At 41.3% G+C, this 115,343-nt stretch carries 125 protein-coding genes, 1 tRNA gene and 2 pseudogenes (2 of these 128 running past the window's edge); 31 read left to right on the forward strand and 97 right to left on the reverse strand.

Features of this window, described 5'->3' with window-relative positions; genetic code table 11:
* The 8 genes from FAY33_RS11165 to FAY33_RS11195 form a co-directional block, all read right to left on the reverse strand.
* Positions 1–918, reverse strand: the 5' end (the start) of a protein-coding gene (locus FAY33_RS11165) for a PTS sugar transporter subunit IIA (RefSeq protein ID WP_185967589.1). The gene continues 1,188 nt to the left of window position 1, outside the view; only the first 918 of its 2,106 coding nucleotides appear in the window; its start codon is at positions 916–918; its stop codon lies beyond the left edge, outside the window.
* A 364-nt stretch (positions 919–1,282) separates the two neighbouring features.
* A complete protein-coding gene (locus FAY33_RS11170) occupies positions 1,283–2,125 on the reverse strand; it encodes a DUF4886 domain-containing protein (RefSeq protein ID WP_143321308.1) in 843 nt (280 codons plus the stop codon).
* 97 nt (positions 2,126–2,222) lie between these two features.
* Positions 2,223–3,521, reverse strand: coding sequence for a nickel pincer cofactor biosynthesis protein LarC (larC, locus tag FAY33_RS11175; protein ID WP_143321309.1), 1,299 nt, complete (start codon positions 3,519–3,521; stop codon positions 2,223–2,225).
* A complete protein-coding gene (gene larB, locus FAY33_RS11180; protein ID WP_143321310.1) occupies positions 3,514–4,266 on the reverse strand; it encodes a nickel pincer cofactor biosynthesis protein LarB in 753 nt (250 codons plus the stop codon). Before larB ends, larC begins: the two co-directional genes overlap by 8 nt.
* 101 nt (positions 4,267–4,367) lie before the next feature.
* Positions 4,368–4,547: a hypothetical protein gene (locus tag FAY33_RS11185; RefSeq protein ID WP_143321311.1), complete on the reverse strand. Its 180-nt coding sequence runs from the start codon at positions 4,545–4,547 to the stop codon at positions 4,368–4,370.
* Positions 4,548–4,646: 99 nt separating this feature from the next.
* Positions 4,647–5,363, reverse strand: a complete 717-nt coding sequence (locus tag FAY33_RS11190; RefSeq protein WP_143321312.1) for a biosynthetic peptidoglycan transglycosylase — start codon at positions 5,361–5,363, stop codon at positions 4,647–4,649.
* 31 nt (positions 5,364–5,394) lie between these two features.
* Positions 5,395–5,568 (reverse strand): hypothetical protein, encoded by a 174-nt coding sequence (locus FAY33_RS19465; protein WP_185967590.1) that lies wholly within the window; start codon positions 5,566–5,568, stop codon positions 5,395–5,397.
* A gap of 155 nt (positions 5,569–5,723) precedes the next feature.
* The gene (locus FAY33_RS11195) at positions 5,724–6,116 is read right to left on the reverse strand and encodes a LytTR family DNA-binding domain-containing protein (RefSeq protein WP_143321313.1); all 393 of its coding nucleotides are present in this window, start codon (positions 6,114–6,116) and stop codon (positions 5,724–5,726) included.
* A gap of 188 nt (positions 6,117–6,304) precedes the next feature.
* On the opposite strand from FAY33_RS11195, the gene FAY33_RS11200 reads away from it, so the two are divergent.
* Positions 6,305–6,517: a hypothetical protein gene (locus FAY33_RS11200; protein WP_143321314.1), complete on the forward strand. Its 213-nt coding sequence runs from the start codon at positions 6,305–6,307 to the stop codon at positions 6,515–6,517.
* A gap of 73 nt (positions 6,518–6,590) precedes the next feature.
* On the opposite strand, the gene FAY33_RS11205 is transcribed toward FAY33_RS11200, so the two are convergent.
* The 3 genes from FAY33_RS11205 to uxuA all read right to left on the reverse strand — a co-directional run bounded on the left by FAY33_RS11205 (position 6,591) and on the right by uxuA (position 10,832).
* Positions 6,591–8,648, reverse strand: a complete 2,058-nt coding sequence (locus FAY33_RS11205) for a methyl-accepting chemotaxis protein (protein ID WP_143321315.1) — start codon at positions 8,646–8,648, stop codon at positions 6,591–6,593.
* Between the two features lie 264 nt (positions 8,649–8,912).
* Positions 8,913–9,761, reverse strand: coding sequence for an SDR family oxidoreductase (locus tag FAY33_RS11210; protein WP_143321316.1), 849 nt, complete (start codon positions 9,759–9,761; stop codon positions 8,913–8,915).
* A gap of 15 nt (positions 9,762–9,776) precedes the next feature.
* Positions 9,777–10,832: a mannonate dehydratase gene (uxuA, locus tag FAY33_RS11215; RefSeq protein ID WP_143321317.1), complete on the reverse strand. Its 1,056-nt coding sequence runs from the start codon at positions 10,830–10,832 to the stop codon at positions 9,777–9,779.
* 153 nt (positions 10,833–10,985) lie between these two features.
* Here uxuA and FAY33_RS11220 point away from each other — a divergent pair, with 153 nt between their 5' ends.
* A complete protein-coding gene (locus FAY33_RS11220) occupies positions 10,986–11,864 on the forward strand; it encodes a helix-turn-helix domain-containing protein (protein ID WP_143321318.1) in 879 nt (292 codons plus the stop codon).
* Positions 11,865–11,870: 6 nt separating this feature from the next.
* Here FAY33_RS11220 and FAY33_RS11225 read toward each other — a convergent pair whose 3' ends face one another.
* Positions 11,871–12,206, reverse strand: a complete 336-nt coding sequence (locus FAY33_RS11225; RefSeq protein WP_143321319.1) for an AzlD domain-containing protein — start codon at positions 12,204–12,206, stop codon at positions 11,871–11,873.
* A complete protein-coding gene (locus FAY33_RS11230) occupies positions 12,203–13,033 on the reverse strand; it encodes an AzlC family ABC transporter permease (RefSeq protein WP_347562685.1) in 831 nt (276 codons plus the stop codon). Before FAY33_RS11230 ends, FAY33_RS11225 begins: the two co-directional genes overlap by 4 nt.
* Positions 13,034–13,171: 138 nt before the next feature.
* On the opposite strand from FAY33_RS11230, the gene FAY33_RS11235 reads away from it, so the two are divergent.
* Entirely contained in the window at positions 13,172–14,104 is a 933-nt protein-coding gene (locus tag FAY33_RS11235; protein WP_143321320.1) for a radical SAM protein, read from the forward strand.
* 12 nt (positions 14,105–14,116) lie between these two features.
* On the opposite strand, the gene ftsH is transcribed toward FAY33_RS11235, so the two are convergent.
* The 7 genes from ftsH to hemA form a co-directional block, all read right to left on the reverse strand.
* Complete coding sequence (gene ftsH, locus FAY33_RS11240; RefSeq protein WP_143321321.1) at positions 14,117–15,982, reverse strand: ATP-dependent zinc metalloprotease FtsH; 1,866 nt, start codon at positions 15,980–15,982, stop codon at positions 14,117–14,119.
* 1 nt (position 15,983) lies between these two features.
* Entirely contained in the window at positions 15,984–16,508 is a 525-nt protein-coding gene (gene bilS / locus FAY33_RS11245) for a flavodoxin family protein BilS (protein WP_143321322.1), read from the reverse strand.
* A gap of 191 nt (positions 16,509–16,699) precedes the next feature.
* Positions 16,700–17,977, reverse strand: coding sequence for a glutamate-1-semialdehyde 2,1-aminomutase (gene hemL / locus FAY33_RS11250; RefSeq protein ID WP_143321438.1), 1,278 nt, complete (start codon positions 17,975–17,977; stop codon positions 16,700–16,702).
* Entirely contained in the window at positions 17,967–19,517 is a 1,551-nt protein-coding gene (cobA, locus tag FAY33_RS11255) for a uroporphyrinogen-III C-methyltransferase (RefSeq protein WP_143321323.1), read from the reverse strand. Before cobA ends, hemL begins: the two co-directional genes overlap by 11 nt.
* Before the next feature lie 11 nt (positions 19,518–19,528).
* Complete coding sequence (gene hemC, locus FAY33_RS11260; protein WP_143321324.1) at positions 19,529–20,431, reverse strand: hydroxymethylbilane synthase; 903 nt, start codon at positions 20,429–20,431, stop codon at positions 19,529–19,531.
* Positions 20,391–21,062, reverse strand: a complete 672-nt coding sequence (locus tag FAY33_RS11265; RefSeq protein WP_143321325.1) for a bifunctional precorrin-2 dehydrogenase/sirohydrochlorin ferrochelatase — start codon at positions 21,060–21,062, stop codon at positions 20,391–20,393. The genes hemC and FAY33_RS11265 overlap by 41 nt, the downstream gene beginning before the upstream one ends.
* A 3-nt stretch (positions 21,063–21,065) precedes the next feature.
* Positions 21,066–22,229 carry a glutamyl-tRNA reductase gene (gene hemA / locus FAY33_RS11270; protein WP_243126704.1) on the reverse strand — a complete coding sequence of 388 codons (1,164 nt, stop codon included), beginning with the start codon at positions 22,227–22,229 and terminating at the stop codon, positions 21,066–21,068.
* A 157-nt stretch (positions 22,230–22,386) separates the two neighbouring features.
* Between hemA and FAY33_RS11275 the strand changes: the two genes are divergently transcribed.
* Positions 22,387–22,881, forward strand: a complete 495-nt coding sequence (locus tag FAY33_RS11275) for a GNAT family N-acetyltransferase (RefSeq protein ID WP_143321326.1) — start codon at positions 22,387–22,389, stop codon at positions 22,879–22,881.
* Between the two features lie 47 nt (positions 22,882–22,928).
* Here the strand turns inward: FAY33_RS11275 and FAY33_RS11280 are convergent, their stop codons facing one another.
* Genes FAY33_RS11280 through FAY33_RS11290 form a run of 3 tightly spaced genes read right to left on the reverse strand, consistent with a single transcriptional unit; the run spans position 22,929 to position 25,154 of the window.
* Entirely contained in the window at positions 22,929–23,651 is a 723-nt protein-coding gene (locus tag FAY33_RS11280; protein ID WP_185967601.1) for an amino acid ABC transporter ATP-binding protein, read from the reverse strand.
* A gap of 16 nt (positions 23,652–23,667) precedes the next feature.
* Complete coding sequence (locus FAY33_RS11285; protein WP_143321328.1) at positions 23,668–24,360, reverse strand: amino acid ABC transporter permease; 693 nt, start codon at positions 24,358–24,360, stop codon at positions 23,668–23,670.
* Positions 24,361–24,377: 17 nt separating this feature from the next.
* Positions 24,378–25,154 carry a basic amino acid ABC transporter substrate-binding protein gene (locus tag FAY33_RS11290; protein ID WP_143321329.1) on the reverse strand — a complete coding sequence of 259 codons (777 nt, stop codon included), beginning with the start codon at positions 25,152–25,154 and terminating at the stop codon, positions 24,378–24,380.
* 208 nt (positions 25,155–25,362) lie between these two features.
* Here FAY33_RS11290 and FAY33_RS11295 point away from each other — a divergent pair, with 208 nt between their 5' ends.
* Genes FAY33_RS11295 through FAY33_RS11305 form a run of 3 tightly spaced genes read left to right on the forward strand, consistent with a single transcriptional unit; the run spans position 25,363 to position 27,873 of the window.
* Entirely contained in the window at positions 25,363–26,139 is a 777-nt protein-coding gene (locus FAY33_RS11295) for a YwaF family protein (protein WP_143321330.1), read from the forward strand.
* A gap of 36 nt (positions 26,140–26,175) precedes the next feature.
* Positions 26,176–26,604, forward strand: coding sequence for a C-GCAxxG-C-C family protein (locus FAY33_RS11300; RefSeq protein ID WP_143321331.1), 429 nt, complete (start codon positions 26,176–26,178; stop codon positions 26,602–26,604).
* Between the two features lie 3 nt (positions 26,605–26,607).
* Positions 26,608–27,873: an AI-2E family transporter gene (locus FAY33_RS11305; protein WP_143321332.1), complete on the forward strand. Its 1,266-nt coding sequence runs from the start codon at positions 26,608–26,610 to the stop codon at positions 27,871–27,873.
* Positions 27,874–27,930: 57 nt separating this feature from the next.
* Here FAY33_RS11305 and FAY33_RS11310 read toward each other — a convergent pair whose 3' ends face one another.
* The 3 genes from FAY33_RS11310 to FAY33_RS11320 form a co-directional block, all read right to left on the reverse strand.
* Positions 27,931–28,665 carry a peptidoglycan recognition family protein gene (locus FAY33_RS11310; RefSeq protein ID WP_143321333.1) on the reverse strand — a complete coding sequence of 245 codons (735 nt, stop codon included), beginning with the start codon at positions 28,663–28,665 and terminating at the stop codon, positions 27,931–27,933.
* Positions 28,666–28,758: 93 nt separating this feature from the next.
* Positions 28,759–30,333: a ClC family H(+)/Cl(-) exchange transporter gene (locus FAY33_RS11315; RefSeq protein ID WP_143321334.1), complete on the reverse strand. Its 1,575-nt coding sequence runs from the start codon at positions 30,331–30,333 to the stop codon at positions 28,759–28,761.
* Positions 30,334–30,500: 167 nt separating this feature from the next.
* Complete coding sequence (locus tag FAY33_RS11320; protein WP_243126705.1) at positions 30,501–30,818, reverse strand: HPr family phosphocarrier protein; 318 nt, start codon at positions 30,816–30,818, stop codon at positions 30,501–30,503.
* A gap of 154 nt (positions 30,819–30,972) precedes the next feature.
* On the opposite strand from FAY33_RS11320, the gene FAY33_RS11325 reads away from it, so the two are divergent.
* Positions 30,973–31,061, forward strand: a tRNA-Ser gene (locus tag FAY33_RS11325).
* 253 nt (positions 31,062–31,314) lie between these two features.
* On the opposite strand, the gene FAY33_RS11330 is transcribed toward FAY33_RS11325, so the two are convergent.
* Positions 31,315–31,992 carry a flavodoxin family protein gene (locus tag FAY33_RS11330; protein WP_143321335.1) on the reverse strand — a complete coding sequence of 226 codons (678 nt, stop codon included), beginning with the start codon at positions 31,990–31,992 and terminating at the stop codon, positions 31,315–31,317.
* A gap of 201 nt (positions 31,993–32,193) precedes the next feature.
* On the opposite strand from FAY33_RS11330, the gene FAY33_RS11335 reads away from it, so the two are divergent.
* Positions 32,194–32,757, forward strand: coding sequence for a TetR/AcrR family transcriptional regulator (locus FAY33_RS11335; protein ID WP_143321336.1), 564 nt, complete (start codon positions 32,194–32,196; stop codon positions 32,755–32,757).
* A gap of 247 nt (positions 32,758–33,004) precedes the next feature.
* Here FAY33_RS11335 and FAY33_RS11345 read toward each other — a convergent pair whose 3' ends face one another.
* The 3 genes and pseudogenes from FAY33_RS11345 to FAY33_RS19925 all read right to left on the reverse strand — a co-directional run.
* Positions 33,005–33,694: a M23 family metallopeptidase gene (locus FAY33_RS11345; protein WP_143321338.1), complete on the reverse strand. Its 690-nt coding sequence runs from the start codon at positions 33,692–33,694 to the stop codon at positions 33,005–33,007.
* Positions 33,695–33,818: 124 nt separating this feature from the next.
* Entirely contained in the window at positions 33,819–34,448 is a 630-nt protein-coding gene (locus FAY33_RS11350; protein ID WP_143321339.1) for a TetR/AcrR family transcriptional regulator, read from the reverse strand.
* 233 nt (positions 34,449–34,681) lie between these two features.
* Positions 34,682–34,879, reverse strand: a pseudogene (locus FAY33_RS19925) (type VI secretion protein); the annotation flags it as partial.
* Between the two features lie 200 nt (positions 34,880–35,079).
* Between FAY33_RS19925 and FAY33_RS11360 the strand changes: the two are divergent.
* Together FAY33_RS11360 and FAY33_RS20075 are read left to right on the forward strand one after the other, a co-directional pair.
* Positions 35,080–35,454, forward strand: coding sequence for a GNAT family N-acetyltransferase (locus FAY33_RS11360; protein ID WP_347562686.1), 375 nt, complete (start codon positions 35,080–35,082; stop codon positions 35,452–35,454).
* A gap of 121 nt (positions 35,455–35,575) precedes the next feature.
* Positions 35,576–35,698 carry a hypothetical protein gene (locus FAY33_RS20075; protein WP_279231870.1) on the forward strand — a complete coding sequence of 41 codons (123 nt, stop codon included), beginning with the start codon at positions 35,576–35,578 and terminating at the stop codon, positions 35,696–35,698.
* A gap of 236 nt (positions 35,699–35,934) precedes the next feature.
* On the opposite strand, the gene rpmI is transcribed toward FAY33_RS20075, so the two are convergent.
* The 9 genes from rpmI to FAY33_RS11410 form a co-directional block, all read right to left on the reverse strand.
* A complete protein-coding gene (gene rpmI / locus FAY33_RS11370) occupies positions 35,935–36,129 on the reverse strand; it encodes a 50S ribosomal protein L35 (RefSeq protein WP_143321340.1) in 195 nt (64 codons plus the stop codon).
* Positions 36,117–36,719, reverse strand: a complete 603-nt coding sequence (locus FAY33_RS11375; RefSeq protein ID WP_143321341.1) for a DUF1062 domain-containing protein — start codon at positions 36,717–36,719, stop codon at positions 36,117–36,119. The genes rpmI and FAY33_RS11375 overlap by 13 nt, the downstream gene beginning before the upstream one ends.
* A 240-nt stretch (positions 36,720–36,959) precedes the next feature.
* Positions 36,960–37,793, reverse strand: a complete 834-nt coding sequence (locus FAY33_RS11380; RefSeq protein WP_143321342.1) for an AraC family transcriptional regulator — start codon at positions 37,791–37,793, stop codon at positions 36,960–36,962.
* A gap of 214 nt (positions 37,794–38,007) precedes the next feature.
* Positions 38,008–38,811: an ABC transporter permease gene (locus tag FAY33_RS11385; RefSeq protein WP_143321343.1), complete on the reverse strand. Its 804-nt coding sequence runs from the start codon at positions 38,809–38,811 to the stop codon at positions 38,008–38,010.
* Between the two features lie 14 nt (positions 38,812–38,825).
* Complete coding sequence (locus FAY33_RS11390; protein WP_143321344.1) at positions 38,826–39,584, reverse strand: ABC transporter permease; 759 nt, start codon at positions 39,582–39,584, stop codon at positions 38,826–38,828.
* Positions 39,577–40,500, reverse strand: coding sequence for an ABC transporter ATP-binding protein (locus FAY33_RS11395; RefSeq protein ID WP_143321345.1), 924 nt, complete (start codon positions 40,498–40,500; stop codon positions 39,577–39,579). Before FAY33_RS11395 ends, FAY33_RS11390 begins: the two co-directional genes overlap by 8 nt.
* Before the next feature lie 136 nt (positions 40,501–40,636).
* Entirely contained in the window at positions 40,637–41,563 is a 927-nt protein-coding gene (locus FAY33_RS11400; protein ID WP_143321346.1) for a HAMP domain-containing sensor histidine kinase, read from the reverse strand.
* A gap of 2 nt (positions 41,564–41,565) precedes the next feature.
* Entirely contained in the window at positions 41,566–42,261 is a 696-nt protein-coding gene (locus tag FAY33_RS11405) for a response regulator transcription factor (protein ID WP_143321347.1), read from the reverse strand.
* Positions 42,251–42,433: a DNA-binding protein gene (locus FAY33_RS11410; RefSeq protein WP_143321348.1), complete on the reverse strand. Its 183-nt coding sequence runs from the start codon at positions 42,431–42,433 to the stop codon at positions 42,251–42,253. The genes FAY33_RS11405 and FAY33_RS11410 overlap by 11 nt, the downstream gene beginning before the upstream one ends.
* Positions 42,434–42,687: 254 nt before the next feature.
* On the opposite strand from FAY33_RS11410, the gene FAY33_RS11415 reads away from it, so the two are divergent.
* A complete protein-coding gene (locus FAY33_RS11415; RefSeq protein ID WP_143321349.1) occupies positions 42,688–43,200 on the forward strand; it encodes a GNAT family N-acetyltransferase in 513 nt (170 codons plus the stop codon).
* A gap of 171 nt (positions 43,201–43,371) precedes the next feature.
* On the opposite strand, the gene FAY33_RS11420 is transcribed toward FAY33_RS11415, so the two are convergent.
* Both FAY33_RS11420 and FAY33_RS11425 read right to left on the reverse strand, forming a co-directional pair.
* Complete coding sequence (locus tag FAY33_RS11420) at positions 43,372–43,566, reverse strand: helix-turn-helix transcriptional regulator (RefSeq protein ID WP_143321441.1); 195 nt, start codon at positions 43,564–43,566, stop codon at positions 43,372–43,374.
* On the reverse strand, positions 43,556–43,774 hold the full coding sequence (locus FAY33_RS11425) for a hypothetical protein (protein WP_143321350.1): 219 nt from the start codon (positions 43,772–43,774) through the stop codon (positions 43,556–43,558). Before FAY33_RS11425 ends, FAY33_RS11420 begins: the two co-directional genes overlap by 11 nt.
* Before the next feature lie 793 nt (positions 43,775–44,567).
* Here FAY33_RS11425 and catA point away from each other — a divergent pair.
* Both catA and FAY33_RS11435 read left to right on the forward strand, forming a co-directional pair.
* Positions 44,568–45,215, forward strand: a complete 648-nt coding sequence (gene catA / locus FAY33_RS11430; protein ID WP_143321351.1) for a type A chloramphenicol O-acetyltransferase — start codon at positions 44,568–44,570, stop codon at positions 45,213–45,215.
* Positions 45,216–45,599: 384 nt separating this feature from the next.
* Positions 45,600–46,052: a GyrI-like domain-containing protein gene (locus FAY33_RS11435; protein WP_143321352.1), complete on the forward strand. Its 453-nt coding sequence runs from the start codon at positions 45,600–45,602 to the stop codon at positions 46,050–46,052.
* A gap of 246 nt (positions 46,053–46,298) precedes the next feature.
* Here FAY33_RS11435 and FAY33_RS11440 read toward each other — a convergent pair whose 3' ends face one another.
* Positions 46,299–46,937 carry a CatB-related O-acetyltransferase gene (locus tag FAY33_RS11440; protein WP_143321353.1) on the reverse strand — a complete coding sequence of 213 codons (639 nt, stop codon included), beginning with the start codon at positions 46,935–46,937 and terminating at the stop codon, positions 46,299–46,301.
* Between the two features lie 421 nt (positions 46,938–47,358).
* Here FAY33_RS11440 and FAY33_RS19930 point away from each other — a divergent pair, with 421 nt between their 5' ends.
* Positions 47,359–47,637, forward strand: coding sequence for a DUF3781 domain-containing protein (locus tag FAY33_RS19930; protein ID WP_243126716.1), 279 nt, complete (start codon positions 47,359–47,361; stop codon positions 47,635–47,637).
* A 192-nt stretch (positions 47,638–47,829) separates the two neighbouring features.
* Here the strand turns inward: FAY33_RS19930 and FAY33_RS19935 are convergent.
* Both FAY33_RS19935 and FAY33_RS11455 read right to left on the reverse strand, forming a co-directional pair.
* Positions 47,830–47,982 (reverse strand): annotated as a pseudogene (locus FAY33_RS19935) (YafY family transcriptional regulator); the annotation flags it as partial.
* Between the two features lie 97 nt (positions 47,983–48,079).
* Positions 48,080–49,099 carry a MerR family transcriptional regulator gene (locus tag FAY33_RS11455; protein WP_143321355.1) on the reverse strand — a complete coding sequence of 340 codons (1,020 nt, stop codon included), beginning with the start codon at positions 49,097–49,099 and terminating at the stop codon, positions 48,080–48,082.
* 161 nt (positions 49,100–49,260) lie between these two features.
* Between FAY33_RS11455 and FAY33_RS11460 the strand changes: the two genes are divergently transcribed.
* Positions 49,261–49,842, forward strand: coding sequence for a type 1 glutamine amidotransferase family protein (locus FAY33_RS11460; protein ID WP_143321356.1), 582 nt, complete (start codon positions 49,261–49,263; stop codon positions 49,840–49,842).
* Between the two features lie 324 nt (positions 49,843–50,166).
* Positions 50,167–51,381 carry an ATP-binding protein gene (locus FAY33_RS11465; protein WP_143321357.1) on the forward strand — a complete coding sequence of 405 codons (1,215 nt, stop codon included), beginning with the start codon at positions 50,167–50,169 and terminating at the stop codon, positions 51,379–51,381.
* Between the two features lie 333 nt (positions 51,382–51,714).
* Here the strand turns inward: FAY33_RS11465 and FAY33_RS11470 are convergent, their stop codons facing one another.
* Positions 51,715–52,308, reverse strand: a complete 594-nt coding sequence (locus tag FAY33_RS11470) for a TIGR00730 family Rossman fold protein (protein ID WP_143321358.1) — start codon at positions 52,306–52,308, stop codon at positions 51,715–51,717.
* 18 nt (positions 52,309–52,326) lie between these two features.
* Complete coding sequence (locus FAY33_RS11475) at positions 52,327–52,785, reverse strand: DMT family transporter (protein WP_143321359.1); 459 nt, start codon at positions 52,783–52,785, stop codon at positions 52,327–52,329.
* Between the two features lie 113 nt (positions 52,786–52,898).
* Between FAY33_RS11475 and FAY33_RS11480 the strand changes: the two genes are divergently transcribed.
* Entirely contained in the window at positions 52,899–53,786 is an 888-nt protein-coding gene (locus tag FAY33_RS11480) for a LysR family transcriptional regulator (RefSeq protein ID WP_143321360.1), read from the forward strand.
* 75 nt (positions 53,787–53,861) lie between these two features.
* Positions 53,862–54,497, forward strand: a complete 636-nt coding sequence (locus FAY33_RS11485; protein ID WP_143321361.1) for a Vat family streptogramin A O-acetyltransferase — start codon at positions 53,862–53,864, stop codon at positions 54,495–54,497.
* Between the two features lie 22 nt (positions 54,498–54,519).
* Here FAY33_RS11485 and FAY33_RS11490 read toward each other — a convergent pair whose 3' ends face one another.
* Positions 54,520–55,140 (reverse strand): Type 1 glutamine amidotransferase-like domain-containing protein, encoded by a 621-nt coding sequence (locus FAY33_RS11490; protein WP_143321362.1) that lies wholly within the window; start codon positions 55,138–55,140, stop codon positions 54,520–54,522.
* A gap of 103 nt (positions 55,141–55,243) precedes the next feature.
* On the opposite strand from FAY33_RS11490, the gene FAY33_RS11495 reads away from it, so the two are divergent.
* Entirely contained in the window at positions 55,244–56,185 is a 942-nt protein-coding gene (locus FAY33_RS11495) for a YafY family protein (protein ID WP_143321363.1), read from the forward strand.
* 45 nt (positions 56,186–56,230) lie between these two features.
* Here FAY33_RS11495 and FAY33_RS20080 read toward each other — a convergent pair whose 3' ends face one another.
* Entirely contained in the window at positions 56,231–57,241 is a 1,011-nt protein-coding gene (locus FAY33_RS20080; RefSeq protein WP_143321364.1) for an AraC family transcriptional regulator, read from the reverse strand.
* Between the two features lie 153 nt (positions 57,242–57,394).
* Between FAY33_RS20080 and FAY33_RS11505 the strand changes: the two genes are divergently transcribed.
* From FAY33_RS11505 to FAY33_RS11520, 4 genes are read left to right on the forward strand one after another with little or no spacing between them, the layout of a single operon-like run.
* A complete protein-coding gene (locus FAY33_RS11505) occupies positions 57,395–58,402 on the forward strand; it encodes an ABC transporter substrate-binding protein (RefSeq protein ID WP_347562687.1) in 1,008 nt (335 codons plus the stop codon).
* The gene (locus tag FAY33_RS11510; RefSeq protein ID WP_143321365.1) at positions 58,399–59,382 is read left to right on the forward strand and encodes an iron ABC transporter permease; all 984 of its coding nucleotides are present in this window, start codon (positions 58,399–58,401) and stop codon (positions 59,380–59,382) included. Before FAY33_RS11505 ends, FAY33_RS11510 begins: the two co-directional genes overlap by 4 nt.
* Positions 59,379–60,401: an iron ABC transporter permease gene (locus tag FAY33_RS11515; protein ID WP_143321366.1), complete on the forward strand. Its 1,023-nt coding sequence runs from the start codon at positions 59,379–59,381 to the stop codon at positions 60,399–60,401. The genes FAY33_RS11510 and FAY33_RS11515 overlap by 4 nt, the downstream gene beginning before the upstream one ends.
* Positions 60,398–61,186, forward strand: coding sequence for an ABC transporter ATP-binding protein (locus FAY33_RS11520; RefSeq protein ID WP_143321367.1), 789 nt, complete (start codon positions 60,398–60,400; stop codon positions 61,184–61,186). The genes FAY33_RS11515 and FAY33_RS11520 overlap by 4 nt, the downstream gene beginning before the upstream one ends.
* Positions 61,187–61,291: 105 nt before the next feature.
* Here FAY33_RS11520 and FAY33_RS11525 read toward each other — a convergent pair whose 3' ends face one another.
* From FAY33_RS11525 to FAY33_RS19795, 17 genes are all read right to left on the reverse strand, one after another.
* Positions 61,292–62,080 (reverse strand): SDR family oxidoreductase, encoded by a 789-nt coding sequence (locus FAY33_RS11525; RefSeq protein WP_143321368.1) that lies wholly within the window; start codon positions 62,078–62,080, stop codon positions 61,292–61,294.
* Positions 62,081–62,280: 200 nt separating this feature from the next.
* Entirely contained in the window at positions 62,281–63,156 is an 876-nt protein-coding gene (locus FAY33_RS11530) for a YitT family protein (protein WP_143321369.1), read from the reverse strand.
* A 6-nt stretch (positions 63,157–63,162) separates the two neighbouring features.
* Positions 63,163–63,762 carry a HutD family protein gene (locus FAY33_RS11535; protein WP_143321370.1) on the reverse strand — a complete coding sequence of 200 codons (600 nt, stop codon included), beginning with the start codon at positions 63,760–63,762 and terminating at the stop codon, positions 63,163–63,165.
* 2 nt (positions 63,763–63,764) lie between these two features.
* Positions 63,765–65,042: an imidazolonepropionase gene (gene hutI / locus FAY33_RS11540; RefSeq protein WP_143321371.1), complete on the reverse strand. Its 1,278-nt coding sequence runs from the start codon at positions 65,040–65,042 to the stop codon at positions 63,765–63,767.
* A 30-nt stretch (positions 65,043–65,072) separates the two neighbouring features.
* The gene (locus FAY33_RS11545) at positions 65,073–67,082 is read right to left on the reverse strand and encodes a urocanate hydratase (RefSeq protein ID WP_185967596.1); all 2,010 of its coding nucleotides are present in this window, start codon (positions 67,080–67,082) and stop codon (positions 65,073–65,075) included.
* A gap of 1 nt (position 67,083) precedes the next feature.
* Entirely contained in the window at positions 67,084–67,494 is a 411-nt protein-coding gene (locus tag FAY33_RS11550; RefSeq protein ID WP_143321373.1) for a DUF126 domain-containing protein, read from the reverse strand.
* Positions 67,494–68,693 (reverse strand): aconitase X catalytic domain-containing protein, encoded by a 1,200-nt coding sequence (locus FAY33_RS11555; protein ID WP_143321374.1) that lies wholly within the window; start codon positions 68,691–68,693, stop codon positions 67,494–67,496. The genes FAY33_RS11550 and FAY33_RS11555 overlap by 1 nt, the downstream gene beginning before the upstream one ends.
* A 13-nt stretch (positions 68,694–68,706) precedes the next feature.
* On the reverse strand, positions 68,707–70,041 hold the full coding sequence (locus FAY33_RS11560) for an amidohydrolase (RefSeq protein ID WP_143321375.1): 1,335 nt from the start codon (positions 70,039–70,041) through the stop codon (positions 68,707–68,709).
* On the reverse strand, positions 70,038–71,312 hold the full coding sequence (locus FAY33_RS11565) for a hydantoinase/carbamoylase family amidase (protein ID WP_243126707.1): 1,275 nt from the start codon (positions 71,310–71,312) through the stop codon (positions 70,038–70,040). Before FAY33_RS11565 ends, FAY33_RS11560 begins: the two co-directional genes overlap by 4 nt.
* Positions 71,313–71,436: 124 nt before the next feature.
* The gene (locus FAY33_RS11570; RefSeq protein ID WP_143321376.1) at positions 71,437–72,294 is read right to left on the reverse strand and encodes a MurR/RpiR family transcriptional regulator; all 858 of its coding nucleotides are present in this window, start codon (positions 72,292–72,294) and stop codon (positions 71,437–71,439) included.
* An 87-nt stretch (positions 72,295–72,381) separates the two neighbouring features.
* On the reverse strand, positions 72,382–73,185 hold the full coding sequence (locus tag FAY33_RS11575) for an ABC transporter ATP-binding protein (protein ID WP_143321377.1): 804 nt from the start codon (positions 73,183–73,185) through the stop codon (positions 72,382–72,384).
* 20 nt (positions 73,186–73,205) lie between these two features.
* Positions 73,206–74,021 (reverse strand): ABC transporter permease, encoded by an 816-nt coding sequence (locus FAY33_RS11580; protein ID WP_143321378.1) that lies wholly within the window; start codon positions 74,019–74,021, stop codon positions 73,206–73,208.
* A 58-nt stretch (positions 74,022–74,079) separates the two neighbouring features.
* The gene (locus tag FAY33_RS11585; protein ID WP_143321379.1) at positions 74,080–75,165 is read right to left on the reverse strand and encodes an ABC transporter substrate-binding protein; all 1,086 of its coding nucleotides are present in this window, start codon (positions 75,163–75,165) and stop codon (positions 74,080–74,082) included.
* A 42-nt stretch (positions 75,166–75,207) separates the two neighbouring features.
* Entirely contained in the window at positions 75,208–76,176 is a 969-nt protein-coding gene (locus FAY33_RS11590) for a C-terminal binding protein (RefSeq protein ID WP_143321380.1), read from the reverse strand.
* Between the two features lie 316 nt (positions 76,177–76,492).
* A complete protein-coding gene (locus tag FAY33_RS11595; RefSeq protein ID WP_143321381.1) occupies positions 76,493–76,984 on the reverse strand; it encodes a DUF6773 family protein in 492 nt (163 codons plus the stop codon).
* Complete coding sequence (locus FAY33_RS11600) at positions 76,984–77,181, reverse strand: helix-turn-helix transcriptional regulator (RefSeq protein ID WP_143321382.1); 198 nt, start codon at positions 77,179–77,181, stop codon at positions 76,984–76,986. Before FAY33_RS11600 ends, FAY33_RS11595 begins: the two co-directional genes overlap by 1 nt.
* A 218-nt stretch (positions 77,182–77,399) precedes the next feature.
* Complete coding sequence (locus tag FAY33_RS19795; protein ID WP_207706019.1) at positions 77,400–78,935, reverse strand: LysM peptidoglycan-binding domain-containing protein; 1,536 nt, start codon at positions 78,933–78,935, stop codon at positions 77,400–77,402.
* 214 nt (positions 78,936–79,149) lie between these two features.
* Here FAY33_RS19795 and FAY33_RS11610 point away from each other — a divergent pair, with 214 nt between their 5' ends.
* Both FAY33_RS11610 and FAY33_RS11615 read left to right on the forward strand, forming a co-directional pair.
* The gene (locus FAY33_RS11610; RefSeq protein ID WP_143321383.1) at positions 79,150–79,623 is read left to right on the forward strand and encodes a glutathione peroxidase; all 474 of its coding nucleotides are present in this window, start codon (positions 79,150–79,152) and stop codon (positions 79,621–79,623) included.
* A 98-nt stretch (positions 79,624–79,721) separates the two neighbouring features.
* The gene (locus FAY33_RS11615; RefSeq protein WP_143321384.1) at positions 79,722–81,065 is read left to right on the forward strand and encodes an FAD-binding oxidoreductase; all 1,344 of its coding nucleotides are present in this window, start codon (positions 79,722–79,724) and stop codon (positions 81,063–81,065) included.
* Between the two features lie 77 nt (positions 81,066–81,142).
* Here FAY33_RS11615 and FAY33_RS11620 read toward each other — a convergent pair whose 3' ends face one another.
* Together FAY33_RS11620 and FAY33_RS11625 are read right to left on the reverse strand one after the other, a co-directional pair.
* Entirely contained in the window at positions 81,143–81,586 is a 444-nt protein-coding gene (locus FAY33_RS11620; RefSeq protein WP_143321385.1) for a MarR family transcriptional regulator, read from the reverse strand.
* A gap of 36 nt (positions 81,587–81,622) precedes the next feature.
* Entirely contained in the window at positions 81,623–82,171 is a 549-nt protein-coding gene (locus FAY33_RS11625; protein WP_143321386.1) for a glutathione peroxidase, read from the reverse strand.
* Positions 82,172–82,381: 210 nt separating this feature from the next.
* On the opposite strand from FAY33_RS11625, the gene FAY33_RS11630 reads away from it, so the two are divergent.
* From FAY33_RS11630 to FAY33_RS11640, 3 genes are read left to right on the forward strand one after another with little or no spacing between them, the layout of a single operon-like run.
* On the forward strand, positions 82,382–82,831 hold the full coding sequence (locus FAY33_RS11630) for a MarR family transcriptional regulator (RefSeq protein WP_185967598.1): 450 nt from the start codon (positions 82,382–82,384) through the stop codon (positions 82,829–82,831).
* Between the two features lie 11 nt (positions 82,832–82,842).
* Positions 82,843–83,352: a nitroreductase family protein gene (locus FAY33_RS11635; protein ID WP_143321388.1), complete on the forward strand. Its 510-nt coding sequence runs from the start codon at positions 82,843–82,845 to the stop codon at positions 83,350–83,352.
* Between the two features lie 16 nt (positions 83,353–83,368).
* Entirely contained in the window at positions 83,369–83,659 is a 291-nt protein-coding gene (locus tag FAY33_RS11640; RefSeq protein WP_143321389.1) for a putative quinol monooxygenase, read from the forward strand.
* Between the two features lie 93 nt (positions 83,660–83,752).
* On the opposite strand, the gene FAY33_RS11645 is transcribed toward FAY33_RS11640, so the two are convergent.
* The gene (locus FAY33_RS11645; RefSeq protein WP_143321390.1) at positions 83,753–84,397 is read right to left on the reverse strand and encodes a cytidylate kinase-like family protein; all 645 of its coding nucleotides are present in this window, start codon (positions 84,395–84,397) and stop codon (positions 83,753–83,755) included.
* A gap of 64 nt (positions 84,398–84,461) precedes the next feature.
* A complete protein-coding gene (locus FAY33_RS11650) occupies positions 84,462–85,760 on the reverse strand; it encodes a galactokinase family protein (protein ID WP_143321391.1) in 1,299 nt (432 codons plus the stop codon).
* Positions 85,761–85,928: 168 nt separating this feature from the next.
* On the opposite strand from FAY33_RS11650, the gene FAY33_RS11655 reads away from it, so the two are divergent.
* Positions 85,929–86,900: a TIGR01212 family radical SAM protein gene (locus tag FAY33_RS11655; protein WP_143321392.1), complete on the forward strand. Its 972-nt coding sequence runs from the start codon at positions 85,929–85,931 to the stop codon at positions 86,898–86,900.
* Here FAY33_RS11655 and FAY33_RS11660 read toward each other — a convergent pair.
* The 4 genes from FAY33_RS11660 to FAY33_RS11675 form a co-directional block, all read right to left on the reverse strand.
* Positions 86,881–88,062 carry a CapA family protein gene (locus FAY33_RS11660; protein ID WP_143321393.1) on the reverse strand — a complete coding sequence of 394 codons (1,182 nt, stop codon included), beginning with the start codon at positions 88,060–88,062 and terminating at the stop codon, positions 86,881–86,883. The two genes, FAY33_RS11655 and FAY33_RS11660, sit on opposite strands and share 20 nt — an antisense overlap.
* 286 nt (positions 88,063–88,348) lie before the next feature.
* Entirely contained in the window at positions 88,349–89,191 is an 843-nt protein-coding gene (locus tag FAY33_RS11665; RefSeq protein ID WP_143321394.1) for a DegV family protein, read from the reverse strand.
* Positions 89,192–89,350: 159 nt separating this feature from the next.
* Positions 89,351–91,354, reverse strand: a complete 2,004-nt coding sequence (gene htpG, locus FAY33_RS11670) for a molecular chaperone HtpG (RefSeq protein ID WP_143321395.1) — start codon at positions 91,352–91,354, stop codon at positions 89,351–89,353.
* Between the two features lie 151 nt (positions 91,355–91,505).
* On the reverse strand, positions 91,506–92,003 hold the full coding sequence (locus FAY33_RS11675) for a DUF5721 family protein (RefSeq protein ID WP_143321396.1): 498 nt from the start codon (positions 92,001–92,003) through the stop codon (positions 91,506–91,508).
* A gap of 156 nt (positions 92,004–92,159) precedes the next feature.
* Here FAY33_RS11675 and FAY33_RS11680 point away from each other — a divergent pair, with 156 nt between their 5' ends.
* Positions 92,160–93,446, forward strand: coding sequence for a M18 family aminopeptidase (locus tag FAY33_RS11680; protein ID WP_143321397.1), 1,287 nt, complete (start codon positions 92,160–92,162; stop codon positions 93,444–93,446).
* Positions 93,447–93,518: 72 nt separating this feature from the next.
* Here the strand turns inward: FAY33_RS11680 and FAY33_RS11685 are convergent, their stop codons facing one another.
* The 24 genes from FAY33_RS11685 to FAY33_RS11800 all read right to left on the reverse strand — a co-directional run.
* Complete coding sequence (locus FAY33_RS11685) at positions 93,519–93,746, reverse strand: hypothetical protein (RefSeq protein WP_143321398.1); 228 nt, start codon at positions 93,744–93,746, stop codon at positions 93,519–93,521.
* Between the two features lie 27 nt (positions 93,747–93,773).
* The gene (locus FAY33_RS11690; RefSeq protein WP_143321399.1) at positions 93,774–94,739 is read right to left on the reverse strand and encodes a peptidyl-prolyl cis-trans isomerase; all 966 of its coding nucleotides are present in this window, start codon (positions 94,737–94,739) and stop codon (positions 93,774–93,776) included.
* Between the two features lie 19 nt (positions 94,740–94,758).
* Positions 94,759–95,544, reverse strand: coding sequence for an HAD family hydrolase (locus tag FAY33_RS11695; protein ID WP_143321400.1), 786 nt, complete (start codon positions 95,542–95,544; stop codon positions 94,759–94,761).
* Positions 95,541–96,137 carry a Maf family protein gene (locus FAY33_RS11700; protein WP_143321401.1) on the reverse strand — a complete coding sequence of 199 codons (597 nt, stop codon included), beginning with the start codon at positions 96,135–96,137 and terminating at the stop codon, positions 95,541–95,543. Before FAY33_RS11700 ends, FAY33_RS11695 begins: the two co-directional genes overlap by 4 nt.
* A 60-nt stretch (positions 96,138–96,197) precedes the next feature.
* Complete coding sequence (locus tag FAY33_RS11705) at positions 96,198–96,755, reverse strand: putative ABC transporter permease (protein WP_143321402.1); 558 nt, start codon at positions 96,753–96,755, stop codon at positions 96,198–96,200.
* Between the two features lie 111 nt (positions 96,756–96,866).
* A complete protein-coding gene (locus FAY33_RS11710) occupies positions 96,867–97,325 on the reverse strand; it encodes a divergent PAP2 family protein (RefSeq protein WP_143321403.1) in 459 nt (152 codons plus the stop codon).
* 13 nt (positions 97,326–97,338) lie between these two features.
* Entirely contained in the window at positions 97,339–97,968 is a 630-nt protein-coding gene (locus FAY33_RS11715) for an HD domain-containing protein (RefSeq protein ID WP_347562688.1), read from the reverse strand.
* Positions 97,946–99,391, reverse strand: coding sequence for a glycogen synthase GlgA (gene glgA / locus FAY33_RS11720; RefSeq protein ID WP_143321404.1), 1,446 nt, complete (start codon positions 99,389–99,391; stop codon positions 97,946–97,948). Before glgA ends, FAY33_RS11715 begins: the two co-directional genes overlap by 23 nt.
* Positions 99,392–99,498: 107 nt before the next feature.
* Entirely contained in the window at positions 99,499–100,305 is an 807-nt protein-coding gene (gene spo0A / locus FAY33_RS11725) for a sporulation transcription factor Spo0A (RefSeq protein WP_143321405.1), read from the reverse strand.
* 531 nt (positions 100,306–100,836) lie between these two features.
* Positions 100,837–102,111, reverse strand: coding sequence for a SpoIVB peptidase (spoIVB, locus tag FAY33_RS11730; protein ID WP_143321406.1), 1,275 nt, complete (start codon positions 102,109–102,111; stop codon positions 100,837–100,839).
* Between the two features lie 116 nt (positions 102,112–102,227).
* Entirely contained in the window at positions 102,228–103,886 is a 1,659-nt protein-coding gene (gene recN, locus FAY33_RS11735; RefSeq protein ID WP_143321407.1) for a DNA repair protein RecN, read from the reverse strand.
* A gap of 12 nt (positions 103,887–103,898) precedes the next feature.
* The gene (gene argR, locus FAY33_RS11740) at positions 103,899–104,348 is read right to left on the reverse strand and encodes an arginine repressor (protein ID WP_143321408.1); all 450 of its coding nucleotides are present in this window, start codon (positions 104,346–104,348) and stop codon (positions 103,899–103,901) included.
* A 12-nt stretch (positions 104,349–104,360) separates the two neighbouring features.
* The gene (locus FAY33_RS11745) at positions 104,361–105,218 is read right to left on the reverse strand and encodes an NAD(+)/NADH kinase (RefSeq protein ID WP_143321409.1); all 858 of its coding nucleotides are present in this window, start codon (positions 105,216–105,218) and stop codon (positions 104,361–104,363) included.
* Between the two features lie 11 nt (positions 105,219–105,229).
* Entirely contained in the window at positions 105,230–106,042 is an 813-nt protein-coding gene (locus tag FAY33_RS11750) for a TlyA family RNA methyltransferase (protein WP_143321410.1), read from the reverse strand.
* Positions 106,039–107,979 carry a 1-deoxy-D-xylulose-5-phosphate synthase gene (gene dxs, locus FAY33_RS11755; protein WP_143321411.1) on the reverse strand — a complete coding sequence of 647 codons (1,941 nt, stop codon included), beginning with the start codon at positions 107,977–107,979 and terminating at the stop codon, positions 106,039–106,041. Before dxs ends, FAY33_RS11750 begins: the two co-directional genes overlap by 4 nt.
* A 14-nt stretch (positions 107,980–107,993) precedes the next feature.
* Complete coding sequence (locus FAY33_RS11760; RefSeq protein ID WP_143321412.1) at positions 107,994–108,881, reverse strand: polyprenyl synthetase family protein; 888 nt, start codon at positions 108,879–108,881, stop codon at positions 107,994–107,996.
* On the reverse strand, positions 108,871–109,083 hold the full coding sequence (xseB, locus tag FAY33_RS11765) for an exodeoxyribonuclease VII small subunit (RefSeq protein ID WP_143321413.1): 213 nt from the start codon (positions 109,081–109,083) through the stop codon (positions 108,871–108,873). Before xseB ends, FAY33_RS11760 begins: the two co-directional genes overlap by 11 nt.
* Before the next feature lie 12 nt (positions 109,084–109,095).
* Positions 109,096–110,394, reverse strand: coding sequence for an exodeoxyribonuclease VII large subunit (xseA, locus tag FAY33_RS11770; protein ID WP_143321414.1), 1,299 nt, complete (start codon positions 110,392–110,394; stop codon positions 109,096–109,098).
* A gap of 1 nt (position 110,395) precedes the next feature.
* Positions 110,396–110,839, reverse strand: coding sequence for a transcription antitermination factor NusB (nusB, locus tag FAY33_RS11775; RefSeq protein WP_143321415.1), 444 nt, complete (start codon positions 110,837–110,839; stop codon positions 110,396–110,398).
* A gap of 153 nt (positions 110,840–110,992) precedes the next feature.
* Complete coding sequence (locus tag FAY33_RS11780) at positions 110,993–111,889, reverse strand: D-isomer specific 2-hydroxyacid dehydrogenase family protein (RefSeq protein ID WP_143321416.1); 897 nt, start codon at positions 111,887–111,889, stop codon at positions 110,993–110,995.
* A 12-nt stretch (positions 111,890–111,901) separates the two neighbouring features.
* Positions 111,902–112,687, reverse strand: coding sequence for an aspartate dehydrogenase domain-containing protein (locus FAY33_RS11785; RefSeq protein WP_143321417.1), 786 nt, complete (start codon positions 112,685–112,687; stop codon positions 111,902–111,904).
* Positions 112,688–112,789: 102 nt separating this feature from the next.
* Positions 112,790–114,238 carry a sensor domain-containing diguanylate cyclase gene (locus FAY33_RS11790; protein ID WP_143321418.1) on the reverse strand — a complete coding sequence of 483 codons (1,449 nt, stop codon included), beginning with the start codon at positions 114,236–114,238 and terminating at the stop codon, positions 112,790–112,792.
* 128 nt (positions 114,239–114,366) lie between these two features.
* Complete coding sequence (locus FAY33_RS11795; protein WP_143321419.1) at positions 114,367–114,753, reverse strand: Asp23/Gls24 family envelope stress response protein; 387 nt, start codon at positions 114,751–114,753, stop codon at positions 114,367–114,369.
* Between the two features lie 78 nt (positions 114,754–114,831).
* Positions 114,832–115,343: the 3' portion of a SpoIIIAH-like family protein gene (locus tag FAY33_RS11800; protein ID WP_243126709.1), read on the reverse strand. Its footprint extends 319 nt past the window's final position; only the last 512 of its 831 coding nucleotides appear in the window; its start codon lies off the right edge, out of view; its stop codon occupies positions 114,832–114,834.

The following is a 115,343-nucleotide window of genomic DNA, read 5'->3' on the forward strand; positions in this document are numbered from 1 at the left end:
CAGATCTGTGCCAGATTCCCCACAGACACATACCAGCATACGTGCCAGACTCTCTGCCATTCCATGCCTGCCTGAATCAAGATAAGGAACTTTATCATAAGAATGTTCCTTTCCGCCTAAAACCGTATTTACAATTCCTGACTGATAAAGAATACTGCGAATCCGGCAGTTGTAAATACTCATCCGGTAATAATCAGGAATCATATTGAGGGAAATCGTGTGTCCCTGCCGGATTCTCCGCGATATCAGGGTACATACGGCACCAAAAGTATACACTGCTTCCCGGCTGATAAACAGATGAAAAGACTCTGCCGTCACAGTAAACATCCGACGCACAGCTTCTACATCATTCCTGGAAAATTCATATAAGGACATTGCCATCTCATAATTCTTCGGATAAAATTCCAGAAAAATCTTAGAAACTACCCATAAGCTGAGCCTGTGGACATTGTATTCTTCTCCCACAAGAGCATAGCCATGGTTTCCAGCCATATACCCAAGCTGAAAATCTCTCAGAATCCGATTAACCTCAGCCAGGTCCAGAATACAGGTATTTCTGCTAATCCTGAACCGTTCCATGATGCTGTGGGTGGATAAATGCCTTTCACGGATCAGCAGGACAATAAGATAAATTCTTCTTTCTCTTGGTGAAAAATCAAACTCTTCATAACTGGCCTTTGACAGTCGTTCTTTCAGCCTTTTCTTTAACTCCCCCTTCTTTATATAAAGTTCCCGCCGCTGTTGTGAGGAATCCTCCTCCAGCCGGTTTTCAATCAGCCAGATCCGACAATTTTGTATAAGAAGATATGCTGCGCTCTTTGATATATCCAAATATTGCATTACCTCGTGTACGCCAAAGGGTGTATCACTATTTTTTGAGGCATCAAGAATAACCCCCATTTGATAATTCAAACGCATAGTTTTCCTCTCCAGGGTCCAAGTCCAATACATGGTTATGGATGATTTTGTACATTACATCTACAATAATGTTATATTCAAAACTTTCGTTCGTCAATATTATTCCATCAATTTGTTCGTTTAACTCAAAATATGTATTCCATTATATATTTATATCATTTTTACTTACTTTTTTATCCATTTCGTCCAATTATTACTTTTATTTAAGGGATTATGTCATTAGATGTCTAATTTTCGGGAATGTAAGATTCTTTTTTTATAACTATTAAAAAAACCCGAAAGATTCACATGCTTCTGTGACCTTTCAGGTTTCTATGATTGAAATACTGATACAATCAAAATTGAAATCAGCAGAAATGTGATATCAGTTCATTCCTCCAGCAATCTGCTGAAGCTTAAAAACTGTATCCCCGTCCAGATCTGCACTGTAAGCCACACCTTCCGGAGTCTGGTCAAATAAAGTCTGATACAAAACACAGGCCGCCAGATAAGTTCCTTCTAAAGACGGATGACTTTTATCCTCGTCCCACAGCTCAATCTCCGGATATGCCTGGGCACATCTCATAAATGCAATCCCCGCAGGAGCTGTCAGAAGATCCAGTTCCTCTGCCGCATTGAGATAGTTTTGAGCCATTCTGGTCTGCATCTCTTCTCTGGTATTCTTATTGTTAATTCCTAAAATCTTATGGGAAAAACCATCCTTATGAGCCCAGGTCATAAAAAGTACAGACTCTCCTCCTGCCCTGCGCACCAGCTCATCAAGGGTCTCCACAGCAGAAAGCATGATGGTATCCCCAACAAGAGCCATTCCGGTATTCTCCTGCATCACCACATAATCCCATGTATGGTCTGAAAGTGCTTCATATGCCTGTGCCCCTAACTCATCCTGGGGGTCTGCAAACTCCTGCAGGGTATAATAGCCTTCTGTCAGTTCATACACATCCGGATTAAATCCGCCGCTCATGCTTAGCTGTGCAAAAACACCTGGAAGCTGGTTGGAATACGTCATACTGTTTCCTATAAATAATACTGTCGGGTCTGTCTTTATCTCCGCTGGCTTTTTTAAATTCAATTCCTGGCCGAAATCCATAGCCTGGACTTTGCCGCCCGATATCATGTTAAAAAACCAGTAATACAGACCCCCAAATAAAGCGCAGAGTAAAATAATAATTCCTATTATAACTTTTAATACAATTGACTTTTTCATACTCCTCCTTAAAAAAATTGACTCATTTAAATATCGGACTCCCCCCAGAAAACTATAGCAAAACAGTTGTTAATTTTACGTTAATTTAGAGCCGGTCTTATGCCTGACTGTTTTTTGTGGCAGCTTCCCGGATCAATCCATAGACCGTCTGAGGATCCATGCCACTTTTTTTACAGATTTCCCTCACACTTTCATATTCCGGGTAATAATACACCTGGTCCTTCCAAGAGCATACCTTAACTTCTGCCAGTCCCCAGGAGGTATTTACCTGATGCTTTTTCCTCTGTAAAATAGTTCTGGATACAGAGTGCTTTCTGATTCCAATGGTAGTCGTCTGTACAAATATAATATTTTCCATGGCTTCTACCTGATCTTCTTCACACAAAACAGAAATCTTATAGGCAGGGCGGTTTTTCTTCATATATACAGGAGTATACCAGACATCTGCGGCACCCGCTTCCAATAGAGACTCCATGGCCATCCCCAATATCTCCCCTGTGCAGTCGTCAATATTGGCCTCCAGTTCCCACATCTGTTCTTTTTTTACTGAATCATCTTCCAGCATCATGACACGCAGTACATTGGCATGTTTAAAATCCTTTTTACCCGCACCAATTCCAGTCTTTACAATCCGGCAGGAAGAAGGCAGTTCTTCTCTTGTCCTGAGGGCTGCTGCAATTGCTGCTCCAGTGGGAGTCACCATCTCTCCCTGATTATCCGTCAGGCGGAGTTTCAGTCCGTATCTGGAAACAATATTAACCGTGGCAGGAACAGGAACCGGTATGATTCCATGCTGGCACCGCACACTTCCAAATCCTTCGGTCAAAGGGGATACCACAATCTCCGTCACTCCCAGATTATCCAGACAAACGGCAGTTCCAATGATATCCACAATGGAGTCAATTGCTCCTACCTCATGAAAATGGACCTCATTGACAGGCAGACCATGAGCCTTAGATTCCGCTTCTGCCACAATCTCAAACATTCGTTTTGCCATCTGTTTTACCCGGTCATTGGATTTTAAACGGTCAATCACTTCATACACAGCCTGTAGGTTGCGGTGAATATGAGAATGGGAAGAATCGTGATTTTTATGGTCTTCGTGCCCATGACTATGGACGTGTTCGTGTTCCTCATGCTCATGGCTGTGAACGTGTTCATGTGCTTCATGTTCATGGCTGTGACTCCCATGGTCTTCATCCAGATGAACATGGAAATCATAGGCATCCAGCCCACACTTTTTTGTTCTCCCGAAATGCAGATGATACCCGCCTAATGACAGGCTGTCAAGCGCCTCTGACAGTACATTCCGGTCCGCTCCAAGATCTAAAAGGGCACCAACCGTCATATCTCCGCTAATACCTGAATTACACTCAAAATATAAAATTTTATTCATTTGATTTCACCGCCAGTCGATTAATTTGTGTTGCTGTATATCCGGCTCCATAGCCATTGTCTATATTGACAACAGAAATTCCGTTTGCACAGGAATTAAGCATGGTTAAAAGGGCTGACAAGCCATGAAAGCTGGCTCCATATCCGACAGAAGTAGGAACTGCAATCACCGGGCAGTCAGAAATCCCTGCAATCACAGTGCCCAGCGCCCCTTCCATTCCTGCCACTGCAACAATGCAGTTTGCCTTTTCCAGACGATGACGTTTGGATAAAAGCCGGTGGATTCCCGCCACGCCCACATCAAAAACCCGATCCACATAACAGCCAAAATATTCTGCTGTCTGTGCGGCTTCCTCTGCAACAGGAATATCCGCTGTTCCTCCGGTACACACACAAACCCAGCCTGTACGCTCTTTTCCCGGCTTTTCCACCTTTAAGATTCTGGAAATGGGATCGTAGGATATGAAGGGTATCACGGACCTTACCTGCTCGTACTGCGCCTGGCTTGCCCTGGTTCCAAAAACTTCCCCATCCCTTTCATAGAGTTTTTTATAAATCTCCACCAGATATTCTTCCGGTTTTCCCTGACAAAAAACAGTTTCTCCAAAGCCGGACCTGAGCTGCCTGTGATGATCCAGTTTTGCATATCCCAGATCCTCGTAAGGAAGATCCTTTAAAAGCTGCTCGCCTTCTTCAATCCCCATCTCTCCGGATTGGATCTGCAAAAGCATGTTCTTAATGTCCATAACCGCCAACCTTTCCTATAAAAAAAATACCAGAAACAGACCTACGCATTCCGTGGAATACCGGTACCTTTCTGGTATTTGCTTTGATTTATAATGCCTGATCAATAGAAACCGGACTCTGTTCCATTCCACTTAAGCTCCTTAACACTTTTTACCGGGCTTTTTATATCATGTCCGGATCTCTTAGCGCTGAAATAATTATAAGAACCGGCACAAAGAAACACCACAATCAAACAGAACGTCAGCAGCATGATCTTGTTATAAGTTTTATTATCTTTCATACATTCTCCCCTCTATATGAAAACACTCCAGTTGTGCTGCACCTGTGTCTTTCCCAACACCTCCATTATACCGTTTTTTTTGTGAATCTTCAAGCATTATCACTGAAAAGCTACCATCTGTTCTGATACAGTTTCCACTTCTTCTGCCGAAAGATAGCCACAGGCTTCCATTCGGGAAATCACTTTTTTCTGACGCTTCTGCGCCAGCTTTAAATTTTTAGTAGGCGCATATTTAGAAGGAGCATTGGGTACTCCTGCTAACAGGGTACTTTCATAATCCGTCATCTCCCCGGGAATCTTTTCAAAATAGCCCTTGCTGGCATCCCCTACACTGTAGTACCCATCGCCATAATAAATGCAATTTACATACAATTCAAATATCTCATCTTTCGAATAATTTTTTTCCAGTTCAAATGCCATAAATACTTCTGCCACTTTTCTTGGCAGTTCTTTTTCCTGACTGAAATACAGATTCTTTGCGAGCTGCTGGGTTATGGTACTTCCGCCTTCTACATAGCGTCCTGCCTGGACATCGTGCAGGATCGCCCTGCCAATTGCAATCACATCAATCCCGCCGTGCTGAAAGAACCGGTGATCCTCCACCGACACAACGGCATTCACATAGATATCAGGTAAACCGGCAAAAGAAGTGTAACCCTCTTTCTGCTGCACCTCTCCCACCCGTTCTAAAAGACTTTGCGTCTCCAGAGCGTTCCGGTAAAGTTCATAACCTTTATACGTCACAGTGAATCCGGCTAACAGACAAACCATGACAAATAAAAACAATATTTTTCTTATCAGGTGATTTGATTTCATCCGCTCACTGCCTCCTTTTTCCTATGGTTTCCTATGTTACTTCTTTGATTGTATCATAGACTCCCATTAAAAGCAGGAATAATTCCTTATATTTCCCTAAAATTTTCGGAATATTTCTGACGATTTTTTTACTATTTCTTACAAATATTGCCAGATAATTAGAAAACAGACAGTGAAATCGGCTGATTTTCGCTGTCTGTTCCATTGAATTTTCATGAATAGTAATTGATTTTCAGAGATGAAATGCCGAAAATAGAAAGGACCAGATGATCCGGATAGATCAACCATATCACCGGAACTTTCCTATGGCAACGGGCTTTGCAGTTTTTGTCTGATTTGTTGCGTTTATTCCGTATGTATCTACAAAATTCTACAACTTCGCTCTAAAAATTCCTGATATCTGGTTTCAAATATTTTTTTCCTACTATCATTCACATACAGACAGTCTCCATTCTGCATCTGTACTATCCCAGCTTTTACATTTCTTATCTGCTGCATGTTAATAAGATTGTGCTGGTTGATCCGGATAAAACTTTCTTTTGGAAGCCTGTCCTCTTCTTCATTCAGTTTTGCCCGTATCCGCATCCTTCCTTCCTGTGAGATCACACTGGTCTTTCTGTAATAAGATTCCAGATAAAGGATCTCCCTGATATCCAGAAAATAAGACTGACCGTTAAAGGACACCCTATACTTTATCTGTGTGCAGTTCAATGTAAAAATAAATTGTTTATTCAAAAAAAAGACAATTATCACCTCATAGTTCCTCCGCTGTTCATTTCATTTTCCCGGCATGACTATATTTTTCCGCCAGGCAAGGTATATAACGAAGGAAAATAGTGGTTATAACGCATCTCATGGTTTTGGCAGTGTCATGAATAATTACGATGATTTTCCGAACACTAATTTAAACCGTCAAAATACAGCAAAAAGGAGAACCAACTATGAAATCAGAAAAAAGCGAAAATAAAAAAGACAAGAAACCATCTGCAACAGCAAAGAATAATTATGATGTAGATATTCAGGCATGCTCTGCCATGGACTGCACCGGACTGATTCCTTCTGCTCCAGAAACAGAGGATGAATTGGAAGCATATGAGGATATTTATCCTTATATTACTCATGCCAAAAAAGTAAAAGATGATAAAACAAAATAAAAAATGAAGCATAAAAACATCTGTGCTGTCCGTTCATGGTTTTACCATAGGGGATAACACAGATGTTTTTTATTTAGCGAATGCGAAATTTACTCATTAATTCATTTAAATTCTCTGCCTGACTGGAAAGTTCTTCACTTGCTGCCGCACTTTCTTCAGCAGTTGCGGAATTACTTTGTACCACTGAGGAAATTTGCTCAATTCCAACCGTAACTTCATTGACTTTCTCACTCTGTTCTTTTAACTCTTCTGCCGACTGCTTAATGGCAAGAACCATGCTCTTTGTTTCTGAAAGGATTCCGTTTAAGGATTGTCCTGTGGAAGCTGCAATATTGGTTCCGCTGTTGACTGCTAAAATAGTATCTGCAACCAGGCTTGAGGTATCCTTTGCCGCATTGGCACTTTTTCCTGCAAGATTCCTTACCTCATCTGCCACAACTGCAAATCCTTTTCCTGCCTCTCCGGCTCTTGCGGCTTCCACTGCCGCATTCAGTGCCAGAATATTGGTCTGGAAGGCAATGTCCTCAATCAGCTTATTGACCTTTTCAATCTCTTTGGATTTGCGGTTGATCTGGTTCATGGATTCCAGCATCTCCTGCATCTTTTCATTTCCCTCTTCCATGGCTTTTCCTACATTTCCTGCCTGCTGGTTCATTCCCTCTACGGATTTTGCCGTATTCATCAGGCTGTGGGAAATCTCATTGACAGAAGAAGAAAGCTGTTCCACGGCTGCTGCCTGCTCCACAGCACCCTGACTCAGGTTCTGGGCTCCCTGAGAGACCTGTGCACTGCTCTTTGCCACTTCGTCTGCAGAATCACCGACCGTTGTCATGGTCTGGGAAAGCATCTCTTCGGTTCTGTTTATAGCCTGCTGGATCATCTCGTAATCCCCTTTAAAATCCGTTATCTCGGAACGGGTAAAGTCTCCTGAGGCAATCTTATCCAAAACAGTTACAATGGTCCCATTGATATTTCTTACGTTCTCAACATAATTGGAAGCTTCTTCCGCAAGGATTCCAATTTCGTCTTTCCTGTTGACAACTGGAATCTCACTGGTTAAGTCTCCCTCTGACAACAGTTTCATCCGTTTTGCAATCGCAGAAATCGGTGCTGCTATAGGTGCTGCAAACCGGAATGCCATCAGACAGCCCGCAAGGATGGATGCCACTGCCAGAATACACATTGCGGCTGCTACGGTGTAAATGGAGGTGGTGGTTTCATTAAGCGGTGCAACTACTCCGATTGCCCAGCCATCGGTACCCGTCACAGGAGCATAGTAGCAAAACCGTTTTACCCCTTTATAATCATAGGTTCCAATTCCTGTTTTACCAGTCAGCATGGTCTGATACATGCGGGAAGAGGATGCATAAGATTTATCGGTCTTTGCCATCTCAATGAAATTCTGACGCTGGCTTACCACTTCCGGATAAATGCAGGCGATCATGGTTCCTGTATGGTCAATCAAGAAAGCATTGCCTGTTTTGCCGATGCGCAGATCCTTGATTAAATCACTCAGTGCAGTACCATCGTAAGTTGCCACTAAAATCCCCAGATCATAAGGGGCTGCCACACGGATCACCAGTTCATTGTTTGCATCAAACTCTGTGGTGGAAACCGTGGTTGTACCTTCTAACGCTTTGACTATGTAATCCCGGTCTGCATAACTTTCCCCTTCATGATTGCCGGTCGCACTGCGGGTAACAATTCCCTGATTGTTTACCACTTCCAGATCTTTGTATCCGTAAAGACTGCATTGGTTGTTCAAATATTCCGTAACCACTCTGGAGTTAATGGATTTCAGACTCCCGCCCTGGGTACTGGCTTCAATATTGGTTTTCATCTGACCTAAATTCTGTACCACCAGACTATTAACCAGCTTTCCGGTAGACTCCAGATCGCTTTTTACCACGCCTGTAATTCCCCTGTAACTGACTGAGATACTGATAACCATATTGGTCACTGCCAGGACCAGAATAATGGAAATGATGAATACAAGCATCTTCATCTTCAATGATTCCAAAGTAACGAATGCCCTAAATGGTGCTCCCCTTCTCCCTGATTTCTTATTCTTTGCTCCTTTCTCCACTTTGGCATTTCTCTGAATCCATTTCTTTTCCCCCGATGTCTTCATAGTTTTATGCTCCTTGTCTTATCATTGGTAAATGAAACCATTACATATTTTTATGGTTTTCATTATTATACGCTATTTTGTAATATTTTGTCAACTTATCCGTATAATGACAATATTTTTATACATATCTCACAATTGACAAAATTCGACACAACAATACAAAAAAGAGCCCCTTTATATTTTAATTTAAAAAGGATCTCTTTTTGTGCAATTTATCAATTTGATTTTCAGAGTCTTTCTATGCTCCCAGGGGATTTACCCGGATTAAACGCCTGAGTAAGAAGAAAATCCGCCATCTACCGGAAGAACCACGCCTGTAATAAATCCAGCCGCCTGATTATTTAATAAGAACAGCAATGCTCCGTTTAACTCTTCTGCCTCTCCAAACCGGTTCATAGGTGTAGCAGACAGAATCTTTTTTGTCCGTTCTGTGGGAGAACCATCTTCTTGAAATAAAAGCTTTTCATTCTGTTTTGTAACAAAAAATCCAGGTGCAATGGCATTAACACGGATTCCTGTCTTTGAAAAGTGAACTGCCAGCCACTTGGTAAAATTGCTGATGGCTGCTTTTGCACTACTATAAGCAGGAATCTTTGTCAATGGTGTAAACGCGTTCATGGAAGAAACGTTTAAAATGCTGCATCCTTTCCGTCCAATCATATCTTTTGCAAAGATCTGACAGGGAAGAAGGGTTCCAAGAAAGTTTAAACGAAAGACAAATTCCACACCAGACTGATCCAGATCAAAAAATGATTTGAGATCAGATTCAATATCTCCTGGCTCAAAATATTCTTTATCTGTATTGGCACTTGGATGATTTCCACCAGCTCCGTTAATTAAGATATCGCATGGACCCAGTTCTGCTAAAACTCTGGCATGAACGGTTTCAAGACTTTCCCTCTCCAGCACATTCGCCTGATAAGCGGTTGCGGTATGACCTTCCGTTCGAATAGATTCTGCGACTTTTTCTGCTGCGTCTATATTTAAATCAAGAACAGCAACCTTTGCTCCTGCTTTGGCAAGAGTTTTTGCAAACATTCCGCATAAAACACCGCCTGCTCCTGTTACCACTGCTACTTTTCCACTTAAATCTGTTCCAAATGCGAATTCCATCAATATTTTCTCCTTTTATCTGCTGGTTTTTTCAATTGCCTCCCAGAGGCCGTTCAAATAGGTAGCACCCAGGGCGCGGTCGTAAAGACCATAGCCTGCCCGTCCGGTCTCTCCCCATATCATACGACCGTGATCCGGGCGCACATAACCGTCAAAGCCATTATCAAAAAGAGCTTTTAAGATGGCAAACATATCAAGGGAACCGCACTTAGACAGATGAGCACGTTCCTCAAATCCTCTGTCATTATCAAGAACTTCTACGTTTCTGGCATGAACGAAGTGGATTCTTCCCATGGCTGCATATTTTTCTGCCATTTTTACCACATCATTTTTATTAGAACAGCCGTAAGAACCGGTGCAAAGTGTAATTCCATTATGAGGATCATCCACTAACTTTAAGAAACGGTCTACATTTTCCTCGCAGGTAATAATTCTTGGCAGACCAAAGATGCTCCAGCATGGATCGTCTGCATGAATTGCCATATTAACTCCACATTCAGCCGCTACCGGAATGACCTTTTCCAAAAAGTATTTTAAATGATCCCACAGATCTTCTTCTGAAATCGCCTGGTATTCCTTTACCACCTGTTGTAATTCTTCTCTGGTGTAGCTGGAATCCCATCCTGGAAGAGTCAGATCCCCCTCTGTCTCCAGAGGATTTACCTGATCCACCTGATCCTGATAATATACCAGAGTGGTAGAGCCATCTTCTAATACATGGTCTAACTGAGTTCTTGTCCAGTCAAAAACAGGCATGAAATTATAGCAGATACACTGAATTCCCGCTTCTGCCACCCGTCTGATATTCTCGCAGTAATTTTCAATATACTGATCTCTCGTCGGTTTGCCAAGCTTAATGTCTTCATGGACCGGAATGCTTTCAATGACTTCAAAAGCAAGCCCTGCATCTTCTGTTTCTTTTTTTAAGTGGGCAATGGATTCCCTGCTCCATACCTCTCCAACCGGAACATCATAAACTGCTGTTACAATCGAATGCATCCCTGGAATCTGACGGATATTCTGTAATGTAACCTTGTCATCGTCTCCATACCACCGAAATGATAATTTCATAAGAAACCTCCTCTTTTTTCATTTATTCGTATGGGTTTAGTATAAGCAAAAGAAAGAGAGATTACCATGGATGAATTTGCCGATCACATTGCAAATCTTGCGGCAGTCAGTTATAATGCTTGTATCAATGAATGATTAAGAAAGGAAAGCCTTATGAAAAAGGAATTGTCTACTGGTTTTAATGAACGGCAGTATATGAACTCGGGAGAATTTGAAGTGTTTTTTTATAAAGATATTCATTTAGATCATGTAATAGATCACAGCCACCCTTACTATGAGATTTACTTTTTCCTAAACGGAGATGTGACCTATGAAGTGGATGGGAATGAATATCGTCTGCAATATGGAGATTATCTGTTGATTCCCCCCGGTGTCAAACACCATCCCGTTTTTCATTCCCAGAGAGAAACTTACCAGCGCTTCGTTCTATGGATCAGCAAGCCATATTATGAATCCATGTGTTCCTGGTCCGAAGAATTCGCCTACAGTTTCCACTATGTACAGGAAAAAAAACAGTATCGGTTCCGTACGGATTTCATCTCTTTTCAAAATATTCAGGGGCAGCTTTTAGATCTTCTGGAAGAGCTGCACGGAAAAAAAGCATTCCATAAGCTTCATGCAGAACTACAGGTTCATTCCTTTCTTCTGCACTTAAACCGCATCACTTATGACATGCTTAACGCGGTTCCAAAGACTTATGAAAATGCTCTTTATTTAAACGTATGCGATTATATTAACAATCATCTGGAAAGTAATCTGTCCTTAGACCACCTGGCGTCTTTCTTCTATTCCAGTAAATACCACATCTCTCATGTGTTCAAGGACAACATGGGGATCTCTATTCACCAGTATATCGTCAAAAAACGCTTAAATGCCAGTAAAAATGGAATTCTCTCCGGCATTCCCTTAAAAGAATTGTGCCATCAGTACGGATTTTCTGATTATACCAGCTTTTACCGTGCTTTTAAAAAGGAATTCGGTCTTTCTCCAAAGGAATTCCGGGAACAGAAAGGGCTGCCAGAGGGGTATTAAACCATCTTAATGGAATACAGTCTGGATCAGAACCATGTAAAAGGCAGTTCCTGCTCCGATGCTTATCAGGGAATTGCCTTTCCAACAGTGGAGAAGGATAACCACTGCAATGGATAGAAACTCTGCTGCCCCATAAGGAAATGCAGAAAATATCGCCCCTTTTAAGCAATAAACCACCAAAAGACCAATGGTGGCATAAGGAAGCGTCTTTCCCAGGTAAAGAACGTATCTGGGGGTTTGCTTTCCTGCCGGAAATAAAAGAAATGGAAGGAAACGGGTAATAACCGTAGCCAGAATCATCACTGCTACGAGAATTCCAAATCTTATAGTCTCCTGGTTCATGACTGTCCCTCCTTTTTCTTTTCTCTATAATATCCTGCAGTGATCACGATTAAAATAAGAATCATCGCCGGCACAATAAACACACTTTGTCCAAATACTTTCAGACAGATGACAGAAGCTGCAATTCCCGTCAGCGCAGACTTATGCCCCTGACCGGATTTCCACTGATCTGTGAATATAACCACAAACAGAGCCGTCAGCGCAAAGTCCATACCCGCCGTATCAAAGGGAATCATTCCTCCTGCTATGGCACCCAGCAATGCCCCTAAAACCCAATATATATGATCCAGCAGGGAAATAAAAAAATACACCAGATTTTGATTCACCCCTTCTGGTGAATTCTCATTACATACAACAGAAAACGTCTCATCTGTCAGGGAAAAAATCAAATATGGTTTTAATCTGCCGGAACCTTTGTACCGGTCAAGCATGGATATGCCATAAAACAAATGCCTTGCATTGAGCATCAGGGACATAAAAAAAGCATAGAGAGGATTCACCGCTGCTATAAAAAACGTAATTCCAAGGTACTGAAGGCTTCCAGCGTATACAAACACGCTGATGAGAAGGGGCCACCAGATTCCATACCCGTTATTCCTCATGAGAATGCCATATGCCGCTCCTAAAACCAGGTATCCTGCCATCACTGGTATGGTCTTTTGAAACCCATGAGAAAGGGCTCTTTTCCAGGCGTCTTGTCCGTTCTTTTGTGTTTTTTGATCCTTTAAGCGGATCGGTTCCATGGTATTCATACAATCTCCTCTGATTGGGCAAGTCTGAAAACTGCTTAATTCCGGGTATGCGTCCGCTGTCTCTGATTCCGGCACGGTCTTCCTGCTTCTCCAAAACAGAGTGGAAAAACCCTGGCCACTGGTATATAATTTATCTTGACACGCAACGCATAAAAACCCATTGTTTCTTATAGTAACGTACAACAGTCACTTTGTCAATGACAGGAGATCTCCATGAATTATAAATATCTATACGAATCCTGCACGCTCTGTCCCAGAAAATGCAGGGTCAACCGACATACCATAAAAGGTCTGTGCGGTTGTACTGACACCATAAAAGCGGCACGCGCCGCACTTCATCACTGGGAGGAACCTTGTATCAGCGGCTCCAGAGGAAGCGGTACCATATTTTTCTCCGGCTGCACGCTGCGGTGTTGCTTTTGCCAGAACCACACCATCAGTCAGGAGGGGGCGGGTGAAGAACTTACAGAAGAAGAACTGGCAGACATCTTCTTAGACCTCCAGGATCAGGGTGCCCACAACTTAAATCTAGTCACTGCCACCCAGTATCTGCCCTCCATTTTAGAAGCACTGGATCTGGTGAAAGACAAGCTTACCATTCCAGTTGTCTATAACTGCGGAGGTTATGAATCCGCTTCTATCATAAAAGCCTTAAAAGACTATGTGGACATCTGGCTTCCAGATTTAAAATATCAAAGTCCAGAGCTTTCTTTCCGATACAGCAAAGCTTCGGATTATTTTGAGTCTGCTGCAGAAGCAATTCTTCAAATGATTGACCAGACCGGCGCTCCCCGGTTTGATTGTAAGGGGATCATAACAAAAGGGGTAATTATACGGCATATGATCCTGCCTGGCGGAAGAAAAGATTCCATCAATCTTCTCCACTGGATGAAGAACAACCTGCCGGACGGAATGTACTACATCAGCCTTTTAAGTCAATATACCCCCTTCTTTCACAGTAAGGATTATCCGGAGATCAACCGGAGGATTACGACTTATGAATACAATACCGTTTTAAAGGAAGCCATAAACCTCGGTCTGGATCAGGGATTTATGCAGGAAAAGAGCAGTGCAAAGGAAGAGTATACCCCTGACTTTGACTTAGAAGGCATTAAAAAAAAGAACCAAAGCAGGTTTCAGCTCTGATTCTTTCTTTCCTTATATCGCTTCTCTGCGGAAGATTTCCATGAATTCTTCTCCTGTAATGGTTTCCCGTTCCAGAAGGTATTCTGCGATTTCATGAAGCTTTTTTAAGTTATCTTTTAATATCTGGATGGCTTTCTGATGCTGTTCTCTGACAATTCGTATGACTGCCTCATCAATCTTTCTTGCAGTCTCCTGGGAACAGGCAAGAGAGGTATCACCGCCTAAATACTGATTGGTCACAGTCTCTAATGCAACCATGTCAAACTCCTCGGTCATACCATAACGGGTTACCATGGCTCTTGCGATTCTTGTCGCCTGTTCAATATCATTGGAGGCTCCGCTGGTCACGGTCTCAAAGATCAGTTCTTCCGCGGCTCTTCCTCCTGTAAATGTTGCAATCTTATTCAATGCTGCTTCTTTTGTCAGAAGGTGCCGTTCCTCTTCATCCACCTGCATGGTGTAACCAAGGGCACCTGAGGTTCTTGGAATAATGGTGATCTTATGAACTGGTGCGGAGTGGGTCTGGGAAGCTGCTACCAGGGCATGTCCTACTTCATGATAGGCAATAATCTTCTTTTCTTCCACATTGATGGAAGCGTCTTTTTTCTGGTATCCTGCGATAACCACTTCCACGCTTTCCTCCAGATCTCTCTGCATAACAGTTTTTCTTCCCATACGAACCGCTCTTAAAGCTGCTTCATTGATAATATTGGCAAGCTCTGCGCCACTGGCACCTGATGTAGCCAGTGCAATTCCATGGAAATCCACATCATCAGACAGCTTCACGTTTTTCCCGTGTACTTTTAAGATTGCTTCTCTTCCATTTAAGTCCGGAAGTTCCACCGGGATTCTCCGGTCAAACCGGCCCGGTCTTAACAGTGCCTTATCCAGAGAATCCGGACGGTTGGTTGCTGCAAGAATCACAACGCCTTTCTTACCGTCAAATCCATCCATCTCAGCCAACAACTGATTTAAGGTCTGTTCTCTTTCATCATTGCCGCTGAATCCGCCTCCGTCACGTTTCTTTCCTATGGTATCAATCTCATCAATGAAAACGATACAGGGTGCTTTATCATTCGCCTGTTTAAATAAATCACGGACCTTTGCAGCTCCCATACCCACAAACATCTCTACGAACTCAGAACCTGATATGGAGAAAAACGGAACATGTGCTTCTCCTGCTACCGCTCTTGCAAGAAGGGTTTTTCCTGTTCCGGGAGGTCCTACTAATAAGGCTCCTTTCGGCAAAGAAGCACCGATGTCTGCATACTTCTGAGGGTTGTGAAGAAAGTCTACGATTTCCTTTAATGCTTCTTTTGCTTCTTCCTGTCCAGCTACATCACGGAAGGTCTTTCCCGTTTCTGACTCCGCATAAATCTTTGGATTGGATTTTCCAAAAGACATGGCATTGGAACCGCCTCCCATGCGTTTTTGAAGCTGTCTGGATAAAAAGTTACCCAGAAATACAAAAATCAGAATCGGAACAATCCAGGTAAGTAAAAAAGTAAGCAGAGGAGACATCTGGGTTACGATGGTCTTTTCAAACTGGATATTATGGGCGACCAGTTTGTCTTTTAAGGTATCATCCGGCCATGGACCTGTTTTATAAACCTTGAATACCGGTTTCCCTTCCCAGTCCTTTGTCCCTGTATCGGATTTAAACTGAATCTCGGATTCTGTTCTTGCAACCGCCTGAACTTTTCCCTCATCAATCATCTCTAAAAATGTGCTGTATGGCACCTCTGTCATTGTCTTAGACTGCATCCACGGCACTGCCATGGCATTGAATATGATCATGAGTATAATCACAATAGCATAGTAATAAACAAATGACTTATTGGGCTTTTTACCAGAATCATTATCATCTTTTAATCCCATCTTACTCCTCCTTTTCTTTCGTTACCAATGTCAGAACAGACCGGACAAACCGGCTGGCATTTTCCAAATCTTTCTCATTGGGGTGAAGCATTGCATCTTCATAAGCAGAAATTAGTGTTCTGATCTGGGGCGTATCATTTACCGCCTGCATCTGCCTGTATTTCTCCAATATAGCGGGGCCTAATTTTCCTCCGCATAAAAAGCAGCCAAGGTATTCATTATCCTCTGAAAGGAACGCAGACACCTGCCGTTCCACCTGTTTTAAATAATCACTGTTTCCCATAAGTCCGCAGGTTCCAAACAGTGCAACCCGTTTCCCGTGCAGACTGGAAAGGAAATCCATCATCTCTGTCCTGCAGGTTCCCCGGTTATTCCAGAATCCCACAAAATAGGTGTCCGCTTCCTCTTTGTTTAACTCCTCCAGACTGACAATGTCTTTGGATTTTCCTGGAAGCGTCTCAAATATTTTCATGGCTACCTTTTGAGTATTTCCGGTTTTGCTAGTATATACAACCAAATAGTCCATATATTGAGCCCTCCTCTAAGAATAAAATATACCAAATTCGATTATTTATCAATAGATATTTCAAATGTTAATACAATTTATGTAATTTTTAGAATTCTACTCAATTTGGACTCTATTGGCTTTTTTAGGACATAAAAGAAACAGGCTGGAGTGTACGGGTTCGTACCAGTCTCCAGCCTGAATCATTCTCTTTACAGGCAATTTACAGCCCCTTTTTTTATAATCCTACAGGTTTTTTCAATATCTTCCTCCGTATGAGCCGCACACAAAAACAGAATCTCAAACTGGGAAGGAGCCGTATAAATCCCATGATCAAGCAGATAGTGAAAATACCTGGCATATTTTGCCGTATCTGAGGTAAGAGCTGTATCATAGTCCACTACAGGAGTTTTTGAAAAGAATACGCTAAAGAGAGAACCTGCCTGATTGATGCAGGTATCTGGAAGTGTTTCCTTTAATGCACTGGTCAACTTTTTCGCCTTTTCCTCTAAAGCCGGATAGATCTCCGGATGTTCCATTAACGCTTTTACCGTAGCAATTCCGGCGGCTGTGGCGATTGGATTGCCAGAAAGAGTTCCTGCCTGATACACATTTCCCACAGGAGAAACTGTTTCCATAATCTCTCTTTTTCCCCCATACACACCCATGGGCATACCTCCGCCTGCAATCTTCCCAAGAGTGGTCATATCGGGAATCACCTTATAATATCCCTGTGCTCCCCCAATTCCCATACGGAATCCGGTAATGACTTCATCAAAGATTAAAACAGCTCCATAACGGGTGGCGATCTCTCTCAAAAATTGGAGAAATCCGGGTTTTGGAGGAACCAGCCCCATATTGGCAGCAACCGGTTCCACCACAATGGCAGCGATCTCATCTGGAAATTTTTCAAATAAAGTCTTAACGGAATCTTCTCCATTGTACTGGGCAAGTAAGGTATGTTCTGTAAAGGAAGCGGGCACTCCGGCACTGTCTGGTGCAGAACCGGTTAATGCTCCGGAACCAGCTTTTACCAACAGTCCGTCAGAATGTCCATGATAACAGCCTTTAAACTTGATAATCTTATCTCTTCCGGTAAATCCTCTTGCTGCACGAATGGCACTCATAACCGCTTCTGTTCCTGAACTTACCATGCGCATCATCTCCATGGAAGGAATACATTCCTGAATTAATCTGCCTAAGGTCAGTTCTTTTCTGGTTGGTGCTCCAAAGGATAAACCAGACAGACAGGCTTCCCGTACCGCTTCTATTACAGGCTCATATCCATGCCCCAGAATGCAGGGTCCCCATGAGTTTACATAATCAATATATTCATTGCCGTCTTCATCATAGATATGGGAACCGGATGCCCGTTTAATAAAAACAGGAGTGCCGCCTACGGAACCAAAAGCCCGTACCGGACTGTTAACTCCTCCAGGAAAATAATCTCTGGATTCTTCAAATAGTGTTTTTGATGTTTCAAACTTCATGATCACATTCTCCCTCTTCTGATTCAGATTTCCCAGACTGGTTATAATCCCTGCAAAGAACTTCTGCCAGACCGGAAATGCTGTATTCTTCTGCAATTAAATCTGCTTTTCTTCCATATCCATTTAGTTTTGCTGCTGTGATATCACCAATACACACAATCCGCTGCTTCTTTAACGCTTCCATTTCCTTCCATGTGATTCCTTCAAAAAATGCCTCTGCTCCAGAAGCACTGGCAAAAACAAGATAATCCAGCTTTTCTTTTCCATCCTTTTGTCTGAGGTGAGTTCTGTCACCGCATACCTCGTAGAGAATCACATCATCATAAGAAACCTCTGCCTGATCAAAGATCTGGTTTAATTCTCTGGAACCTTTTCGTGATCTTGGAATCAAAACCCGGTCTTCTTTTGACAACCGTGATACCAGCCCCTGGGCTAAATCCTTTACCTGATACTGCCTTGGGGTAAAGTCAGACCGGAATCCATGTTTTAGCAGCTCATCTCCGGTTCCTTTTCCCACAGTTGCAAACTTCACAGCACCAACTGCCCGGTAATCTCTGCCCCATTCCATAAGTCCGGTAAAAAATTCCCTTACCCCGTTGGCGCTGGTAAATACAATCCAGGTATAAGCTGACAGACTCTCGTAGATGGACTTCATGCAGCTTTCTTTCCGATAAGTTTGTAGGGAAAGGGTCAGGCAATCCCATACCGCCGCACCAAGAGAAGTCAGTTCCTTTCTCAGTCTCTGGCGAAAAGAGGCAGTTCCCGTTATTCCCACCCGGCAGCCATATAACGGTGCCTGGAAAGTAGAAGAAAAATCAAGAGAGGCTACCTCGCCCACCACAATAATCGCAGGACTTTTAATCTTTGACTGTAAAACCTTTTCTTCTATATCCAATAACGTGCCGCGAACCACTCTCTGTTCCAGAAGGGTGCCGCTTTCTATGACTGCAGCGGGAGTTTCTTTTCCTTTTCCCTGCTGTATCAGTCCCTTTACAATCAGAGAAAGATTGCCAAGACCCATGAGAAAAACCAGGGTTCCAGAGAGTTTTGCAAACGCATTAAAATCAGGAGGTAAGGTTCCTTCAGAAGACAGAGTATGTCCGGTCATCACATGAAAACTGCGGCTTAATCCCCGATGGGTTACCGGAATTCCGGCACTGGCAAGTGCTGCCACTGCAGAAGTCACTCCTGAAACCACTTCATATGGAATTCCTTCCTCCGCAAGAGCCAGAACCTCTTCTCCGCCCCGCCCGAACACAAAAGGGTCTCCGCCTTTTAAACGGACAACATTGTGTCCCTTTTTAGCCAATTCTACCAATAACCCGTTAATCTCTTCCTGTTTCATGGAATGGGAACCTGCCCGTTTTCCTACATAGATCTTTTCACAGTGATCTGGAACCTCAAGAAGAAGACGGTCTGATAAAAGAGAATCGTAAACAACGGTATCGCAGTTTTTCAGTCTCAAAAGTCCCTTTTCCGTAATCAGTCCCGGATCACCAGGACCTGCGCCTACCAGATAGACAACTCCTGTTTTATTCATATTTCCTCCTTTTATAAAAGACCGTCAGCGGCTTGTTCTGCCAGTTGATCCAGTTCATCTATACTTCCTGTCAGGTGAATCTTCTTTGTCTCTTCCCCTCTTTTGCTGATTCCAAAGACTTCCATCGTTTCCTCCACAATCCTTGCATACACTCCAACAGGTTCATGACAGCCTGCATTTAACAGCCGTAATATGCTCCGCTCCAAAGAAAGACACGTTCTTGTCTCCTCGTGATCCACAAGTTTATAGACCGGTTTCAGATCTGCATTTACACAGCCTTCTACTGCCAGGATTCCCTGTCCTCCTGCGGGAATAAATGATTCACAGTCAAAACAATGGTAATGGAAACGCTGATCTTCCCAAAGCCCCAGCCGTTTCAGTCCTGCCGCCGCAAGTAGAATTCCATCGTAATTCCCCTCCTCCAGTTTTCTAAGACGGGTCTGGACATTCCCCCGTAAATTTTCACAGCGGACCGTTACGTCCGGCCAAAGACGTTTTCCTAACTCCTCAATCTGGATCTTTCTCCTTAAACTGGAGGTTCCTATGACAAATTCCTTTTTTCCGGATAAGGTGCTGCTGGAACGAGTGACTAAAACATCTCTGGGATCTTCTCTTTCAAGAACAGCCACAATATCCAGCCCCTCTTCCAGTTCCATGGGCATATCTTTTGCGCTGTGAACAGCCAGATCAATCTCACCACGCAAAAGGGCCTGCTCAAATTCCGTCACGAACACGCCCTTTCCCCCAAATTCCAGAAGAGGCTTATCAAGAATCCGGTCCCCTTCTGTTTGCTTTAATACCAGTTCTGTTTTAATCCCTTTTCCAGTTCTAGAAAGAGCGTCAGCCACCAGTCTGGTCTGAACAACCGCCAGCTCACTTCTCCTGGTTCCGATGCGTATGGTTTGTTCCTTCATCTTCTGCAAGTTTCCTCTCTATCAGCTCATTTGCCTGTTCTCTGGTATAAGTTCCTCCCTGCCGGATTCCCTCTTCCACCATGGTTTTAAATATATCCGTCCGTACAGAAACATCTGCCACTTTCTCCTTTACAATCTCCCGGTAAGACTTCAGCTGCTGTGCCAGATCGCCAAATCCTTCTGGAACAGCCTGTTTGAATTTCCGTTTTAAGTACTGGGCAATGGTAGGGGAACTGCCTCCTGTAGAAATGCCTATGGTAATGTTCTTTTCTTTGATCAAAGCGGGAAAAATAAAACTGCATTCTTCCTGAACATCCACAACGTTAACAGGCATGTTCCTTTCTTTGCAAAGAGAAGAGATCTTCCGGTTTAGTGCTTCATCTCCGGTGGCAGCTATGGCAAAATCCATTCCTTCCAGATCCGATGCTTCAAACTTCCGGTAATCTAGCTGAAGCTTTCCACCGGATTCATGATCAAGTTCTTCCAAAGAAGATAGAATCTCCGGAGCAACTACCTTTATCACTGGTCCGTACTCCATCAGAACACACACCTTCCGGTATGCAACCATTCCTCCTCCTGCAATCAGACAATTCTTTCCCTCCAGATCCACAAAAAACGGAAAATAAGCCACAACTTACCCCTCCTTTATCCACTGCTCCAGCCCGTCAAGGGTTCGGAGCACCACTTTTAAATCCTCACTGTTTACGTGATCCCTGATCTGAAATAACAGAGTATCCAGACCTTTTTTTCCAAAAGCTTCCTGTAATTCATTCATACGGTGGATATAAGGATGAAAGACCACTTCCTTAATTGCTCCATCCAGATCCTCTTCCATAATCGCTTTTGCCCGGTCCAGTTCCTTTAACTTGATCTTTGTATTATTCTTAGAAAGGGTATCAAAATAATCAATATCATAAAGGGTGATCCCATAAAGTTCTTTGATCAAAGGGTCCATATCAACGGGAACTGCCACATCTATAAATAACCGCTTCCGATCCTTTGAAAGGGCATTGGAAAGTTCTTCTTTTGTCACTGTATAATGGGGGCCTGATGTGGCACTGATTACCACATCCATATCATTCATATATTCGTATCGTTCCTGATAATCCACCACCTTAATCTGGTCACTTTTTACATTGACTGTCAGACAGGAATTATGTCTTCGTACAGTTCCGGTCACTTCCATTCCCGGCTTTGCAATAATATTCCTGGTTATGATGTTTCCTATCTTCCCGCTCATTCCTATGATCATGACCTTTTTTCGATCTGTACCATTGTCAAAGTGAAATACTTCATTGGCAACTAAAGTGGCGATGGATAAGGGAGTCTTAGAAAGATTGGTATTGGTCTTGATCCGCTTGGCGCTGGTCACCGCTTTCTGGAACAGAACATTCATCTCATAATCAACGGCTTTGTGTTCTTTTGACAACTGGTAAGCATCTTTTACCTGGCCAAGAATCTCATCTTCTCCAAGTACCATAGAATCAAATCCACAGGTAACTTTAAAAAGATGGGCAATTGCAGTCTCTCCACTATAAATATTTAAGTATTTTAACAGTTCTTCCAGACGGATTGTTTTATAATCTGCGATCTCCTGCTGCAGTTCTCCAATGGCATCTCTGGTTCCGGATACATAAACTTCACTGCGGTTGCAGGTACAAAGAATCACAATACCGGTGATTGATTCTTTTTGTAAAATCCGTTCCATAAATTCCTTCTTTTCTGCTTCGTGAAACGCAAATCGCTCACGAATCTCCACAGGAGCCTTTTTGTGACTCACACTCATACAGTACATCATTTTCTTTCAGCCTTCTTACTATTTTTCTCTCAATACAGATAAACTCTTCCCTATTCTAACATAATTTTACAAAAAAGGGCAATGATTGTTCGCATGAACAATTGCATTTCCGGATGGTTATGATATAATAAGTAAAATTTAAAGGAGAAGAAAGCAAATGATAATCAGACAGGCAGTCCCGGAAGATGCCGGAGAGTTTTTAGAACTGCTTCGACAGTTGGATCATGAAACACAATTTATGATGATGGAGCCTGGAGAACGAACTTCCACTTCTGACGACCTAAGAAACCAGATCATTAATCTGAGAAACTCTGGTTCTGTACTTTTGCTTCTTTTTGAAGGGACCCATGCCGCAGGATTTCTCTCCGCTCAGCGCAATACACCTGCACGTATGAGACACTCAGCCTATCTTGCCATGGGAATCCGACAGGAATATAGGAGAAAAGGATATGGGGAATGCTTATTGAAAGAACTCTTTTGCTGGGCAGAAAAAGAAAATGTTACAAGACTGGAACTAACGGTTATGACTCATAACCAGACAGCATTGCATCTGTATCAGAAAATGGGATTTCAGATAGAAGGAACTCTGATCCGTTCCATGCGCATCAGAGATTCATGGGTGGATCAATACTCCATGGCAAAACTTTTTTAAACTGAAAACAGAGAATGCTCCCAGGGTTAACCACCGGGAGCATTCTTTTATAATACTTTACTTAAAAATAATTTTAACCTGTCATTGCGTGGACCTGCAAAGAATTCCGCCGGATTATTCTCTTCCAGAAAATATCCGCCGTCCATGAACATAACACGGGTTGCCACTTCTCTTGCAAACCCCATCTCATGGGTAACAACCACCATGGTCATCTTCTCTTCTGCCAGTTCCCTCATAACACTTAAAACTTCCCCTACCATCTCAGGATCAAGGGCGGAAGTTGGTTCATCAAAGAGCATAACATCGGGATTCATGCACAAAGCACGAACAATGGCAATACGCTGTTTCTGACCGCCGGAAAGCTGGTTGGGATACGCATCAGCTCTATCCTTTAATCCGACTTTATCAAGTAATCTTAAAGCCTGTTCTTCTGCTTCTTTACGGCTTTGCCCCTGCAGCTTCATAGGTGCAAGAGTCAGATTATTTAAAATTGTCATATGAGGGAATAAATTAAATTGCTGAAATACCATTCCCATCTTCTGGCGGTGCTTGTCAATATCAGTCTTCTTATCCACAATGTCCACACCTTCAAAGAGAATGTGTCCGCCAGAAGGTTCTTCCAAACGGTTTAAACAGCGAAGGAATGTACTCTTGCCTGAACCGGATGGTCCTATGACACAGATGACATCACCCTTATAAACGTCAACAGATATATCTTTTAAAACTTCCAGATCTCCAAACTTTTTTCCAAGGTTCTGTACCTGGATCAGCGGGTTGTTTGTCTTTTCATCGCTCACTTTTCCTCAGCCTCCTCTCCAGTAACTTCACAAGGTGGGAAAATACCATAACCATGACCAGATAAATAGCAGCCACGGAAAGCAGAGGCATAAAGGCAGAATAAGTCCTGCTTTTGATAATGTCGCCGCCTTTTGTCAGATCCTGCAGTCCTATGTATCCTGCAACAGATGTTTCCTTTAAAAGTACAATAAATTCATTCGCCAGTGTGGGAACCACATTTTTAAAAGCCTGAGGCATGATAATGAACCACATGGTCTGGGCATAATTAAAGCCCAGGCTGCGTCCTGCCTCAAACTGTCCCTTCTCAATGGAACTGATTCCGCTTCGGAAAATCTCCGCCACATAGGCACCGGAGTTAATTCCGAATGCCAGAATAGCTGTAAAGACCTGTCCAAAATCATGGAACGAAAAAATTACGAAATACATGATCATAAGCTGTACAACTACTGGCGTTCCCCGGATAATTGTTAAGTATACGGTGCAGATAGCATTTAAAATTTTTAACTTATGAGTATTCTCATAAGTGGAACGAATCATTGCAACCAGAAATCCCAGCACAATTCCGATCATTACTGCAAAAAACGTAATCTTTAACGTGTTCTGCAAACCGTCCGTAATATACTTCCAACGGTCGTCCGTGATAAAATTCAGGTAAAAATCATCTTTTAGCTTTTCCCACATGGCTCTCTTTCCTTCTCTTATTCTGCAGTAATATACTTATCTATAATCTTCTGCAGTTCTCCGGATTCCTTTAATTCCTTAATGGCTCCGTTTATCTTTTCTACTAACTCGGTATTTCCCTTTTTCACTGCAATTGCGTATTCTTCTTCGGTAAAGGCTTCGTCAAGAACCTTTAATCCAGCGTTGTCTTTTACAAATACCTTTGCAGGTTCACGGTCAATGATGACTGCATCAATCTTACCTTGTGTCAGAGCCATAACCGCATCCATGCCCTTATTATAACGGTCCACTGTGGCATCTTTAATATCATCTGCGTAAATATCTCCGGTGGTTCCAGTCTGAACTCCAACTTTTTTCCCTTCTAATTCATCGGGAGTCTTGATCTCACTGTCCTCTTTTACAATGATTACCTGTGCTGCTTCCGCATAAGTATCTGTAAAGTCCACATTCTTCTTGCGGTCTTCACTGACGGTCATGCCAGCCGCTGTAAAGTCTGCCTTACCAGACTGAACAGCAGGAATCAGGGAATCAAATGCCATATCCTTAATCTCCAGCTCCACGCCTATTTTATCTGCAATGGCTTTCGCAATGTCTGCATCAATTCCTACAATCTCGTTATTATCATGAAATTCATAGGGTGGAAATTCTGCATTGGTTACCATAACCAGCTTCTCACTGGAAGTTTTGTTCTCTGCTGCCGGTGTTGTCTCTGTCTTTGCCTGTGTTCCGCCACATGCTGTTAAAATCGCTGCCATACAGATGGCTGCCGCAAGCACTATTCCATTCTTCTTCATAATGATTCCTCCTTGATATGCACAAATTTGCATAATTATAAAATCAGGTATTAGATATACATTATATAATATTTTCGGAATTAATCAAGTACTTCCCCGTAAGAAAAGGCTTAATTTATACAGGAAATCATTTGCCTTGCATGTTTTTTGCCCATCCGATATAATATAATTTAAATCAGAAGCAAGAAAGAAATGAAGGTAATAATTGATGAAAGAATTTCTTTTGAAAACAGCATGGCCCATGAATCCGCCTGTACCTTATTCCCTGTTTCATATTCTGTTTACTGCCCTGGGGCTGATTGCCGTCGTTTTACTGGCTTATTATACAAAGCGAAGAATAAATAATCAAAAACTTCCCATACTGCTTTCAGGCTGCGGCATCATTCTTGCAGGAGCAGAGATATGGAAACAGTTATTTTTATATTACATTGTCAATGGGCAGACCTACAACTGGTGGTATTTTCCATTTCAGCTTTGCAGCCTTCCCATGTATTTCTGTCTTCTGCTCCCTTTTATAAAAAGAAATAGCCGGAAAAGAAAGTTATATACCTTTATGCAGGACTTTAATCTGCTGGGAGGGGTTATGGCTCTGGCAGAACCTACGGGATTGTTCCAGCCTTACTGGATGCTGACGCTTCACGGGCTGTTCTGGCACCTGCTGTTAATCTATATCGGACTGATTATCGCTTTTTCCCGCTGTTCCGATACAACATGGAAAGGATTTGTGGAGACTCTGCCCTTGTTTTTATTCTGCTGCATCGTTGCTTCTGTAATTAACCGTACAGCCAGGCCTTTAGGGCAGGCGGATATGTTTTATATTTCCCCATATTACCCTTCTGCCCAGATCGTTTTCCATGAGATTGCTGTGACTTATGGCATAAGAGCAGGAAATGCAGTGTATCTGTGTGCCACCTGCCTGGGAGGATTTATTTTTCACAGTATTTTCAACCGAATTCATCTGCGTTCAATCCGGATGGCATCGTAATGCAATTCTATTATAGCACTGAGGAGGAAGATTCACATGACAGAAACAACAACAGAAAAAAGAGTGAAAGAGGCTTTAAACAAACATGCAATGGGTTATAACTGCGCACAGGCAGTATCCTGTGCATTTCTTGATAAAACAGACTTAAACGAGGAAACTCTGTTTCGCATTACAGAAGGCATGGGACTTGGAATGGGGAATATGGAGGGAACCTGCGGAGCCATTGCTGTTGCTTCCATTCTTTCCGGTTTAAAAAACAGTACCGCCAATCTGGAAAGCCCTGATTCAAAAAAGAGCACATACCAGATCTCCAGACAATGCTTATCCGATTTTAAAGAACAAAACGGCAGCGTAATCTGTAAAGATTTAAAAGGGATTGAGACTGGAACCGTTCTTCGCCCCTGCAATGACTGTATTGCAGATGCAGTGAAGATCATTCATGCAAATCTTTATGGAGCGGAATAATCCGTGGCATATGAAGGCTATAATCTTATTATAGCTTCACGGCTTGTCTCAAAGCTGTCTCGTTCAACGATTGGAACCGTAAATGTTAACACCAGGGTCAGGAGGTTTATTATTTTAAATTTATTAAAGAAAACAACAACCAAACGTTTTTTATCCCGATTGCTATTGGCAATTTTGGTCATTATCTCATATAAACTGATTATGCACATGGCTGAGGTTATAACATGGCTGAAAGCGGGTTTTAAGATTTTAACCCCATTTTTATATGGATTTGTCATTGCATATCTGTTAAATATGCCCTGTTCCGCTTTGGAACGATATCTAAAAAAAGCAAACGGGAATTTCTTAAAGAGAAGAGCAAGAGGAATCAGTGTTCTAATTGTGTATATTTTACTAATTATTATTATTGTTGTAACAATTAACACTATCATTCCTTCACTACAGAGAAATATATCCGATTTTATTTTGAACTTTAATACTTACTATAATAATGCAGTAGAGGCAATCAAACAGCTTCCTCTTGAAAATACCGAAGAACTGGATCTGTTTTTTACCACACTGCTAAACAAAGTCAGCTTGAAATCTTTACTGGAAACCATTGGTTTTACCAACATTGTCACATCAATGAATGTGATTTTTGGTTTTACTTCCGTGATCTTCAACGGGATTATCGCCATTATTTCTTCTATCTACCTGTTGCTGGAAACACACAATGCGAAAAAATATGTGATTCATCTGACTGAAATCTTTTTGTCTGAACGAACGAAAAAAGTGGTATTCCGGTATAGCCAGATAATAAGTGACAGTTTTAAGAAGTTCATCTCCTGTCAGCTTCTGGATTCCTGTATTCTGGGTGTTATCACAACGATTGAATTTACCATACTGGGTTCCAGACATGCTATGGCGCTTGGGGTCATGCTTGCTGTTTTAAACATTATTCCCTATTTTGGATCTATCTTTGGAACCATCATTGCCATCCTTGTGATTGCCAGCACCAACGGCATTGGAACCGGACTTGCAACTGCAGTGGTTCTGCTTATCACCCAGCAGATCGACGCCAATGTGATCCAGCCAAAACTTATGGGCAATTCTTTTTCTTTAAGTCCTGCTTTAATTGTAATCGGCATTTCCATCGGCGGAGCTGTGGCAGGAGTATGGGGCATGATTGTCGCCATCCCTATTATAAATATTATAAAACAGATTACCGATGATATTATTAAAGCAAGGGAAAATTATCTCTTGGAATCCTCTCTGCAAAAGGAAGAATAAATTTCTTTTTAAAACAGCAATCAGCCGTCACATTCCTGTGGCGGCTGATTGTTGGTTTTATTCCAATTCCTTCATTTCTTTTCTTGCCTTTTTCACATCCTGCAGGAACAGCTCCCACTGATCTTCATGAGCCACAAAATATCTGGGACAATCCTTGCCTGTGGCATCATAATGACGAATGACATCTTTTTCCGTAAGCTTCAGATTGTTACATAACCATGCGGTAAACTGAACCAGAGAACCATATGTATCTTCATTAAACTTGCCGGTTTCATCGGGATGACAGCATTCAATGGATACCGTATTCACATTTTTCTCTTTTGAAGTGGCATATGCCATCTCATAAAGAGGAATTCCCTGAACAATCTCTCCTTCCAGCCCAATTATAAAATGACTGCTTGCGGATATTTTTTTCTCTCCGGTCTGATCCTTTAAACTATCAAAATACGCCATGTTCTGCCTGGCGGTAGTTCCTGGATTGGCTACATAGTGAATGACAATTTCTTTAATCTCTGTCATCTCTGTCTGAGGTCTGGAATAACGGTTCGGGGTGATGAATTCCTGACTCACCCACTCCGGCATCTTAACCTTCTTTAAATCCACATAATTGTACTGAAATATAAAACTTATCCCCATTAACAGTACAGCCAGGGCAACTGTCAGCATCAACACATTTCTTACTATGTATATAATTCGTTTTCGTTGTTGTCTTTTTTTGTACTTTCTTCGCCGCTCTCTTTCACGATTTCGTTGTTCGAGCGTTTCATTGTTTTTCTTCGTCTGTCTTTCCATGCCATAAACTCCTGCTCTGCCTTTCTAACAGTTTACGTCTGTTTGTAGGAAAAAGTCAACTAAAAGACAGGATTCCTGCTGTATTCATATTTTTTATTCTATCTTCACAGTTTCGCACACCTCTTCTATAACATCATGAAGCTTTTTTTCAACGGATTCATCACACAAAACTACAATCTTATCTCCTGCTGTCAAGGTTGTTTCCCCTGTTGGAACAAATTCTCCATCATTTCTCATAAGCGACACCAAAAGACAAGACACCGGCCAGAAAATTTCAGAAACCTTTCTCCCTTCTGCGTGACTTCCGTGATAAATCATTCCTTCTACCAGAACTTTATTTCCTGAGCAGATATTTTTTCTCTCAGGATTTAACTTTTTAAGAAGGCGATGAAGAAGCTGATCGTAAACAGGAGCACAATGGACCATGTCCGGAATCACATAAGCAACTAATGACACAATAGACAGCGTCAGCAAGTGCGAAAATCCCCCTGTCATTTCACTAATCAGAATAATTCCCGTAATCGGGGCTCGGACGATGGCAGAAAAATATCCAGCCATCCCCAGTATAATAAAATTGCTCAATAGACCATTTAGTGAGCCTGTCATCTGATTTACAATCTGAAAATAAATATTTCCAATTACAGCTCCCAGAACCAGAAGGGGCAAAAATATTCCTCCTGGTGCACCGGAACCAAAGCTTATCATGGAAAAACTGAATTTCAATATAAAAAGGATGCAGAGTGCACCTGCCATTATAGATTCTGATGTCAGACTTTCAACTAAGGAATGACCTCCTCCCAAGATAACAGGATAAGTAAAACCAAAGATGCCAGCAAGCAAAAACGGTATAAAAATCCGGACAGTACCATTCGAAATTTTTTGAAATAAATCCTGAGTTTTTGAAAGACAGGTATTGTAAACAATTCCCATTCCTCCAAGAATGAAACCAAATAATATTACATGGCCATAGGTGCTTAAAGGCATCATCTGAGTAATCTGAAAATGAAAGACAGGTTGTAGTCCAAAGACATTTCTCGAAACAAAATCTGCGGTAATTGAAGCTGCCATGGTTGATAGCAGTACTTCTGCCGAAAAATGTTTATGTATTTCTTCCAGGGAAAACAGGACTCCTGCAATGGGCGCATTAAAGGCGGCGGAAAGGCCTGCACTGGCTCCGCAGGTGATCAGAAGTTTTTCTTCGGTCCTTGCCCTTTTTGTTATCCGTGAAAAGCCCTTAGCTGCCATGGCTCCCAACTGAATGCTTGGACCCTCTCTGCCCAGGGACAAACCAGAACCAATCGACAAGAGTCCGCCGCTAAGTTTTGCTAAAAGTATTTTCCACCAGCAGGGATCCAGTTCTCCAATCATCTCTCCCTCCACCTGCGGTATGCCGCTTCCCGAAATAAAGGATTCCCATTTTAAAAGCCCAGCCACAACCATTGCCATTGCCGCCAGGCAGAAAAACCATATAGGAATTACCCATAAATGAGTTTTTCCATAAGCCAGTCCCGACCGAAGCATTTGATCTGCACAGGTTAATAAATATCGAAAAAGCACTACCACAGCTCCAGAAACAGCTCCTGTGGCGATTCCTTCCAATATTAGCACATAGCGAAAAGTTCGAAAATGATGTATGGTGTTTTTTATGGAATGATCTTCTTCCTGCATTACGAATCCTCCTGTTTCATTTATTACTTTGGTACATTTTCTACGTAGACAATTTAAAATTATATTCCTAATTATTACAGTTTGCAAGGAAAAGCAAAAACAAAAAAGCCAGTCTCGTTTTAATAAATAAAACAACACTGACCTGTATTCGAAAAATAATCTGTATGCTAAGCAACGTTTCCCACCAGTTCTTCCGGGCAGGCGGCTTCATTATGACAGATGATTTCCACCTGTCTTCCGATGCCAATGACCATAACTCCCATAAGAGACTTGCCATCTATAACCAAATGGTTATAGATAACATCAATTTGAAAATCGCACTTTTCTGCTCTTCCAACAAATGCAACCAACTCTTCTACCGTAGAAAATGTGTACGTTATATTCCGCATCTGGCACCTCTTTTCATGAACGATTTTGGTTTTTTTAATTCTATCAAGTCCAAACAAATGGGTAATCGGTTTATAATATGTAGATTTTGTATTCATCTCTATTATTTCCATAGTATAGAAATTTATTCCCCAAAAATATGAATTTTTCATGAAAAGCACTACCCAAAATCATTATCATCGTGTATAATCATATGGTTCACTCTTTTATAGAACAAGCATTGGTGCTTTGTAATGGATAAGCGTCAGTCCTGGAGAAGTATCGAAGTGGTTGTAACGAGCCGCACTCGAAATGCGGTTGTCCGCAAGGGCACGTGGGTTCGAATCCCACCTTCTCCGCCACAAACCCGCACAGGGACACGCTCTGTGGGGGTTTTCCTTTACTCTTTTTGCTCTTTGTGGGCGGCTTTTTCTCGCTTTCTTCTTTCTGCGGCTCTGCTTTTTTAGGCTGTAACGCCTTGTGACGCAAATCATGGAAACGAATGCCATTGGAAGGCCCTTAAAAGCGCGCATTTAACCAACCTCTACATAATCGGTTGGATTATCGGCAGTTTAATTCAAATCGTAATATTTTGCTATTGGTCGACCAAGTATTTTATGAAATTAATCCTTTGTCTGTCCATCGATCTATAATACCTTTATATCGTGCTTTATTTCTAATAGCATGTGGCCTTAATATAAAATGAAACGCTATATAATTTAATATCCCCCCTCCTAATTTGTGTTTTACATTACATAAATCTTTATAAAATTGTCCTGTTATTACTTTTAATTTGTGAGTTGTTTTACTATCAATTTCATTCTTATTGTGTTCCACCTTAATTTTTAATGAACCGCTTATATGTCCCCCAGACACCTTAACTAATTTTTTTAGAATTGATAAAGCTGCGCCTCCTTCGGCATTTTCATAAGTAGTAAGTGTTATGCAGGGTTTGTTTTTTAAAAGCTGTTCAACCAGCAAATGAGCTCGATCTACAAATACTTTGAATTGTCCTGAAACATTACTACCATAGGTAGGGCTACCAAAAATAACTCCGTCACTATTTTCTATTTTTTTGCTAATATCCTCTATGCCGTCTTCTTTTATATGACAAAAGCCTGTTCGATAACAACTTAAACACCCATCACAGAATCTTGGCTTTATTTCCCCCAGATTATAAAAATAAATCTGAATGGAATTATCGGTAAGCATAAGATTCTCTTTCATCATACTCAATATTTTGCCAGTAGCCCCTTTAACCCTAGGACTTCCATTAATAATTACTATTATCATAATAAATCCTCCTATTATGTCTTGAATATATTTCCAATGTCTTGTTAATGGTGCGGCACATAATTGTCACATGTGAGATTAATGTCACACTTGTGCCATCCGTTTGTTTTAAGTATAATAGATGTGAATAACCAAGGTCAATAGTTTTGAATTAAGTGCTACATTTCAAACACAAACGTGACATTTATAAGGAGCTAATATATGACACAAAAAACGAATCCTCTTATCATAAAATCTCAAAAATGGCTGGTAGATGCTTTGTTAAGCTTAATGAAACAAAAAGCTTTTAACCAAATTACTATAAAGGAAATTGCAGAGAAGGCTGAACTTGACCGCAGAACATTCTATCGGCATTTCTCTTCTAAGGAAGATATATTAAACCATTATATTGACAATCTATACAAAGAATATCTCTCCGACCTTACCAAAGCACCTGAACTTACGGTTTACTCTATTTCAAAAATATATTTTGAATTTTGGGAGAACCATCTTGATTTTTTATTAATTATAATTCAAAATCATTTGCATTCTTTTTTATTAAGCAAATACAATGAATATTTACCACAGATTTACAATTCGTTTGAAACTGGGAAACCTTTATCAACAAATTCGATTCCCTTTCAATATGCTCTTGCTTTTAAATCAGGTGGTTTTTGGAACATATTATTTGAATGGGCTAAAAATGGTGCAATGCAGAAACCTCATGAAATGGCAAATATAGTTTTTAAGCTGGTAGGGAATAACTTAATGGAATTAGCAGATTAACGAAGCTGATAACAGGTAAAAACTACCCCAAACCCGGCTTTTGTTGCGTCATTTCGCTGACGCTCATTCCTTATTTTACTTCGGGCCACTTGGCCCGAAGTTCCCTAAACGCTCAAAGTGTAACAAGTTTTGCAATGTGTTTTAAGAGTTCCGAATATTGTTTCCATAGCTCTGCATAGCCACGAGTTTTATTTCCACATATAGGACATAAAACCCATTGAATTTCATTCATAGCTCCCCCCATTATCTAATTGTATTTTATGTGGTCTTTATCAGTCGGAATACCATTAATTACCGTTTTCCAAGTGCCGTTTTGTAACAACTCGTATTCTTCAAAAGCACAGGGCAATCCATTTGCAGTAGCTATGTTACTGCTATCCATGAGTTGAAAATGCAGATGAGGAGCAAAGGAGTTTCCAGAATGACCTACTCTGCCAATAACCTCACCTTTTTTTATATCTTGACCAACTGAAACTTGAATAGACGCTGTTTGAAGATGTACCAATGCAGCATACACATTATCTCCGCATTCTATAATAATGTAGTTACCTGCAACCGATTGAACATCATCTGTTTTGGGGTCGAAATAATGTGCATTTTTATAAGCATTAGCCATATCGGAGCGTAAATTTGTTCGTTCACGTTCTTCATATCCGTCTTGAGCTTGAATAACAGTTCCATCGCAAGGGGAGTATACTTCCTGTTCCCAACAATAGTATTCTTTCAATGGCATTCCATGCAAAAGATATTGTGCTAAACTGCCACGATAAGCAGGAAAGCCAAACCTTTCCCAATCCACTTGGATAAAATCATACGCATATCTTGTTCCTAACTGGTTTGTTCCGTGACTTGGGATTTTTGTCCCCGGGGTGTTGGGCGAAAGCCATTCACCTCTCAGAGGAAATCCTACAATAATTGGGTCTTTCATTTCATTCATTATCCTCCGTTTATTTTTCCATTGATTAAAAGCAGGCACTATTGTGATTGCAAGCAGTAACAACACAAAAATTATAGTCCTATTTCTTTTTCTGATTTTATTGTCATTTGCACTTTGCAGTCCTCTATTCATTACTTGAAGTGTAAAACACTTTTTTTAGTTCATCAAAATATTCATCAAGCGTTTGTAGGATTGTTTGATAATCTATTTCTTGATTCGAGCTATTGTGAATATCAGCTAATATTTGATTTGTAAATCCAATATTAGCCCATAAAATAAATTGCTTGCATTTTTCAACATCCAATCCCTTTCGGAATTTAGTTGTATCCATTGTGTCGAATAACTGGGTACTGCATGATGATAACTTGCTCCTTTTTTTGAGCTCCTCATTTAATTCATCAGAGTTAGTTGTGGCAGAAAGTTTGCTAAACTCAAAAATCCACGGATACAGTTTTAGAAACTTGATTTGAAGAATATATGATTGCCTTAATCTGTCAAAAATATCTTGTTGAAATAAGTCCAATTTTAAGTAATATTCTTTATCAAGCAAGTTAAAAAAATAATCATATACGCACAGGAAAAGTTCCTGTTTCGTACCCACATAATGGAACAATAGTGGTTTGGATATTTCAGCATCTTTTGCAATTATATTTGTGGATGCTTTATCAAATCCTTTTAATGCAAATTCCTTTAAGGCCGCATTCAAAATGGCGTTACGCTTCACTGGTTCTAAAGACATTAGTTTGCTTTTCATAAGTCCAGTCTCCTTTTTGACCTATTAGGTCAATGGTGGTTTTTTTAGCTTTCAACTTTTCTAAAAATAAAATTGCAGAGTTAATATCCTCTAAAAGATACTATTTAAATATCTCTAAAACCTTTTCAAATGTCATAATTTTAATCCATTCCTTTTAATTTTGTTATTATGATTTTTCTTTTAGCACTCCCATCATAGTGGAAGTAAATCATTTTTAAAGGATACGGATGACCATCCTGCAGATTACTTTCAGCCACGACAGTCTGCTGCAAATCAATGGTATTGGATTTGTTCAGCCGGTTTTTATTGGCGGCATTGCTAATGATTTTCTTTTCCTCCACCGCCGTAAGATGGCGGGTATAGATGCGCAGAGTTATGCCGTCCTTTTCTCCCAAGTGGTAGAGGATTGCCTGTTCCTCGGTGGCGGTGGGGATGGGGGCTTTCTTTTTCTTGCCATTGGCGTTTCTTCCTTTCTGGTTTGGATTTGGGGTATAGCAAAAGCTGCCACATTTCGTGACGGCTTGAAGTAAAATGATTCACTTTGATAGAGAAGTGAGGTATAATTATCTTCACAATTAGAAGAACGGTATTCAAAAATACAAGTTATTTATTATGCTTCATAGGAGACCTTATGAAATTAAGAAAATACAAACCGGAGGATTGTGTTGTGTTGGCAGAGCTTTTTTTCACCACCATACACTCCATAAATGCGAAAGATTATACCAAACCTCAGCTTGATGCTTGGGCAACAGGAAATGTAGATATATCTGCTTGGAATAAATCTTTTTTGGATCACAACACAGTTGTTGCGGAAATAAATGGTATTGTTGTCGGCTTCGGTGATATGGACGATAAAGGTTATCTTGATAGACTTTATGTCCATAGGGCTTATCAAAACAAAGGTATTGCAACCGCTGTTACAGATAGTTTGGAGCAGCAGGCCATTCTTGATGGTGTTTCTCTTTTTACCACCCATGCCTCTATTACTGCTAAGCCTTTTTTTTAAAGCGAGGCTATCGTGTCGTCCATGACAATATAGTTGTTCGTAATGATCTAAAACTTACTAATTGCATAATGGAAAAGAACTGTGTGAACGAGCAAGTGAAACAGTTAAGGGGGGGATGACTATGCGTAAAGAAATTGAAATACAAGGTTGTGTAGAAATTCCTAAAAGCCTCTCACTTGATGAGTTTTATGATAAATTTATTGCCTTTATAGAGGCAATAACTGGTCATTTGGCGGTGGAATGAACGAAATCGTTGACGGATTCTATATCAATTCCGATGGAACAAAAGGAAAACAAGTTTTAGATTAATCTGAGGAAAAATAATTTATGGCTCATTACAAATCATGGGCAGGACTCAAAAAACAACTAAATGTTAGGGTCTTGCACCCATCAGATATACGCCCATGCGAGCGAACCATAAGAGAAACGCCCATCTTTTCAGACAGACGTTTTCGGTAATGTGCTGTTTAGAAATTCATTTTATAAATACGGAAGCATCTTCTTTACCGCCGAAATATTCGAATTATCCACATAGGCTGCCGTATGCAATCTTCTTTTTTGTCGATTCGTCTTTCCAGAAGCATTGTGTTGGTTTGCATGTGCCCGTTTTATCTTTCCGCTCTTGGTGAGCTTCACCCGCTTTTTTAAACCACTATGGGTTTTCATTTTTGGCATAACTGTATAGTTTCCTCTCCATAGTTTAATGTGTCTGGAATATTAAATAAAAGGGTAATCTCCTTATTAAGCCTAAGTTTTCGTAACTTTTGTTTTGAAATGGTTGAAACTTTTTCATGTTCAATCAAACTAAGAAGTTCGTTTTGAGACAACTGTAATTTACTTTTTAAAATTACAGACACTTTTACTGGAAAATAATAGTCGCTCCTTATTTGTAATTCCACTGGTTCCGTTACTTTGAAATCTTCACCTATAATTTTGTAGGTAGGAGATTCGACCTCTGCGCCATTCCCCCTGAGAAGTTCATTGTCCATTGCATAATCCTCAGCAAGTACCGCGTCATTTAAATGAAAACGTTCTAATAATTCTCTACTTATGCTATTGGGATTGACACGGGAATAAATGCTTACATTCCAAGTACTATCACATGTTGCACACTTATAAATCAACCAAATGTCCAAAGATTTTTTTTGCGCATTCACACGAAATTGTCCAGAGCTTACATATTCGGTTTTTTTTCCACACTTTTTACAATGATAAACCGCTGGCGGCGGAGAAACACATTGAATATCCCAAACAATTTTTTTCACTATTCTTTCCTTTCTCGAAAGTCTCATATTACAAAGAAAAAACAGGTGGAATTTCACTAAATCCTCTCATACCAAGCCCTCCTTTCTTTATTGCTAAAATTGCATGATGTTTTCCAAGCGTAAAAGCTGGTTGCTTCTAATTTACTACATAAAAAAGAGACTTTCTTCAATTGAATTATCTAACTAAGATAATTCTTATTTTAGAAAAAAGTCTCTTATAATGCTTCTGAATTCTTGCTCTTATCGTATAGGTATGCACAAACTCATAACAACATAGCTGTTGTCCCAGTCAATGTGATGGTACACGTTTATTCCATATCGTTTAACCATTTCATAATTACTTTTAGGAACCCAAATACTAAAAACTCCCTGCAACGCTTCAAAGATATCTTTTATATGCCCTGAATAATGATACACTGCCCATTTACCACCTTCAATTTTCGTCACATTGTCCATGTCTGCGCTTGGATCAATAGTCATGCATATGTCATATATGCACTGTGATAAATCCGTGATGGATGGATCATGATAAAATCGTTCAAGTAAAAGTGTTTTTTCTTTGAAGTGGGATTTGTTTTTATCCAAAAACTTACGCCAATTTTGTGCCAATTCAATATAGTTGCCAATGTGTCGTTCGTAAAGAACGAAAAAATCATCCATTTTTTCTATACGAATGCAAGCATTATAATCTTCAAATGTTTTAAATTTAACACTTTGCCCTGCATGAAACGGAATCTCTTGGCTTGTATTCATAGTGGATTGTCTGAATTTTACTGGAGAAATATTGTGATGTTGACTAAATACAGAACTGTAATTGGAAGAGGTATAACCATAATTAGAAGCTATTTCAGTAATCGTTTTTTTGGGGTTCAACTTCATATCTATGGCGCTCTGGTCGATTTTGCAACGTTTTATAAAAGCGTAAACACTCTCTCCGGTTTCTTCTTTGAATATACGGCTAAAATGATATTTTGAAAAATGGAATTGGTTTGATATATCATCAAGAGTTAATTCTTCGTCTAAATTCCACATAATATAGTCAATAACTTGATTTATAAGTTCTTTTCGTTCCATTCAAACACCCCTTTTTTATTAAAGAAATTATAGCATTACGTTATTCAATTATCAATTGTAATATGATGAAAATAGGCTTGCCGCAAACCGGCAAGCAGGGCAAGTGCACACACACTTGCACATTTTGAAAATTTTCTCTTGCAAATAAAAGCACTCTGATTTTGGCTATTCACTTCTGCCATACGCTCCCGTATTGTCGCTAATTCGTCTTAGCTTACCATGATGTGAAGTCGCAAATCACGTTCTCTTTTCCTTTTGTGGGTGGCTTTTTCGATTTCTTTTCTGGAACAGCCATTACCTTGTCATATGGTGGAGTAAACGCAACAATAAGCATTGTCAAAGCTACCACACAAAACAAAATGGAAGCCCCGACAATCGGATTGTATGTCATACTCTCTTGTCCTGTGTACTGAATAATTCCAAGTCCAGCCGTAACAGGGTAAAAATCCGTCAATCTTCTTCCTGCGACAAAAATGCCACAGAACCCATAGAAAAATGCAAACCCAACACCCGTAAAGAACCCATTGCGTTTCCGGGCAAACCAAGCAATTACAGGGGCAACAGCTAAGAAATTGAAGAAACCTATCCCCACAATTTGATAAAGTGACACCCAAAGCAGCCTAGGCGTAATGTCTGTAACATGTAGTGCAGTTACCGATAAAATAACAGTACATACAAAACTAAAAACTGCAAATAAAATGGTAAGAATACCCGTAACAATTAGTTTTCCAACAAGCATTTTCCGAAAGGAAATTGGTACGGTCAATATAGTTTTAAGCGTATTGTCTGTGTATTCCCGGTCAATTAGAAAACCACCAATCAATACAATCATAAAGGGAAACACTAAACTAAAATTATTCCATATAACGTTATTGTAAAAAAGCTGATACATTGGAGCGTCAAAAGTACCCGTTTGAAATGCCGCCACAACCGCGGAAAAGAATACGGTTACTACCCCAATCCAAAGAATACTGTACCGTTTCAGCTTTTCAAATTCTCCAATTAGAATATTCATCATGTTGTTCCACCCCCTTAATACTCTGTACGTTTATAGAAAAACGAAGAAATCATTGTGAAAACAGTGCCATATACCCCCATTATCCCAAAACATAGCGGTGTTGTAATGGTATATGGGAGAACGTAAGATAAGGCTTCTTCTACGGGAATAATACCTAAATACCATTTTATTATGATAGGAATAGGCAGTATTGACGCTATGGAGTTGACTGCTTCGGGGTTTGTACTGAACATCATTGTGATAGCAAAACCAACGATAGCATAGGCGAAAGAAATGATAACGGAAAATATATAACTTTTGTTTTTCGCCACAATAACTACAATGACAGGGAGTGTTGCAATCAGCACAAAGATACCAATAAGCAAACTAATAAGCAGACGATAGAGAACCCCCTCCACATTTCCTACAATCACACCGCCAATCAGAGTAGCCCCCAATCCTGCAACGGAATATAACACCGAAAGGATTAGTAGAACGGATAGTTTTGCAAGTAATATTTTTGTCTTTGACACAGGAATTGTGAGTAGATTTTTCAAGGTATCATTATCCCTCTCCATAAAAAAAAGCATAGAAGCGACAACACCTAATACACCGGGCAAAAGGAGCAAGTCGCCCATAAGCATATTGGCTCGAAATAACTGGTCAAATGCCATTTTATCCTTTGCCATTAAAATGGTAAGCGGAATTGGAAACAGAAAAGCTGCTGCCAATGTAAGCTGTATGAATTTCTTCCGCTTCAATTTTTGAAATTCGCAGCGAATCAGCTTAAGCAATCCCCACACCCCCCGTTACCTTTTTGAAGTAGTCCTCCAAAGTATCTTGACAAAGGTGTACTTCTGTAATATCAAGCCCATTTTGGAAGAATGTACGGTTTATATCCGCAACAGGCACGTCAATATCATAAAGCATAATATTATGACTATCTACAATCTTGAAATGATTCAAGTGGAATTTGCTTTCAAGTAACCGGGCAGCCTGTGCGGTATCGGAAACGGAAAAGTGAATATACCTGCTGTTTCTGCTCTCTAATTTTTCTAAACTTTCTTCTTCCAAAAGAACACCGTGATCAATAATCCCTATGTCGTCTGCCAATAGAGAGATTTCCGACAAAATATGACTTGATATAATAATGGTTTTTCCCCGTTCTGTACTAAGGTTGCGGATAAACTTACGTACCTCCGCAATTCCGATAGGGTCAAGTCCATTGATAGGCTCGTCCAAAATCAATAGTTCCGGGTCGTGCATGATGGATAGAGCAATCGCTAACCGCTGTTTCATACCAAGGGAATACTCGGAATACAGCTTTTTATCACCATAGGAAAGTCCGACGATTTCCAATGCATGTTTTACTGCATTGCGATTTGGAACACCACGCAAACGGGCAAAAATCTTCAAATTTTCCGTACCTGTAAGGTTAGGATAGAAACCAGGGGCTTCTATCAGACAGCCTACACGGGGAAGTATTTTCTTTGCGTCCGTTTGAATATTCCTGCCGAATAATTTTGCTTCGCCGGAAGTGGGAGCAATTAGACCAAGAAGCATTTTCATAGTCGTTGTTTTTCCTGCACCGTTGCGTCCTAACAATCCATAAATGCGCCCTTTCTGCACATGAATATTTAAGTTTACAACACTCTTTTGAGTGCCATATTCCTTTGTAAGATTTTTGGTTTCAATAATATAACTGTTCAATGAAACAACCTCCTTTGTTTTCTAATACACATTTTATCATGCCAACCTTGCATGAACCTTGCCGCAACCTTGCATGAACCTTGCAATAAAAGATAACTCCTTGCAAAGAGCAAGGAGCTAAAGAAAGAACGATATTCTATTGTACCGAAGAAAATTTAATTGAAAATATCGTACCTTCTCCCGGCTCACTTTCAGCGGTAATACTGCCCCCCATTTGTTCCACAAGCTGCCTTGCTATGGATAGACCAAGACCACTGCCTTTTTCGGTGCGCCCTCTATCGACTTTATAAAGCCTGTCAAAGATATGTCGCAAATCTTCTTTATCAATTCCGATCCCGTTGTCCGCTAGGGCTATCGTGATATTTGGTGTATCAGACATAACCGTAAGGGTAATTCGGCTTGCGCTGCTGTGTGCAATTACATTTTGTATCAAGTTATTAAGAACACGGGTATAACCCTCTAAATTTATATTTGCCGAAACAGGATATTCGGGAATTTCAAATTCATATTCAATGCCCGTTTCCTCTAATATCGGAATCCAATCAATGATAACATTCCTTGTCAGTTCTGCGATTTCTATTTTCTCCATTTGCATAGAAAAATCATTAGAATTGAGTTTGAACCAATCGAAAAGCGTATCAATATAATCTTTCAAATCATGGGCTTTGCGCTGTGCAGTTTTTATATAATTTTCTTTTTCCGTACCTGTTACAATCCCTTTGCAAGCTGCGTCTAAATACCCAAGCAACGTAGTTAAAGGTGTTCGTACATCATGGGAAAGACCTGTCATAAGTTGCTTATTTGTTTCTTCCATCTGATGAAATACAGATAGTTGCTTTTCGTAGGACCCAATGATATCGTTCAATTCATAGGCAAGAGAGGCAAGCAGTTCCCCTGTTTCAGCCAAAATACGCCTGTTTCCGTTTCCTCTTTTTACGTCCTCTAATATTTCCTGCATTTCCGATATTTGTTTTTTTATGTGGGATCTAGTATGGATTGCATACCATAAGGAAATAACCGAAACTCCCCCCAAAGTGAGAGACAAAACAAGCTGTAAAGACATAATCAGACCTCCTTGCTAAAGCGGTAGCCGATTCCCTTTACGGTTTGCAGAAACTTAGGATTACCGGGATTGCTTTCTAATTTCTTCCGTAAACGGCTGATAATCGCCATAATATTGCTATTATCATAAACATATTCTTCGCCCCATACTTCTTCATAAATCATTTTCTTTGTTAGTATTTTCCCTTGATTTTTCGCACAATAAAGCAATAAATCAAATTCTTTTGGCGGCAGCTCAAATGTACCAAGCTCCGTCGTAATGGCGTGACTATCTATGTCTATGGTTAGCCCCTCATAAATAAGCTGCTGTAATTGTCTGCCGTCTTGATTAAAGCGGGTAAACCGTCTGATTAAAGACAGCACACGAGCGATTAGCTCGTCCATATCAAAGGGTTTTGTCAAATAATCGTCAGCTCCCGTCCGCAATCCCCGCACCTTTGATGCGCTATCGTTTTTGGAAGTGAGCATAAGAATAGGAATATCGCTTATTTTTCTAATCTGCTCTAAGGTTTCAAAACCGTCGATACCGGGCATCATCACGTCCAATATAATAAGCTGATAGATATTCTCTTTTAGTTTTTCCAAACCAGACTTGCCGGAATAACAGCAAGTCGCCTCTATATCTTCCTGTAAAACGCTTTGCTTGATTAAAGCGCACAATTCTTTATCATCATCTATGATTAAAACTTTAGCCGCCATTGGTTTTCCTCCCATATCGTTTATCTTGTGGCTTAACGGCGCTTTTAGTGATTCGCCACGTGTTGCCCATTTTTATAGCTCCGTCAATCCGACCGGACGTACCATGATAGAGTACCACTCTATCGGTAATATCCCTTGCGGCAGTGGCTTCTTTTGTTGTTATATAATCCATTTTCGTTTCTCCAATATTTCTATTATATTTCTTTTGCCCGAAATATGAAAGGCTAATTGTGAGTTATTTTGCTCAATTATATGTCATGTATAATTACTTACTGTTATTATTTTTAATTGATCCTAACACCAAGGTTATGTCTTTTTATATATCGAAAAGTATGATACGATAAGTGCAGACTTTCTGAACTAATTAATTTAGATAAACAGCAATCTGTGAAGTAGAGAATTTTTATTAGGCGAAGGAGAAGGTATATGGAGGTATTAACGAAGAGATTAATCATCCGTAGCTTGACTGATTCAGATTTTCCTGAATTTGAAAGAACGCTAAACGAAATCCAACGGACTTGTATGGGTGATGCAAAAGCGTTTTTTAACTGGCTGATTGCTCAGTACGTAAATATGGATATTGTAAACGACTTAATTTCTCTTGGTATCTTTGATAAGATAACAGGTGAATTGTTGGGAACAGTTGGAGCTGGGAAACATGATGATTTAAATGAGCCTGAGATATTTTACGAATTACTGCCGGAGCACAGAGGGTATGGATATGCGACTGAAGCCGTAAATGCTGTGACAAAGTGGGTTTTTGAAAATTATACAATTCCATATTTGATTGGAACGGCTGGAGTGGATAATATTAAATCGCAGAAAGTTTTAGAGCGTTGCGGTTATCGTTTTATTGATGAAAGAACATTGTTGGTGCATGTAGAGGGTAAGCGGTATGATTTCAATTATTACCGATTCTATCCCACCCTCACCTTATAAGTATAATCTGCATTTGAAACCAAAAATCTTTTTTGCACTGTTATTCCATAAGCCCGCACAGGAATGCGTTCTGTGCGGATTTTTCTTTGTTACCTTGGCGTCTCAGAAGAGCGCTTAGAGTCGTATACACAACATGAAAAAACGACGGGAAATAAATCCCGCCATTTTTTATCAATTGTCTAATTCGAAGATTTCTTCAACAGGCGTTTTTAATAATTTTGCAAGCTTCATAGCCAGTTCAAGAGTTGGATTATACTTATTGTTCTCAATTGCATTAATGGTCTGACGTGTAACGCCCAATTCTTTTGCCATGTCCTCTTGTCTTAAACCAGTCTGTTTACGCAGTTCCTTGATTTTATTTCTCATTTTCATTCAGTTTCCATTTAAGAAATTTGCTGATTACCAGGTAAATCAGGTTTTGTGTAATAAGCAAAAAGAATGCGGGCGAATTAAAATCTTCATGCTTAATATACCCATATACGGTCCATACAAATAGAAACAAGACAGTATAAAACCACGCCCATTTCATTGCTCGTAAAGCAACAGACAATTCCATTTCGTTCATCTTTCTCATAGATATGCCTCCTTTAAATTAGTAGTTTGCCTACAGCTACAATCAATGCTGAATAAATAAAAGTACTAAGCAAGAATTTTTTCATAGTTAATCTCCTCGATAAATGTCAAACATATTTTACATTTATAGTATAGCACAGCCAGCTCTAATGTCAAGAACATTTGACATTTATACTTGAATAAATTGAGGACATCTACTTTCATTCCACTCTTCTGTAGTCAATTATTCTTTATCTATAACTACTATGTCTAGCACTCACGGATCGTCTGAACGCACTAACGGGTGTTGCAGCAAATATAGTAATCCGTATTAAAGTTGATGATGTCTGGCGCAATTATCTATTTCTTACCATCAGCGTTTCTTCTTATCTGTTTTGATTTTTGATATAGGAAAAGCCGCTACTTCCGTGATGGCTTAGTATAAATAGTTCACTTTGGTACAAGGTTGAGGTATACTTGTTATAAGATAAAAAGTATATAGCTCATGGCATTGCTTTAGCTGTTACAAAGAGTAACGTCGGCTAGATATATAATTTAGCCGACCAATGGGTGCTTACGGAATCTGAAACAAGATTTTATTATGGATACTGATAAAATAAGGACATTACTGGGGTACAAAGAAACAGATTCTCTGGATGATGCCTTGTCAAATACGATTCAATGGGAACAAAATAGTCATTAAATTGCTTAAAAAGGGTATAACCCAAAACTTAAATTCAAGTGGTGCTACTATGGTAAAAACGAACAATGTCGCCTCCTAAAATCATATTCAAAACTTTAGGAGACTAATAATTATGAACTTTATTGAAATACCAATGGAACAATGGACCAGAAAAACTCACTACGAGCAATATAAAAACAATGTGCGGTGCTCCTTTAGCGTGACTGTGGATATTGATATTTCCAATCTGCTCACACGATTAAAGGAACGAGGGCTAAAATCTTACCCCGCACAAATCTATATGCTCTCCACCATTGTGAATCATTTTCCAGAGTTTCGCATGACAACCAATGAAGATGGGCATTTAGGATATTGGGATACGACGTATCCCATGTATACAGTTTTGAACTCTGACACCCAAACATTCTCAGCGGTGTGGACAAAGTATGATACATACTTTGAAAAATTCTATCAGGCATATTTGCGGGATTCGAAACAGTATGTCAATGGAGAACTTTTTCCGCAAAAGGACACTCCCCGGAATGTTTTTAATATATCCAGTGTACCGTGGCTGGATTTCACAGCGTTCAACATAAATGTTTTTTCCGATGGCAGCTATCTGCTACCCATAATCACCATTGGAAGATACAAAAAGCAGGACGACAAAACATTGATGCCTCTTGCTATCCAGTGCCACCATACCGTTTGCGACGGTTATCATGTAGGGAGATTCGTAGAAGCCTTACGCAACATGGCGTTGAATCCTGAACACTGGTTATAAGGTGGCAGTTACAATAAAAAAGAAATTGAAATACAGGGTTTTGTAGATATTCCAGAAAGTCTCTCGTTTGATGAGTTTCATGCGGGTTTTTCTTGGTTATATGGTATGTTAAAGTTGCTTTAATATTCTCATTGAAACTTGTCCGCAAATAACCCGAAATTGTTTTGGGAGCAATTCCACGTGGGGTCGAATCCCACCGTCTCCGCTAGAAAACCCAGCCTTGAAACGAAATGTTTTAAGGCTCTTCTTTTTATTTTTGTTAAATCTTTTGGAACGGTTGCATAAGCCAAATTAACACCTCTTGAAAAACATTTTAATTACTTATTGAAAAAATTTTTATAAGCTGTTAGTCTTGAGCTATCCCACACGAAAGGACGATATAAATTGAACATTCATGTTGAACATATCCATGCCAGTAAAATAGTGTATATGCGCCGTACCGGCGCATATGGTGAGCAGAATTATAAGCTCATGCAAAATATGAAAGAATGGATACACAGTCATAATCTTTGGAATGAAAACAGCGCTGTGTACGGGATCGCCCAAGACAACGCTGCGACTACACCGCCAGAACAATGCAGATATGATGTTTGCTTTGTTACCGACAGCTCATTTAATGATACTGCTGTCCATCACGGAGAATTGCCGTCAGGGGCATACCTTGTTTTTGAAATTCCGCACACCGCAGAAGAAGTCGGACGCTTCTGGGACTCTATTGGTGAAGCACTGCAAAAAGAGGACAAACAGATTGATGAAAGCCGCCCCATATTGGAACGCTACCAAATTGTACTTGTTGAAAAAGGACACTGCGAATTTTGCGTTCCCATCTTCCTTTAGTATACCGTAAACAGGCTCTTTGCCAGGCTGATACGTTCCTGCTTCAATATACGATACAGTTTGATACCGTTCTGTATATAAAATAAGGGGCTGCATCTGACAGCAGCCCCTCACTTATTTTAATAATAATAAATTTTTTTTCTTATGGCATACTCTGAAAGAAAATACTCCTCTGCAAGTTGTTCAAAAGAAATCATACTATAAAATTTCCTGATAATTTCTCTGTTCCTTGCGTCTTTCTCTTTTCTATATCTTTTTTAATTCTTCAATATTCCCTGCTTGTATATGTGGTAAACCATGAGATAGTTTCTCTAAAGACCAGTCCCACCACCTAAGTAAAAGTAATTCAGCGATTATTTCATTGCTAAATCTTTTCTTTATGGTTTTTGCTGGTATCCCACCTACTACAGTATAGGATGGAACATCCTTTGTCACTACGGCACGAGTACCGATAATCGCTCCATCTCCTATGGTTACTCCCGACATAATAATAGCTTCATATCCAATCCAAACGTCATTACCAATCGTAATGTCGCCTTTATTGTCCCATGCGGCTGCAATATCTTTTTTATCTAACCCCCATTCCTCATAAAACAGAGGAAACGTATAAGTGGACAGTGACTTCTGTGCATGGTTAGCACTGGTGAATATAAATTTTGCACCACACGCAATGGAACAAAATCTGCCTACAACCAACCTGTCTTCGTTAATTGGATAATGGTATAGCACATTCCTTCTTTGAAAATTCCTTGGGTCATTATAAAAATCATTATAGATCGTATACTCACCGATTTGAATGTTGGGATTATCAATCACATTTTTCAAATATATGGTTTGAGAATCATTTTTTCTCGGATAAATTTTTTTACTATCTGGAATAGTCATAACTTTTCTCCTATCGTTTTATACTAATGTTTCATAGACTATCCCAGTAATTACAATGCAACGCCTCATTTTAACCACCTTTCAAAAAGAATATAATGTAAATTATAGTATATTTGCCGTAGCAAGCATAGAAATCACAAATCTGAAGATAAGTTTACGCAGCCATGGCATATGGAAACCCCTTTCTTTTCTCTAATTCTTATAGTAAAATAAATTCATACTAAGCTGTGGGGGAAATACTATGGAAAATTATAAGCCTGAAGAATTAACCGAAGCACTCCGTGCCATCAATTCCATCATTCATAAATGTGAAATTGCGCAGAAAAAGTTCCCGGAGGGAAAGTCACAGCATACGCTTCTGAAAAACAGATTAAAAACAATGTATATTTCAAAAGCATTGATTACCGAGGCACTGTCTAAAATAAAGCCATTCGCTGAACAACAATCGTTATCTGATAATAACTGCAATTCTGATCTGCTGCTTTCAAACTTGGATCATCTGCATACCACGGATTTGGGAGCCGAGCGTATTCGGAAGAATCTACATTTGGACACAGATGATGTGGTCGACTGGTGCAGAGAAAAGATCAAAGCATCAAATGCCAGCATCACAAGAAAGGGCAAGAACTGGTATATCACCGTGGACACCTGCAAAATTACTGTAAATGCCTACAGCTACACCATCATCACCGCCCACTGACGAGGTTTTTCAATGATGTTTCTTGACACATAGAAACCACCTATTCGCTGTAAGTTGACAATTTTTAATAGACCAGAAGCCCTGTTTTCTTTTGCTATAATATTATATTTTAGTTTTCGTACAGCATAGCAATCTCTTGTATTCTGCGTTTCATATCCGTGCGTATATTAGAAGGCTCTAAGCATTCACATTTATTTCCAAATACGGTCCTATCGTTCTGTTCCCCAGCCAGGGATTAAGATCTATATCGATCTGATTTACTTTAAATTCTATGTCTTTCGCTTTATCGGGTGGAATAAAGCTCTTGACTTTTGCAAGGGCATTGACCACTATATATCTAATTAGTTGTAACAAAATTTCAAGTAAAGACTAATGACGCCGTACATCGAGAAAACCTTATAATATTAAGCAAAACGGCTACTCACCAAGTAGCCGTTTACACTTATTTCGTTTCCTTTTCCTTGATGGGGATTAGTAAATCAATTTGCAATATAGCAGACGGAGCTTTATAAGCATCAGGCATTTTCCGCCATTTGAAATAATTCTGCGGATTAAGGTGTTCTTCCATCATGCCATCCATATCGGCTGTTTTATCTAAATTGAAATCAAACCTATTGTTATTTTCAATCCATTGCCATAATAGGTTCCATCTATCCCATTCACCCAACATGATACCATGCGCAGCATAAAGCCCGCCGGAAAAGTGCTTTTTTGTCAACGGCGCAGAAACATCCATATTGTCAGGGATCGTGACCCAGCGTTCATAACCATGATCGTCAGCAGGCATACCGTTATTTGAACCGTTGGGACTGTTAAATCCGTAATGCCTTAAATCAGGTTTAATTTGGAACAGATTGGTTTCTGAAATATACTTCTCAAGAATTTCATCTGTTTCCAGTTCCGGCGCATTGCCGCCAATGACGTGTGCCGATGCCACTGTTGCCGGTGGTAGGTATACAATCCTCACATCCCTATCGGTGAGCCTATTCAATTTTTCATCCGCTTGTTTTAATTCATCCATTGTTGCGCTCTCCTTTATATAATTTTTCGATAGAGAAAGTGAATTGACAATAGACAGCACAGATGAATCCATCAGCGTGCCGATTTCCAAATGGACATGGGCTTGTCTTTGTAATTCATCGGCAAGGCTAATAAGAATATTTTTTATTATAGAGAGTGCATTTATCTCGTCATCAAGCTCACTGATGTTCTGCCTAAATATCTCAATGGCTTCCGTTGCTTTTGGGTTGGAAAGGATTATGCTTATTTGCTTCATAGAAACACGCAGCTTACGTAGAATAATGATTTGTTGAAGTCGTTGCAGAGCGATTTCGTCGTACACGCGATATGCGTAATTTTCCTTTCGTGAACTCTGAATAAGCCCAACTTGCTCATAATATCTGAGCATACGAGCAGATATTCCAAAGTCTTTTGACACTTGATTGATTGTCTGCAATTCCATTGTTTCACCTCCCTTCAAAAAAAGTATAAAGTGCGACACGGTGTTAGAGTCAATGGGTAAATGAAAAATATTTGAGATTTTTTTGAAAAATTCGTTCACCAATCCCATGATACAATAAAAAAGCAAACAAAACAACATGACACATTGAGTGGAGGAAATTTATGATTACAATCTATGTTTACATTCTTGATACTTTAGCCGACTGGGAATTGGGATATGTTACTTCGGAGCTGAATTCCGGTCGTTTTTTCAAAAAGGTCGCACCGGACATATCTCTTAAAACGGTTAGCTGCTCTAAGGATCCAATCCGTACAATGGGCGGATTGACTGTTGTGCCGGATTGCTTGATTGATGATATGGTTGTGAATGAAACAAGTGCATTGCTACTGCCGGGTGCAAATACCTGGAACAACCCTAATCATGGAGCTATCATCGAAAAAGCGAGGGAGTTCCTTTCTGCTGGTGCATTGGTGGGTGCAATCTGCGGTGCCACTGCTGCACTTGCCAATGCAGGCATTTTGGACAACCGTCCGCATACCAGTAATGGAACTGGATTTCTTGAAATGGTTTCACCTGGTTATAAGGGGCAACGTTTTTATATTGACGATTCGTCTGTCGCAGATAATAATCTCATTACCGCCGGTTCTACCGGAGGTTTGCTGTGGACAAAGCAAATCATTAAGCATTTAAACGTGTTTCAACCCGATACATTAGAAGTATGGTATGATTACTTTCACACCTGAAATCATGAACATTTTTTTGCGCTGATGCAGACTTTGCCATCTGACAATAAACGTTGATACCCCTTATGACATTGAGCCAATGCACGTTTGTCGGTGCTCCTTCAAGCACAACACCATGCTACCGTTTTATGAAAAAAAGCAGGAGAATGAAAGCGCACTCTGCACTTCTTCTCTCTGACTATTTAAGTTGGGTTTAAGATGTTGAATTTTAGGGAAGTATAGTTTTTATAAGTTATAACTTTCTAATATATTATTTATAACTTGAAATCAATCCATATCTGCGATAACATAAATATCAATTATGGCAAAGGAGGTCTTTCTTCTATGATTAATCGAGAGTTATATATGAGCCGCATACGTCCTTTTATCGGAAATGAGCTTGTTAAAGTTTTAACCGGTATCCGCCGCAGCGGAAAGTCCGTTATGCTGGATTTGATCAAGGAAGAGCTGGTCGCCTCCGGTGTGAATGAAGATCAGTTTATTTCTTTTAACTTTGAAAATATGAGCAACGCACACCTTTGTTTTGCCGAGGCACTGCATGAGGAGGTCACTCGGCGAATAAATGGTATAGACGGGAAGTCATATCTTTTTTTTGATGAAATTCAGGAAGTCGCTGGCTGGGAAAAGTGCATCAATTCCTTTCGGGTAGAATTTAATTGTGATATCTATATCACCGGCTCAAACGCCAAACTGCTTTCGGGCGAGCTGGCCACATACCTTGCCGGGAGATATGTAGAATTTGTAATTTATCCCTTTTCCTTTAGAGAGTTCTCGGAGCTGTATCATACCGTTTTTCCTGATTTTGATTTGAGGGCAATGTTTACCCAATACCTTACCGATGGCGGGATGCCGTACTTGAGTAACCTCCGCTATGCCGAACAGCCAAGCCGTCAATATCTGCAAGACCTCTATAATTCCATTGTGCTGAAAGATATCGTAAAACGCAACAGCATCCGTGATGTTGACCTGCTAGAGCGTATCATCGCATACATTACAGCAAACCTCGGAACTACTTTCTCCGCTACGGCGATTTCAAAATATCTTAAAAGTGAGGGACGCACTGTTGCACCGGAGACTATCCTCAACTACATCAAGGCCTGCGAGGACGCCTTTCTATTTTATCGTGTCCGCAGACAGGACTTGCAGGGCAAGAAGATTCTCACCGTCAATGAAAAATACTATATTGCCGACCACGGAATCAGAGAGGCTGTTTTTGGTGGAAATATGAAGGACATCAACCTCATTTTTGAGAACATCGTGTATATGGAACTCCTGCGTCGAGGGTATAAGGTTACCGTTGGAAAAGCAGGAGAAAAAAAGATTGATTTTATTGCTGAAAAGCAAACGCAAAAGCTCTACGTTCAGGTAGCTTATCTGCTGGCATCCGAGGAAACCATCCAGCGTGAATTTTGCGCATATGATACGGTCAGGGATAATTTCCCCAAGTACGTTGTGTCTTATGATGAATTCGATATGAGCAGGGACGGATTGAAGCATATGAATATTCGTGAGTTCCTGTTGTCTGAGCAATGGAATTGAGTCTCTGCTCTCTCCATAGAAATAAAAAATACCCGTCATGGTTTACTTGCAATGACGGGTATTCTTCTACTGTCAAATCTATGGTATTTCATCTTGAAATTTTCGGGATAGTGTCAAGATTATATGGCAAAACAAGATGGCAGTCAATAAAGCGGATAAACATTCAGTACTAGTTTCAATTAAGATACCTTTTAATGATAGAGTTATCACTATGTTCGGCTAGAAAATCTTCAAACCCCACAATGGGATTCTATTTACTAAAAATGGATTAGTAGTTTTACATACGATCTGTCAAAAGTGATGGTAAAAAGAGTGAACTACGTCAAATATCATTTATAAATTAGAGTTTTTTTGCAAATCAAGCCATTTTACACCCAGCTCTGGTGGAGTGTATGCCATCATTTTCTCTAAAAGATTATCAGGGTCACTGTCTATCAGAAGAAGCTTTTCATTCGAGGGGTTCATAAAGCCTTCCTCTATTGCTCTATGAATCATTTCAATGAGAGGATCGAAGAAATGTGCCACATTTAAAATACCTACTGGTTTCTTGTGAATCTTTAGCTGTGCCCAGCTAAGTGCTTCTAAGAGTTCTTCGTATGTTCCAACACCTCCGGGCAATGCAATAAAACCATCAGACAAGTCTGCCATTGTTTTCTTTCTCTCGTGCATATCTGCAACTTCAATAAATTGAGTCAGATTTGCATTGGCAATTTCTTTAGGAAAAAGATCTTTCGGCATTACACCGATCACCCTGCCATTATTTTTAAGTACCTGATTCGCTACTTCCCCCATCAGACCTATTTTAGAACCGCCATAAACCAATTCAATTTTTTTATGTGCCAGTATTTCTCCAAGCTGTGATGCCGTATTTTTGTATGCCGGGTTGTTTCCCAAATTAGAGCCTGAATAAACGCATATTCGATTCATTTTTTTCCTCCTAATGAATTAAAACTTTTGTATCAGGGTTACTCCTGCTATCAGCAGAGCCACCCCAAAGATTCTTTGTGGACTGATAAGATGGATTTCATTTCCCATAAAACCGAAATGGTCAAATATGATTGATAAAATTATTTGACCGCAAATTACCAGACTAAACATATTTGCAAAGCCTATCTGGCGGGAAGACAGTATGGTGACAAAGATATAAAAAGCTCCTAAAAGTCCTCCACAAAACATCCACCATCGAATTCCTCTGAGTATATTTGTGCTATCTGATAATGAATAAGAACCTCTCAATACTGTATAAGCAAGCACCAGACCCAGCCCTATGGTGCCAACTAAAAAACTGATAAAAGACGAGAGAACGGGACTGCCCACTTTTGAACGAAGCTGTCCATTGAATCCAGCTTGTAATGTCAAAGCCAGTCCAGATACCAACGAAAGAACATAATAAAGTAATACCATATTTACACCTCCTTTTCCATACACGATTGACTCTATTGTCTGCACCTATTATAATAAAAAACAAGATATAAGTAAAATCGCAAATCAATATAGGAGGTATATTGTAATATTATATGTTAATTAATTTAGAACTCTATCGGATTTTCTACACAACTGCCAGACTTGGAAGTATCTCCAAAGCAGCAAAAGAATTATATACGTCACAGCCAGCAGCAAGCCAGGCAATTAAGCACCTGGAACAAAAGTTAGGCGGAGAATTGTTTTTTAGAAATGCCAGAGGTGTTTCCCTGACTGTTGAGGGAGAGGTTTTGTATCGTTATATTGAACAGGGTTATAACTTAATACAGGCAGGAGAACGGAAGTTTTTTGAACTTAAACAATTGACAGCAGGACAATTGAGATTAGCGGTTTGCAGTGCCGTTTGTAAATATGATTTACTGCAATATATCAGCCAATATAATCTTAACTACCCTGACGTTTCTTTATCTATCACAGATGAATCAAGTTATAAAATTATACAATTGCTGGAATCGGGCGAGATTGACATAGGAATCTTGAATCCTCACAATCTTGACAGGAGTAAATTTCATACAATAAAAACGTTAGAAATACACGACTGTTTTGTTGTTGGGGAGAAATATAAAACCTTATGTGATGCACCAATTTCTATTCATACCCTATCACAAAATTATCCTTTTATTATGCTTCAAAAAGGCGGCAATACAAGAGCATATATTCATGAATACTTTTTATCTCACGGAATTAAGTTAGCGCCGCAGATTGAGTTGAGCAACTTGGATCTGATTGTTGAATTCACGATGGAAGGATTGGGTGTCGCTTGCGTCATAGAAGAATATGTACAAAAAGAATTTAAAAACAATACCCTATTCAAACTTAATGTCCAGGAAAAGATACCCCTTAGAAAGTTGGAAGTTGTGGTTAAAAAGGATATGCCGCTTTCCACAGCCACCAGTAGATTTATCGACTTAATCGGTGTATAATAGATCAACACAGTCTATTGAAATTGCCAAGAAAAAATCAAAAGAATTATTCCATAAACAAAGGAGGTGTTTCCTATGCAATATGGACCTGATCCTAATGCTGTCTACCCCAATGAGGCGATTAAAAGTGTGTGCTTCATAAAAAATGTGGTAACACACCCTAATATCATCATTGGAGATTATACCTATTACGATGACAAAAACGGTGCTGAAATGTTTGAGCAGCATGTCACACACCACTATGATTTTATTGGAGATAAACTCATCATCGGCAAATTCTGTGCCATCGCAAAAGGGATTGAATTTGTAATGAACGGTGCAAACCACCGCATGAACAGTGTGACCACCTATCCATTTAACATCATGGGAGGCGGTTGGCAAAAAGCAATGCCAGCCTTATCAGACTTACCTCTAAAAGGGGATACCGTAATCGGAAACGATGTATGGATCGGACAGAACGTTACGGTAATGCCTGGTGTCCACATTGGAGACGGGGCAATTATCGCTGCAAACTCTGTTGTATCAAAAGACATTCCTGCTTATCACATTGCAGGCGGTAACCCATGCAGAGTACTGAAAAAGAGGTTTGACGATGACCTGATCAAATATCTTCTTGCCATCCGCTGGTGGGACTGGAATGTCAAAAAGATATTTGAACACCTTGAAGTTCTCTGCAGCGGCGACCTTTCTAAAATCAGAGAAATTAAATAGCATAAAACTGCCCCATCGTAAATCAGGATTTGGAGGAAACTTTATTCACCTTGCCGTTTTCAACCAGGATTGCTTCATGATTACTGATAGGCAATAGATTCAATGTAGAAGAATACGTGTCTGCTATTTTATGTGCAGTCTTTTTGAAAGGTACATTGGTATAATGAGGTACCGTATAAAAGTCCACCAGGTTCAAACCGCCAAATCCAGTTAGCCTGGGAGCTTTTTGAGCTTCATCCATCTCTTTTATATATTCAATATCCGGAGATACAACAATGGAACCTGCTGATTCTCCGATGTAGAGTTTCCCGGCATTTACTTCTTCAATCATGGTCTTGTCTGCTCCTGTGCGTTTTAACTCCTGCAGAAGGAAAAAAGTGTTGCCGCCTGTCACATAAATAAAATCATTGGATTTTAATTTGGTACTTATTTCGTCTGAACCTGCTGTAGATATCTCTAAGACGTCTACAGCCAGACCTAATTTTTCAAGAGCCTTTTTCCCGGCATTTACAAAAAAAGTGACATCTTCAACAATACTTGCAGTTGGTATAAATGTTACAGTCTTCCCTTTTAAATTCCCCTCAAAATCTGCTAAAAGACCGGATACATCTTTAAATGATGATGTTAAAAATAATCTTTTCATATCTTGTTCTTTCTCCTTTTTTATCTTTGCTGATTATAGTATAATTCAAAAAGGTGTCAGTTAACGATACCTTTTAATATATTTAACTGGTGAGGATTGGATTATGAATAAATCAGAAAGAATTAACGATATGATGCTGTTTCTAAATGACAAGAATTCATTTCATTTAAAAGATCTAATGGCTCGGTATAACATTTCAAAAAGTACGGCACTGCGAGATGTAGAAGCCCTGGAACGAATCGGTATGCCTATCTATTCCCAGCATGGCAGAAATGGTTTTTATGGAATACTTCCAAACAAGCTTTTATCACCGATTGTGTTTCATATGGATGAAGTATTTGCATTATACTTTTCTATGCTCACCTTGCGGGCTTATGAAACCACTCCCTTTCATCTGAGTGTGGAACAATTAAAGAAAAAATTTGAAAACTGTTTGTCTGCGGAAAAGACCTCCCTGCTTCACAGGGTTGAAAAAGTTTTCCGTTTAGGCACCACCCTTCATAGCAATGAATGTCCTTTTTTAAGCGATATTTTAGGATATGCCATCGAAGAAAAGGTATGCACCCTGACCTATGAAAAAAAAGATACACAGAAGACATACTGCATTCAGTTTTTCGACATTTCCTCCGCTTATGGACAATGGTATGCCACCGGATATAACTTTAAGACAGAAAGACCCCAGGTTTTCCGCTGTGACCGGGTTATAAATATGGAAGAATGCCATGACATTGCTGCAAAGCCACTTTCTGAATTTATGAAACCGGCTGACCAGTTATATAAAACCTCTGATGCGGTGGACTTTGAAATCGGAATCTCTGCAAAAGGAGTTGACCTGTTTTACAAAGAACATTATCCTTCCATGAAATTTTATTCTGAAAACGGACAATATTTTATCCGGGGATTTTTCAACAAAGGGGAGGAAGACTTCATTACAACCTATTTTATCAATTATGGAGAACATATTCTCTCCGTAAAACCAGATTTATTAAGGGCACAAATTGCAGAGAGGTTACACAAGCTTACAAGCTATTTTTCTGTACTGTAAATGACACAGACCCAGTGCATGTCTGATTCAAAATACCGGCATCACTCACCTTGACAATTTATCATCCCTGAATTCAAATGGTGTCATTCCATAAACCTTTTTAAATACCCTGGAAAAATTACTGCTGTTGCTATACCCGATCTCACTGGCAATGTCAGACACACTCTGATCCGTAGCTGCTAAAAGATTGACTGCCTTTGTCATTCGCAAAGAACGCAGAAACTGACCGATGGTGCTGTGATAATAATGGGAAAATTCCACACGCAGCTTCTGCTCATTCAAAAACACCCTCTGGCTCAGTTCCTTAATGCTTGGAGGATTGCTAAATTCCGCACATAAAATATCATGGGCCTCGTTTAATGCTTTAATATCCGAAGAATTCAGCCGGAGGATACGGCTCTTGCCAACGGCTATCTTTCCATAATTCACTTGAAGGCTGTCAATATGATTCTTACTTACTGCCACTGCCGATGTCAGAATGGAAAGACATTCCAAGACTTTGCTTTCCAGGAAAATCGGTTGAATTAAACGAGTTTCCATATGCCCTCTTATGGTTTCAATAATCCTTATCATTTCCTCCGGCATATAAAAGTAGGTACGGTTTTTCTCAAACTGATCCATGATCTGATTTTCTGGAGATATGGATTTTATTACGTCTCTGAAATACGGTTCGTATACGGATATTTCAATTCCGTATAGATGCTGTCCCTTTTTCCACCTCTGTGTTCCGCTGACAGCACTTTCCATTACACAAAAGGACGATGGAGTGGAACGGATGGTTCCCTCATGTTTTAGTTCTACTTCTGTCTTTCCTTCGTAGAATAACCCGAATTTCAAAAATGTCATGTCATGAGAAAAAGGCAGCACAAAATCTTCTGCTACCGTATAATTTCCAATACCAATGTTGTAATAGTCTGCCCGGTTATACTGCAGGCTATATCCCAGTTCCGGTCTGTTCCGGTTCTGATATAATATATAATGATCCAAATATTCCGGTGTAAAGGTCAGATGCCTTAAAACATGATCGGAAAAATTCATATCCATATCCTTTTTCATAAATAAATACTCCGTAACGGTGTAAAAACAATCAATTTAATTTCAACCATTGAACATATCCGATCAGAATGCTATACTCGCCCTCGAGGTTAGCATAGGCTAACCTCAATTCAATGATTGTTTTATTATACATGATAAGGAGGAATTCATCAAGTGATTCAGAGAATGAAAAAACATGCACTTGCAGTAGGAACTGCACTTTTCTGTGTTGCAGTCAGTTTATCAGCCTGCGGTGGACAAAATACTGACCGCTCAGAAAGCACCAGCCCTGTGAAAGCAGAAAGTACCAGTCCCGTGAAAGCAGAAAGTGAAGACAAAATAACAGTTACCGATGTCAGAGGTCAGGTGGAGATTCCAGCCAATCCACAACGGATCGTGGATTTAAGCGGAAACAGTGACATTTTACATATCTTAGGCTATAACGTGATTGGAACCGCAAATTCTGATGCCTATGACCGTACAAAGCTTCCGCCATTTTTAAAAAATGAATTAAGTGGTGCCAAGATTGTAGGATTCAGTTTCCAGGATTCCATGGATATTGAGGGAATTCTACCTCTGGAACCGGATTTAATTATTCTTTCCACCCGTCAGGAAAAGATGTATGATCAATTAAAAACAGTTGCTCCTGCAGTCATGATTGAACTTGCACAGATTGACTGGAAAGATGACATCCGGCAAGTGGGAACCATCTTCGGTAAAAGCAAAGAAGCAGAACAATGGATCAGCGATTATGAAGCCAAGGGAAAAGAAAAAGGGGAAGAGGTGAAGAAAACCTTCGGTGAGGATACCACCTATCTTTCAATTCTTGCCAGCGGCGGCAAGCTCTTTGTCTTTGATGCAGCAGGCTTTGGAAGCATTCTTTATGAAGACATGGGATTAAAACGTCCCTCCGGCATGCCAAAACAGGAAAATGTCAGCCTTCCAGTAATCAATTATGAAGGATTGGCAAGTATTGAAGCAGACCGGATTCTGGCAGTTGGTACAGAGGAAGATATGGCGGCGCTGAAAGCAGATCCCATCTGGAACAGCCTTCCTGCAGTAAAGGCAGGCAATGTGGTAGAATTACCTTCCAGTCCCTATTTCAGCCAGTCTTATAGCTGCATTGGAAGAAGTCTGCTTCTCGATGAGATTTCCTCTCTTTTAGGCAACACAACACCATGAAAAAAAATATAATCTTATGTCTTTTGTTGCTTCTGCTGGCAGCGGCAGGTCTTTTGACTGCCGTCTGTGCAGGGGCAAAATCCATCCCTCTGAACGTGGTGGCAGATAGCATTCTGCACTTTGACGGAGGACTGGAAGCCTTACTTGTAAGAGATTCCAGACTGCCCCGTGCCTTATCTTCTGCTCTGGTAGGCGGAATGCTGGCTCTGGCAGGCGCTCTTATGCAGGGAATTACAAGAAATCCTTTGGCAGAACCGTCCATTATGGGTATGACCCAGGGTGCCACTCTGGCAGTTGCCATATCAAGCGTCAGCCTGTCTGTTTACTCCACGCTGGGAAATACAGCGGCAGCTTTAATAGGAGCTTTCTTCAGCGGAATCCTGGTTCTTTTGTTCAGTTTAAAAACGGTAAGGTCCACCAACATCACCGGACTTTTAATTGCCGGCACTGCCATAAGCACATTTTTTATATCCCTGGCTTCTATTATCGCCCTGCTTGGAAACCGCTCCCAGGAGCTCGCCTTCTGGTTATCCGGCGGATTCCGTTCTGCAAAATGGGATTCTGTATTCTGGCTGTTTGTTATAGGAAGCTGTGCTCTTCTTTTCTCCATTTTTATGGCCAGGAAAATCAATCTGGTCTCCTTAGGAGATGAAGTTGCTCTCGGTCTTGGAGTAAAACCGGCAAGAGTCCGGATTTATTGTCTGGCAATGATTGTTCCTATCTGTGCAGTCTGTGTATCCGTCGGGGGAAACATCGCCTTTGTCGGACTGGTGATTCCCCATATTATCCGCCGGGTCGTTGGGAATAACCACAGCATTTTACTTCCGTTTTCCTTTCTGGCAGGAGCCGTTCTCATGATATGGGCAGACATCGCAGCTAAGACTCTTAACAGCCCTTACGAAATACCGGTAGGATTGTTCAGTGCGTTCATCGGTGTTCCATTCTTTATCTATTTAGTACGAAAGGAGAAGACTTCATGAAGCACGGCAGTTCTATGAAACCAGCCTTTATCTTCTTTCTGATTCTCCTGATTGCCACTTGTTTCTTCGGATTATATTATGGTTCCTACCAGATGAATCTGGAACGGATTCTTAACACAGTCCTTGGTCATGGTACGCCCAGTGAACATCTGGCAGTCTGGGGCATCCGTATTCCAAGAATTCTGGTCGCCATTTTTGTGGGCATTGCACTTTCCTGTGCAGGCTGTACCATTCAGACTGCAACGAAAAACCCTCTGGCAGAGCCAGGAATCATCGGAATCAATGCCGGCGCCACCTTAGGCGTTGTTTTGTTAATCAATGCACAGAGTTCCGCTTATTACAGTGCTATAAAGACAGGCACCCTGCTTCTTGTACCTGTCGTTTCTTTGACCGGTGCCCTTATAAGTTCCAGTCTTATTTATCTCCTTTCCTGTAAAAAAGGAGTACTTGGTACAAACCGGCTTTTACTTGTGGGAATTGGCTTTAACATTGGCATCAATTCCATTATCACCCTGTTTCAATTAGCCATGAATAAAGGAAACTTTCAGCAGGTATTAAACTGGACCAACGGAAGCTTGTGGGGAACCGGGTTTGCCTATCTGTTTCTTATTGCTCCCGTAACGGTTGTGGTATTTATTATTCTGCTGATTAAAAGCAAGACTCTGGATCTTATGGCACTGGGAGATGCTATGGCTCTTCATTTAGGTGTTTCCGTGGAAAAAGAACGAAAACAGCTGATTCTTCTTGCTGTTATTTTAAGTTCTGTTTCGGTTGCGGTTGCCGGAAACATTGCATTTGTAGGTCTTTTGGGTCCCCACATTGCACAGCGGGTGGCGGGTGCTGCCCACCGCAGGAAACTTTTACTGGGAGGGCTGATCAGCGGAACGTTAGTGGTCTTTTCCGATACGTTATCCCGCAATCTCTTCTCTCCCATTGAGATCCCGCTTGGGATTGTCCTGTCCCTCATCGGTGTTCCCTATTTTATCTTTTTACTGCTGAAACAAAGGAGTTCTATATGAATCTGACACATGCCATTGATATCGGCCAGCTTCAGGTCGGTTATGACAAAAAAATCATTATACCAAATCTGAACCTTTCTATTCCGGAACATCAGATCACCATTATCATCGGACCCAATGGCTGCGGAAAATCTACTTTACTGAAAACAATTGGTCAGGTCCTCCGTCCCCAGAAGGGAACCATACAGGTCAACGGCATTTCCATCAAAGAGCAGTCTCCCAAAGAACTTGCCAGGCGGATGGCAGTTCTGCCCCAATCCCCCCAATGTCCCGATGGATTAACGGTGCGGGAGCTGGTGAGTTACGGAAGATATCCCCATCTGTCTCTTATGAGCGGACTGAAAAAGGAGGATCATGAAATTGTAAATCAGGCGATGAAACAAACAGGTGTGGAAGAATTTGCCGATCATTTTGTTTCAGAACTTTCCGGCGGACAGAGGCAGAGAGCCTGGATCGCCTTGGCTTTGGCACAGCGGACGGATATTTTGATTCTGGATGAGCCAACCACCTACCTGGATTTAGCGAATCAGGTGGAAATCTTAAACCTGCTGCAGACCTTAAAAAATGAACGTTCCGTAACCGTTTTAATCGTCATGCACGAGTTAAACAATGCCATGAAATACGCCGATCATCTCATTGGAATGAGAGGCGGACATGTCCTGTTTCAGGGAAAGCCTATTGAAGTGATTCACGAGAAGAATTTAAAACAGCTCTACGATATCCAGGCAACCATTACCAAAAGTGCCAACGGAAAATATCCGATCTGCGTAGACTATGAGCTCTAACCTCACAATTATTAAAATAATCTGCTATAGAATACCCGTTTTACACAAAAAAGTCCTGCATGGAATTCATCTCCATGCAGGACTTTTTTGTGTAACTTAAACCGGTTATCTTGAAGTTGCCTCCATACCTCCATCCTGACGGATGCAGGCACCGGTAATATGTCCGGAACGGGCAGAAGCCAGGTAGATTGCAAGATCTGCAACCTCTTTCGGATCAGCATAACGTCCATCCGGATAAGCACCACTGAATGCTTTTTTCGCATCTTCTATGGAAACGTTTTCTCCTAAAAACTTCTTTTCAATGGAACGCATCATGGCAGTATCAATGGCTCCAGGGCAGATACAGTTCACACGGATATTGCTTGCAGCAGTCTCCAGAGCAACACATTTGGAAAGTCCTGCTACTGCATGTTTGGAAGATACATATGGAGCCATACCGGCTGCTCCCACAAAGCTTCCGTTAGAAGCTATATTAACAATAGAACCGCTCTTTTGTTTCATCATCTGACGTACTGCATATTTCATACCGTACATAGGACCAAATAGATTAATATTATAAACTTTCATAAAGTCTTCATAAGTCTGTTCTGTAATTGGTGCATTACGGCCGTCATATCCAGCATTATTCACCTGTACATCCAGACCGCCAAAGGTTTCAACGGTTTTATCCACCATCGCCTGGACCTGATCTTCTTTCGTTACATCTACCACAAATGTGAGCAGATGGTCTGCCGGGAGATTCAACAATGGAACGAGCTTGTCCAGTTTTTCCTGCTTTGTAGAAGATATGGCAAGTTTACAGCCTTCTGCTGCAAACGCTTTTGTCAAAGCTTCACCTACACCTCCGGTTGAACCAGTAATCATAACAACCTTATCTTTTAATTCTAAATCCATAATATCACATTCTCCCTTCTTTTCTAATTTTAGGTACTCTCTTAAATCCAAGTACTCTGTTCCTTATTATAACACAAAATGTTAAAGAAAACCATTTTCTTTTCAGGAGAGAAAGACGGGAATCTGTATTATTTTTTCTTCACCAAATAGTATATCTTGTTAGCCCAATCAGAAGCCAAAGCTCCATTGCGTTTTGTATTTTACCTTATGCTCTTTGAAACAGAATTTGTCAACAGAATTTCAAACCCTTTTCCAACCACCTCTTTTGCATCCAGAATCGTCATGAATGCCCTGGGATCTTCTTCCATCACAATACGTTTCACTCTGGCAAGCTGTGTCAGCTTAATGACACAGTAAATCATATGCTTATCCGTTCCGGTATATCCTCCCTCTCCATTTATATAAGTAATTCCTCTTTTAGGATTTACCATGATTCTGGCTGCAATCTCCCGGTACTGATCGGAAACAATGATAACGGTTTTCTTCCGGTTAAATCCTTCTATCACGTTATCAATAACAAGATTTGCAATGTATCTTGCCAGTATGGTATAAAGCGCAATATTTAATCCGAATATAAAACCTGCACAGACAATTAAAATTGCATTAAAAACCATGTCAACCGTACCAATGCTTACTCCGGCGTATTTGCTGATGATTTTTCCAAGAATATTCATGCCGCCCAAGGCTCCGTCATGGCGCAGGGCAAGACCAACACCTCCGCCCAGAATCACACTGCCAAATATAATTGCAACAATAATATTATCAATGGGAAGTACTATTTCCTGAGTAAGATATAAAAATACAGAAATTGAACTGATTCCTACCGCACTTTTAATTGCAAACATGGGACTGATCCACTTTATTCCAATCATTACAAAAATAATGTTCAGTAAAAAAGAGAAAAATGAAATACTTGTTCCCAAAGAATAATGCAAAAGCAGCGCCACGCCATTAAACCCTGTACTCAGCAGTTTAAATTGGGTATAAATACTGTTTGTAGCAAATGCAAATAAAAAACCTCCTACCAGAATACAGGCAAAATCTGCTGCCAGCTTCCTGTTTTTTTTATTTTTCATAGCAATCTAGCCCTTAGACGCAATGCAGCACAATGCCAACAGCGTATTTTCGTCCTTTCTGATGATCTTTAACCGGTTCCCTGGTTTCCTGATTTTTTGAATCACCAGAGTTTCCTCGCCTTGGATCGGAATAACCTTCTCATAAAATGCTGCATCAAAACCTCCAGAAAAGGAATAAAGAATGTATTGGGCGCCATGTTCCAAATCAAATTCCCATGAAGTTTCTTTCATCTGCATGATCTGGACTTTCCCCTCCAGTCCCTTTTGAAACATCAGATTAAAATCTTTGCACCGACCATAGCTTGTGATGGGAACTTCACCCCCAAACTGAAACTGCTCCAGTGGTTTTAACGGAATAAGAGGTGTTTCCTTCTGCTGCTCCAATTTAATGCTTCCTTCCAGAACAGTCAGAATCCGGTTATAATTATCTAACTTCGTAAAAGAAGAGACTTCCTCCATTACACTGGCAAGGCTGATACGATATAAAAAATCCTGTTCTTCATATTGTGCCGTTTCCGGATAAATGTAAATCTGGGTTGTGTCTCCCCCGCTCCAGGCGGTTGTTTTATAGTCTATTTTTCTTAAAATTTTTATATTGGCATCCATAATCAGCTTTCTTCTTTTTCATAAACCAACTGTCCATTTTTTATCACTGTATGAACAATGTTTTTAGCAGTATGATAGATCAAAAAACGGTAATCGGGATAATCCAGCAATACAATATCGCCTTGTTTTCCTGTTTCCAGAGTTCCTATTTTATCTGCACGGTTAAGGGCAGATGCTCCATTGATGGTCAGAGCTGTAATGGCTTCTGGCAAAGTCATTTTCATCTTTAAAACTGCCAGGGAAAGCATTAAGGGAATGGAATTGGTAAAGCAGCTTCCCGGGTTAAAATCCGTTGCTAAGGCAAGCCCGCATCCCGCATCTATCATTTTCTTTGCTGGAGCAAAGGGCTTATTTAAGCAAAATGCAGTACAAGGCAGCACAGTTGCAACGGTTCCGCTTTCTGCCAGAGCAGATATGGAGGATTCCGAGATCATCAATAAATGATCTGCCGATACAGCTCCCAGTTCTGCTCCAAGCCTTCCGCCTCCCAGATCATAAATTTCATCTGCATGAAGTTTAATCTGATAGCCCATTTTCTTTGCTTCTGTTAAGAAAATCCTGCTCTGTTCTATATCAAAAGCTTCTTCCTCACAGAAAATATCGCAAAACTCTGCAAGATCTGCTTCCTTTATTTGGGGCAATACAACCTCTGTCATATAGGTGACATACCCGGCAGGATCGTCTTTATATTCCATTGGCACCGCATGGGCGCCCAGATAAGTAGGAACAATTTCAACCGGATGGGTTTCATTCAGCCGTTTCATTGCCCGAAGCTGTTTTTGTTCACATTCCAGATCCAGCCCATAGCCGCTTTTCCCCTCTACCGTGGTAACGCCCTGGGAAAGCATATCGTTTAAGCGCTTTCTTCCGTCAGAAATAAGCTGGTCTTCCTCATAGCTCCTTGTTGCATTTACCGTACTCTGAATTCCGCCGCCTTTTCTCATAATATCCAGATAGGATGCTCCGGACAGACGTTCCATAAACTCAGCCTCCCGGTATCCTCCGAAGATAAAATGGGTATGGGAGTCCACAAATCCCGGCAATGCGGCTTTTCCAGCTCCATCAATGACCTGAATGCCATCAGGAATCTGTTCTATGCTCCAGGCTCCAAGTCTTTGCAGAACGTCTTCGTTTGTGCCCAGAAATAATATGATACCGTCCTCCATATAAATGCTGGCATGATGTATCACCTCTAACTGATCCATCTCTTTGCCTTTTTTTATATGGCTGCCTTTTGGCGTAACAATCTGGGAGCAGTTATATAACAATACTTTGTTCAACGGATTCCCCTTCTTTCCACCTTTTTCTTCTTACTGCCGGAATGTTTTTTCTACTGCCTGTTTTACCAGTGCTTCATCAGCTACATGAGGAATGGTTATCACTGCCTTTCCCTCATAGGTTTTATTAAATTGAACCGACGTCTCGATTGCATTTTCATTTCTCGCCCAGTTTCTTCTGGCAACACCGCCCATGACATCCCAGATCATGGCACTTTTAATAATCTCATCAATCCTCTGACTTCCATCCAATACCAGACCAAAGCCTCCGTTAATGGATTTTCCAATCCCAACACCGCCCCCATTATGCAATGCCACCAGACTCATTCCTCTGGCTGCATTTCCAACATAGCACTGAACTGCCATGTCTGCCATAACATTACTTCCGTCTTTGATGTTGGAAGTTTCACGAAATGGGGAATCCGTACCGCTTACATCGTGATGGTCTCTGCCTAACATAATGGGACCAACTTCTTTATTTCTCACCATTTCATTAAAGCGGAGAGCAATGTTTTTCCGTCCTTCGGCGTCCTGATAAAGGATTCTTGCCCTGGTCCCTACTACAAGCTGGTTCTTTTTGGCATCCCGGATCCAGTTATAATTATCTAAATCCTGATACCTCCGGTCTTTGTCAATGCTTTCCATCGCCGCCTGGTCTGTTTTATCCAGGTCCTCTTCTCTTCCGCTTAAACATACCCAGCGGAACGGACCATAGCCATAATCAAACAATTGGGGACCCATAATATCTTCCACATAAGAGGGATATATAAATCCATCCTTATCATCAATTCCATTTCTTGATACTTCTTTTACACCTGCATCAAATACTGCTTTTAAAAATGCGTTTCCGTAATCAAAGAAATAAGTGCCGTTTTCCACACAGGTTTTTACTAGTTCAATATGCTTTCTTAAGGTCTTATCCACCATTTCAATAAAACGCTTCCGGTCCTCTTTTAACAGTACCGTCCGCTCTTCAAATGTGACACCCTGCGGACAGTAACCGCCTTCATGGGCCGCATGACAGGAAGTCTGGTCGGATAGTAAATCAATCTTAATGTGATGGTCCACTGCATATTGGAGTAAATCAACAATATTGCCGTGATAAGCAATGGAAATGGATTGTTTTTTCTCCATATATTCTTTTGCAAGCTTATAAACAACTCCTAAATCAGAGGATGATTCCTTCACCCAGCCCTGATCCATTCTTGTTTTAATTCTAGACTTATCCACTTCTGCAACAATTCCCACTCCGCCTGCAATCTCAATGGCTTTTGGCTGTGCACCGCTCATTCCTCCAAGACCGGAGCTTACAAATAATACACCGCTTAAATCCTTGTCGTTGGCGATCCCAAGCTGCTGTCTGCCAGCGTTTAATAAGGTGTTGTAGGTGCCGTGGACAATGCCCTGAGGACCTATGTACATCCAGCCGCCTGCTGTCATCTGTCCGTAATTGGCAACCCCCATCTCTTCTGCCACTTCCCAGTCAGCCGGATTATCAAACATGCCAATCATCAATGCGTTGGTTATGGTAACTCTCGGAGCATCTTTTTTAGAATAAAACAGCCCCAGAGGATGTCCTGATTCCAGAACCAGCGTCTGTTCATCGGTTAACAATTCCAGATACTGCATGGTCAGACGATACTGCATCCAGTTTTGAAAGACGCTTCCTGTCTCCCCATAGGTAACCAGTTCATAGGGATACAGCGCAACATCAAAATCCAGATTGTTATTGATCATCACCTGAAACGCCCTGCCTTCCACGCAGTTGCCTTTGTAATCATCAATGGAGCCGCCTTTGATTCCTTCTGCCGGACGAAAGCGGTAGCCGTAAATTCTTCCATAAGTATACAGCTCCTTAAGAAACTCTGGAATGATTGTTTCATGAAGATCCCGATGAATGTAACGCAGGGCATTCTTAAGTGCCGTTACGGTCTGCTCTTTTGTCAGGCGGAAGCCTCTGGAAGGCGCCCTGCGGATTCCAGGTTCAAACACAGGCATTGGCGGCAAAGTATCAATGGTCATTTTTATATTTAATGGTGTCATGTCAGTGTTCTCCTTCCCATATAATCCGCCCCTCAGTTGCATTTAAGGTGATGGTATCTCCGTCTTTTATGGTTTCATAGAATCTGTCTTCTGCCTTATCCACAAGAGGGGCTTCCATAATAATTGCACTTGCAACCAGAGTGGTATCCGGATTTTTAATAATCATTCCCTTTGGTTCCATTCCTGTCATCTTTAACTGGTACATTCCGTCTGCCTGAACCACAGAACTTCCCTTTCCGTTGGGAAATACCAATATTTTATTTGCAATGCACCTGCCGTAGAGACAATGCTGTTTTTCAATTACAACTCCGGTTTTAGGGTCTACCAGATAAAAACAGAAATCATCTTTTGATATTAAAACTTCTCCGGTTACAATTCCTTCGGATATTTTATGACACTGAAATTCCTGCATTAGATTTCTCCTTTCAAAGCGGCTTTTACGGAATCTTCCAAACTGGTTATTACAAACTGCATATCACGCCGTTTGGTATAATAGGCACATTTTGGCGAATCCGTCACTCCTTTTTTTCCATAAAGAAAATGCCAGCTTGGCTGATCCATGCAGGTATCCGCCATTAAATGACCACCTGCCTTTTCGATTGTTTCCCGAAGTCCCATCTGGGTTGCTAAATTCCTGGTTGAGGCACTGCACATAATAAATAAGGGCACTGCCAGCTTACTTCCTTCCACCAGCTCTGCAACCTTTATGATCTGATGAATGGTCAGATGGGGACATCCAAACAAAGCAAAATCAATCTTACCGCCTGCATCTGTTAAATCTGCTCTCATCTGTTCCAGATCCTGATTGGTGATTACCACTTCTTTCTCAGGAGCTTTCCCATGGAATGCAGCTTCCACGGTTGGTGCCTCCGGCGTAAATCCTACAATGTGATAGATGGCAACATTGCCTCCGGTATTTAACTGTGCACCAAGATTCATCAGTGCTTCCTTGGAGGGATTCTCAATACCGGTAAAGACAGGAATTTTAAAGCCGGTGAACTTTGGTGTTACATATCCAAGCATCTGGTAATCAAAATCACTCTTTAAATCAGCCTCCACCCGTACCAGTACTTCCCCTTTCCGGTTCTCATCAAGCAGGTACCCATAATATGGCGTAACCCCTGTAATGGCAGAACAAAGAGCGCTTTGTGCTGCTTCCCGGTTGCTTCTGGCTCCGTACACCGAGTTCACAAATGGGGTTGCACTGGATTCAGAGAAAGAAATCACTTCCCCAAATCTTGGGACATTATGTTCTAAATAAGGGGTACAGTCATAGGTCATAATCGCACCCAGTCTGGTATATGCGGCGTGGGTTCTTTTTACAATCTCCTCATCCATCGGGGCAATGGTTGTAATCTCTTTAAATTGTTCCAGGTTAAAGCTTGGATTTACCGTAGGGGGCACCGCACATTTTGCTCCCATATTAACCAGCTTTTCTGCAAACCATAAGTCTGCCTCCTGATTGCTTAACGCTACATGGGTTCTTGTTACAGGCACCATGTAAGGAGCATCAAAAGATTCCCCTACTGCTACCAATATCTTCATGGCTAATTGCGTACCTGCTCCCATCTTCCCATCCAGCATATCCTGTTCTTTTTTTGTTAACTGCATCCTATGACTCCTTTCATTTATAAAACCGGCTCATGGTATCTTTTACGCCTTTTATCACACTATCTTCTGTGAGTTTTCTAAGCTTTCCATGAGATACGGTGACCTCTCCGTTGACTACTACATGCTTTAACGCGGTTGGTTCCATGGAATACACAATGTTTGGGAGCATTTGTTCAAATTGTTCATTCAACGGCTGCATGGAGAAATCACTTAAATCAATGGAAACAAAATCCGCTTTCATTCCTTCTTTTATTTCTCCCACCGGCAGATCCAGAATCTTCCCCCCATTCACCGTTCCCATGGCAAAGCTCTGGTTATAATTTACACACATGGCATTGCAGGTGCTTGCTTTTTGAAGAATGGATACCATCCGCATCTCTTCAAATACACTGATCCGGTTATTGCTGCATGCTCCGTCAGAACCAAGTCCAATAGTAACGCCTGCTTCCATCATGGCGGGAATGTTGGTAATTCCATCTGCTAAAAACATATTGCTGGAAGGGCAGTAGGCGAGAGATACCCCTTTTTTCCCAAGAAGTTTTATCTCTTCTTCCCTTAAATAAACACCATGGACAATCATCATGTGTTCATCCACCACTCCAATGGAATTTAAGTATTCAATGACGGTCATACCATTATGTGCCAGCCTGCATTCTTCCACCTCAAAGGGTTCTTCTGCAACATGAATGTGAAATTTTGTTCCCAGTTCCTCTGCCAGCCTGTGACCTGCCATAATCATCTCTGTGGTCGCCGCATGAAGGCTGTGAGGTGCCGGAACAATGTTTACCATGTCGTCTTCTTTGTATCTGTAAAAAAGCTCTCTGGTAGAAGTAACCGCTTCTTCAATCGTCTCCACATATCCTTTTGGTGCTCCCTTCCAGTCATACATGGTTCTTGCAAGCACCAGACGGATTCCGACATCCTTTGCCGCCTGTATCACCGCTTCATCGCTTTCCATTCCAAAATTGTGAAGATAAAAGAAATCACAGACTGTGGTCACTCCCCTTTTCATCATTTCTGAAAAAGCAAATACAGCGCCGTTATAGATATCCTCTAATGTCATCTTGTTTGAAAACTTATAAAGGGACTCATCTCTCCATTCCAAAAATGGCCGGTCTGCGCCGATGCCCCGAAGAAGACTTTGAAAACTGTGATTGTGAACATTTACAGTTCCGGCAACCATTACCTGGTCTTTCCAACAGATGATTTCATTAATCTGCTCTTTGTATTGTGCCTCCAGTTCTGCTACGGGTTTTACTGCTTTTATGGTATCTCCCTCCACCAGTACCCCGTAATCCCGGTAAAAGCCTCCATTATAATGGAGCATTTCAGCTCTAAACAGTTTCATTCAGCCATCTCCTCATCTAAAATCTGTACTGCCCTTAACATTGCATTGGCACATGCTTCAATGTCTTCCGGAGTGGAATATTCTTCTTTGCAATGACTTTTTCCATCCATGCTCCGGACAAATATCATTCCGCTGTCAGCAATGGATGCAACATTGGAAGCGTCATGTCCTGCCATGCTGACCAACTGCACCGGCTGTATTCCTGTCTGCTCAATTCCCTGACTGACCGCACGGATCACCACATCAGACATGGGCTGTGCCGGCTGGTTTAAAATAATGCTTCTATGTACCTTTACCCCTCTTCGGGATTCAATTTCTTTTACTCTTTCATTGATCCGGTGCTGCATCTCTGATTTTTTCTCTTCATTGGAAATTCTTACATCCAGAATCATTGCGGTGTGATCCGAAATAATATTGGCTTCATTTGGCATGTTTTTTATATAGCCAATGGTTCCAACAATGTCTTTATCCTGCAATTGCAGCAATATGGCTTCTACTGCAAGCGCAACCTCACATGCACCCAGCAATGCATCCTTTCTGCTGTCCATCATAGTGGTTCCTGCATGGTTTGCCTCGCCGGTTACGGTGATCTGCTCCCGGTAAATTCCTGTAATAACAGAGACACAGGCAACCGGTAAATCCATTTTTTCCAACCGGTTTCCCTGTTCGATATGACATTCAAGATATGCTCCGATGTTTTCTTTCCCCGGCAGCTGCTCCCACTGTTCAATCGCTCCTCCAAGCCTTTTTATTCCGTCCACCAGATTTTCCTTCGTGTTCCTGTGGGAATAATTTTGTATCTGGTCTTTTGTAATTCTTCCTGCCAAAGCTTTGCTTCCAAGAGTAGAGACTCCATAAGGATTTGGTTCTTCTCCGGTAAAAGAAATAATGGTCAGAGGATGCTTTAATTTTATCTTTTGTTCCATGATTGTTTCTGCAACTTCTGTTGCCATCAAAACTCCAAGGGCGCCGTCGTATTTTCCTCCGTTTGGAACCGCATCGTGATGAGAGCCAAGGACAATTGCCTTTTTATGTTCACCGTTTTCCATAGGAAGCCACATATTTGCAATGGCATCCACCTTTGTTTCCCGATGAAATGTTTCTTTCCAGTAATCCATGAGCCATTGTCTGGCAAGTAAATCCGTTTCACTTCCCAGTACCCGGTCAACGCCGCCTTCCGGATTCTCACCTATGGTTCCTAATCTTTTTACATTCTTTATTAAACGGTCAATATTTATTTTATTCATGGTTTTCTTTTTTATTGGTTCCATTCTCCTAATCTGTTTTATGAATAATTTCATTCACATCAGGGTACAGAAAAACACTGTAAATACTTGCCTGGATCTACAGTTTTCTGCTTCCCTATTCTGGTAAAACCGCTGTCACGTCAATGGTCTATCTATAAAATACACCATATTTATTGTCATAATTCTCGATCTTTTCCAGCCTTTTATCCAAATCCGGAATCTTCTTTGATACATCCCGCAAAGTCAGATTGATAAATGCCATGGGGGTGCTGTATAAATCAAAAATAGAAGTGGTAGTAATGGGGACAACAATCGAGGGAATCTCCGCCTGTATGGTGGGAGATACTCTTCGGTCTGTCATGGCATAGATAGAAAATCCCTCTTCTTTCAGCTCTTTTAATTTATCCACCAGTGCCTTGGAATACCTTGGAAAACAGGTGGAGATAATCAGTGCTTGCTCCGGATTTTCCAGATAAAAACGATTCCAGCCACTAGAATCCGGTGTCACAATCTCCACCTGATCCCTTAATTTATCCAGCAGATATTTCATATAGGGCAATAAGGTTGCAGACATTCTGGCTGAAACAAGGAATATCTTTTCTGCCTTTACAATGTCATCCACCATCTTCTCATAAAGACCGCCTCCTAAAACACCGGTCAGCTCCCGAATGTTGCCTGCCTCTTTCAGCAAAATATCATCTATCTTTTTTTTGCCTGATTTGGTATATTGGTAGCGCTGGGGTGCTGTCAATTCCTCTGTCACAATCTTTTGAAGATGTTTATAAAAATCACTGTATCCTTTAAATCCCATTACCATACAGAACCTGGAAACACTTCCCTGACTCACACCACAGTTTTTAGCAACTTCCTCAGCTGTCATAAAGATGATTTTCCGATATTCTTTTTCCAGATAAAAAGCCAGCTTTTTGTAGGTTGCTGATTCGCTTGCCGCTTTCGCCATCGCATGAAACAGTTCTTCAATATTTGAGTATTCTGCTCTCTCCATAGGGGGTCCTCTTTTCGTTATCCTTCATGATTCATACAGTATTGTACCATACAAATTTCTGTATGAACATTTTCATTTTCCCGATAATCAGATCCCCTCTTTCATCAGTTTCATGCTCTCTTCCCTGATTAGTTCAAATGCCCTCATTTTATACTCAATAAATTTCGGAGAGGATTTTACCCGGTAATCCCTTGGTCTGTCTAAATCAATGTCGATGATTTCACGGACTCTGCCGGGACGGGCTGACATGACCACAACCCGGTCTGCTAAAAAGACCGCTTCTTCGACATCATGAGTTACCATCACAATGGTCTTGGGGGATTTCTGCCATACATCCAACAGCAATTCCTGCATAATTTCCCTGGTTGTGGTATCCAGAGCACCAAAGGGTTCATCCAACAAGAGAATACTTGGATCATTTGCCAGGGCTCTTGCAATGGCCACCCTTTGCTGCATACCACCGGACAAGGATTTGGGGTAAAGCTTCTCAAATCCCCTTAACCCCACCAGGTCCACATATTGATCCACAATCTCATTGATCTCTGCACTGGACTTTTCTTTCTTCTGTTTCAGTCCAAAAGCAATGTTTTGCCCGACGCTGAGCCATGGAAACAAGGTGTATTTTTGAAACACCATTCCAACGTCTGCACTTGGTCTGGTCAGTTCTTTATTGTCGTATATAATCTTACCGCTGGTTCGTTCAGTCAATCCCCCGATCATGCGAAGCAGGGTTGATTTTCCACAGCCAGAGGTTCCAAGGAGCGCTACAAATTCTTTCCGGTGAACATGTAGATTTGTTTTTGAAAGCGCATGGACATCACCATTCTTTGTGTGGTAAATCTTCTCAATATCAATGATGTTCAGCCCGTGATTTTCCAGATCCCTATCCATACCAATAAGCTCCTTTCTGATTATTCATTCCATGGAAATAATAACTTTTTTAAATATAATCCCAGCATATCTAAGAACAGTCCAATGAATCCGATGGTTATGATTCCAACAAATATTTTATCTACCCAGAACTGTCTTCCCGCCTGTGAGATCATAAAGCCAATTCCTTTAGAAGCACCAACCATTTCAGCAACAATGATGTAAGTCCACGCCCAGCCCAGCACTACCCGAAGAGTATCAATTACATCGGGCAGGCATTTTGGCAGAATAATCTTCCATAGAACTTCCAACTTGGAAACTCCCAGAGTATAGGATACTTCAATCAGTTCTCCGCTGACATTGCGGACATTATTGGCTACCATAAGAATGATCTGGGCAAAGCTTCCTACTATAATAATTGCTACTTTTGCTTCTTCTCCAATTCCGATCCACAGGATGAAAAGCTGGATAAATGCAGAAGCTGGTAAGTATCTGACAAAAGAAAACATAGGTTCCAGGAATGCAGCACAAGGTGCATAAGTTCCAATTAAGATTCCCAGGGGGATTCCTACCACCGAAGAGATTAAAAAACCGATTAACACTCTTTGTACGGACATTTGTATATCCAGTAAAAATCCTCCTTTTGTAAACATGGTAAAGGCGGTGGCAACAGTCTTAACCGGAGCAGGCAAAAACATCTGGTCTACTTTTATAACATATGATGCAGTTCCCCACAGTAAAAAGATCAAAAGAAACGCAACGGCTGACAATGTTACATATGCAGTTTTGCTGATTGCCCCTTTCGGGGTAAACGAATCTGCTAATCTCTTAAAAAGTCTCATTTTCATTTCTTTCATGGATTCCGCTGATTCCTTCCTAAACATTCCATACTGGCTGATGTTTTATGTCTGTATCTTATTTTAAACGTTCCAAATAATCACCTGTAATCATTTCCCTGGAATCAGGTACCTGGTTAATCAATCCCATATCAATCCATAATTCCGATGCCATATCGGCTATATCGAAGATATCAGACTCAAAATAAGAAGTGTTTTTTGCTTCATCGTATAACTCAAGTTCCGATTCCATAGCTGCCTTTAAACTGTCTCCGGAATCATTTCCTGTATATTCTGCCATAATCTTATACGCATCCTCTGGATTGCTCTTTATGTAATCCAGTGCATCATACCATCCGCTTACAATTGCTTTTATGGTTCCTGGATAAGATTTCATAAAATCATTGTCCATTGCCAAAGCATCCAGGATAACGCCTGGTGTGGCAGAACTGTCGATCATAACGGAGTCTCCTTCTGTTTCTTTTGCTTTTGAAAGCCACGGCTCCCAGGTTACGGCTGCATCTACTTCTCCTGCAATGAAGGCTGCCCCCGCATCACCAGAACTCATATTAACTGCCTGAACATCGTCCAGTGTCATTCCCTCTTTCTGGAGCAGATACTGGAACCAGAAGAAGGAAGCGCCGCCGGTGGTATCCAGTGCTACCGTATGGCCAGCCAGGGATTTTATATCTTTTAAATCAGATTTTGCAATCAGACCATCTCCGCCTGCGGAAGTATCCAGTGCCAGTACGACAGATATATCCATTCCGCTTGCCTTGTTTAAAACATGGGTATCAATGGTTGTTGACATGCCCTGAATCCTCTTTGCTACCAGTGCGCTTTTACTGTCTGTTTTACTTTCAAATAACTGAATGGACACATCAGCACCGTGATCTTTGAAAAATCCTTTCTGCTCTGCCAGATATAGCGGAGCAAATCCAATCCAGGAAGACTGTCCGATAATGGTATTTCCTTCATAAAATGCCGGATTGCCTTCGGAAGCTGACTGTCCTGTAGTTTCAGCGGTTTTGGTTGTTTCCGCCTGACTTGACGGTGCCTGTGTGGAGGCTGTTTCCCCCTTTGATGAAGTGGAACTGCCGCCGCATCCTCCTAAAAGTGTAGTTGTCATTGCGAATACGAATATTAATGCCAGAGATTTTTTCATCCTTTTCCTCCTTGTACCTGCTGTTTTATGTGCAATCTATGATCAGGGGTTTACCCAATCGTCCGGTTCATTTCCTTCATACATACATAACCCGTTTTCTACGGTCCGCCGTTTTAAATCCGCATAGGATTCTGTTGACAAATAAGAGATATGAGGGGTTACAATTATATTTTCAACCGATAATATGGTCTCTGATAACGTTGGGGGTTCATTGGTAACTACATCAAGACAGGCGCCCGCTATCTTTTTTTCTTTTACTGCATCAATTAAATCCTGTTCTGCAACGGTTCCTCCCCTGGATGTATTAATGAAATAAGCCGATGGCTTCATCATTTCAAAATGCTCTTTTTTCAATAAATGTTCTGTCTCTTTGGTGTACTTTACATTCATACTGACATAATCTGCTGTCTTTAATCCTTCTTCCATGCTGACCGGCTGAATGGAATACGCTTTTAACTGCTCTTTTGTAAGAAGTGGGTCATAACCTGTCACCTTAACTCCAAGTAAATTTACCCGATCCGCAATCGTTCTTCCTATTGTTCCGCATCCAATGATGAAAAGGGTTGTTTCAGAGATTCTGGGTGCAATCTTTCTGATTGCCTGTGCTCCCCACTTCCCATCTTTTAAGGATTCTTTGTATTCCGTCAGGCATTTGTTAAATGTGTACATGGCAGCTATGATATAGTCTGCAATATCCTCTGCACAATACCCCTGTACATTGGTGACTTTAATCCCTTTTTCCTTTGCAGCCTTTATGTCCACACGGTCATATCCGCCTCCATAGACAGCAATGCCTTTGCATCGTTCCAGCCTTTTTATTGTTTCAGCAGTTATGGACGTATAAATCTGAGTTAAAATCAAGTCTGCTTTATATCCAAACTCATTTAAATCATTCTCAAACTCATATCCGGAAAAACGGATATCTGCTTCCGGGTATCTCTTTGCAAGAATACTTTTCTCCTCTTCATAGTCCGGCCATTCTTCGTCAATAATCCAAATTAGTGGGCTCATCGTTCACCTCCTGTAATTAATAATATCATTATATTTCCAATTATAATTGATGGTTTCATTCATGAATGGGTAAAAAAAAACGCTCTGGCTTTTGCCAAAACGTCTTTGTTTGTATTACTATAGCATCAAATAATTAGAGCGTCAATCAATATTTTAATTCTTTTTAATTGAAAGGGTAAGGCTTATAATGTATGGAAATTAGTTAGAAATATATAAAATAATAAACTTTTTTATTTATTAAATAAAAGTTGTCATCATATTGTTCTGTTGCAGATTCTTATCATCGTTTATACCAACAACACTTTTCTATAAACAATTAATTCCTTTCATCTTCATCCTGAAGTTTCTTTTCAATCCGTTCCTGCCCTTTCCGGTTGATCCAGTATAAGCAGGCAGTGCACAATAAGGCGAATATCCAAAAGGACAAAAAGGTAATGAGTAAAACCATGAGGAAATGTCCATCAAACACTCCACTGTATTTATGTCCATACATGGAATAGTTTTTCACTCCATTGACAGCGGTCACCACAAGACTTAAGATCAATACGGCTGACCCGGTCAGGATTTTACCGCCCTTTTTTGTATCCATAATTTCATAACCCAGAAATGCACTTCTTATGATAACATAAATGGCTGTTAAAAGCATGATACTAATCTCCGCTATGAAATGTAAGAAAGAAAGATTCATTACATAATACTTTACAAAAACGGAAGCTGTTAAGAGCAAAAGCGTAAAAAGGTAAGCTTCGCTGCCAATCTTATTACTTAGCTGTATGACACGTTCGTCATTAATTTTTTTAGTTTTCATTATGGTTCCTCCCAAAATAAGTCGTTTAAGGTCTTGTTAAGAGCTTTGCAGATTGCAACACAGAGTTTCAATGTAGGATTGTAATTCCCAGCTTCAATCAAACCAATGGTCTGTCTGGTAACGCCGACACAATTAGCCAAATCTTCCTGACTCATGTCACATTCAATTCTGGCTATTTTGATTCTTTTATTCTTCATGGAAGTCCTCCTTCCTTATCTATATGAGTAATATACACTATATATTATAAAATGTAAAGTATATATTGCAAAATGCAATTAACAATTTTTACCAGATAAAAACAAGTATTTGGGAATCCCCCTTTATGGACACAAAAAAACAGGCAGACACTCCTATCGTGATCAGGAGATTCTGCCTGTTTTCTAATGAATACAGCTAACTGCTCTTTCTATATTAACTATCTAAAATATTCCGGAAACTGATTCACAATTCCGTATGTCATCATGTCTGCCATATCCATGGTCTGACGCTCAATATTGGTGAACGACATATTGCTGTCACTAAAATTACGTGCCATCATATCAGAAATTGCTTTTGTAATCATTTCCAGATGATTCTGTAACATATTCTGGAGGTCATCTTCTGACCACTTGGGGTTAATACTGCTTAAAAATGTTGCCATTTCTTCTGCATTCTCATACCACCGTCTTTCTGCATCCGATGCTCCCGTTAAATCCGCATTCATAATTGCAGTAACCAGTTCAATGGCAAGATTTATATGGTTTGTCAAAAGTTCTGCAAAAGCCGCCGCATTTTCATCTCCGTAAAACGTCTGGAATGCCATCTCAAAATCTTTTGGATTCTGCATCAGACGTTCATTTACAACCTCTGCATCCGGAAGATCAAAAATCATGCTCTGCACTGCCATTCTCAGCCAGTAAATATTCTGCATCCATAAAAAGCGAATAAAGTTATTTAAATTTTGTTCCGCCTTGCTCACCCACATCATCTGAGGCGGTTGTACTCCAGGCCGTGGCATGGGAGCCTGAGCGGGCGGCTCTGGAATTGGCCGGGGCTGAGGAGATGGCGTTGGACGCGGAGAAGGCTGCGGAACCGGTCCGGGCTGGGGTTGAGGGGACGGAGACGGCTGCGGCGTTGGCCGTGGTGTTGGCATCGGCTGCGGTGTCGGCATTGGCTGCGGTGTCGGTGTCGGCTGCGGCTGCGGCGTCGGCTGCGGCACTGGCATCGGTGTCGGCATTGGCTGAGGTGTCGGCATCGGCTGCGGCACTGGCATCGGTGTCGGCATCGGCTGCGGTGTCGGCATTGGCTGGGGGGACGGGGACGGTATTTGTCCTGCTCCATTATTCCAATCCATAGGAACACAGATTACCTGCCCCACAAAAAGATTGGTTGGATTAATTCCCGGATTGGCAGACATCAGGTCTTCCACCGTTGTATTTAACTGCTGAGACAGTCTCCATAGTGTATCTCCTGCCTGAATGGTATAAGAATAATGTCCTTCAGGGCAAAATGACATTTGATTCCCTTTCAATTCCTCATCGGGCTCTGTTCCCTGAATTCGGGGCCATGATGGGAAATTGCCAAACCTGTAACCTGCCGGAATCCAGATTACCTGACCATTGACCAGATTGTTGGGATTTATTCCAGGATTGACTGCCATAATGGTTTCTACTGTCGTGCAGTATGTCTGGGACAATTTCCACAATGTGTCTCCTTCCCGAATCGTATAAGTACGCAGCCCTACCGGGCAATTTCTTGGAGGCTGTGGTTGTGGCTGAGGTTGAGGCTGTGGCCAGGGACGTGCTGCACGAGGGATACAGATTACCTGCCCTACTCGCAAATTGTTAGGAACAAGACCTCGGTTGGCAGACATAATTGCATCAACTGTCGTATTATAGCGCCTTGAAATCAGCCATAAGGTATCACCAGCTTTGATGGTGTAGGAAAACATTCCTGGTGGGCAAGAAGTCATAATATTATTGCCTTTCAATAAAACAATTTGTCTTATGATATGTTAGAAAGATTGAAAAAGTGCATGTCTACCTATAAATAATTAATTTTTTTCCTAGATTTTGGATATTCTTATATAGAAGAAAAAAATGTTGACATACTTAATTTAATTTGATACAATGTAATTGCATAAAATCTTAATCATGCGAATAAAAAGAAACGGAGAGGTACTCAATATGAATTTATATGATATCACTGTCACAGATATACAACACAATCCCGTCTCCCTGTCCCAGTATAAGGATAAAGTTCTTCTTATTGTTAATACTGCCACCGGTTGTGGATTTACCCCCCAATACGAAGGATTAGAAGCGTTATATAAAAAACACAAAGACAAGGGATTCGAAATACTTGATTTTCCGTGTAACCAGTTTGGACACCAGGCTCCCGGCAATGAAGCGGAGATTCAGCAGTTCTGCCAGCTAACCTATCAGGTTTCATTTCCGCAATTTGCAAAGATTGAAGTCAATGGCGCCAATGAATCTCCCCTGTACACCTATTTAAAATCCTGTCAGAAAGGTATGCTGAGTTCTGCGATCAAATGGAACTTCACCAAATTTCTTGTAGACAAAAACGGCAATGTAATAAAACGTTACGCTCCTACCGATAAACCGGAAAAACTGGAAAAGGATATTCTCGCACTCTTATAACTCTCTAATCACCTTTCTAAATCCATGAAAAACCATAATACAAGCCGCACCAAATCTCCTTTCTTCTAATACCATGGTAGTAAGAAAGGAGGTGCGTCATGGATATCTGCAATTTCAATCATCTGACTGGCCGTATAATCACTCCAGAAAGCCCCTGTTACAATGAATTCAGACAAGTTTATAATCAGGCTGTCGACAAATATCCCCTTGTCATCGTTTTCTGTCAAAATGAAACCGACGTCAAAAATGCCATCTGCTGGTCCCGTTCTCATGGCGTGTCCCTGCGTATTCGAAATGGAGGACATAATTATGAAGGGTACTCTACAGGAGATGATGTCCTGATCCTTGATTTAAGTGAGATGAATCATATTGACATAGATGAAGTTTCCCATCGTGTGACAGTGCAGGCGGGGGTAACCAACGGACAGATGTATGAATTAATGTACTCCAGAGGCTATCCATTTCCCGGAGGAACCTGCCCCACTGTGGGAATTGGCGGGTATGCACTTGGAGGTGGATGGGGGCTTTCCAGCAGATATCTGGGGCTTGGCTGTGACAATCTTATTGAGCTTTCCATGGTAAATTCAGAAGGAATGACAATAACTGCCAGCCAATTTGAAAACCCGGAACTATTCTGGGCACTTCGGGGAGGCGGTACAGGCAACTTTGGAGTGGTTACTTCCATGGTCTTTGATCTCCCTAAAAAAGTGGATAAAGTCACTTATATTGACATTCGGTACGAGGATACAGATCAGGAAAAACAATCTATTTTCATACAATTATGGCAGGAATGGCTGGCAGATGCAGATCCCCGGATTACTCTGGTGTCCAGAGTCTTTCATTCCAGGCAGAGCGGACCTGGCATTATTGCCCGGGGGATATTTTACGGCACACCAGAATCCGTTCTTGGAATCATTGCTCCTTTGTTACGGCTTGGAGGTGTAAAATATAACTTAAGATACTTGACATTTTTGGAAACTACCCGCCTGATCGGAGAGTTCTATCCACCTTCTGAGGCATTTCAATCCGTAAGCCGGTTTGCTATGAGAGATTTACAACCATGCGAATGCTGGAATCTGACTGGTATGATTCAGGAACTTCCCTCTGGCTCCACTTACACTGGTCTGTCTTTCTATGCTCTGGGCGGCGCGGTTTCAAGAATTTCTCCTGATGCTACCGCATTCTACTATCGCAATGCCAGATACATCCTCTGGCTGAATACCATTTTTGAATGCTGTCTGCAAAATAACGCATCCTTTATTGCAGACCGTTTCTGCTATTTACAATCTATCACACAGGGATCTTATGTAAACTTTCCTTATCAATGCCTTCCCTGCTGTCTGGAAGAATATTACGGAAACCATGTCTGCCGTTTAAAGGAGATAAAACGCTGCTACGATCCATGCAATGTCTTTTCCTTTCCTCAGGGACTTGGTTTATAATATCAAAATACATTTCATACAAAAAGAAGTACTCTGCATGCCCATTCTGGCAAGTCAAAGTACTTCTTTTTACCGGTTTATTTACCAGGATTCCTGTCGGAACTGCCCAATATCTTATAAAGAAGGTGATACAATTGTTCCGCTTCTTCTTTTTCAAGAGGGACACACTTAGATATCTTTTCCGGTATCTCCACAGCCTGTTCCCTCTTTGCTTCTCCAAGAGGAGTCAATTCCACAATAACACTCCGTTCATCTGCTTTGTCCCGGCTTCGGATCAGCAGCCCGGAAGCTTCCATCTTTTTCAACAGGGGAGTTAAAGTACCGCTGTCCAGATAAAGGATCTCCCCCAACTGCTTCACGGTAAGCCGCTTTCTCTCCCATAGCACCATCATGGCAACATACTGAGTGTAAGTGAAACCAATCTCATCAAGAAATGGTTTATACATCCGTACAATCTCTCTTGAACACGCATAAAGAGGAAAGCAAAGCTGGTTCTCTAACTTTAATTTATCGTAATTCATATCTGTTCTCCGTTCTCCCACTGTCTAGTCTGGAATCTATGAAAGCAATTCCTTAATACTCTCTTCTAATTTCTTCATATCTGCAGTAGGCTCAAATCTTTTCACTACATTCCCCTTGCTGTCCACAAGGAATTTTGTAAAGTTCCATTTAATAGAAGGATCGTTCTTATAATCTGGATTCGTCTCTTCAAACTTCTTCTCCAGTACAGAAGTAAGCTCGTGACCCGGGTCAAATCCTTCAAACCCTTTTTCCTCTACAAGATACTGGTAAAGAGGAATTGCCTGATCACCATTCACTTCTATCTTGGAAAACTGGGGGAAGGTAACTCCAAAACGGCCGCTGCAGAACTGATGAATCTCATCATTAGAACCAGGCGCCTGGTTACCGAACTGGTTGCAGGGGAAATCCAGAATCTCAAGCCCTTTTTCCTTATATTTTGTATAAATATCCTGAAGATCTCCATACTGAGGAGTAAAGCCACAGGCAGTAGCTGTATTAATAATCAACAGAACCTTACCTGCGTAATCAGATAACTTCTTCTCACTACCATCCATTGTTTTAACTGTAAAATCATAAACAGACATATCATATACCTCCTTAAATTTATATTGCTTATTATATTATGCAAAATTGTATTTACTAAAATCATCTTTATTATAAGTTAATTGTATTTCTTTGTCAATACTTTTTTCCTATTAAATTTAACAAAATTAAATTATTTCATATATAATTTTAATTGACAACTGAAAAGTCATGTGCTAACATTTGTATGTACAAACAAAAGAGGTGACGATTTGAATGAGATCCCAAACAAAAAAGGACAGATTTGTAAATTAAATACTTGCCTGTTTTTCTCCACTGCAAAACTATCCAGAGTTTTTGGAAGAATTGCAGAAGAAGCCTTTTTAAAAACAGGACTTTCTCCAAGTCATGCCATACTTCTTTATCTGGTAAACAATAAAGGGAGCATGAAGCAGAAAGATCTTGGGGAAGCTCTGCATTTAACCCCATCTACCATTACCCGGCTGATTGAGAAACTGGAGCACAAACATCTGATCATGAAACAACAGAAAGGCAAACAGGTATCACTGACCACCACGAAAGAAGGTCTTGCTTTACAGGATCAGATTGTGGAATCATGGAATCAACTTAACAGAACTTATGAAAGTGTTCTTACAGAAGAAGAGACCACTCAGTTTATCGAAATCAGCAAAAAGCTTTTAAACCATCTGGAAAACAATTAGGAGGTAAACCCATGCAGGAAATCTTTAACAGAAGGAGTATTCGTAAATTCACCACTCAGCAGGTAGAACCAGAGAAGCTCGACAAACTTCTGCGTGCTGCCATGCAGGCACCATCAGCCATTAATCAGCAGCCCTGGGAATTCATTGTGGTACAGGACAAAGCAAATTTAGAAAGCCTTTCCGATACTTCCCCTTATGGCAAGCTGATCGCTGCTTCTTCCGCAACCATAGTCCTTGCTGCAAATAAGAACTACATCAAGGTTCCTGGTGCAAGGGGCTGGGAAGAAGATATGGGAGCAGCAGCCCAGAATATTCTTTTAGAAGCTGTACATTTAGGACTGGGAGCTGTATGGCTTGGAGTGGCAACCGCAGAATCCATCACAGAAAATGTGAAAAAGTATTTTGACTTCCCAGACCACATCCTTCCATTTTGCATGATCGCAGTCGGTTATCCGGATGGTCAGGAGAATAAGTTTGTAGACCGGTATCAGGCAGACAGAATACACCAGGAAAAATGGTGAACAAAAGGAGAACAACATGATTAAAATTATTGCAATTCATCAAGTAAAAGCTGACAAAGTAGAAGAATTTATCCGTATGGCAACCCCACTGGTTGATGCGACAAGAAAAAAGGATAAGGGATGCATCCGCTATGAACTGGTTCAGGATGTAAAGAATCCTCAGAACTTAACGATGCTGGAAGAATGGGAAGACCAGGATTCCATTCAGGCACATATGAGCTCCACCCATTTTAAAGAAATCACTACCGCTACTGCTGATCTCTTGGAAAAAGCACCAGAGATTCTTATTTGCAAAACCGTTCTCTAAAACATTTATTTTTTATAACGTAAATGGGAGCATCGAAATTACAATCTCGGTGCTCCCATTTTTGTTCTCACTTTGGTTCTTGTACCCAAAGTCTTATATCTCAATTCCTCTTAACTTAATATAATCTTTAATCAGCTTCGCTGTCTGCTCTAAATCAATGCAGCTTGTATTAATAATCAGATCATAGTTATCCCAGTCTTCCCAGCTTTCACCAGTGTAGTAACGGTAGTATTCTTTCCGCTCCCGATTAATCTTTTTTACGCGCTTTGCTGCTTCTTTTTCATCAATCTTATCCACTTCCATGGTTCGCTTAACCAGAGTCGGCATATCCGCGTATACAAAGATCTTAACCAGTCCAGGATTTGATTCCTCTCTGCTTAGAATATAATCCGCACATCTTCCGGCAATAATACAGGATTCTTCCTGTGCAAGCTCTTTGATAACCTGGGACTGGAAACGGAATAAATTCTCCGGTTTCACAATATCAGAATCCATGGAAGGCTTGCCTAACTGAGGTTTTAATCCGCTTACAATCCGATAAAGGAGATTGTTCCCTGCTTTTTCATCTGCAAGCCGGAAGAAGACTTCACCAACTGCACTTTGTTCAGAAGTAAGGGTCAGAATCTCTTCATCATAAAAATTAATGCCAAACTCTTTTGCAAGCGCTTTTCCAACCATGCGCCCGCCGCTTCCGTACTGTCTTCCTATTGTAATGACAAGATTATTCTTCTCTTTCATAATGCCTGCCTCCTTTGCTAGTATTCCCTTCTATTGTACTCTATCCTAACCAGATTTACAATTATTATTGACTCACAACTTCATGAAAACAGATGGCTCCATATGGTCTGATGCTCATCCGGTAAGCGCTGCCTTTTCCCATTGCCTTTTCTATATAAGTAATATATTCTTTTGCCAGACAATTGGGCAGTACGGTCATAATAACTCCGGCAAACCCTCCGCCATGAACCCTGCATGCACCTGCACCCTTTTTTGCAAGAAAAAGCTCTGTAAGAGCAAGTGCGACGGTAATTCCCTGTTCCTGGTAACTGGAATTGGTAAAGCAGTTCTGCAGCCACTTCCACGAAGAATTACCGGAAGCAGTTATGTTGTGAAGGAAATCCTCGAACCGGTCCTCTTTTAAAGCAGACACTTCTGCTTCTACCCGCTTATTCTCTTCAAAGAAATGAAGGGCTCTGAGAACCGGACGGTCTCCTGCATATGCTCTTATTTCGGATAAATTTTCAATGACATCCTCTTCTTTTATTTCAGCGCAGACTTCCTTGCCGAAAAACTGTGCTACTTTTTTCATCTCCGCCGGAACAAGGGAATATTCCTCGCTTAAATCTGCATGTCCTTTGCCTGTATTCACAATAATCAGGCTATGATCTTTGGAGGCAAAATCAAATGCAATCTGCTCTGCTTCCGGAGCGGACGGATCTTTAAAGTCAATGGTAATCAGCCCTCCTACCGCACATGCCATCTGGTCCAAAAGTCCGGAGGATTTGCCCCAGTACACATTTTCTGAATATCTTCCAATATGAGCATAGTCTACCGGGTCAACACTGCCCTCATTAAAAAATGTATTAATAATAGAACAGAGCAGCATCTCATAAGATGCGGAAGAACTGACCCCTGCGGCACTGATTACATTGGAGGTAATGTAGACATTAAAACCACCGATTTGATAGCCGTGCTCCAAAAAGCCTTTGAAGATTCCTTTTGTCAGATCAAGGGTTCCTGCCCTTTTCTCACTGGGTTTGAGATCATCAAGGTCAATGACAAAGTTCTGGTCATAAGTCTCACTGATCAGATTCACAATTCTGCTGTCATTCTTCGCTGCTGCACCTACACAATCCAGATTAATGCTTCCTGCCAATACCTTTCCATGATTATGATCCGTATGATTCCCGCTTATCTCCGTACGGCCCGGAGACGAAAATAAAAGCACATCGTCACTTTCAGGAAATTTCTTCTTAAAGTTCTTTAAAAGATTGCTGTAACGTATTATATTCTCCTCTATGCCATCTTCTCCATACAAAGCAGCCATTAATTGTCTGGATTCTACTGATTCAATCAGATTCATGGTATCACTCATTCTCATGGATTTCTTCTCCTTTTCCCCATTCCATTGAAGTACTTCATTTCATACAAGTATAGCATAAGTCTGAAAACTTCTACAATGGAATATTCTACGAAATCCTATAAAATAATTTGACAGCCCTTCCCTGCTCCCCTATAATAAGACAATGATAAAATTTGGGAGAAAAACATGCACTGGAACGAGAAACCATACCATTCAATTGATTATGAACTAAAACGGCAATACGGACAAAAAATCTATAAACTGGCACTTGACGGAGGCATGACCTGCCCAAACAGAGACGGAACCTTGGGAAAAAGAGGCTGCATTTTCTGCAGCGAAGGCGGATCTGGTGATTTTGCAGAACCTCTTTCCACTCATCCGGACATCATAAGCCAGATCGAAGCAGCAAAACAACGGATCAGCCAAAAGATGAATCTGGAATCAGGACGCTTCATTGCTTATTTTCAGTCCTATACCAATACCTATGCACCTGTTTCCTATCTGAGGGAACTCTTTACCCAGGCAATCAGCCATCCGGATATTGTGATTCTCTCCATTGCCACCCGGCCGGACTGCCTCTCTCCTGAGATTCTTCTTCTATTAAAAGAATTAAACCAGAAGAAACCCGTATGGGTAGAACTGGGGCTTCAGACCATCCATGAATCCACTGCCGCCTATATCCGCAGAGGGTATTCACTTCGTGTATTCTTCCATGCTTATAAGCAATTAAAGGAAGCTGGAATAACGGTAATAGCCCACGCCATCCTGGGGCTGCCAGGGGAAACGAAGGACATGATCTTTGAAACCATAGATTATCTTGCTCATCTGGGAGACAGGGGAATCGACGGAATCAAGCTCCAGCTTCTTCACATATTAAAAGGCACAGACCTTGCCGCAGAATATGAAACCGGGATGATTTCCACCTATTCTCTTGAAGAATACACGGATTTAGTCATTGACTGCATTGCGCTTCTTCCTACAGACACTGTTATTCACAGAATCAGCGGAGACGGTCCAAAAAGCCTGCTTCTGGCACCTCTCTGGAGCGGGAATAAGAAACTGGTTCTCAATACCCTGACAAAACGCTGGAAAGAAAAAGGTATCTGCCAGGGAGACAGATACCAGAAATTTAATTCTTTTATGGATTATTGTGAATGACACCATTTTCATCCACAGTCACACCAAAAGAAATGTCCTGAATATATTGATAAAATTTTAACTTTTCCTGTTCCTCTCCAAGCGTTCTGGTATACCCTGCCTTAGAAGTTCCCGGAACCAGAGATAAAGCTGCGGTGTTCTTTTCCGTACCCACATCAACCCTTAAAAGAGCGGTTTTTGGAATAGAGCTTCCAAATATAAAATTCCCCAGGCTGTAGCAGATGGGCTTTCCATTGTAATACTCAATTCCCTGGAGGACATGGGGATGACTTCCTATGACAATATCGGCACCTGCATCAATCATCTGTTTGCCCAATCCCCTCTGATACTCCTGGGGCTTGTCATCTCTTTCAATTCCCCAATGAATGTAAACCACCACATAATCACAGATTGATTCTGCTTTTTTTATCTCCTCCAGTAAAATAGTCGGATCATAACCACTTACCATCCCAGGCTTACGGCTGTTGGCAACCCAGTCCGGGTCCGGATACACTCTCGATGCCGCAAGAAATCCTATGGTTTTCCCATTGACTTCCATGGTCTCCAGTTGTTTCGCCCGGTTCATGTCAGGACCAGCTCCCACATACCGGATTCCTGCCCCTTCCAAAACATTGCATGTATCAACAAGAGCATCTGTGCCATAATCCAGGGAATGATTATTGGCAAGCGCCACAATGTCCACTCCAATTTCATTCATCATGGATACTCTGGAGGGAGAAAGGCGGAATGTGAACTGCTTGTCCGGTGCAGCACTGCCCCGTTCACTAAAAGGAAATTCCTCATTTGCCATGAAGATATCGGACTGACCAATCTCGGACCGGAATCCTTCATCCAGCACTCCATGAATTCCTTTTGCTTTATCATATGCAGTCGTTACATGATTAGAAAGTAATATATCTCCGGCAAACAGCAGACGCACCAAAGGATTCTGTGGCTCTGTCTCTGTTTCCAGCCCCTGTTCTGTCTCCGTTTCCGATTGCGCCAGAGTCAGCGGTTCTGAATTTTCAGATTCTGCTGCGCCTGTAGTTTCTGCCCCATTGGCAAAATCAGCACTTCCTCCTCTTCCTTTCCATTCACTCATTCCAATCCAGACTAACAGCAACAAAAACAGCAATATGGGGAAAAGAACCAGAATCTTCATCCCTCTATTTGTTTTCTTCATAAGTTCCTCCTGATTGTTAATAATTCGCACATACTTTTCCCTTTTTCATAACGTTTTCCACATTATTCGGGCAGTTTTCCCCTTTTTCGTTCTCAAACGTCAGTTATCCCCAAAAAAGGTCTTTCTTTTACATGACCTTTTAATTATACATTAATGGGATTAATTTCCATTTTATTATCTTACACGGATTCCCTGCTTTTGTCAAATCATTGAAAAAGAGTCAATTGCATGAAAGAGATCTCTTCTTTTCTCTTTTACACAATTGACTCTTCATTCGAGTACTTTCTTAAAGTGTCATAACAATTCCGCCATCATTGGCATATACTGTGGCAACACCTGCAGTCTCTGCAATCATTATATCTTTAAATTCTGCACGCTTCCTCATCTCCTGCTTAACGAACTCCGCCCGTTCCGGATTGTTGCAGTGGGAGATAGCAAGGACCCTGTCTTTGGTTTCTCCTGCATCTTTAATGGCAATCTCCACCATACGGATTAAAGCTTTATTGATTCCTCTCGCCTGATCCAGCTTTATAATCTTTCCTTCTTCGGCTCCCATCACAGGCTTAATATTAAGAGCAGTTGCGAAAAATGCCTGAAGTCCTGACAAACGGCCGTTCTTCTTCAGCGTATCAAGACTTTCCAGAACAAAATAGGTGTGCATATTTTTAATATACTCTTTTGCCTTTTGTTCAATCTCTTTAAAAGGAAAAGAAGCCTGACACAGGGACTGAACATATACTGCAATATTGAGCTGACCGGAGGAGGCGGAATGGGAATCCAAAACTGCAATCTTCTTTCCATCGGTTCCGTGTTCCTCTTCATATAGCTTCTTTCCAAGAACAGCACTGTTATAACTTCCGCTTAAATGCTCAGACAAGGTAACAACATATATCTCATCTTCGTCACACTCAAATGCCTCTTTATAAAGTTCAGGAGAAGGACAGGCTGTCTTTGGACATTCCGGACTGCTCTTAACCAATTCCAGAAACTTCTTCTGGTCAAATGTCTCATCATCAATCACCTGAATATTGCCTACCTGCAAAATAAGTGGAATTATCTGAAAGTGAGGATCTTTCTTTAAATCTGCCGTTAAATCTGTGCAGCTATCCCCAATAATTTTATAGCTCATTGTTCTATTCTTCCTCCTAACACGAAACTTATCATGTAGTATTGATTACCATATATTATAGAGAAACCTGTTACAGTTGTCAATAGGTTGATAGAGAAAAGAACCCGTACCGGAAGTTCCAAAGTACAGGTTCTTTTCTCTTTTGTTATAAAATTGGCATTAAGAAGCGTCTGCCATAAGGATCATTAATTCATTGCTTCTTGCGATAAATTTAGTCATGCGCTCTGGTGTCAGAGAACCGTTACTTAAAGCTGCAAGATCATATAACTGTTCGCAGATCGTATTGGTATGTGTTCCATCTTTATGTCCCAGAACATACTGAACCAGCTTATTTTTATAGTTTAATACCAGAGTCTCACTGCCTCCAAACATAGAAGCGTCCATACCTGGCATGGTATACATCCTCATCATCTCCTGCATACGGCGGGATTCTTCGGAAATGGTAATCATGGAGGACAAATTCTCATTCTTTAATTTCTCAACCTTTACTTCCAGATTCTCTTTTCCAAGGGCTTTGCGGAAAAGCTCTGTGAGGGCATCTGCATCTGCCTTCATGGCTTCCTTATCTTCTTCACTGATCTCTTCTTTAAAGATATCAGATAAGTCAGAATTGATACATAAGAACTTCACATTTTCATTCTTCTGCTCCAGGTATCCCACAAATGCACTGTCAATATTCTGGTTTAAGTAAACTGCATCAATCCCTGCCTCTTTAAACATATTGATGTACTGGCTCTGTTCCTTCTCGTCTGTAATATAGAATACACGGTTTTCATGCTTTTCTTTGTTCTCTTCCAGACAATCTGACAAGGTGAGATACTTTCCTTCCAGATTCTTAAACAGAATGGTATCATTGATCTTTTCTGCAAACTTTTCATCTTTTAAGCAGCCGAACTTAATAAATGGATTGATGTCATCCCAATATTTCTCATAGTTTTCCCGGTCTGTCTTAAACATGCCAGTCAGTTTATCCGCTACTTTCTTTGTAATGTAATCAGAAATCTTCTTCACAAATCCATCGTTTTGCAGCGCACTTCTGGACACATTCAACGGAAGATCCGGGCAATCAATCACACCTTTTAAGAGCATTAAAAATTCTGGAATTACTTCCTTAATATTGTCTGCGATAAATACCTGGCTGTTGTATAACTTAATCGTTCCCTCTAAGGTATCATAATTTAAGTTCAGCTTTGGGAAATAGAGAATTCCCTTTAAATTAAACGGATAATCCATATTCAGATGAATCCAGAACAATGGTTCCTTATAATCTTGAAATACCTTCCGGTAAAACTCTTTATATTCCTCTTCTTTGCATTCATTGGGATGCTTATTCCAGAGAGGATTGGTCTCATTAATCGGAACAGGACGTTTGGCAATCTTATATTTCTCCTGTGCAGGAGAAACTTCCACAACTTCCTTTTCTCCGTTTTCGTTCTCTTTTTCTTCTGTCTTGGCCTCTTCTACAATTGTTTCAATAATTGTATCTTTGTCAGTCAGCTCTTCTTTTGTAACAGTCTCAAATTCCGGTTCTGCAGCCGCATTCGACAGATAGATTTTAACAGGCATGAAAGAACAGTATTTCTCAAGAACTTCTTTTGCCCGGTATTCATTACAAAATTCCAGACTTTCTTCATTCAGGTAAAGCTTAATAATTGTTCCCTGAACGTCCTTTTGACCTTCTTCCATTTCGAACTCTGTGCCGCCGTCAGATTCCCAATGAACCGGCTTTGCTCCCGGCTTATAAGATAAGCTGTCAATGGTAACTCTGTCTGCCACCATAAAAGCAGAATAAAAACCAAGTCCAAAATGTCCGATAATCTGATCTTCATTGGCCTTGTCCTTATACTGCTCAAGGAAATCCTGGGCACCGGAGAATGCGATCTGATTGATGTATTCCTCCACTTCCTCCATGGTCAGACCGATTCCGTTATCCTGGAAAGTAATGGTCTTTTCATTGGGGTCTATGGTTACCTGAATCTTAAACTCCAAATCTTCCGGCTTCTCCCACTCTCCCATAATCTCCAGCTTTTTAAGCTTTGTAATGGCATCACAGCCATTGGAAACCAGTTCACGGTAAAAGATATCATGGTCTGAATACAACCACTTTTTAATAATCGGAAAAATATTCTCACTGTTAATCGTCAAACTTCCTTTTTTTGCCATATCAGAACACTCCTTACAATCTTATATTTTCTATTTCAGTTCCATGACAATCATGGAATTTTTGCAAATTCTTATAGAGAATATTTTAATACGAGGTTATGGAAATGTCAATAGAAAATCAGCACTCATTTTAGTTGAGTGCTGATAATTCTTATTCTTCCACAAACGGAATCTCATTTTGTTTTAAAAACCCCCGGAATGCCTGGTCCCATTCTTCATCAAGAGCCTTGTCCAATGTAAACACGGAGACAGATGTTCCAGTAACGCAGGTCAATACCTCTTCCTCATACCGTATATTTATGTAAAGCCCTGTTACCTGCTCTTCCATCAGCCCCACATTTCTCGATGAAAGAAACTGGCTGATCCCTTCTTTTGCCATCAGAAGAATAATCCGAAAGCTGCCTGGAAGCCGCTTTCCTTTAATAAGGGAAAAACAAAACGGTTTTATAGCCGACCAGTAAGAATAAGCTTTTAAATTCCGCTCCTCCGTCTCTTCCTGGGAGTAATATCCGTTTTTTATGGCTCCATCTATGGTAAATGTATTATAGGTAGAAATCACAGCTTCCTTAACCAGAAAGGAATCAAATACTTCTCCTACATATAATTTGGATGCAAACGACTTAATATCTTCAATTTTCACTGCAATCATTCCATATTCTCCCTATCTTTCAACAATCTCCATTAACTATACACCGGATTCTTCCCTGCTGTCAACGGAGGATTCCCATTGCATTTTTTCTGTGGTATAATGAAAAAACAACATTTTATATGCAGGTTCTTCTGCATTTAGAAAAGAGGAAAACACATGAATTACATCGAACAGTTAGACGCACTGATCTCTGCATCAGTTTCTCCTTATCACTGTATCATGGCAGCATCAGGCCAGCTAAAGAATGCCGGGTTTAAAGAACTGCCACTGGCTGCCCCCTGGAACCTCCAAAAGGGAGAAGCCTACTATATTAATGTATTTGATTCCACTTTAATCGCATTCTCTGTAGGAGAGGAACTTTCTGACGCCCCCCATCTTCGGCTGGCAGCCTCCCATACGGACTGGCCCTGTCTGAAAGTAAAGCCTAACCCGGAAGTCACTTCCCTGGATTATGGAAAACTTAACGTAGAGGTCTACGGCGGTCCTCTTCTTGGTACCTGGTTTGACCGTCCCTTATCCATGGCTGGCAAAGTAACCGTTGCTGGTGATTCCCTTATGGAGCCAAAGACCTTGTTTGTTGATTTTGCGAGACCATTGCTCACCATTCCCAACCTTGCTATTCACATGAACCGCAACGCCAATGACGGAGTTGCCATCAATGCCCAGATTGATATGCTTCCCCTTCTTACCAGAATTACCGAAGAACTGGACCGGGAGAACTTCTTTCTGGAGGCACTTGCAAAAGAAGCCAATAGAAAGAGAGAAGACATTCTGGACTATGAGATCTATATCTATAACTGGGAATCAGGCAATCTGCTGGGATTGCAGGAAGAGTTTTATTCCGCTCCCCGTCTGGATAACTTAACCTCTGTACAGGCGTGTTTAAACGGCATGATAGCCAGTCCGCGCAAAGAGGGCATCCATGCCATTGCTCTTTATGATAATGAGGAGATCGGAAATCATACCAAACAGGGAGCCGCTTCTGCCCTGGCAGACCACATTCTTGAGAAAGTATATCTATCCCTTGGTTATTCCAGAGACATCTTTCTTAATTCCCTTTTAAGCGGTTTTCTTCTTTCCATGGATGTAGCTCATGCCATCCATCCCAATCATGGGGAAAAATGCGATATTAAAAATCAGATTCTCATGGGTGACGGAGTTGCCATAAAGCTTTCTTCCAGCCAGTCCTATGCAACCGATGCCACCAGTACTGCAGTGATCGAAGGAATTCTAAGATCCGGACACATTCCCTACAAGAAATTCTCAAACCGTTCTGATGTAAGAGGTGGATCTACCCTTGGAAGCATCTCTTCCACCCTTTTAACCATGCGTACGGTTGATGTGGGAGTTCCAATCCTTGCCATGCACTCTGCACGGGAGATCATGGGTGTCAGGGACCAGGAAGCCCTTGTCAAACTCTCAGAAGCATTTTTTAAAGCTTAATCCATGTGGCAAACCAGAAATGCCGCAAATCGACTTCTCCAGTCTATTTGCGGCACTCTCTGTCATCTACTCTCATCTGCTGCCTTTCATAGTCTCCGGAATTACCTCCCGGCTGGTCTCCAGGATCTCTCCGGAAGTCTTATTCCCTTCCCAGTAACGATATCCCCAGACACTGAAAGCAGTCAGAATAACAACCACAGCCACTGCAAGCAGGAATACCATACCTCTTTGAAATGCTTCCTGCCTGCGGCTTGATCTGCGTCTGCGGCTTTTTCGCACACTTCCTGTTCTTTCCTTCACTGGCGCTGTCCTGACCTTTCCTTTTTATCAATCGTTAAAATATTTCCTGTATATTTCAAAAAAGTCCGTAGTAGTGGTCTTGTCCTCTTTGGAAAACTGAATATCCTTCCATATCTCATTGCTGAATGTGACTGGATTTTTTTCTTTAAACTCCGTGTAAATCTGATCAAAGGCTTCTTTCTTCCTTTTTTTGTATAAACCGGACTTTCGTTCCTGGGTTGCTGTCTCATCATAATCATTGACACATTTTAAAATGTAATACTTGCCGCCCTCTTCCACCACCGGACTGATCTCTCCTGTCTGAAGATGGAAAGCTGCATCTTCATAAGCACCAGGATTCTCTCCTCTGCCTATATGCCGCTCCACGGTTGACTCTTGGGAATACTCTCTGGCAAGTGCGGAGAAATCCTCTCCTTGTGCTGTTAATCTCTCATGCAGCTCTGCAGCTTTTGCCTGATCAGCGAGAACGATCTGATCCACAGTAATCACCTTTGCTTCGCTGTCGCTGATTTCAAGATTCATATCTTTCGTCAGCTCATTGACCACCTTATTGGACAGCAGATATTCTTCATACATGGTCCGCACATCGTCTTTGGTTGCTTTCATATAGGAAAGATCCTCTTTCGTCAGTGAACCAAAGTATTCCTCAGAGGCTTTGCGCACCTCTTCTTTTTCCGCACCTGTTAACGTTACTCCCCTGTCCTTTGCCAGTAAATTCAATCGCTTCATTTCATGAAGGAATTCTTTTACCTGTTCTAAAAGATAAGTTTCAAACTTCTGATTCCCCGGCAGGTCCACGCCCCAGATCTGATTGGTATAAATCTTCTGATACCGGTTTCTTTCCGTTGCTACAATAATCATGGACTGGGGTAAGGTGTATGCCTTTGTCTCCGTAATCTCTGATACAATTGGAATCTCAGCCCTGCACCCGGCAAGGAACAGCGTAAGCACCGCAGATACCAATAAGAGTTTTCGTCTTGTCCAAGCTTTCACAAACTTCCCTCTTTTCCAGCTATAAAAGCAGCTTCAGTATTTTTAAGACTCCATCATTCACATTGTCATCTGTCTGAAATCTTGCGGCAGCCTTTACCTCTTTCCTGGCATTGCCAACTGCAAAACTGTAATATGCCTGATTTAACATCTCAATATCATTCAACTGGTCACCAAACGTCATGGTCTCTTCCGGTTTAATACCAAGGCTGTCCTGAAGAAGTCTGACTGCCTCTCCCTTATTAACCCCAGGACGCATGCAGTCCATCCACATATCACCTGCAATGGTGATCTTTAACCTGCTGGCAAATGCCTCCTGCAGATCCCTTGTGTGGGATTCCACCTGGGTTTTGCGATAAACAGAAACTTTAATAAACTGGGAGTCCACTTTTGTCAAATCTTCCACCTGTTTTACATGAAATTTATATCCGTGAATCAGCCAGTCTAAAAATCCCTGGTCTTTGGTCTCTAAATACACCACCTCAGGACCGCTTATCATAACCTCCAGCTCTTCCCTTTTCCGAACCTCACGGACCATGTCCATGACAGTTTCGTGATCAATGGGATTGAGAAAAAGATTTCTTCCGTGGCATCCAACATAAGCTCCATTATCAGACAAATAAAAGATCTTTTCTTTTATAGGATTAAAGATTGATTCGATACTTGCATACTGACGTCCGCTGGCGGCAGCAAACTGAATTCCTTTTTTTCTGAGTTTTAACACCACTTCAAGTAATTCCGGATTCAATTCATTATTCCCGTCTGGCACCAGAGTCCCATCAATATCCGACGCAATCAGTTTAATCATTCCATTTCCTCCTGTTCAAACAACTGCTTTATCTCCTGGTAAATTCTTCCTACAGGCAATCCTACTACATTGGTATAGTCTCCGTCAATCCCTTTAATAAAAGCCGCAAAACTTCCCTGTATTCCATAAGCTCCGGCTTTGTCCATCGGATCTTCCCCTGCTGCATAGGCACTTATCTCGTTCTCCGACATGGGATAGACACTGACATCTGTCTTTTCCACAAAGGACCTTACTATTCTGCCCTGTTTTCCACAATAAATGAGGGTGACACCTGTATAAACCTGATGAACCCTTCCCTGGAGCATGGAAATCATCTGGTACGCTTCCTCATGACTGCCTGGCTTCCCAAGAATCTGTCCTTTGGCAGAAACTACGGTATCTGCACCAATCACACAGCTTCCCTCAGCCTGATGGGAAGCCACATCCATCGCCTTTTGACAGGATAATTCCCGGACCACCTCTTCCGGCACCTTTGATGTAATCACTTCTTCTATGGTGCTGGGTTCAATGACCGGAACAATTCCAATCTGAGCCAAAAGCTCTTTTCTTCTTGGAGATGCCGAAGCCAGCACAAGTTTTTTTATCTTTTCCATAAACATTCTCCTGTTTTAGACGTACAAATAAGCGGGACCCGAATCGAATCCCGCCATTCATCAATATACTTTAAGACGACCAATCATTGTTGCATCATCTTCATCACACCCTGACTTTAATTGCAGCCTCATGGTATAAATAAAATCAGCTATGTAAAAAATCAAAAGACTCAGTGCCACCATCCGCTCCAGATGCTCAGGAACAATAAAAGACATCTGACTTACAAATCCATTTAAGTACCGGAAAAAAAAGATTCCTAAAAATCCCCACGCAATGCTGCTCTCCAGACAGATAATGCCTTTATAATTAAATGCTTTTCTGCTGTAATCCCACCAGAAAGAACCAAAGAGCTTAATCATCATGCGGGCAGTTACCAATTCCATAAAGGTTGCCATCATCATTGATGCAAAATAAAGAAAGACCAGATTGTCTGAAAGAGGTTTTAATAAAATCGACGCTCCTACAGCTCCAAATCCATATATAATGCAGAATGGTCCGTGTCCAAATCCACGATTGATCACAAGCTTTTTATTCTCATAACTGAGTACAACACATTCCAGTAAATACCCAAGAAAACTAAACAGGAAAAAGCATATGATCCTATGATAAACAGACATACCCATTTTACCTCCAAATTTGACAATTTTTGAACTTGTTAAAGTATAATATGGATATCTTAAGAAATCAAGGACTATTTTCTTACGATTCGTGGAAACATTTCTTTTAAATTAATAATATTGCCCCATAAAAACTGCGAGCAGAATTCCAAGAATCGCTCCTGCAGCAACCTGCAATGGAGTGTGTCCCACATATTCCTTCAATGTCTCCTGAATCATCTCTCCTTTTAATTTTAAAGGGTTTTCCATTAATATGCTGTTTAACAGCTTTGCCTGTCTTCCGGTCTCCCTTCTGACTCCCATGGCATCATACATGACAATCATGGACAAAACAAAACAAACCGCAAATTCAAAAGAACCGGCACCATAGCGGTAACTGGCGGCGGTTGTAAGTGCACATACCGTTGAGGAGTGGGAGCTGGGCATTCCTCCTGATCCCACAAGCCTCTCCGGATTAAAATTCCTGTTAAGGGCCAGATCTATGAGAGTCTTTAACACCTGGGCTACCATCCACCCGGCAATCGCACTCATTAAAACCTGATTTCCAAGTATATCATCCCAATATTTCATGGTTTCCTCCATCTTATGCAGCGCTTTTCCAGCCAAAGCCGAACATAATCCAACGTTTTAATCTGGACACCGTTTCAATCAGACCGCAGAACTTATCGGAATAAACAATAATCATTCCTTCCCTGCTCTTAGGCGGTATGGGAGTCAGCGGCCACATATGGCGCAGGATCATATCTTTTTCTTTTTCTGTTAATTCAAAGTGTATGACTGCATTGTTCAATGCTGTTCTTGGATGAGTGAAACCATGAAAATGTTTCCCGGTCTCTTTGGCATGGGTATGCCAGTCATACAAAAACAAATCATGAAGAAGACCAGCTCTGGCAACCTGACGGTAATCCAGCCCCAATCTTCTGCAGATGCAGTAACTCATATAAGATACCTTAATGCAATGGGCTTTGCAGGTAGTATCTCCATGCTGCATAAACTTATCCATAGACAGGAATACGGGATGATCAATAATACCTTTTACGCAATCCATGTATACCGGATCTTCACTATAATATTCCCGTTCTGCCCAGGAAGAATCTTCTGCCCATCTGATTGCTTCTTTTTTCTCTTCCTGGGTAATACGCACTTTTTTCATTCTTATTCCATCGTCTCTTTTCTGTAATATCGGCATTTCAGCAGCCGGTGATCCAATCATAAAGTTCTTCATATCTCATAGCTGAAGTCTTCCAGGAAAAATCCTTTTCCATACCCCGGCGGATAAGTTTCCTCCACTCTTTGCCGTTATCGTAATAGATGCGCTGGGCATATCGAAGGATCCCAAGCATCTCATGGGCGTTATAATTAGAAAAGGAAAATCCGGTTCCAGTACCCTCATATTCATTATACGGTTCAACGGTGTCTTTTAAACCGCCGGTTTCCCGCACAATGGGGACGGCACCATAGCGCAGAGCCATCAACTGGCTTAATCCGCATGGTTCAAACAAAGAGGGCATCAAAAACGCATCACAGGCAGCGTAGACTTTATGGGAAACAGCCTCAGAATAATATATGTTGGCTGAAACCTTGTCGGGATACTTCCACGCATAATGGCGGAACATATTCTCATAACGCTCTTCTCCTGTACCCAGCACCACCAGTTGTATCTGGTCCTGGCATAGTTCATCGAGGACACACTGGATCAGATCCAGTCCTTTCTGATCCGTCAGTCTGGAAACCACTCCAATCATAAAAACAGTCTCAGACTGGCATAAACCAAGCTCTTTTTGAAGAGCCAGTTTATTCTTTTTCTTCTTCTCCTGGAAATTCAAAGCATTATAACACTCTGCTATCCAGGAATCAGTATCCGGATCAAATTCCTCATAATCAATGCCGTTTAATATGCCCCGGAGACTGCCTGCCCTGGCACGCATCAGACCGTCTAAGCCTTCTCCGTAAAAGGGCATCTTAATCTCCTCTGCATAGGTGTTGCTGACCGTTGTAACGGCATCTGCGTAAACGATGCCTCCTTTTAATAAATTTCCGTCTTTATATGCCTCTAATTTGTCCGGAGTAAAATAATAATCCGGCAGGCAGGTAAGCCTTTGTATGGTCTTCACATCCCATACTCCCTGGAACTTTAGATTATGAATCGTAATAACCGATTTCATATTGCGGAAAAAATCTCCTTCATGAAAACGATCTTTTAACAGAACAGGAATAAGTGCAGTCTGCCAGTCATGGCAGTGTATCACGTCCGGCTGAAATCCAATTACCGGCAGTGAGGATAAAGCTGCTCTGGAAAAAAAGCAGAACTTCTCCAGATCATAAAACGAATCTCCGTAAGGTCTGGAGCCGTTATAATAACTTTCATTATCAATGAAATAAAAAGTGATACCTTCATATACATACTGAAGAATTCCCACATATCTGCTCTGATCCAGGTAATCCATATAAAAGTGATTTACATAGGTCATCTGGTCTCTCAGTTCTTCTTTGATACACAGATATTTGGGAATCATGACTCTCACATCAAACAATTCTTTCTTAAAACACTTAGGAAGGGAACCCACTACGTCGGCAAGACCTCCTGTTTTGACAAAAGGCACTGCTTCCGATGCAACGAAAAGTATCTTCTTCATCCAAAAACCTCCCTTATCCTTTACGCCAAAAAGGCAACTCTGTTACGTTATAGTATACTTCATTTTTAAAAAATAAGGAAGTCTCTTTCCTTTATATTTAAGAAAATTTAGGAAAGTTTTTTATAATCCAGTCTGATTTTATCAGCAATTAATGCAATAAATTCTGAATTTGTCGGTTTTCCTTTCCCAGTGCTTACGGTATAACCAAACAATTCATTAATTGTATCCATCTTGCCTCTGCTCCATGCAACTTCAATGGCATGACGAATGGCGCGTTCCACACGGCTTGGCGTGGTCTGATGCTTCTTGGCAATAGAAGGATAAAGTATTTTAGTGACAGAAGTAAGCATCTCCTGATCCTGAACGGAGATCACAATGGCATCACGAAGGTACTGATACCCTTTGATGTGAGCAGGAATTCCAATCTCGTGGAGCATCTGTGTTACATCATTTTCTAAGTTCTGCTCCATATATTCTGTTTTATTGACATAAGGCTTCACCTTTTTCATCCCCTGTAAACTGGGAACCTTTGTCTTTCTCTGTCCCACTCTTCGTACCTTATCGACGATAATCTCTTTATTGAATGGTTTCATTATGTAGTAATTTGCCCCCATACGGAATGCGTCTTCGGTAATATTCTCGCTTCCTGCCGCAGTTACCATGATAAACGACGGGATTTTTGTAACAGAACCATTGCCTCTGACACGTTCCATCACCGTTATTCCGTCCATTCTCGGCATTATTACATCCAATAAGACAACATCGGGATTTGTTTTGAGTATCATGTTATAAGCGTCCTCGCCATTATCTGCTCTTCCTACAACATGAAAATCCTCCTCTCCCTCCAGTATATCATTCAGCAGATTTAAGGTCTGCAGGTTATCATCCGCAATCGCAATACTGATTTCTGACATATAGATACTCTCCTCCTGATTCTTAGATATAAAAATAAAACTAGTGTATAGCCATTATAATCTTGCCTCAGCTTATGCCGCAATGGGATTCTATCGCATGATTCGACAAAAAATACTTTATGCCACCGGATTTCCATGTTTTTCTATTTCTATTTCTCTGTTGAGCAGAGAAAATGCCTTTGATACCATGGTTTCGTTTTCTCCCCCCTTTTTTGCCTTTGTTGAATTTTGCTACTCCGTGTCGGCAAAAAATCCAATCACTTTAACCCCTACTTTCTATACTAACATATTCCAATACCAATGAAAAGTAGCAATGATCAGAAAAATCCTATTTTGTATGAAAGTTTGTGAACTTTTTGTTAAGATTTTGTATGTTCACATACTTTTGATTTTAATTACGTCAAAAATCTGTTTGGTCTGCTTCTCTTTCTTCTATATTTATTAGAAGAGATAAGATTTCTCAATAGAAAGAAAAGGACGGGACTGTAAAAAAACTTACAATCCTGTCCTTTTCTTTCCATATTCGGTTGATCAGTGATTCAGCATATTTTCGATAAAAATTCCGTATCCTCTTGTTGAATCCTGGATAAATACATGAGTCACTGCTCCGATCAGTTTCCCATCCTGGATAATGGGACTTCCAGACATGCCCTGAACAATTCCTCCGGTTAAAGCTAACAGGTCCGGGTCTGTAACTTTTATGACCATTCCTTTGCTTTTATGAGTTGTGGAATAATCCACCCGCTGGATTTCAATTTCATAATCCCGCACTTTACCGGAAACATTGCTTCTTATATGCGCAACGCCCTTTTTTACATCCTGACGATACCCAATCGGAATGGCATCCTCTTTTATGGTTTGTTTAAAACGGTCATTTACCGTTCCAAAGATTCCTTCTTCTGTATTAGCCGTGATCGTTCCAAGTGTGGAACCAGGACCATAATAAATAACTCCGCTCATAACACCAGGTTTTCCAAATGTGCCCTTCTCAATTCCCATAATTGCAGTTTCATAAAGGGAACCTTCTGTAATCTGAACTACACTCCCTGTATCGCTGTCACTGATTCCGTGACCCAGCGCACCAAACTGACCATTCATATCCACATAAGTCATGGTGCCGATTCCCTGAGTGTCATCACGGACCCACACGCCCAGTTTATAGGTTCCGTCTTCCGTTTCAACAGGATTCATCTTTACATCAATGCTTTCCCCGTTTCGTCTGACTTTTAAAACTGCTTCTGCGGCGCCAATCTTATTTAATTCTCCCATCAATGTCTCCTTATCCTTTAAAGGAGTATCATTGATGGATTCGATGTAATCTCCAGACTGTAGAATACCAAATGCAGGTTCTGCCGTCAGCCCATCTTTTTTCGTAACATCTCCTGTTCCGATTACCATAACACCATTGGATTTTAAGTAGATTCCAATAGGCGATCCACACGGAACTGCGTATTTGGTGTCCACTACATTAACCTGAATGTCTTTTAACTGTATAAATCCAAACAGTTTCAAGCCCAGCTTATAACTGCCCTGATTCTTTGAATAAACAGAAAAAGGCTGGTTAATCTGCAGGTGGATCTGATCAGAGGGAATATTGGATCCATTATTTAATACCACTTCCTCACTGTCAGAATGAAGCGTTACATCAAAAGGCATGGAGAAATGAAACTGTTCCTCTTCCTCTGCTACAATATTCAGTTTGTCAGGGATTACCCGTTTCATATAGAACCAGGAAAATCCAATACAAAAAATCAGGCTGACCCAGAACGCTCTTACGATTAGCCTATGAATTTTGTCTTTACCCATCTCACATACCTCCTTAGAAGAATAAAGGAGACAACTTTTTGGCTCCTTTCATAGTATGTGAGAAATCGGTAAAAACACTCTGTCATATTTTAGTTGAATTCATTTATTTATGGACATTATTTTTTTAAAGCTGCCAGACGCTTCATCTCTCTGGCATTTTCCCGGACTGCTTCGGTTATTTCTGCACCGCCTAAAAGTCTTGCCAGTTCTTCCACCATCTCCCTCTCCGAAAGTGCCCGAATGGTTGTGGTGGTTTTTCCGCTGCCTGCTTTTTTTAAAATTTCATAGTGTGCGTCTGCCATGGCTGCGATCTGAGGCAGATGGGTAATTAATATAACCTGATGGCTGCCGGCGATGCTAGAGAGCTGTTCGGATACTTTCTGAGCAGTTCTGCCGCTGATACCTGTATCAATCTCATCAAAAATTAAAGTAGGGATATCATCGGAATCTGCAAGCACTGTTTTAATGGCAAGCATGATTCTGGACATCTCACCGCCAGAAGCAACGGCACCAAGAGATTTCATGGCTTCTCCCGGATTGGTGGAAATCACAAACTCCGCTTCATCATATCCATTGGAGGTATAGTGGTCCAGCTTCGTAAACTCCATTGAAAATTCCACATCAATAAAATTTAAATCCTTTAATCCATTTTTAATCTTTTTGGTCAGCTCTTTTGCAGTCTGCTTTCTCATATAGGATAATTGTCCGCATAATTGGTCCAGTTTATCCTGAATTTTGCTGATTTCCTGCTCGGTTTCCTGCTTTAAGTGATCATAATCTTCCAGTTCTTCGAGCCTTATCCTTTTTTCTTCCAGATTTTCAAAAATTTGTGTAATTGTTTTTCCGTACTTCGCTTCCAGATTATGAATCACATCAAGTCTTTCCTCTAACTGCCTGTATTCTACCTCATCAAACGACAGATCATCCATATAGGAAGCAATTTCATGATTGATATCATTTAATATGGAGTCAGCATCAAAAAGCTGATCTCTTATAACAGAAATTTTTTGATCATAGGAAGAAACTTTTTCAATCTCTTTTAACGCTCTGCCGATTAATTCTGTATTCACCGCTGAATAAGCCATGGAAAGGCTTTCTGTAATCTTTTTTCCGTGAAGAAAAAGCCGGTATTTCGCCGACAGTTCCTCCTCTTCGCCTTCTTTCAGTTCCGCATTCTCGATCTCTTCGATCTCATAACGGATAAAATCCATCTCCCTGAGTCTTGCTTCTTCATCAAGGGCAAAAGAAGAAAGACGTTCCTTTAACCGCTGATATTCCCGGTAAGTGCCGGCTATATTCTCTTTTAGGTTATGGGACTTTTTATCCTGATAGCGGTCCAGGATCTCAAGATGTTTGGATTTGTAGAGTAAAGACTGGTGTTCATGCTGTCCGTGAATATCAATGAGAAGTCCGGTAATATCCCGCAGTTTTCCTGCAGTTACTGTCTCATCGTTGATTTTACTTAAACTTCTGGAAGGCATAATCTTTTTAGAAATGATTACCGTACCATCACGGTCCGGATAAACATCGAGTTCTTTTAACAGACGGAGTTTTTCCGGGTCACTAACTGTAAAAATAAGCTCAATATAGGCATAATCAGCGCCTTTTCTGATACTGTCTTTTGGCACCTTGCCGCCAAGGGCAATGGTAACCGAACCGATGATAATGGATTTTCCGGCTCCCGTCTCTCCGGTTAAGACATTGAGTCCCTCTTTAAACTCCACATCAGCTTTTTCAATCAAAGCGAAATTCTTTACGTGTAATTCTGAAAGCATGGCGCGCCTCCTTTATCCCGTAATCAGTTTTTTTAGTTTTTCCATCATAAGGATGGTGTCATCAGTTGTCCGGATGGCACACATAATGGTGTCATCTCCTGCAATACATCCTACCATTTCATTGAATTGAAGGGCATCGAGAGCGGCTGCTACAGCCATGGCTAACCCGGAAACCGTCTTAATCACAAGAATATTCTGAGCCATATCCATGGATAAATACCCATCCTTTAAAATCCGTATGTACTTGTCACTAAAAGAATTCTGGTTTTGAAGCACCATATAGCGCTGTTTTCCGGATTCTGCCGGAACCTTAGTCAGCTTTAACTCCCGGATATCTCTGGATACGGTCGCCTGAGTCACTGTAAAACCGGCTTTATTTAAATAATCCGCAAGCTCTTCCTGAGTTTCGATTTCATATTTTCCAATGAGTTCCACAATTTTGCTGTGTCGTTCCAGTTTCATTATGTTTCCTCCTTATATGCCGGTCATTTTATTGCGCAGGTTATCCAAAAAAGAAATGTTTTTCAGCTTTACAAGGATCGTCTTAATCTCTGTCCGGCTAATCTCAATGATATCTCCCGGAAAAAGCTTTGTCTGGGTATCTCCATCAAATACAGCCGCCTGGCATATATGATCCTGCCCCATCATCTCCACCCGGATCCGGTCATCACCAGAGAGCACAATGCTCCTGGTTCCAAGCACATGAGAACAAATAGGTGTAAGAGCCACCATCTTGGAATCCGGTACAAGAATCGGCCCTCCTGCTGAAAGATTATAAGCCGTGGAGCCGGTAGGTGTTGCTGCAATCAGCCCGTCGGCACGATATTCGTTAAAATATTCACCATTTACATAGACTCTGAATTTGAGCACTTTCAGCTGCTCGCTTCTTACAATTACAATTTCATTTAAGGCAATATCCTGAAAAACAGTTTCTCCTTCATGAAATATGGTTCCGCCTAACATCATTCGCTCTTCCAACTGGTAATCCCCGGCAAGAAGAGAAGATAAGGCTTCTTCGGTCTCCTCCATCAGGGAGATCTGTGTCAGATAGCCAAGGGTTCCCCGATTGATTCCAAGAATGGGGATATTACGCCCGGCTAAATCCCTGGCTGCCTGAATCAGGGTTCCATCGCCGCCCAGAGTGATAATACATTCTGTCTCTTCCGGCACCCTTGAGGGATCTGTATAATGGCTGCCTGGAGAGCTGTCCTTTTTGTGGTTGGCTCCAATGATACAGTGAGCGCCCTGGCTTTCCAGATAGCTGCAAATCTCTTTTGCTGTTTCTTTTGCTCCCTCTTTATCAGGATTCATGACTACATAAAAATGTCTCATACGAAAACTCCTTACCTGCCTGCACTCAATTCTGCATGAGCCGCATCAACGACCTTTTGGGGCTGTACTTCTTCTGCCAGCTTTTCTTTTGGACAATTGTTTTTCAAATGCAGCAGATACTCAATATTCCCTTCCGGACCTTTGATCGGGGAATATTCCAGATGAAGGACGGAAAATCCAATCTCAAGTGCGTGGGATATCACTGCTTCAATGACTTCTAAATGAACAGATTTTTCTCTGACTACGCCTTTTTTTCCAACCTTTTCTCTGCCTGCCTCAAATTGAGGTTTGATTAAACAGACCACCTCTCCATCTTCCGTTAAAAGGTTTTTTACCGGACCAAGCACCTTGGACAGGGAGATAAAGGAGACATCAATGGAAGAAAAGGCAATCTTATCTTCTATATCTTCGGGAGTCACATATCGGATGTTGGTCTTTTCCATACAGATTACCCGTTCATCCTCCCTCAGTTTCCAGGCAAGCTGTCCATGTCCCACATCCACGGAATACACTTTTGTGGCGCCGTTTTGCAGCATACAGTCGGTAAATCCTCCTGTAGAAGATCCTACATCCATGCAGACCTTCCCTTCCAGCACAACGTCAAAATGGGTCATGGCTTTTTCAAGCTTTAATCCGCCGCGGCTGACGTATCTCAGTGTACTGCCGCGAACTTCAATGACAGCAGTCTCCGGAAAGCCGGTTCCTGCCTTGTCTTCTTTTTCACCGTCAACGTAAACAATTCCCGACATGATGATGGCTTTCGCCTTTTCCCTGGATTCTGCCAGTCCCTGCTTTACTAAAAGCACATCTAGTCTTTCTTTCATTCCTTTATCTCTTTCTCTGCTTTGTCTTTATCATCTTTATCTTTATAATTTTTCCATTCCGCATTCTGGCGTTCCATATCAAGATATTCCTTTTTCAGCCGCCAGATGACAGAGTCACTGTCAATCCCCAATGCTTTTCTTAAAAGGGACACATTGCCATGCTCCACATAGGAATCCGGCAGCGCAATATTTAAAACTTTAACATGGGGATAGTGTTCATGGATATAACTGGTAACACTAAGTCCATAGCCGCCCTGGAGCACATTCTCTTCCATGGTTACAATCAGCCAGTGCTTTTTGGCAAGCCGGTCCACCAGATCTTTATCAAAGGGTTTTATAAACCGTCCGTTGGCCAGAGTACAATTCCACCCTTCGGCTTTTAGTTTTTCTCTGATGTGCTCGCCTGTACTCACCATACTTCCTACTGCGAGAAGAGCAATATCCTGTTCTTCATAAATCATCTCGCCCGTTCCGTAGGAAATGGGAGCACGGAATTCTTTTAGCCCCTGATAAGCCTCACCTCTTGGATAACGAACTGCAATCGGACCTTCATAGGAAAGCGCAAACTCCAGTCCATCCATCAGCTCCCACAGATTTTTGGGCGCAAATACGCTCATGTTAGGGACTGCAGAAAGAAAGGAATAATCAAAGATTCCCTGATGGGTTTCGCCGTCACTTCCTACAAGTCCTGCCCGGTCAATGGCAAAAACCACAGGCAGATTCTGTATGCACACATCATGAAGCACCTGGTCAAATCCCCGCTGTAAAAACGAAGAATAAACAGCCACCACCGGTTTTAACCCGCCAGCCGCCATTCCTGCCGCACTGGTTACTGCATGTTCTTCTGCAATTCCCACATCAAAAAAACGCTCTGGATACTGCTTCGAAAAACGTTTTAAACCGGTTCCGTCTGGCATGGCCGCTGTAACTGCCACTATGGTTTTATCTTTTTCTGCCAGCTTACAGATAGTTTTTGAAAATACATCCGTATAGCTTGGATTTTTCTTTGTCTTTTTCGGTTCTCCCGTTAAAATATCAAAGGGTTCCACACCATGGAATCTGGAAGGATTCTTTTCTGCCGGTCCATAGCCTTTCCCCTTTTTGGTGATAACGTGGACAAGAACCGTGTGATCCAGTTTCTTCGCTTCCCGCAGTGCTCTTGACAAAGCCTTTACATTATGGCCATCTACAGGTCCCAAATAGGTAATTCCCATATTCTCAAAAAGCATTCCGGGAATTAAAAGCTGCTTGATCCCGTCCTTTGTCCGGCTGATCTTTTCAATGAGAGAATCTCCAACAACCGGAATTCTTGAAAGCACATTGGTCACATGCTTTTTTAAATCCAGATAACCGGCTCCGGTCCGGATGCTGCTTAAATAAGTGGACATTCCTCCCACATTTTCTGAGATGGACATGTTGTTGTCATTGAGAATGATAATAAAATTCTTTTTCATTCTGGCCGCATTATTCAGTGCCTCATAAGCCATGCCTCCGGTTAAGGCACCGTCTCCAATGACAGATACCACATAGTGGTCCTCTCCCAACACATCTCTTGCCTGTGCAAGACCAAGACCTGCCGAAACAGAAGTCGAACTATGCCCTGTATCAAAGGAATCACAGGGGCTTTCTTTTCTCTTTGGAAAACCGCTCATTCCCCCGAACTGGCGCAGATCATCAAAATCTGCCTTTCTTCCGCTTAAAATCTTATGGGTATAAGATTGATGCCCCACATCCCATATGACCTTATCTTTTGGAAGATCAAAGGCAAGATAGATTGCCATGGTTAGTTCCACCACACCTAAATTAGATGCCAGATGCCCTCCAATTGTACTTATCTTTTCCAGCAGAAAATCCCGGATCTCCTGACCAAGGATATCCAGTTCCGGTTTTTCCAGTTTCTTAATATCTTCTGGTCCATTTATCATTTCCAATATCATAGTTATCAGATCCTTTATTTTTCCCGGTTCACCAACATTCGTATCAGTTCTTCCAGAAACTTATTCTCTCCCGGAAGTTCATGAAGGCACATAATTGCTTCTTCTGAAATGATCTCCACATCCTGCTTTGCCTTTGTCATTCCATTAATTGATACATAGGTAGTCTTATGGTTTTTTTCATCACTTAATACAGACTTGCCAAGCACCTTGTCATTGCTGGTCAGATCAAGAATATCATCCTGAATCTGAAATGCCATACCAACCATGGAAGCGATTCTTTCCACCTGTTTTAAGGAGTCTTCTTCTGCTCCTCCAAGAATGGCTCCAATCATCATGGAAGCTTCTAAAAGCGCACCTGTTTTCAGCCGGTAGATGAAATCCAGCTTATCTTTTGGAACCGGCTTTCCTGCAAGTTCCACATCAACAGTCTGACCGCCGATCATTCCAAATATACCTGTCTTTTCTGCCATAAGTCCCATACAACGGGCGATCCGGTCTGGCCGGTCAGAGAAAGGCAGAGCCTTTGCCGCAGTCTCCATGGCATAAATCAACAGCCCGTCACCTGCAAGAACTGCCATATCATAGCCGAATTTCACCCAGGCAGTTGGCATTCCTCTGCGGAGAGTATCATTATCCATACATGGAAGGTCATCATGAATCAGCGATGATGTATGAATCATCTCAATGGCTGCCATAAAAGGAAAGATTTCTTTCCCTGTTCCGCCAAACAGACGATAAGTCTCTTCCATCAGCATCGGACGCAGCCTCTTGCCGCCTGCACGGACACTGTAATCCATCGCTTCTAGCACCGTGCTCTGAAATCCCTCCACTGATGGCAAATAGTCTTCTATAACCTGTCCTACTTCTTTCGTACGGACAGAAAATTCTTCTTTAAAGTTCATGATTTTCACCATTTTCCTCTAAAACAATAATTTTTTTCTCAACCTTATCTATCTTTTCATTGCAGGACTTCACAAGCTTCATGCCTGCCTCGTAGTACTGGAAGGATTCCTCCAGAGAGCTTTCTCCGCTTTCTAATTTCTTAATCAGCTCTTCCAGTTCTGCAAATGTCTCTTCAATGGTTTTTTCTTTTTTTACTGCCATAAACGGACCTCCTTATCTGGGTTTTAAGCGGCGGGGCTTTGGTTCTTTGTCTGGGGTGATATTGGAAATCACCGCTTCCATGCTGCCATCCTGCACCCTTAACCGGACGCCGTCTCCTGGTTTTACTTCTGTTACGGAGTCAATTCTCTGCCCTGTCTCACTGGTTATGAATCCATAACCGCCGCCAATCTTCTTTAGAGGAGACTGTGCCTCTAAACGGCTGCTGAAAAGTTCCAGCCTGTGCCGGTCTCTTACTGCCTGTTTCTCTAAAGATATCTTCATGCGCCTTAATGCTTCCGATAAATCAGCCTTATCCCTTGCAATCCCTGCAAGAAGAATTGTCCTTAATTTCTCTTCGATATCCGAAAGTCTCTGACGGTTTTCCCGAATGGTCCTTCCCGGATCAAAATATTTCAGTCTGAGTCCATACTGACCTGCATGGAACCGGTAACGTTCCATCTTTCGTTCCATGGTTTTGTTTAAGGTATTCTGGTATAACTGACGCTGTTCTTCAAATAACCGGTAATCAAATACCGCTAACTCCGCTGCTGCAGAAGGAGTGGGCGCACGCATGTCCGCTACATAGTCGGCAATGGTCACATCTGTCTCATGACCCACTGCAGAAATAACCGGGGTAGAGCACTGAAAGATGGCTCTCGCCACAATTTCTTCATTAAATGCCCATAAATCTTCAATGGAACCGCCACCCCTTCCCACAATGAGGACATCAAGTCCCATCTGATCCAGAATTTCGATTCCCTTTGCAACACTTTCCTTTGCATTCTCGCCCTGAACAAGAGCTGGATAGAGATAAAGCTGGACGAAAGGATTCCTTCTTAATGCTATATTCATGATATCCCGTATCGCAGCGCCGGTAGGTGCTGTTACAATGCCGATGGTTCTTGCATAGCGGGGAATGGGCTTTTTATATTCCGGGGAAAACATCCCCATCTCTTCCAGTTCATTGCGAAGCTTTTGAAACCGTTCAAATAAATCCCCCAGCCCCTCTTTTGTGATCTCCTGGGCATAAAGCTGGTACCGCCCATCCCGCTCATATACCTCAATACTTCCTTTCACCACAACCTGCTGCCCTTCTCCCAACTGAAAAGAGAGTCCTTTTCTGGAACCGGCAAACATAACAGCTGCAATGGAAGCTTTTCCATCCTTTAAGGTAAAGTAAATGTGTCCGGAGGTATGGTACTTGCAGTTGGATACTTCCCCTTTTACGGAAATGCGGTTAAGGGCAAAATCCTGTGCGAACATGTTCTTAATGTAAGCATTGACCTGAGAAACCGAATATGCACCAGCCATCTTACACCAGCTTAGCCAGAACTCCGTTTATAAATGCCGGAGATTCATTTCCGCCGTATTTCTTCGCCAGTTCTACCGCCTCATTGATGGCTACCTTTTCCGGCACATTCTCATCGAATACTATTTCATAAAGAGCGAGACGGAGTATGGTAAGCTCTGCTTTTCCCATACGTTTTGTCTTCCAGCCCTCTGCTACCTCATTGATCTTTACATCAAGCTCTGGAATCTTTACCATAATCGCTTCTGTCTTCTCTTTTAGCTGCTCCGCATTCTCACTGCTCATGGTCACATCGTGGATGATCTCATCAATCCCTTCTGTGTTCTTGTCATATTCCTGTGGCTGTTCAAAATATTGGATAAGCTGCTCTTCCTTTTCCTCTGCCGGATGGAAATCCGCACAAAAAAGCAGCTTAAAGCAGTGTTCACGCATTTTACTTCTGGTCATTTACCATGGTCCTCCTGTTGGTAATTTTTCTGGACGTTTGGAATCATTATACCTTAATGGGGATTTTTATACAACAGAAATTTTCTCCCGGCTGACTGCCAGTCCAGAAAGGAGAAGCCATCTTCCGGCTTCTCCTTCCCATGGAGTTTCTTTTTATTTTTCTAAGAATCCCTTGATATTATCAAGAACTTTCCTGCTTAATATGCCAAACGCCTGTTTTGTTCTGCCTGCCGATGCATTGACGCAGAAAACCTTTTCATGACTGTTCAGTTCTCCGCTTTCATCTCCGATTGCACCAATTGTGTCACATGCAAAACGGTTATCTCCCTCACCCAGCCATTTTTTTAAAGCCGGCACATCAAAAGACGGTCCAATGGAGGTGTTAAATAAGATCTTTCCGTTTCCCAGTTTCTTAAATTCCTCCTCGTGAAGCAGGATTACATTCTTATTTAAACAGGTAATAATAACTTCATTCTCTTCCAAAAGCAGATGAAGAGGCTGATAGGTTATTCCTTTTTCCTCCGAATCTGTCTTCCGGCTTCTGCTGTAATAGGAAACATTGGCGCCCATAAAATTCAGAGCCTCTGCAACCATTTTTCCAGACACGCCAAGACCAATGATTCCAACCTTTAATCCGGTAAGTTCCACCGGCATATCCTTCCACATGGGTCTGTCGTATCCGTGAAGAAAACGAACCAGTTCACAGATTACATATTCCACCACACCTACATCTCCGTAATCACGGATTCCAGTAACCGTTATTCCATGTTCATCCGCATAGGCAATATCCACATTGGCACTTTCCTTGGAATAAAGGCTGCAGCACATGCCGATATATCTGATATTCGGACATTTTTCTAACACATACTGGTTAATTCTTGAGGTATAACTAAGTAAAACACCGTCTGCATCTCCGATTCTTCTTATGATCTCTTCATCATCCGAGGGAATATCATCGTAGAGCTTTACCTGACGGGCATAGGTAAGAAGCTCTTTTTCTCCCTCTTCTACCAGATTCACCGGTTCAATGGCAACTAATTTTTCAAACATCCGCGCGCCTCCTTAAAATACAATGGGTGAAACAATATTTTGAAGTACTGCAACTACACTCCAGCCTGCGATGGCGCTTGTACTGGAATAAATATCCACCACTGCCTTTACCCCTTCTGTCTCAGCAGTAATCTTATGATCGTCTCCGACCATTCCAGGTACACTGTAGATGTTAACCCGGGTCTTTTCCGGTCCTGTTGTTGCAAGGGAAGCCGCTACTGCAACATTTACTCTGGTGGGAAGAAGTCCAATGGCTTCTTTGGCATTGCCTTCAAATACCATGGTGTCTTCCTGATCCGTCATGAGATGTTCCTTAAAAAGGGGTGTTCCCATTAGTGAGGAAGGACCTTTTCTTGTCTCAATCCCTGATACCGATTCTCCCATTAAAGATAAAGTTCTAAGGACATCAAATCCTCCCACTGCCCCTGATGCAATGTAAACCTTTGCATGATGATTGGCAGCAGTCTGTCTGACTGTTTCATAAAAAGCAGAATCTGCAAATGCACCGATGGACAGCACAATCAGACCGATCCCCTTTTCCAGTACTTTTACAGCCATATCCCGGACAGATTCCACGGATGCAGCTTCTGCGATATAATCTGGCTTTAATTCTAACAACTCATCAATGTCTGCACAGGATCTGCATCCGTTTTCCTTTGCGATTACATCGGTTTTCTCTCTGGTTCTTCCTGCGATTCCCACCAGTTCATACTCAGGCAGTAATCCATCTCTCCACGCCTTGGCAATAATTCCTCCAAGATAACCATTCCCTACAATTCCAAGTCTAAGCTTACTCATGCCTCTCTCCTTTTTTGTTGTAATAAAATCGTTAAATTTTATTATAACCCGAAATCGGATTACATTCAAGGGATACCTGGACAAAGACTGTTTTACAGGCGGTTATTCTTTCACCGCAAACTGATTCTTTCCTTTTTTCTTTGCCTCATAAAGTGCATCGTCTGCCCGTTTTATAATGGCATCATAATCGTATTCTTTTTCTTTTATCAGAGTGATTCCAATGCTGACCTGAATTGTACCGGAAATACGAAACGCATTCAGGATACGCTCTGCAATGACTTCCGGCTGTTTCTTTCTTTTCTCCCCGTACAGCCAGATACAGAATTCATCGCCCCCAAACCGGACAATCACATCATCTTTTCTTGTGCAGGAATTTAATATCTTCCCCACCTCTGTTAAAACAACATCTCCTTCATAGTGACCAAACGTATCATTGATCTTCTTAAAGTCATCTATATCCAAAAACATACAGGCATAAAAGCGCTGATTTTCATTGCCCCTCAGCCCTTTTGCGATTAATTTTCCTGCGGTTTCCCTGGTATAAACTCCTGTGAGATAATCCTTTTGTATCTGCTTTTCCTGCCGTCTGCGAAATCTCCAGAGTCTAAAAAGAAAAGAAACTGCTGTCAGAAGCAGAAATAGAGAACCGGCTATCATAAAAAAGGTCAGCTCTCTGATCCGGTTCCAAGAAGCGCTGTATTCCTCCTGATCAATCACCGATGCCACCAGCCAATTTGCAATTCCAGACGGCTGATAATATAAAAGCTGTCTTTTTTTGTCTTTTTCATAAGAAAGATAACCTGGCTGATTCTCCTTTAGATCCTGTTTTACCTGTGCCAGAGACTGCCCTTTTTTGTAGCTCATCTCTTTTAAGTAGTCTAATATATTTTTATAAGAATTAAGGGCGGAGCCTGCCGCCACCAGTTCTCCGGTTTCCGTTACAATCATATTTCCGCCATAAGGACGCAAAGAGGAATCATCCGCATAAGTCTCCAGTTCCTGTTTTGTATATTCCATACAAACAGCACCGATTACCTGCCTGTCCCTTATAATTGGGGAAGCGAGTATAATCCCATCTTGTCCATCAAATTCCCCTGGAAGAAGTCTGGAAACCGTATTCTCTCCTTTTAACACCTGTTTAAAATAGGAGCGGGATGAGATGATTCTGGAACGGTTGGCTCCATAGTAGATTGTTCCCTTTAAATCAGCTACTCCGATCCGAACCCCGTCTGTTTCCTGCACCTGCGCAAAAGCCTGCCACTTCTCATCTCCAGATTCTTCCGGAACTTCACAGTGCGCAGCAAATAATTCAAGCCACTGAAACTTTTCCTGTATCAGTCCTTGCAAATGGTTTAACGCGCTATCGTTTTGCTTTTCTAAATCATGATATATCTGGTTTCTGAGACTAGTCTGCATTTCCTTATAATAATAGAGATTTAACAAAAAAACTCCTATTACAATGAAAACCGCCAGAGCAAATCCAACCGCCATTCTAATGGAAGCATGGTTTTTATCCCTATGATTGGTCATATCAAACACCGCCCTTGCCATCCTGGTCCTGCGTTTATGGTTCTTTTTTTATCCTGTCCACTTTAGGGGCAAGATAAACGCTTTTGCAGGCATAAGAAAAGCGGGGGCAAGAACCATTCCAGGTTCGCCCCCGCTTTAGACTGCAACATCTAATTATTCTCTTCCAACGCAACACCTGCGATACGGATATTCACATCAAGAACGGTTAATCCGGTCATATTCTCAATGGCACTCTGAACCTTCTCCTGAACCTTCTCGCTGACAGACGGAATACTGTAACCATACTTGATATTCAAAGACAGGTCAACCGACACATGCTCTTCCGTCAATTCTACTTTCACACCTTTGGATAAATTTTTCATGCCCAGCTTCGCCACCAGTTCATTGGTGATGTTGCCTGCCATGGAATCTACGCCTTCTACTTCGGTTGCAGCAAGACCTGCAATGATCGCTACTACATCATCTGCAATCTGCACTTCGCCGATTTTATCTTTTTCATATACTTTGTGAGTATTTCTGCTTTCCAATTCTGCCACAGCAATTCCCTCCTGTACTTAAATTTTCTAGGTTATGGAATCATTATAGCAAAATTGCCAGTCCTTTGCAAAGGCTTTTTATTCTTCCAGTTTCATGAGGGTAATCACGATGCTGTCTGCACCAACCTCTGCTTTTCTCTTAACAATATCTTCGATCTGTGCACGCTGTGGATCGCTGATGCTTGAGGCATTAATCACAACATCTACTTTTCCGCTGGAAATGCTGACAACCGGATCAGAGAAACCTTTTGCAAGAAGAAGGGTCTCGGCTGCACTTTCTTTTTCGGAAATGGCTGTCATATCAATCATTTCCTGAATCGCCTGCTGTTTTGCCGCTTCTTCAATGTTAGGGCTATTAATCAGATTCATCAAAGTCTCTTTGTTTCTGGCTCTTACCTGTTCTCTGTTTAACTGAACGCTGGATATGTAATCGGTTACATTCATTCCGCTTGTAAGAACAGCCTCTCCCGGATTATCAAGACCAGTATCTGCTGCCTGTGTTTCTGCGGCTGCAAGGTCTTTTTCCGGAGTCTGGTCTGGTGCCTGTGTCTCTGCGGCAACGTTTTCAGCTCCTGCATTTTCTGCGGCTG

Source organism: Clostridium sp. HBUAS56010 (assembly GCF_007115105.1).
GTDB lineage: Bacteria > Bacillota > Clostridia > Lachnospirales > Lachnospiraceae > Lacrimispora.

Coding starts and splice junctions, on each gene's coding strand:
- FAY33_RS11580 (WP_143321378.1), bottom strand. CDS start 74,021: ATGAAAGAAATGAAAATGAGACTTTTTAAGAGATTAGCAGATTCGTTT.
- htpG (WP_143321395.1), bottom strand. CDS start 91,354: ATGGCAAAAAAAGGAAGTTTGACGATTAACAGTGAGAATATTTTTCCG.
- FAY33_RS11485 (WP_143321361.1), top strand. CDS start 53,862: ATGCAATATGGACCTGATCCTAATGCTGTCTACCCCAATGAGGCGATT.
- FAY33_RS11545 (WP_185967596.1), bottom strand. CDS start 67,082: ATGACACCATTAAATATAAAAATGACCATTGATACTTTGCCGCCAATG.
- FAY33_RS11650 (WP_143321391.1), bottom strand. CDS start 85,760: ATGAGAATGAGTGATACCATGAATCTGATTGAATCAGTAGAATCCAGA.
- FAY33_RS11665 (WP_143321394.1), bottom strand. CDS start 89,191: ATGAGCTATAAAATTATTGGGGATAGCTGCACAGATTTAACGGCAGAT.
- recN (WP_143321407.1), bottom strand. CDS start 103,886: ATGCTTTCAGAATTACACGTAAAGAATTTCGCTTTGATTGAAAAAGCT.
- FAY33_RS11520 (WP_143321367.1), top strand. CDS start 60,398: ATGAATCTGACACATGCCATTGATATCGGCCAGCTTCAGGTCGGTTAT.
- FAY33_RS11290 (WP_143321329.1), bottom strand. CDS start 25,154: ATGAAGAAGAATGGAATAGTGCTTGCGGCAGCCATCTGTATGGCAGCG.
- FAY33_RS11275 (WP_143321326.1), top strand. CDS start 22,387: ATGATAATCAGACAGGCAGTCCCGGAAGATGCCGGAGAGTTTTTAGAA.
- FAY33_RS11440 (WP_143321353.1), bottom strand. CDS start 46,937: ATGACTATTCCAGATAGTAAAAAAATTTATCCGAGAAAAAATGATTCT.
- FAY33_RS11475 (WP_143321359.1), bottom strand. CDS start 52,785: ATGGTATTACTTTATTATGTTCTTTCGTTGGTATCTGGACTGGCTTTG.
- FAY33_RS11745 (WP_143321409.1), bottom strand. CDS start 105,218: ATGAGACATTTTTATGTAGTCATGAATCCTGATAAAGAGGGAGCAAAA.
- glgA (WP_143321404.1), bottom strand. CDS start 99,391: ATGAAGAAGATACTTTTCGTTGCATCGGAAGCAGTGCCTTTTGTCAAA.
- FAY33_RS11610 (WP_143321383.1), top strand. CDS start 79,150: ATGAATTTATATGATATCACTGTCACAGATATACAACACAATCCCGTC.
- FAY33_RS11590 (WP_143321380.1), bottom strand. CDS start 76,176: ATGAGCCCACTAATTTGGATTATTGACGAAGAATGGCCGGACTATGAA.
- xseA (WP_143321414.1), bottom strand. CDS start 110,394: ATGGCTGGTGCATATTCGGTTTCTCAGGTCAATGCTTACATTAAGAAC.
- FAY33_RS19465 (WP_185967590.1), bottom strand. CDS start 5,568: ATGGAACAGACAGCGAAAATCAGCCGATTTCACTGTCTGTTTTCTAAT.
- FAY33_RS11620 (WP_143321385.1), bottom strand. CDS start 81,586: ATGAATTACGATAAATTAAAGTTAGAGAACCAGCTTTGCTTTCCTCTT.
- ftsH (WP_143321321.1), bottom strand. CDS start 15,982: ATGGGATTAAAAGATGATAATGATTCTGGTAAAAAGCCCAATAAGTCA.
- FAY33_RS11570 (WP_143321376.1), bottom strand. CDS start 72,294: ATGGAGAGAGCAGAATACTCAAATATTGAAGAACTGTTTCATGCGATG.
- FAY33_RS11410 (WP_143321348.1), bottom strand. CDS start 42,433: ATGGATTATATAACAACAAAAGAAGCCACTGCCGCAAGGGATATTACC.
- FAY33_RS11555 (WP_143321374.1), bottom strand. CDS start 68,693: ATGCAGTTAACAAAAAAAGAACAGGATATGCTGGATGGGAAGATGGGA.
- FAY33_RS11575 (WP_143321377.1), bottom strand. CDS start 73,185: ATGGATAGGGATCTGGAAAATCACGGGCTGAACATCATTGATATTGAG.
- FAY33_RS11300 (WP_143321331.1), top strand. CDS start 26,176: ATGACAGAAACAACAACAGAAAAAAGAGTGAAAGAGGCTTTAAACAAA.
- FAY33_RS11565 (WP_243126707.1), bottom strand. CDS start 71,312: ATGGAACCAATAAAAAAGAAAACCATGAATAAAATAAATATTGACCGT.
- cobA (WP_143321323.1), bottom strand. CDS start 19,517: ATGAATAAAACAGGAGTTGTCTATCTGGTAGGCGCAGGTCCTGGTGAT.
- FAY33_RS11480 (WP_143321360.1), top strand. CDS start 52,899: ATGTTAATTAATTTAGAACTCTATCGGATTTTCTACACAACTGCCAGA.
- FAY33_RS11185 (WP_143321311.1), bottom strand. CDS start 4,547: ATGAAAGATAATAAAACTTATAACAAGATCATGCTGCTGACGTTCTGT.
- FAY33_RS11405 (WP_143321347.1), bottom strand. CDS start 42,261: ATGGCGGCTAAAGTTTTAATCATAGATGATGATAAAGAATTGTGCGCT.
- FAY33_RS11780 (WP_143321416.1), bottom strand. CDS start 111,889: ATGTTTGAAAAATTAGTTGCCATTGAACCGGTGAATCTGGTAGAAGAG.
- larC (WP_143321309.1), bottom strand. CDS start 3,521: ATGAATAAAATTTTATATTTTGAGTGTAATTCAGGTATTAGCGGAGAT.
- FAY33_RS11345 (WP_143321338.1), bottom strand. CDS start 33,694: ATGAATGAAATGAAAGACCCAATTATTGTAGGATTTCCTCTGAGAGGT.
- FAY33_RS11695 (WP_143321400.1), bottom strand. CDS start 95,544: ATGATTAAACTGATTGCGTCGGATATTGATGGGACTCTGGTGCCAGAC.
- hemC (WP_143321324.1), bottom strand. CDS start 20,431: ATGAAGGAACAAACCATACGCATCGGAACCAGGAGAAGTGAGCTGGCG.
- bilS (WP_143321322.1), bottom strand. CDS start 16,508: ATGGACTATTTGGTTGTATATACTAGCAAAACCGGAAATACTCAAAAG.
- FAY33_RS11615 (WP_143321384.1), top strand. CDS start 79,722: ATGGATATCTGCAATTTCAATCATCTGACTGGCCGTATAATCACTCCA.
- FAY33_RS11190 (WP_143321312.1), bottom strand. CDS start 5,363: ATGAAATCAAATCACCTGATAAGAAAAATATTGTTTTTATTTGTCATG.
- FAY33_RS11790 (WP_143321418.1), bottom strand. CDS start 114,238: ATGGCAAGGGCGGTGTTTGATATGACCAATCATAGGGATAAAAACCAT.
- FAY33_RS11460 (WP_143321356.1), top strand. CDS start 49,261: ATGATTACAATCTATGTTTACATTCTTGATACTTTAGCCGACTGGGAA.
- FAY33_RS11465 (WP_143321357.1), top strand. CDS start 50,167: ATGATTAATCGAGAGTTATATATGAGCCGCATACGTCCTTTTATCGGA.
- FAY33_RS11470 (WP_143321358.1), bottom strand. CDS start 52,308: ATGAATCGAATATGCGTTTATTCAGGCTCTAATTTGGGAAACAACCCG.
- FAY33_RS11415 (WP_143321349.1), top strand. CDS start 42,688: ATGGAGGTATTAACGAAGAGATTAATCATCCGTAGCTTGACTGATTCA.
- FAY33_RS11350 (WP_143321339.1), bottom strand. CDS start 34,448: ATGAAAAGCAAACTAATGTCTTTAGAACCAGTGAAGCGTAACGCCATT.
- FAY33_RS11490 (WP_143321362.1), bottom strand. CDS start 55,140: ATGAAAAGATTATTTTTAACATCATCATTTAAAGATGTATCCGGTCTT.
- FAY33_RS11625 (WP_143321386.1), bottom strand. CDS start 82,171: ATGTCTGTTTATGATTTTACAGTTAAAACAATGGATGGTAGTGAGAAG.
- FAY33_RS11330 (WP_143321335.1), bottom strand. CDS start 31,992: ATGATAATAGTAATTATTAATGGAAGTCCTAGGGTTAAAGGGGCTACT.
- FAY33_RS11170 (WP_143321308.1), bottom strand. CDS start 2,125: ATGAAAAAGTCAATTGTATTAAAAGTTATAATAGGAATTATTATTTTA.
- FAY33_RS19795 (WP_207706019.1), bottom strand. CDS start 78,935: ATGACTTCTTGCCCACCAGGAATGTTTTCCTACACCATCAAAGCTGGT.
- FAY33_RS11525 (WP_143321368.1), bottom strand. CDS start 62,080: ATGGATTTAGAATTAAAAGATAAGGTTGTTATGATTACTGGTTCAACC.
- larB (WP_143321310.1), bottom strand. CDS start 4,266: ATGGACATTAAGAACATGCTTTTGCAGATCCAATCCGGAGAGATGGGG.
- FAY33_RS11455 (WP_143321355.1), bottom strand. CDS start 49,099: ATGGAATTGCAGACAATCAATCAAGTGTCAAAAGACTTTGGAATATCT.
- FAY33_RS11425 (WP_143321350.1), bottom strand. CDS start 43,774: ATGAGAAAGATGAACGAAATGGAATTGTCTGTTGCTTTACGAGCAATG.
- FAY33_RS11295 (WP_143321330.1), top strand. CDS start 25,363: ATGAAAGAATTTCTTTTGAAAACAGCATGGCCCATGAATCCGCCTGTA.
- FAY33_RS11210 (WP_143321316.1), bottom strand. CDS start 9,761: ATGGAATTCGCATTTGGAACAGATTTAAGTGGAAAAGTAGCAGTGGTA.
- FAY33_RS11560 (WP_143321375.1), bottom strand. CDS start 70,041: ATGAAACTGTTTAGAGCTGAAATGCTCCATTATAATGGAGGCTTTTAC.
- FAY33_RS11310 (WP_143321333.1), bottom strand. CDS start 28,665: ATGGAAAGACAGACGAAGAAAAACAATGAAACGCTCGAACAACGAAAT.
- hemL (WP_143321438.1), bottom strand. CDS start 17,977: ATGAAGTTTGAAACATCAAAAACACTATTTGAAGAATCCAGAGATTAT.
- FAY33_RS11750 (WP_143321410.1), bottom strand. CDS start 106,042: ATGAAAGAAAGACTAGATGTGCTTTTAGTAAAGCAGGGACTGGCAGAA.
- FAY33_RS11550 (WP_143321373.1), bottom strand. CDS start 67,494: ATGCAGGAATTTCAGTGTCATAAAATATCCGAAGGAATTGTAACCGGA.
- FAY33_RS11235 (WP_143321320.1), top strand. CDS start 13,172: ATGAATTATAAATATCTATACGAATCCTGCACGCTCTGTCCCAGAAAA.
- FAY33_RS20080 (WP_143321364.1), bottom strand. CDS start 57,241: ATGAAAAAGGATATGGATATGAATTTTTCCGATCATGTTTTAAGGCAT.
- FAY33_RS20075 (WP_279231870.1), top strand. CDS start 35,576: ATGCGTAAAGAAATTGAAATACAAGGTTGTGTAGAAATTCCTAAAAGC.
- FAY33_RS11360 (WP_347562686.1), top strand. CDS start 35,080: ATGAAATTAAGAAAATACAAACCGGAGGATTGTGTTGTGTTGGCAGAG.
- FAY33_RS11675 (WP_143321396.1), bottom strand. CDS start 92,003: ATGATTGCAGTGAAAATTGAAGATATTAAGTCGTTTGCATCCAAATTA.
- FAY33_RS11335 (WP_143321336.1), top strand. CDS start 32,194: ATGACACAAAAAACGAATCCTCTTATCATAAAATCTCAAAAATGGCTG.
- FAY33_RS11400 (WP_143321346.1), bottom strand. CDS start 41,563: ATGTCTTTACAGCTTGTTTTGTCTCTCACTTTGGGGGGAGTTTCGGTT.
- FAY33_RS11645 (WP_143321390.1), bottom strand. CDS start 84,397: ATGAAAGAGAAGAATAATCTTGTCATTACAATAGGAAGACAGTACGGA.
- FAY33_RS11705 (WP_143321402.1), bottom strand. CDS start 96,755: ATGTCTGTTTATCATAGGATCATATGCTTTTTCCTGTTTAGTTTTCTT.
- catA (WP_143321351.1), top strand. CDS start 44,568: ATGAACTTTATTGAAATACCAATGGAACAATGGACCAGAAAAACTCAC.
- spo0A (WP_143321405.1), bottom strand. CDS start 100,305: ATGTCAGAAATCAGTATTGCGATTGCGGATGATAACCTGCAGACCTTA.
- FAY33_RS11385 (WP_143321343.1), bottom strand. CDS start 38,811: ATGATGAATATTCTAATTGGAGAATTTGAAAAGCTGAAACGGTACAGT.
- hemA (WP_243126704.1), bottom strand. CDS start 22,229: ATGATGTACTGTATGAGTGTGAGTCACAAAAAGGCTCCTGTGGAGATT.
- FAY33_RS11530 (WP_143321369.1), bottom strand. CDS start 63,156: ATGAAAAATAAAAAAAACAGGAAGCTGGCAGCAGATTTTGCCTGTATT.
- FAY33_RS11785 (WP_143321417.1), bottom strand. CDS start 112,687: ATGAGTAAGCTTAGACTTGGAATTGTAGGGAATGGTTATCTTGGAGGA.
- FAY33_RS11700 (WP_143321401.1), bottom strand. CDS start 96,137: ATGGAAAAGATAAAAAAACTTGTGCTGGCTTCGGCATCTCCAAGAAGA.
- FAY33_RS11285 (WP_143321328.1), bottom strand. CDS start 24,360: ATGTGGGAAAAGCTAAAAGATGATTTTTACCTGAATTTTATCACGGAC.
- spoIVB (WP_143321406.1), bottom strand. CDS start 102,111: ATGGGTAAAGACAAAATTCATAGGCTAATCGTAAGAGCGTTCTGGGTC.
- FAY33_RS11635 (WP_143321388.1), top strand. CDS start 82,843: ATGCAGGAAATCTTTAACAGAAGGAGTATTCGTAAATTCACCACTCAG.
- dxs (WP_143321411.1), bottom strand. CDS start 107,979: ATGATATTGGAAATGATAAATGGACCAGAAGATATTAAGAAACTGGAA.
- FAY33_RS11515 (WP_143321366.1), top strand. CDS start 59,379: ATGAAGCACGGCAGTTCTATGAAACCAGCCTTTATCTTCTTTCTGATT.
- argR (WP_143321408.1), bottom strand. CDS start 104,348: ATGAAACTGGAACGACACAGCAAAATTGTGGAACTCATTGGAAAATAT.
- nusB (WP_143321415.1), bottom strand. CDS start 110,839: ATGACCAGAAGTAAAATGCGTGAACACTGCTTTAAGCTGCTTTTTTGT.
- rpmI (WP_143321340.1), bottom strand. CDS start 36,129: ATGCCAAAAATGAAAACCCATAGTGGTTTAAAAAAGCGGGTGAAGCTC.
- FAY33_RS11585 (WP_143321379.1), bottom strand. CDS start 75,165: ATGAAAAAATCTCTGGCATTAATATTCGTATTCGCAATGACAACTACA.
- uxuA (WP_143321317.1), bottom strand. CDS start 10,832: ATGAAATTATCATTTCGGTGGTATGGAGACGATGACAAGGTTACATTA.
- FAY33_RS11715 (WP_347562688.1), bottom strand. CDS start 97,968: ATGATTGGATCACCGGCTGCTGAAATGCCGATATTACAGAAAAGAGAC.
- FAY33_RS11640 (WP_143321389.1), top strand. CDS start 83,369: ATGATTAAAATTATTGCAATTCATCAAGTAAAAGCTGACAAAGTAGAA.
- FAY33_RS11200 (WP_143321314.1), top strand. CDS start 6,305: ATGAAATCAGAAAAAAGCGAAAATAAAAAAGACAAGAAACCATCTGCA.
- FAY33_RS11710 (WP_143321403.1), bottom strand. CDS start 97,325: ATGAAATATTGGGATGATATACTTGGAAATCAGGTTTTAATGAGTGCG.
- FAY33_RS11380 (WP_143321342.1), bottom strand. CDS start 37,793: ATGGAACGAAAAGAACTTATAAATCAAGTTATTGACTATATTATGTGG.
- FAY33_RS11655 (WP_143321392.1), top strand. CDS start 85,929: ATGCACTGGAACGAGAAACCATACCATTCAATTGATTATGAACTAAAA.
- FAY33_RS11495 (WP_143321363.1), top strand. CDS start 55,244: ATGAATAAATCAGAAAGAATTAACGATATGATGCTGTTTCTAAATGAC.
- FAY33_RS11225 (WP_143321319.1), bottom strand. CDS start 12,206: ATGAACCAGGAGACTATAAGATTTGGAATTCTCGTAGCAGTGATGATT.
- FAY33_RS11220 (WP_143321318.1), top strand. CDS start 10,986: ATGAAAAAGGAATTGTCTACTGGTTTTAATGAACGGCAGTATATGAAC.
- FAY33_RS11535 (WP_143321370.1), bottom strand. CDS start 63,762: ATGGATGCCAATATAAAAATTTTAAGAAAAATAGACTATAAAACAACC.
- FAY33_RS11315 (WP_143321334.1), bottom strand. CDS start 30,333: ATGCAGGAAGAAGATCATTCCATAAAAAACACCATACATCATTTTCGA.
- FAY33_RS11600 (WP_143321382.1), bottom strand. CDS start 77,181: ATGAAGAATAAAAGAATCAAAATAGCCAGAATTGAATGTGACATGAGT.
- FAY33_RS11205 (WP_143321315.1), bottom strand. CDS start 8,648: ATGAAGACATCGGGGGAAAAGAAATGGATTCAGAGAAATGCCAAAGTG.
- FAY33_RS11510 (WP_143321365.1), top strand. CDS start 58,399: ATGAAAAAAAATATAATCTTATGTCTTTTGTTGCTTCTGCTGGCAGCG.
- FAY33_RS11320 (WP_243126705.1), bottom strand. CDS start 30,818: ATGAATACAAAATCTACATATTATAAACCGATTACCCATTTGTTTGGA.
- FAY33_RS11660 (WP_143321393.1), bottom strand. CDS start 88,062: ATGAAGAAAACAAATAGAGGGATGAAGATTCTGGTTCTTTTCCCCATA.
- FAY33_RS11595 (WP_143321381.1), bottom strand. CDS start 76,984: ATGAAAACTAAAAAAATTAATGACGAACGTGTCATACAGCTAAGTAAT.
- xseB (WP_143321413.1), bottom strand. CDS start 109,083: ATGGCAGTAAAAAAAGAAAAAACCATTGAAGAGACATTTGCAGAACTG.
- FAY33_RS11680 (WP_143321397.1), top strand. CDS start 92,160: ATGAATTACATCGAACAGTTAGACGCACTGATCTCTGCATCAGTTTCT.
- FAY33_RS11760 (WP_143321412.1), bottom strand. CDS start 108,881: ATGAACTTTAAAGAAGAATTTTCTGTCCGTACGAAAGAAGTAGGACAG.
- FAY33_RS11420 (WP_143321441.1), bottom strand. CDS start 43,566: ATGAGAAATAAAATCAAGGAACTGCGTAAACAGACTGGTTTAAGACAA.